Source organism: Methylibium petroleiphilum PM1 (assembly GCF_000015725.1).
Taxonomy (GTDB): Bacteria; Pseudomonadota; Gammaproteobacteria; order Burkholderiales; family Burkholderiaceae_C; genus Methylibium; species Methylibium petroleiphilum.
Genome location: NC_008825.1, coordinates 777,953 through 888,595 on the forward strand (window position 1 = coordinate 777,953; position 110,643 = coordinate 888,595).

Annotated in this window: 103 protein-coding genes and 1 pseudogene (2 of these 104 only partly in view); 56 read left to right on the forward strand and 48 right to left on the reverse strand. The window is 69.8% G+C overall.

The genetic code is table 11. The features are described 5' to 3' along the window. The 4 genes from MPE_RS22655 to MPE_RS03755 all read right to left on the reverse strand — a co-directional run. Positions 1-5: the 5' end (the start) of a sensor histidine kinase gene (locus MPE_RS22655; protein WP_011828349.1), read on the reverse strand. It extends 1,789 nt beyond the left edge of the window; 5 of the gene's 1,794 nt are visible here — the first part of the coding sequence; its start codon is at positions 3-5; the stop codon falls past the left edge of the window. Between the two features lie 104 nt (positions 6-109). Next, positions 110-1,888 (reverse strand): methyl-accepting chemotaxis protein, encoded by a 1,779-nt coding sequence (locus MPE_RS03745; RefSeq protein WP_011828350.1) that lies wholly within the window; start codon positions 1,886-1,888, stop codon positions 110-112. Between the two features lie 169 nt (positions 1,889-2,057). After that, on the reverse strand, positions 2,058-2,420 hold the full coding sequence (locus tag MPE_RS03750) for a hypothetical protein (RefSeq protein ID WP_049820754.1): 363 nt from the start codon (positions 2,418-2,420) through the stop codon (positions 2,058-2,060). A 74-nt stretch (positions 2,421-2,494) separates the two neighbouring features. Next, positions 2,495-3,925, reverse strand: a complete 1,431-nt coding sequence (locus MPE_RS03755; protein ID WP_011828352.1) for an aminotransferase-like domain-containing protein — start codon at positions 3,923-3,925, stop codon at positions 2,495-2,497. A gap of 153 nt (positions 3,926-4,078) precedes the next feature. On the opposite strand from MPE_RS03755, the gene MPE_RS03760 reads away from it, so the two are divergent. From MPE_RS03760 to MPE_RS03770, 3 genes are read left to right on the forward strand one after another with little or no spacing between them, the layout of a single operon-like run. Beyond that, positions 4,079-4,267, forward strand: a complete 189-nt coding sequence (locus MPE_RS03760) for a DUF2970 domain-containing protein (protein WP_036233100.1) — start codon at positions 4,079-4,081, stop codon at positions 4,265-4,267. 12 nt (positions 4,268-4,279) lie between these two features. After that, the gene (locus MPE_RS03765) at positions 4,280-5,002 is read left to right on the forward strand and encodes a c-type cytochrome (RefSeq protein WP_011828354.1); all 723 of its coding nucleotides are present in this window, start codon (positions 4,280-4,282) and stop codon (positions 5,000-5,002) included. A 10-nt stretch (positions 5,003-5,012) separates the two neighbouring features. Continuing rightward, positions 5,013-6,329 (forward strand): c-type cytochrome, encoded by a 1,317-nt coding sequence (locus MPE_RS03770; protein WP_011828355.1) that lies wholly within the window; start codon positions 5,013-5,015, stop codon positions 6,327-6,329. A 16-nt stretch (positions 6,330-6,345) separates the two neighbouring features. Here MPE_RS03770 and MPE_RS03775 read toward each other — a convergent pair whose 3' ends face one another. Next, on the reverse strand, positions 6,346-7,215 hold the full coding sequence (locus MPE_RS03775; protein ID WP_041929525.1) for a dioxygenase family protein: 870 nt from the start codon (positions 7,213-7,215) through the stop codon (positions 6,346-6,348). A gap of 464 nt (positions 7,216-7,679) precedes the next feature. On the opposite strand from MPE_RS03775, the gene MPE_RS03780 reads away from it, so the two are divergent. Together MPE_RS03780 and MPE_RS03785 are read left to right on the forward strand one after the other, a co-directional pair. Further along, positions 7,680-9,719 carry an alpha/beta hydrolase domain-containing protein gene (locus MPE_RS03780; RefSeq protein ID WP_011828358.1) on the forward strand — a complete coding sequence of 680 codons (2,040 nt, stop codon included), beginning with the start codon at positions 7,680-7,682 and terminating at the stop codon, positions 9,717-9,719. Between the two features lie 694 nt (positions 9,720-10,413). Next, positions 10,414-11,910, forward strand: coding sequence for a serine hydrolase domain-containing protein (locus tag MPE_RS03785; RefSeq protein WP_011828359.1), 1,497 nt, complete (start codon positions 10,414-10,416; stop codon positions 11,908-11,910). A gap of 382 nt (positions 11,911-12,292) precedes the next feature. Here MPE_RS03785 and MPE_RS03790 read toward each other — a convergent pair whose 3' ends face one another. The 3 genes from MPE_RS03790 to MPE_RS03800 form a co-directional block, all read right to left on the reverse strand. Then, positions 12,293-13,132, reverse strand: a complete 840-nt coding sequence (locus MPE_RS03790) for a hypothetical protein (RefSeq protein WP_011828360.1) — start codon at positions 13,130-13,132, stop codon at positions 12,293-12,295. An 89-nt stretch (positions 13,133-13,221) separates the two neighbouring features. Next, the gene (locus MPE_RS03795) at positions 13,222-14,742 is read right to left on the reverse strand and encodes a metal-dependent hydrolase family protein (RefSeq protein WP_237706363.1); all 1,521 of its coding nucleotides are present in this window, start codon (positions 14,740-14,742) and stop codon (positions 13,222-13,224) included. Positions 14,743-14,765: 23 nt separating this feature from the next. Continuing rightward, positions 14,766-15,446, reverse strand: a complete 681-nt coding sequence (locus tag MPE_RS03800; RefSeq protein ID WP_011828362.1) for a hemerythrin domain-containing protein — start codon at positions 15,444-15,446, stop codon at positions 14,766-14,768. A 206-nt stretch (positions 15,447-15,652) separates the two neighbouring features. Here MPE_RS03800 and MPE_RS03805 point away from each other — a divergent pair, with 206 nt between their 5' ends. Beyond that, positions 15,653-18,313, forward strand: a complete 2,661-nt coding sequence (locus MPE_RS03805; protein WP_158304596.1) for a winged helix-turn-helix domain-containing protein — start codon at positions 15,653-15,655, stop codon at positions 18,311-18,313. Between the two features lie 510 nt (positions 18,314-18,823). Here the strand turns inward: MPE_RS03805 and MPE_RS03810 are convergent. The 16 genes from MPE_RS03810 to MPE_RS03885 all read right to left on the reverse strand — a co-directional run bounded on the left by MPE_RS03810 (position 18,824) and on the right by MPE_RS03885 (position 35,943). Further along, positions 18,824-19,513 (reverse strand): cysteine hydrolase family protein, encoded by a 690-nt coding sequence (locus MPE_RS03810; protein ID WP_011828364.1) that lies wholly within the window; start codon positions 19,511-19,513, stop codon positions 18,824-18,826. Then, a complete protein-coding gene (locus MPE_RS03815) occupies positions 19,510-21,114 on the reverse strand; it encodes an ABC transporter ATP-binding protein (RefSeq protein ID WP_011828365.1) in 1,605 nt (534 codons plus the stop codon). The genes MPE_RS03810 and MPE_RS03815 overlap by 4 nt, the downstream gene beginning before the upstream one ends. After that, the gene (gene biuH, locus MPE_RS03820; protein ID WP_011828366.1) at positions 21,111-21,806 is read right to left on the reverse strand and encodes a biuret amidohydrolase; all 696 of its coding nucleotides are present in this window, start codon (positions 21,804-21,806) and stop codon (positions 21,111-21,113) included. The genes MPE_RS03815 and biuH overlap by 4 nt, the downstream gene beginning before the upstream one ends. 15 nt (positions 21,807-21,821) lie before the next feature. Beyond that, complete coding sequence (locus MPE_RS03825; protein WP_011828367.1) at positions 21,822-22,739, reverse strand: ABC transporter permease; 918 nt, start codon at positions 22,737-22,739, stop codon at positions 21,822-21,824. A gap of 52 nt (positions 22,740-22,791) precedes the next feature. Further along, positions 22,792-23,889: an ABC transporter permease gene (locus tag MPE_RS03830; protein ID WP_011828368.1), complete on the reverse strand. Its 1,098-nt coding sequence runs from the start codon at positions 23,887-23,889 to the stop codon at positions 22,792-22,794. 608 nt (positions 23,890-24,497) lie between these two features. Next, positions 24,498-25,622: a BMP family ABC transporter substrate-binding protein gene (locus MPE_RS03835; protein ID WP_011828369.1), complete on the reverse strand. Its 1,125-nt coding sequence runs from the start codon at positions 25,620-25,622 to the stop codon at positions 24,498-24,500. Positions 25,623-25,843: 221 nt separating this feature from the next. Beyond that, a complete protein-coding gene (locus tag MPE_RS03840; protein WP_011828370.1) occupies positions 25,844-26,611 on the reverse strand; it encodes a GntR family transcriptional regulator in 768 nt (255 codons plus the stop codon). Positions 26,612-26,638: 27 nt separating this feature from the next. Further along, complete coding sequence (hpxZ, locus tag MPE_RS03845; RefSeq protein ID WP_011828371.1) at positions 26,639-27,031, reverse strand: oxalurate catabolism protein HpxZ; 393 nt, start codon at positions 27,029-27,031, stop codon at positions 26,639-26,641. Between the two features lie 19 nt (positions 27,032-27,050). Further along, on the reverse strand, positions 27,051-28,469 hold the full coding sequence (locus MPE_RS03850; RefSeq protein ID WP_011828372.1) for an AtzE family amidohydrolase: 1,419 nt from the start codon (positions 28,467-28,469) through the stop codon (positions 27,051-27,053). Continuing rightward, positions 28,466-28,675, reverse strand: coding sequence for a DUF4089 domain-containing protein (locus MPE_RS23870; RefSeq protein ID WP_041929527.1), 210 nt, complete (start codon positions 28,673-28,675; stop codon positions 28,466-28,468). The genes MPE_RS03850 and MPE_RS23870 overlap by 4 nt, the downstream gene beginning before the upstream one ends. 46 nt (positions 28,676-28,721) lie before the next feature. Then, positions 28,722-30,587: an allophanate hydrolase gene (atzF, locus tag MPE_RS03860; RefSeq protein WP_011828373.1), complete on the reverse strand. Its 1,866-nt coding sequence runs from the start codon at positions 30,585-30,587 to the stop codon at positions 28,722-28,724. Between the two features lie 85 nt (positions 30,588-30,672). Further along, the gene (locus tag MPE_RS03865) at positions 30,673-31,173 is read right to left on the reverse strand and encodes a nucleoside deaminase (protein ID WP_011828374.1); all 501 of its coding nucleotides are present in this window, start codon (positions 31,171-31,173) and stop codon (positions 30,673-30,675) included. Position 31,174: 1 nt separating this feature from the next. Further along, complete coding sequence (locus MPE_RS03870; protein ID WP_011828375.1) at positions 31,175-32,404, reverse strand: M20 family metallopeptidase; 1,230 nt, start codon at positions 32,402-32,404, stop codon at positions 31,175-31,177. Further along, a complete protein-coding gene (uraD, locus tag MPE_RS03875; protein WP_011828376.1) occupies positions 32,401-34,200 on the reverse strand; it encodes a 2-oxo-4-hydroxy-4-carboxy-5-ureidoimidazoline decarboxylase in 1,800 nt (599 codons plus the stop codon). The genes MPE_RS03870 and uraD overlap by 4 nt, the downstream gene beginning before the upstream one ends. Then, a complete protein-coding gene (puuE, locus tag MPE_RS03880) occupies positions 34,197-35,141 on the reverse strand; it encodes an allantoinase PuuE (protein ID WP_011828377.1) in 945 nt (314 codons plus the stop codon). The genes uraD and puuE overlap by 4 nt, the downstream gene beginning before the upstream one ends. Positions 35,142-35,181: 40 nt before the next feature. Beyond that, positions 35,182-35,943 (reverse strand): GntR family transcriptional regulator, encoded by a 762-nt coding sequence (locus MPE_RS03885; RefSeq protein WP_011828378.1) that lies wholly within the window; start codon positions 35,941-35,943, stop codon positions 35,182-35,184. Positions 35,944-36,126: 183 nt separating this feature from the next. Here MPE_RS03885 and uraH point away from each other — a divergent pair, with 183 nt between their 5' ends. The 5 genes from uraH to panB all read left to right on the forward strand — a co-directional run bounded on the left by uraH (position 36,127) and on the right by panB (position 42,079). Continuing rightward, positions 36,127-36,480, forward strand: a complete 354-nt coding sequence (gene uraH, locus MPE_RS03890; protein ID WP_011828379.1) for a hydroxyisourate hydrolase — start codon at positions 36,127-36,129, stop codon at positions 36,478-36,480. 10 nt (positions 36,481-36,490) lie between these two features. Then, positions 36,491-37,690, forward strand: a complete 1,200-nt coding sequence (locus MPE_RS03895) for a urate hydroxylase PuuD (RefSeq protein ID WP_011828380.1) — start codon at positions 36,491-36,493, stop codon at positions 37,688-37,690. 57 nt (positions 37,691-37,747) lie between these two features. Further along, positions 37,748-39,349, forward strand: a complete 1,602-nt coding sequence (locus tag MPE_RS03900; RefSeq protein WP_011828381.1) for a nucleobase:cation symporter-2 family protein — start codon at positions 37,748-37,750, stop codon at positions 39,347-39,349. 358 nt (positions 39,350-39,707) lie between these two features. Then, a complete protein-coding gene (locus MPE_RS03905; protein ID WP_011828382.1) occupies positions 39,708-41,090 on the forward strand; it encodes an 8-oxoguanine deaminase in 1,383 nt (460 codons plus the stop codon). 104 nt (positions 41,091-41,194) lie between these two features. Beyond that, on the forward strand, positions 41,195-42,079 hold the full coding sequence (panB, locus tag MPE_RS03910) for a 3-methyl-2-oxobutanoate hydroxymethyltransferase (protein ID WP_011828383.1): 885 nt from the start codon (positions 41,195-41,197) through the stop codon (positions 42,077-42,079). 85 nt (positions 42,080-42,164) lie between these two features. On the opposite strand, the gene MPE_RS03915 is transcribed toward panB, so the two are convergent. The 5 genes from MPE_RS03915 to MPE_RS24530 all read right to left on the reverse strand — a co-directional run bounded on the left by MPE_RS03915 (position 42,165) and on the right by MPE_RS24530 (position 45,960). Beyond that, entirely contained in the window at positions 42,165-42,908 is a 744-nt protein-coding gene (locus MPE_RS03915; protein WP_237706365.1) for a nucleotidyl transferase AbiEii/AbiGii toxin family protein, read from the reverse strand. Next, complete coding sequence (locus tag MPE_RS22660) at positions 42,853-43,332, reverse strand: helix-turn-helix domain-containing protein (protein WP_049820755.1); 480 nt, start codon at positions 43,330-43,332, stop codon at positions 42,853-42,855. Before MPE_RS22660 ends, MPE_RS03915 begins: the two co-directional genes overlap by 56 nt. Before the next feature lie 270 nt (positions 43,333-43,602). Then, a complete protein-coding gene (locus MPE_RS03925; RefSeq protein WP_011828386.1) occupies positions 43,603-44,364 on the reverse strand; it encodes a GntR family transcriptional regulator in 762 nt (253 codons plus the stop codon). A 160-nt stretch (positions 44,365-44,524) separates the two neighbouring features. Further along, positions 44,525-45,340 carry a sterol desaturase family protein gene (locus MPE_RS03930; RefSeq protein ID WP_011828387.1) on the reverse strand — a complete coding sequence of 272 codons (816 nt, stop codon included), beginning with the start codon at positions 45,338-45,340 and terminating at the stop codon, positions 44,525-44,527. Between the two features lie 143 nt (positions 45,341-45,483). After that, positions 45,484-45,960: an ACP S-malonyltransferase gene (locus MPE_RS24530; RefSeq protein ID WP_049820756.1), complete on the reverse strand. Its 477-nt coding sequence runs from the start codon at positions 45,958-45,960 to the stop codon at positions 45,484-45,486. On the opposite strand from MPE_RS24530, the gene MPE_RS24535 reads away from it, so the two are divergent. After that, the gene (locus MPE_RS24535; protein WP_237706428.1) at positions 45,934-46,149 is read left to right on the forward strand and encodes a hypothetical protein; all 216 of its coding nucleotides are present in this window, start codon (positions 45,934-45,936) and stop codon (positions 46,147-46,149) included. The genes MPE_RS24530 and MPE_RS24535 overlap by 27 nt on opposite strands. Here MPE_RS24535 and MPE_RS24540 read toward each other — a convergent pair. The 8 genes and pseudogenes from MPE_RS24540 to MPE_RS03970 all read right to left on the reverse strand — a co-directional run. Beyond that, positions 46,074-46,358: pseudogene (locus tag MPE_RS24540) on the reverse strand (ACP S-malonyltransferase); the annotation flags it as partial. The gene MPE_RS24535 and the pseudogene MPE_RS24540 sit on opposite strands and share 76 nt — an antisense overlap. Positions 46,359-46,423: 65 nt before the next feature. Next, complete coding sequence (gene mdcB, locus MPE_RS03940; protein ID WP_011828389.1) at positions 46,424-47,284, reverse strand: triphosphoribosyl-dephospho-CoA synthase MdcB; 861 nt, start codon at positions 47,282-47,284, stop codon at positions 46,424-46,426. Continuing rightward, complete coding sequence (gene mdcG / locus MPE_RS03945; protein ID WP_011828390.1) at positions 47,278-47,967, reverse strand: malonate decarboxylase holo-[acyl-carrier-protein] synthase; 690 nt, start codon at positions 47,965-47,967, stop codon at positions 47,278-47,280. The genes mdcB and mdcG overlap by 7 nt, the downstream gene beginning before the upstream one ends. A 12-nt stretch (positions 47,968-47,979) precedes the next feature. After that, a complete protein-coding gene (locus tag MPE_RS03950; RefSeq protein WP_011828391.1) occupies positions 47,980-48,699 on the reverse strand; it encodes a biotin-independent malonate decarboxylase subunit gamma in 720 nt (239 codons plus the stop codon). Next, on the reverse strand, positions 48,692-49,627 hold the full coding sequence (locus MPE_RS03955) for a biotin-independent malonate decarboxylase subunit beta (protein ID WP_011828392.1): 936 nt from the start codon (positions 49,625-49,627) through the stop codon (positions 48,692-48,694). The genes MPE_RS03950 and MPE_RS03955 overlap by 8 nt, the downstream gene beginning before the upstream one ends. Then, positions 49,624-49,932: a malonate decarboxylase acyl carrier protein gene (gene mdcC, locus MPE_RS03960; protein WP_011828393.1), complete on the reverse strand. Its 309-nt coding sequence runs from the start codon at positions 49,930-49,932 to the stop codon at positions 49,624-49,626. The genes MPE_RS03955 and mdcC overlap by 4 nt, the downstream gene beginning before the upstream one ends. Positions 49,933-49,948: 16 nt before the next feature. Continuing rightward, complete coding sequence (gene mdcA / locus MPE_RS03965) at positions 49,949-51,595, reverse strand: malonate decarboxylase subunit alpha (protein WP_011828394.1); 1,647 nt, start codon at positions 51,593-51,595, stop codon at positions 49,949-49,951. Between the two features lie 55 nt (positions 51,596-51,650). Then, the gene (locus MPE_RS03970; protein ID WP_036233455.1) at positions 51,651-52,637 is read right to left on the reverse strand and encodes a Bug family tripartite tricarboxylate transporter substrate binding protein; all 987 of its coding nucleotides are present in this window, start codon (positions 52,635-52,637) and stop codon (positions 51,651-51,653) included. Between the two features lie 221 nt (positions 52,638-52,858). On the opposite strand from MPE_RS03970, the gene MPE_RS03975 reads away from it, so the two are divergent. After that, positions 52,859-54,172 carry a C4-dicarboxylate transporter DctA gene (locus MPE_RS03975; protein ID WP_011828396.1) on the forward strand — a complete coding sequence of 438 codons (1,314 nt, stop codon included), beginning with the start codon at positions 52,859-52,861 and terminating at the stop codon, positions 54,170-54,172. A gap of 313 nt (positions 54,173-54,485) precedes the next feature. Here the strand turns inward: MPE_RS03975 and xdhC are convergent, their stop codons facing one another. The 3 genes from xdhC to xdhA all read right to left on the reverse strand — a co-directional run bounded on the left by xdhC (position 54,486) and on the right by xdhA (position 59,457). Continuing rightward, positions 54,486-55,313, reverse strand: a complete 828-nt coding sequence (xdhC, locus tag MPE_RS03980; protein WP_011828397.1) for a xanthine dehydrogenase accessory protein XdhC — start codon at positions 55,311-55,313, stop codon at positions 54,486-54,488. Positions 55,314-55,320: 7 nt separating this feature from the next. After that, positions 55,321-57,696 (reverse strand): xanthine dehydrogenase molybdopterin binding subunit, encoded by a 2,376-nt coding sequence (gene xdhB, locus MPE_RS03985; protein WP_049820758.1) that lies wholly within the window; start codon positions 57,694-57,696, stop codon positions 55,321-55,323. A gap of 213 nt (positions 57,697-57,909) precedes the next feature. After that, positions 57,910-59,457 (reverse strand): xanthine dehydrogenase small subunit, encoded by a 1,548-nt coding sequence (gene xdhA / locus MPE_RS03990; RefSeq protein ID WP_011828399.1) that lies wholly within the window; start codon positions 59,455-59,457, stop codon positions 57,910-57,912. Between the two features lie 125 nt (positions 59,458-59,582). Here xdhA and MPE_RS03995 point away from each other — a divergent pair, with 125 nt between their 5' ends. The 11 genes from MPE_RS03995 (at position 59,583) to MPE_RS04045 (ending at position 73,812) form a co-directional block, all read left to right on the forward strand. After that, a complete protein-coding gene (locus tag MPE_RS03995; protein ID WP_011828400.1) occupies positions 59,583-60,563 on the forward strand; it encodes a LysR family transcriptional regulator in 981 nt (326 codons plus the stop codon). A 22-nt stretch (positions 60,564-60,585) separates the two neighbouring features. Further along, the gene (gene guaD, locus MPE_RS04000) at positions 60,586-61,923 is read left to right on the forward strand and encodes a guanine deaminase (RefSeq protein WP_011828401.1); all 1,338 of its coding nucleotides are present in this window, start codon (positions 60,586-60,588) and stop codon (positions 61,921-61,923) included. A 196-nt stretch (positions 61,924-62,119) separates the two neighbouring features. After that, positions 62,120-62,980 (forward strand): hypothetical protein, encoded by an 861-nt coding sequence (locus tag MPE_RS04005; protein WP_011828402.1) that lies wholly within the window; start codon positions 62,120-62,122, stop codon positions 62,978-62,980. Between the two features lie 54 nt (positions 62,981-63,034). Continuing rightward, positions 63,035-64,564 carry an ABC transporter ATP-binding protein gene (locus tag MPE_RS04010; RefSeq protein WP_011828403.1) on the forward strand — a complete coding sequence of 510 codons (1,530 nt, stop codon included), beginning with the start codon at positions 63,035-63,037 and terminating at the stop codon, positions 64,562-64,564. Then, on the forward strand, positions 64,557-65,720 hold the full coding sequence (locus MPE_RS04015; protein ID WP_011828404.1) for an ABC transporter permease: 1,164 nt from the start codon (positions 64,557-64,559) through the stop codon (positions 65,718-65,720). Before MPE_RS04010 ends, MPE_RS04015 begins: the two co-directional genes overlap by 8 nt. Next, positions 65,717-66,637 (forward strand): ABC transporter permease, encoded by a 921-nt coding sequence (locus MPE_RS04020; protein WP_011828405.1) that lies wholly within the window; start codon positions 65,717-65,719, stop codon positions 66,635-66,637. Before MPE_RS04015 ends, MPE_RS04020 begins: the two co-directional genes overlap by 4 nt. 55 nt (positions 66,638-66,692) lie before the next feature. Beyond that, positions 66,693-67,850, forward strand: a complete 1,158-nt coding sequence (locus tag MPE_RS04025; RefSeq protein WP_011828406.1) for a BMP family ABC transporter substrate-binding protein — start codon at positions 66,693-66,695, stop codon at positions 67,848-67,850. Positions 67,851-67,924: 74 nt separating this feature from the next. Next, positions 67,925-68,920, forward strand: coding sequence for a Rieske 2Fe-2S domain-containing protein (locus MPE_RS04030; RefSeq protein WP_011828407.1), 996 nt, complete (start codon positions 67,925-67,927; stop codon positions 68,918-68,920). Between the two features lie 43 nt (positions 68,921-68,963). Then, positions 68,964-69,743 carry a hypothetical protein gene (locus MPE_RS04035; RefSeq protein ID WP_011828408.1) on the forward strand — a complete coding sequence of 260 codons (780 nt, stop codon included), beginning with the start codon at positions 68,964-68,966 and terminating at the stop codon, positions 69,741-69,743. Beyond that, the gene (locus tag MPE_RS04040) at positions 69,740-70,813 is read left to right on the forward strand and encodes an adenosine deaminase (protein WP_011828409.1); all 1,074 of its coding nucleotides are present in this window, start codon (positions 69,740-69,742) and stop codon (positions 70,811-70,813) included. Before MPE_RS04035 ends, MPE_RS04040 begins: the two co-directional genes overlap by 4 nt. Positions 70,814-71,241: 428 nt before the next feature. Then, the gene (locus tag MPE_RS04045) at positions 71,242-73,812 is read left to right on the forward strand and encodes an ABC transporter permease (RefSeq protein WP_011828410.1); all 2,571 of its coding nucleotides are present in this window, start codon (positions 71,242-71,244) and stop codon (positions 73,810-73,812) included. An 83-nt stretch (positions 73,813-73,895) separates the two neighbouring features. On the opposite strand, the gene MPE_RS04050 is transcribed toward MPE_RS04045, so the two are convergent. Beyond that, on the reverse strand, positions 73,896-74,591 hold the full coding sequence (locus tag MPE_RS04050) for a response regulator transcription factor (protein ID WP_237706367.1): 696 nt from the start codon (positions 74,589-74,591) through the stop codon (positions 73,896-73,898). Then, a complete protein-coding gene (locus MPE_RS04055) occupies positions 74,588-77,515 on the reverse strand; it encodes an ATP-binding protein (RefSeq protein WP_011828412.1) in 2,928 nt (975 codons plus the stop codon). Before MPE_RS04055 ends, MPE_RS04050 begins: the two co-directional genes overlap by 4 nt. Before the next feature lie 593 nt (positions 77,516-78,108). Here MPE_RS04055 and MPE_RS04060 point away from each other — a divergent pair. The 9 genes from MPE_RS04060 (at position 78,109) to MPE_RS04100 (ending at position 86,972) form a co-directional block, all read left to right on the forward strand. Next, positions 78,109-79,608 carry an aromatic/alkene/methane monooxygenase hydroxylase/oxygenase subunit alpha gene (locus tag MPE_RS04060; RefSeq protein ID WP_011828414.1) on the forward strand — a complete coding sequence of 500 codons (1,500 nt, stop codon included), beginning with the start codon at positions 78,109-78,111 and terminating at the stop codon, positions 79,606-79,608. 91 nt (positions 79,609-79,699) lie between these two features. Continuing rightward, entirely contained in the window at positions 79,700-79,972 is a 273-nt protein-coding gene (locus MPE_RS04065; RefSeq protein WP_011828415.1) for a toluene-4-monooxygenase system B family protein, read from the forward strand. 19 nt (positions 79,973-79,991) lie between these two features. Continuing rightward, entirely contained in the window at positions 79,992-80,327 is a 336-nt protein-coding gene (locus tag MPE_RS04070) for a monooxygenase system ferredoxin subunit (protein ID WP_011828416.1), read from the forward strand. A 30-nt stretch (positions 80,328-80,357) separates the two neighbouring features. Continuing rightward, on the forward strand, positions 80,358-80,666 hold the full coding sequence (locus MPE_RS04075) for an MmoB/DmpM family protein (protein ID WP_011828417.1): 309 nt from the start codon (positions 80,358-80,360) through the stop codon (positions 80,664-80,666). A gap of 47 nt (positions 80,667-80,713) precedes the next feature. After that, a complete protein-coding gene (locus tag MPE_RS04080) occupies positions 80,714-81,700 on the forward strand; it encodes an aromatic/alkene monooxygenase hydroxylase subunit beta (RefSeq protein ID WP_011828418.1) in 987 nt (328 codons plus the stop codon). Positions 81,701-81,801: 101 nt separating this feature from the next. Further along, positions 81,802-82,821 (forward strand): 2Fe-2S iron-sulfur cluster-binding protein, encoded by a 1,020-nt coding sequence (locus tag MPE_RS04085; RefSeq protein WP_011828419.1) that lies wholly within the window; start codon positions 81,802-81,804, stop codon positions 82,819-82,821. Positions 82,822-82,850: 29 nt separating this feature from the next. After that, entirely contained in the window at positions 82,851-83,912 is a 1,062-nt protein-coding gene (locus MPE_RS04090) for an alcohol dehydrogenase (RefSeq protein ID WP_011828420.1), read from the forward strand. A gap of 47 nt (positions 83,913-83,959) precedes the next feature. After that, positions 83,960-85,333 carry an OmpP1/FadL family transporter gene (locus MPE_RS04095; RefSeq protein ID WP_011828421.1) on the forward strand — a complete coding sequence of 458 codons (1,374 nt, stop codon included), beginning with the start codon at positions 83,960-83,962 and terminating at the stop codon, positions 85,331-85,333. Positions 85,334-85,469: 136 nt separating this feature from the next. Beyond that, positions 85,470-86,972, forward strand: coding sequence for a methyl-accepting chemotaxis protein (locus tag MPE_RS04100; protein ID WP_011828422.1), 1,503 nt, complete (start codon positions 85,470-85,472; stop codon positions 86,970-86,972). Positions 86,973-86,993: 21 nt separating this feature from the next. Here the strand turns inward: MPE_RS04100 and MPE_RS04105 are convergent, their stop codons facing one another. Genes MPE_RS04105 through MPE_RS04115 form a run of 3 tightly spaced genes read right to left on the reverse strand, consistent with a single transcriptional unit; the run spans position 86,994 to position 88,814 of the window. Further along, positions 86,994-87,311, reverse strand: a complete 318-nt coding sequence (locus tag MPE_RS04105; RefSeq protein WP_011828423.1) for a DUF1330 domain-containing protein — start codon at positions 87,309-87,311, stop codon at positions 86,994-86,996. Between the two features lies 1 nt (position 87,312). Next, entirely contained in the window at positions 87,313-88,098 is a 786-nt protein-coding gene (locus tag MPE_RS04110) for a tetratricopeptide repeat protein (RefSeq protein WP_011828424.1), read from the reverse strand. Between the two features lie 47 nt (positions 88,099-88,145). Continuing rightward, positions 88,146-88,814, reverse strand: a complete 669-nt coding sequence (locus MPE_RS04115) for a TetR/AcrR family transcriptional regulator (protein WP_011828425.1) — start codon at positions 88,812-88,814, stop codon at positions 88,146-88,148. Positions 88,815-88,945: 131 nt separating this feature from the next. On the opposite strand from MPE_RS04115, the gene MPE_RS04120 reads away from it, so the two are divergent. From MPE_RS04120 to tatC, 18 genes are all read left to right on the forward strand, one after another. Then, on the forward strand, positions 88,946-89,890 hold the full coding sequence (locus tag MPE_RS04120; protein ID WP_041929913.1) for an ABC transporter ATP-binding protein: 945 nt from the start codon (positions 88,946-88,948) through the stop codon (positions 89,888-89,890). Positions 89,891-89,984: 94 nt separating this feature from the next. Continuing rightward, positions 89,985-90,740: an ABC transporter permease gene (locus MPE_RS04125; RefSeq protein ID WP_011828427.1), complete on the forward strand. Its 756-nt coding sequence runs from the start codon at positions 89,985-89,987 to the stop codon at positions 90,738-90,740. Between the two features lie 20 nt (positions 90,741-90,760). Next, a complete protein-coding gene (locus MPE_RS04130) occupies positions 90,761-91,039 on the forward strand; it encodes a BolA family protein (protein WP_011828428.1) in 279 nt (92 codons plus the stop codon). 95 nt (positions 91,040-91,134) lie between these two features. Beyond that, positions 91,135-92,412, forward strand: a complete 1,278-nt coding sequence (murA, locus tag MPE_RS04135) for a UDP-N-acetylglucosamine 1-carboxyvinyltransferase (protein ID WP_041929914.1) — start codon at positions 91,135-91,137, stop codon at positions 92,410-92,412. Between the two features lie 76 nt (positions 92,413-92,488). Further along, positions 92,489-93,133, forward strand: a complete 645-nt coding sequence (gene hisG / locus MPE_RS04140; protein ID WP_011828430.1) for an ATP phosphoribosyltransferase — start codon at positions 92,489-92,491, stop codon at positions 93,131-93,133. Positions 93,134-93,135: 2 nt separating this feature from the next. Next, positions 93,136-94,479, forward strand: coding sequence for a histidinol dehydrogenase (hisD, locus tag MPE_RS04145; RefSeq protein ID WP_011828431.1), 1,344 nt, complete (start codon positions 93,136-93,138; stop codon positions 94,477-94,479). Further along, positions 94,476-95,591 (forward strand): histidinol-phosphate transaminase, encoded by a 1,116-nt coding sequence (gene hisC / locus MPE_RS04150; protein WP_011828432.1) that lies wholly within the window; start codon positions 94,476-94,478, stop codon positions 95,589-95,591. The genes hisD and hisC overlap by 4 nt, the downstream gene beginning before the upstream one ends. Beyond that, positions 95,588-96,187 carry an imidazoleglycerol-phosphate dehydratase HisB gene (hisB, locus tag MPE_RS04155; protein WP_011828433.1) on the forward strand — a complete coding sequence of 200 codons (600 nt, stop codon included), beginning with the start codon at positions 95,588-95,590 and terminating at the stop codon, positions 96,185-96,187. The genes hisC and hisB overlap by 4 nt, the downstream gene beginning before the upstream one ends. 1 nt (position 96,188) lies before the next feature. Next, the gene (gene hisH / locus MPE_RS04160) at positions 96,189-96,845 is read left to right on the forward strand and encodes an imidazole glycerol phosphate synthase subunit HisH (protein WP_011828434.1); all 657 of its coding nucleotides are present in this window, start codon (positions 96,189-96,191) and stop codon (positions 96,843-96,845) included. A gap of 21 nt (positions 96,846-96,866) precedes the next feature. After that, positions 96,867-97,613 carry a 1-(5-phosphoribosyl)-5-[(5-phosphoribosylamino)methylideneamino]imidazole-4-carboxamide isomerase gene (gene hisA / locus MPE_RS04165; RefSeq protein WP_011828435.1) on the forward strand — a complete coding sequence of 249 codons (747 nt, stop codon included), beginning with the start codon at positions 96,867-96,869 and terminating at the stop codon, positions 97,611-97,613. Positions 97,614-97,626: 13 nt separating this feature from the next. Further along, positions 97,627-98,388 (forward strand): imidazole glycerol phosphate synthase subunit HisF, encoded by a 762-nt coding sequence (gene hisF / locus MPE_RS04170; protein WP_011828436.1) that lies wholly within the window; start codon positions 97,627-97,629, stop codon positions 98,386-98,388. A gap of 172 nt (positions 98,389-98,560) precedes the next feature. After that, a complete protein-coding gene (gene hisI, locus MPE_RS04175) occupies positions 98,561-98,950 on the forward strand; it encodes a phosphoribosyl-AMP cyclohydrolase (RefSeq protein WP_011828437.1) in 390 nt (129 codons plus the stop codon). Continuing rightward, positions 98,947-99,309, forward strand: coding sequence for a phosphoribosyl-ATP diphosphatase (locus tag MPE_RS04180; RefSeq protein WP_011828438.1), 363 nt, complete (start codon positions 98,947-98,949; stop codon positions 99,307-99,309). The genes hisI and MPE_RS04180 overlap by 4 nt, the downstream gene beginning before the upstream one ends. Continuing rightward, positions 99,306-99,683 carry a DUF4870 family protein gene (locus tag MPE_RS04185; protein ID WP_011828439.1) on the forward strand — a complete coding sequence of 126 codons (378 nt, stop codon included), beginning with the start codon at positions 99,306-99,308 and terminating at the stop codon, positions 99,681-99,683. The genes MPE_RS04180 and MPE_RS04185 overlap by 4 nt, the downstream gene beginning before the upstream one ends. A 21-nt stretch (positions 99,684-99,704) precedes the next feature. Then, positions 99,705-100,055: a histidine triad nucleotide-binding protein gene (locus MPE_RS04190; protein WP_011828440.1), complete on the forward strand. Its 351-nt coding sequence runs from the start codon at positions 99,705-99,707 to the stop codon at positions 100,053-100,055. Positions 100,056-100,137: 82 nt separating this feature from the next. Beyond that, positions 100,138-100,368, forward strand: a complete 231-nt coding sequence (gene tatA, locus MPE_RS04195; protein ID WP_011828441.1) for a Sec-independent protein translocase subunit TatA — start codon at positions 100,138-100,140, stop codon at positions 100,366-100,368. Between the two features lie 20 nt (positions 100,369-100,388). Further along, positions 100,389-100,901 (forward strand): Sec-independent protein translocase protein TatB, encoded by a 513-nt coding sequence (tatB, locus tag MPE_RS04200; protein WP_011828442.1) that lies wholly within the window; start codon positions 100,389-100,391, stop codon positions 100,899-100,901. 3 nt (positions 100,902-100,904) lie between these two features. After that, positions 100,905-101,693, forward strand: a complete 789-nt coding sequence (gene tatC, locus MPE_RS04205) for a twin-arginine translocase subunit TatC (protein WP_011828443.1) — start codon at positions 100,905-100,907, stop codon at positions 101,691-101,693. On the opposite strand, the gene MPE_RS04210 is transcribed toward tatC, so the two are convergent. Continuing rightward, a complete protein-coding gene (locus tag MPE_RS04210) occupies positions 101,690-102,850 on the reverse strand; it encodes a S1C family serine protease (protein WP_011828444.1) in 1,161 nt (386 codons plus the stop codon). The genes tatC and MPE_RS04210 overlap by 4 nt on opposite strands. A gap of 12 nt (positions 102,851-102,862) precedes the next feature. Here MPE_RS04210 and MPE_RS04215 point away from each other — a divergent pair, with 12 nt between their 5' ends. Further along, positions 102,863-103,612, forward strand: coding sequence for a Nif3-like dinuclear metal center hexameric protein (locus MPE_RS04215; protein WP_011828445.1), 750 nt, complete (start codon positions 102,863-102,865; stop codon positions 103,610-103,612). An 11-nt stretch (positions 103,613-103,623) separates the two neighbouring features. Next, the gene (pdxA, locus tag MPE_RS04220) at positions 103,624-104,637 is read left to right on the forward strand and encodes a 4-hydroxythreonine-4-phosphate dehydrogenase PdxA (protein ID WP_011828446.1); all 1,014 of its coding nucleotides are present in this window, start codon (positions 103,624-103,626) and stop codon (positions 104,635-104,637) included. Between the two features lie 12 nt (positions 104,638-104,649). On the opposite strand, the gene MPE_RS04225 is transcribed toward pdxA, so the two are convergent. Continuing rightward, positions 104,650-107,322 carry a DUF1631 family protein gene (locus tag MPE_RS04225; RefSeq protein ID WP_011828447.1) on the reverse strand — a complete coding sequence of 891 codons (2,673 nt, stop codon included), beginning with the start codon at positions 107,320-107,322 and terminating at the stop codon, positions 104,650-104,652. A 55-nt stretch (positions 107,323-107,377) separates the two neighbouring features. Continuing rightward, positions 107,378-107,791: a large conductance mechanosensitive channel protein MscL gene (gene mscL, locus MPE_RS04230; protein ID WP_011828448.1), complete on the reverse strand. Its 414-nt coding sequence runs from the start codon at positions 107,789-107,791 to the stop codon at positions 107,378-107,380. 207 nt (positions 107,792-107,998) lie between these two features. Between mscL and petA the strand changes: the two genes are divergently transcribed. The 3 genes in view from petA to MPE_RS04245 are tightly spaced (at most 20 nt apart) and all read left to right on the forward strand, a layout consistent with a single transcriptional unit that may run on beyond the window. Continuing rightward, positions 107,999-108,598 (forward strand): ubiquinol-cytochrome c reductase iron-sulfur subunit, encoded by a 600-nt coding sequence (petA, locus tag MPE_RS04235; RefSeq protein WP_011828449.1) that lies wholly within the window; start codon positions 107,999-108,001, stop codon positions 108,596-108,598. A gap of 16 nt (positions 108,599-108,614) precedes the next feature. After that, the gene (locus MPE_RS04240) at positions 108,615-110,015 is read left to right on the forward strand and encodes a cytochrome b (protein ID WP_011828450.1); all 1,401 of its coding nucleotides are present in this window, start codon (positions 108,615-108,617) and stop codon (positions 110,013-110,015) included. Positions 110,016-110,035: 20 nt separating this feature from the next. After that, on the forward strand, positions 110,036-110,643 hold the 5' portion of the coding sequence (locus MPE_RS04245; RefSeq protein WP_011828451.1) for a cytochrome c1. 160 nt of this gene lie beyond the right edge of the window; 608 of the gene's 768 nt are visible here — the first part of the coding sequence; the start codon lies at positions 110,036-110,038; its stop codon lies beyond the right edge, outside the window.

Below are 110,643 nucleotides of genomic sequence, written 5' to 3' on the forward strand. Positions count from 1 at the left end.
TCCATGCGGCGCTCAGCCCCCGGGAACAGGACGAAGCGCCGACTGTAACGCCGGGCGGGTGCCCGCGATCAGCGATGTCGCGGCGCTTCGTGCGGGGTGGCGCGAACCGTCAGAACGATTCCCAGTCGTCGGTGCCGCTGCGGGCCGCTGCCGCCTCGGCGGTCGTGGACGAGGGCGCCTTGGCCTGGAAGGCCGGGCGCACCACGTTGGTCGCGCGGTTGGGGCTGCGCCGCTCGATCATCGGCGCCGCGGCGGCCTTGGGCGGCTTGGCCGGGGTCGGAGCCGGCAGCGCGAGCGGTGCGCGGCTCGACGAGCCCTGCGCCGCGGTCGACGCGGCGGCGTCGTGCGCCAGCTTGAACACCGCCACGGCCTGCACCAGCTGCTGGGCCTGGGCCTTCAGGCTCTCGGCGGCGGCGGCGCTTTCTTCCACCAGCGCGGCGTTCTGCTGCGTGGCCTGGTCCATCTGCGTGACGGCCTCGCCCACCTGCGCCACGCCGGCGCTCTGTTCCCGGCTGGCCGAGCTGATCTCGCCCATGATGTCGGTCACGCGGCGGATCGACGAGACCACCTCGCTCATCGTCACGCCGGCCTGGTCGACCAGCGCGCTGCCTTGTTCCACGCGCTGCACGCTGGCGTTGATCAGGCCCTTGATCTCCTTGGCGGCATCGGCGCTGCGCTGCGCCAGGTTGCGCACCTCGCTGGCCACCACCGCGAAACCGCGGCCCTGCTCGCCGGCGCGTGCCGCTTCCACCGCGGCGTTCAGCGCCAGGATGTTGGTCTGGAACGCGATGCTGTCGATCACGCCGATGATGTCGGCGATCTTCTTCGAGCTGTCGTTGATGCCCTTCATGGTGTCGACCACCTGGCCGACCACGTCGCCGCCCTTGACCGCCACGGTCGACGCGCCCAGCGCGAGCTGGTTGCCCTGCTGGGCGTTGTCGGCGTTCTGCTTCACGGTGCTCGACAGCTCCTCCATCGAGGCCGCGGTCTCTTCCAGCGCGCTGGCCTGTTCCTCGGTGCGGCTGGAGAGGTCGTTGTTGCCCTGGGCGATCTGCGCCGAGGCGGTGGCCACGCCTTCGGCGTTGCGGCGCACCTCGCTCACGATCGCCGCGAGGCGGGTCTTCATGTCGTGCAGCGCGGCCAGCAGCAGGCCGGTCTCGTTCTTGCCGTTGGCGGCGAACTCCATCGCCAGGTCGCCACCGGCGACGGCGCGCGCGATCGCCGCCGCCTCGGCCAGCGGCCGGGTCGTGCTGCGGATGATCCACAGCGCCATCAGGCCGGCGACCACGAAGGCGGCGGCCAGCAGCGCCGCCACGCTGGAGATCGTGCTGGAGACGGCCGCGCTCACCTCGTCGGCCGAGGCCGTCATCAGGTTCTCCTGGAGCTGGATCAGCTCGTCGAGGCGGGCCATGTAGGCGACCTGCTTGGGCGTCACCTCGCGCACCAGCACGAGCTTGGCCTCGTCCATCTGGCCGGCGCGCAGCAGCTCCAGCACCTTGTCGCGCGGGCCGCGGTAGTCGGCGCGCGCGGCCATCAGCTTGTCGAGCGCCGCCTTGCCCTGCGCGCTGGTGATGCTGCGCTGGAGCGTGTCGATGTTCGCGTTGGTGCGCTTGCTGCTGTTGGCGATCACGTCGAACTGGGCCTGCACGTCAGCCGGCTCGCTCACCACGAACAGGTTGCGGATCGCCAGCGAGACCTCGTTGTTCACCGTGCGGATGTCACCGGCGGTCTGGATCTTCGGGTAGCGGTCGTCCATCACGTCGGCGAACTTGCCCTGGATGGCCGTCACCTTGATGATGGCCAGTGCGCCCAGCAGGCTCATCAGCACGGCCATCGCCGCAAAGCCCAGCATCAGCCGGGTCGAGATCTTCATGTCGCTCAGTTTCATGTCGTGTGATCGATGATGTCGATGGCAGGGGGTGCCGGATAGGCGCTCGTGGACCGGACGGGCGCAACCCGCCTGTGTTCCACGACCCTGCGATGGTGCCGGCGACTCGGCACCTCGGCTCCGTCGATAAGGCCGGCGAAACCCGGCCTGTTCGCGCCGTCCGTGCCGCTCAGGCGGTGCCGGCGGGCGCCGGTGCCGGCTTCGGCAGCGCCAGCTTCAGCAGCAGGCTCAGCAGGCCGGCGATGCCCAGCAAGGCCGCGCAGCCCAGCCCCCACACCGTCCACACGATCCACGGCGCGGCGCTGCCCACCCAGGCCAGCGCGGCCTGCGTCAGGCCGATGCCCAGGCGCAGCAGGTCCTGCCAGCCCGGCAGCCACGTGGCGAGCCAGTCGCCCCAGGGCAGGTGCGCAACCGCCGTGTTCACGTCGTTCAGCCAGGCCGGGTCGAGGGTCAGCAGCGTGTGCAGCCCCCACGCGCACAGCGACCACAGGGCGATGCCGAAGGCGGTGAAGAGCCAGAGGGCGAGCTGCATGGTGCGACGGCGGGGAGTGGGGGAGCTGCTTCGAGCGGCCGGACGGGCCGGGGTTCCGGCGCCGTGCGTGCGCTTCAGGCGACGCGGCCCGCGGCGGCCAGTTCGCCGGCCAGCCGGCCCACCGTCTGCAGGGCGGATTCGAAGCGCGGGTCGTCCGGGTGGCCGTGGTTCAGGCGCACGTGGTGGCGGAATCGCCGGTCGGTCGAGAACAGCTGGCCCGGCGCGAGGCTGATGCGCTGCGCCAGCGCCAGCCGGTGCAGCGCCAGCGCGTCCACGCTCGCCGGCAGCTCGATCCACAGGAAGTAGCCGCCCTCGGGCCGCGCCACGCGCGTGCCGGCGGGGAAATGGCGGGCGATGGTGCGCAGGGCCAGCGTCTGCTGGCGCGCCAGCGCGGGGCGCAGCCGGCGCAGATGGCGGTCGTAGCCGCCGCGGTCGAGGTACTCCGACAGCGCCAGCTGCGACGGCACCGCCGCCGACAGCGTGGTCATCAGCTTGCGCCGCTCGATCGCCTGCGCGTGCCGGCCGGCCGCCACCCAGCCCACGCGGTAGCCCGGCGCCAGGCTCTTGGAGAACGAGGCGCAGTGCAGCACGCCGCCCGCACGGTCCCAGGCCTTGGCCGGCGGCGGGCGGCGCGTGCCGTGGTGCAGCTCGCCGTACACGTCGTCCTCGATCAGCGGCACGCCGTGCGCGGCCAGCAGCTCCACCAGCGCCTGCTTGTTCGCGTCGGGCATCAGGCTGCCCAGCGGGTTCTGGAAATTGGGCATCAGCCAGCAGGCCTTCACCGTGTGGCGCTCCAGCGCCTGCGCCAGCGCCGCGAGGTCGATGCCGGTGCGCGGGTGGGTCGCCACCTCCAGCGCCTTCAGGTGCTGCTGCTCCAGCGCCTGCAGCGCGGCATAGAAGGTGGGCGACTCCACGATCACCGTGTCGCCCGGCCGCGTGAGCGCCTGCAGGCTGAGGTTCAGCGCCTCCAGCGCGCCGTTGGTGATGACGATCTCCTCGGCGCTCACCTCCAGGCCGTCGAGCCGGTAGCGCAGCGCGATCTGCTCGCGCAGCCGGGCGCTGCCCGGCGTCAGGTCTTCCACCGTGCGCCAGGGGTCCAGGCGCTTCAGCCCGGCCGCCAGCCCGCGCGCCAGCTGCGCCATCGGGAACAGCTGCGGGCTCGGGAAGGCCGAGCCCAGCGGCACCACGTCGCGGTCCTTCACCGAGCCCAGCACCTCGAACACCAGCTCGCTGACCTCCACGCCGCTGGAGCGCCGCCGCGGCCGCGACAGCCGCGGCTCGGCCGGCGCCGGCAGCGCGCGCGCCGCCACGTAGTAGCCCGAGCGGGGCCGTGCCTCGGCCAGCCCGCGCGACTCCAGCAGGTAGTAGGCCTGGAACACCGTGGCCGGGCTGATGCCGCGGTGCGCGCTGGCCTGGCGCACCGACGGCAGGCGGTCGCCGGGCTGCAGCGCGCGGTCGGCGATCAGCCGCGCGATCTCGTCGGCATAGCGTTCGTAGCGTTTCATCGGGCGCGGAGGGCTGTGGCCCGACTGTACTGATCAGAAAGCAAGGAATTTCAAGAAAGCCGGCAAACTGATCTGGTTTTTTTGCGTCGATCTGAGCCTTCAAAACCCGCGGTGACTGGCGCACAGTGCCGTCATGTCTGCCGGAGTCCGACCATGAATTCGCTGCGCTATGTCCAGATCGTGCTGTGGAGCTTCTTCGGGGTGCGCAAGCGCGCCGACCACGCCATCGACCTGCAGCGCGCCCGGCCGGTGCCGCTGCTGCTGGTGGCGGTAGGCCTGGCCGCGCTGTTCGTCGTGGGCCTGGTGTCGCTGGCCGGGCTGGCGGTGCGCTCGCTGAGCTGAAGGGGGCTGACCGTGAACGGCCGCTGGCGCCATGCGCTCGCCGCGCTGCTGGTGGGCCTGGGCCTCGCATCGGCCGCCGCGGCACAGGGCACGCCGGCGCCGCACTGGCCGCCGGAAGACACACTCGCGCAAAGGGTCCTGGCCTGCACCACCTGCCACGGCAAGGAAGGCCAGGCCACCAATTTCGGCTACTTCCCGCGCATCGCCGGCAAGCCCGCCGGCTACCTGCACCACCAGCTGCTCGCGTTCCGCGACGGGCGGCGCCACTACCCGCTGATGAGCGCACTGGTCGAGACCCTGTCCGACGACTACCTGCGCGAGATGGCCGAGTACTTCGCCGCGCTCGACCTGCCCTACCCGCCGCCGCAGACGCGCGACGCGCCGGCCGCGCTGCTGGAGCGCGGCCGCGTGCTGGTGCGCGAGGGCGATGCGGCGCGCCAGCTGCCGGCCTGCACGCAATGCCACGGCGAGGCGATGCTCGGCGTGCAGCCGGCCATCCCCGGCCTGCTGGGCCTGCCGCGTGACTACCTGAACAGCCAACTCGGCCAGTGGCGCTCGGGCCAGCGCCACGCGCTCGCACCCGACTGCATGGCCGACATCGCCCGCCAGCTGGCGCCGGAGGACATCGCGGCGCTGTCGGCCTGGCTGTCGTCGCAACCGGTGCCGGCCGGCGGCAAGCCCGCCGCCGCGCTGCCGGCGAAGCTGCCGCGGCCCTGCAGCGGCGTGTCGCCATGAGGGCCGCGGCATGACGAAGCATCCGCGCGGTCCCAGGCTGGCGCTGTGGGCGGCGCTCGGCCTCGTGCTGATCGTCGCCGCGCTGTGGGCTGCGGTGTGGGCGCTCAACGTGCGCGGCGAGTCGCCGATGCCGGCCGGTGACGCGGCGCCGTTCGTGGCGACGCCGCAGCAGGTGGAGCGCGGCGCCTACCTGGCGCGCGCCGGCAACTGCGCCGGCTGCCACACCGCGCGCGGCGGGGCCGCCTACGCCGGCGGCCTGGCGATCGAAACGCCGTTCGGCACCGTGTTCTCGTCCAACCTCACACCGGACCCCGCCACCGGCCTGGGCCGCTGGAGCGCCGCGCACTTCTGGCGCGCCATGCACCACGGCCGCTCGATGGACGGCCGCCTGCTCTACCCGGCCTTTCCGTACACCGACTACACCCTCGTCACGCGCGAGGACAGCGACGCGCTGTTCGCCTACCTGCGCAGCCTGCCGCCGGTGGCGCAGGCGCGGCCGGCGCACGCGCTGCGTTTCCCGTACGACACCCAGGCCGCGCTGGCGGTGTGGCGTGCGCTGTACTTCGAGCCGGCGCGCTTCGAGCCCGAGGCCGACCGCCCGGCCGACTGGAATCGCGGCGCCTACCTGGTGCGCGGCCTGGGCCATTGCAGCGCCTGCCACACCCAGCGCAATGCGCTGGGTGCCAGCGATCTGGGGCTGCCGCTCGGCGGCGGGCTGATCCCGGTGCAGAACTGGTACGCGCCCTCGCTGCGGTCGGCCGACGAAGCCGGCGTGGCCGAGTGGTCGACGCAGGACGTGGTGGACCTGCTGAAGACCGGCCGCTCGGCCCGCGGCTCGGCCATGGGGCCAATGGCCGAAGTGGTGGCCCGCAGCACCCAGCACCTGAACGACGCCGACCTGAACGCGATGGCGGTCTACCTGCAGTCGCTGCCGCAGCACGGCGCGCGCCGTCCGCGCGCGGCGCAAGCTGACGTGGCCGCGGCAGGGCCAGCCGACTCGCGCGGTGCAAAGCTCTACGAGCAGCACTGCGCGCAATGCCACGGCCCGGCCGGCGAGGGCGCCGCGGGCCTCTACCCGCCGCTGGCCGGCAACCGCGCGGTGAGCATGGACTCGGCCGCCAACCTGATCCGCATCGTGCAGGGCGGCGGCTACCTGCCGGCCACCGCCGGCAACCCGCGCCCCTTCGGCATGCCGCCGTTCGCCCACGTGCTGGACGAGGCCGACACCGCCGCGGTGCTGAGCTACGTGCGCGGTGCCTGGGGCAACGACGCGGCGCCGGTCACGCCGCTGGAAGTGCTGAGGCTGAGGCCGGGGGCGCTGCGGTGAGGTGAGGGCGGCGGGGTCAAGCCGCCAGCGCCTCCGCCAGCGGCTGCGCGCCCGCCCCGAAGGCATAGGCATCCATCGCCAGGCAGCCGTAGGTCACCGCGTCGTGCAGCCGCAGCCCGGGCGCCGCCAGCCCGCCGGCCCCGGCGGCGATGTAGAACGGCAGCCAGTGCTCGTCGGTCGGGTGCATCAGCGCCGCGTGCGGCGCCTGCGTGCGGTAGGCCAGCAGCGCGTCGCGGTCGCGCGCGGCGCTGCGGCCGGCCACCCAGTCGCGGAAGGCCCGGCTCTCGGCCATTTCTTCGCCGTCCTCGGCGCCGAGCGCGTCGACCCGGCGCCGGCCGAACACCAGCTGCAGGTTGTGCGTGAGGCTGCCGCTGCCCAGCACCAGCACGCCCTCGGCCAGCAGCGGCGCCAGCGCCTCGCCCAACGCCCACTGCGCCGCGGGCGGCTGATGCGGCGCCAGCGCCACCGGCAGCACCGGCACGTCGGCGTCGGGCCACGCGAAGCGCAGCACCGCCCAGATGCCGTGGTCCAGCCCCGCCTCGTCGCTGGGGTGCGCGGCGATGCCGGCCGCGGCCAGCAGCGCACTCACGCGCGTGGCCAGCGTCGGCGCGCCGGGCGGGCCGTACTGCAGCTCGTACAGCGCGGGCGGAAAGCCGCCGAAGTCGTGCACCGCGTGGTGCTGGGCGCTGCCCAGCACCAGCGGCAGGCGCGCGGCGGTGTGCGGCGACACCACCACGATGGCCTTGGGCCGGCCGAAGCGCGTGTCGATGGTCTGGCCCAGGCGCCGGAAGAACGGCCCGGTGCGGCCCGGCTCCAGCGCCAGCATCGGCGAGCCGTGCGAGACGAACAGGGCGGGCAGGGGAGTGGCAGGTGCGGTGGTGCTCATGCCTGCCATTGCATCACCGCCGCGGCGGGGCGGGGTTCAGCGGGTTTGCATGCAGCGTTCGGTGGGGGTGAGGGAGGGCGAACGACCGCGGCGGCGGTTACCGGTCGTTCGGTCTTGGTCAACCCGGACGTACGACTGCTTCACGGTTGGGGTCGCGCACTCGGCGTGCGGAGAGGCCAGCAGTTCGATGAACGACCGGATGGGTTCAACGCGGAGTGGCGCTTCCGACCCATCAGCGACATCCATGGCCTCGAATCCGTCACCCTGAAGCCGCCGTTCAGCAACTGCATCAGGCAGGGTGCTGACATCACCGGCCACCGAGCTCGTTGAGGGCGGCCAGCCGCAAACTCTCAGCCGCTGCCAGCGGCTTTTGACGACAATGATGGCCGTTGACGCTCGCCGTCATTGTCCGATGTCGACGTGGTTCTCGGCACCCGCTTGCCGTGCCGTGTTGGAAAGCGCCGATGCTCCGCTGGTTCTTCTTGGCCCTGATAGCCGGGTTCATGTCCACGCCGGCCCCCGCCGAGGTGGTCGCGATCGAGGTCACGGACCAGCGGCCTTGGATACCGGGTCGTGCCTTTGGCGCCGGAGAATACGAGCTGCTGACGGGCCGGGTGCGCTACGAAATTGACCCCGCCGCGGCCTCGTCCCGTGATGTCGCCGACATCCATCTCGCGCCGCGCAATGCCCGGGGCAAGGTCGAGTTTCATGGCCCCTTCCTGCTGCTGCGTCCGCGCGACGCCGCCAGGGCCAACGGGACCACCGTCTTCGAGTTCGCCAATCGCGGCCGCGATCAATCGAATGGTCTGCTGTTCCAGGCCGACAGCTTCGCCCTCAGCAGGAACGAGACGCGTGAAGTCTCGCGCTCGACCCTGTTCGACATGGGCTACACCTTGGCATGGGCCGGGTGGCAGGGCGACCTGCAGGCCGACGAATTCGGTCTGACCGTACCGTCTGTGCCGGTCACGGGATCCGTCCGGGCGGCCGCCTTCCTGGGTTGGGGCCCTGGTCGACGCGATGGCGGCGACTTCGATCAAGAAGCCCCCTGCGTGCTCGAAGGCGCCGAGTCAAGCGCCGTGCTGCGCACCCACCGCAGCCTGGAAGATCCGGGAGAGGTCATGCCCCGCGCTGCGTGGCGGTTCGCCAGGAGGGCGGCAGATGGTCGCGTCGTTGATGACCGGTGCGCCTTTGTCCTCGCAACCCCGGTCGATCGACCGACGCTGGTGACCATCGTCTTCACCGCCGGGCCGGCCAAGGTGATGGGGCTGGGGCAGGCCGCCTTGCGCGACTTTGCCTCCCACCTGAAGCATGGCGACACCGTCAGCGCGCTGAACCGTCATCCGGCCTATGCGCGCCGAGTGATCGGCTACGGGTACTCGCAAGGCGGGCGGTTGATCCGCGACTTCCTCTACCGGGGCTTCAATGCCGACGCACGAGGGCGTCGCGTGCTGGATGGTGTGCTCGACACGGCCAGCGGCGCGGGCCGCGGCTCCTTCAACCACCGCTATGCACTGCCAGGAGAGGCAGGTAACTCGGTGAGGAGCCACTTGCGAGCCGTCGACCTTTATCCCTTCGCCGACCTGCCAACGCCGGACATCGCCGGGCCAGGCCCCGCAGAAGGCTTGCTGGACCGCGCGCGTCGGGATGGGGTTCAGCCGCGCCTGTTCCATGTGCTCAACTCGACGGAATACTGGGCGAGGGCGGGCTCTCTGCTTCACACCACCGTGGATGGCCGCCAGCCTGTGCCCGAGGCCGAGGGCACACGCACTTATGCCTTCGCCGGGACCGCGCACGCACCCCAGGCATCGACCTTGTTCCTGGAAAGCAGCGACCGCGCAGCGTTACCCTACAACGACAACGACGATCTGGCGTTGGCGCTGCCCGCCTTGTTGGTGGGCCTCGACCGGTGGATCTCGGCGGGTGCGGAGCCACCGCCGTCCACGCACCCGCGTTGGGGGTCCACGCTGGTACCGCCCGACAAGCTCAGGTTTCCAGCGATTCCGGGTGTTGTCGTGCCCACCGCCCCGCCGCCGAGGTACCAGCTCGATCTTGGGCGCGATTACCGATCGCAGGGCGTCATCACCGAGCCTCCACAGGTCGGCCCGCCGTATGTGCTGCTGGTGCCGCAGGTCGATGCGGATGGCAATGAACTCGGCGCCTGGTGCGGCCTTGCGCAGTCGGTCCCGCTTGGCACCTACACGGCCTGGAATCCGCGGGATGCGGCGCTGCTGCCCTTCGGCTTCATCTCGGGGCTGAGGGGGGCGTTCATTCCGTTTCCGGCCACGGCCGCAGCAGGTGCCCGCGCCAAGGACCCGCGGCGGTCGATTGCCGAGCGCTACGTTGGGGTGGACGGGTACATGGCGATGGTTGAGCATGCAATCGAGGCGCAAGTCGCCGCTGGCTTCCTGCTCCCGCAGGATCGCGAGCAGGCCCGCACCACCATGCGGACATACTGGGACCGGGTGGCCCGGCTGCGGTTTCATTGGCCTCCGCGTGTGCCATGAGGTCCCGAGGGTCCCGAGGCTGCGGCGTCATGGCACCCTTGACCGGGTTGCGGGCCGGCGAACCGCTTCTTGGACGCTGCTGTAGGCACGCAAGCGTGTGAACGGCGTCTGCGGGCTGAGATGACAGTCGGGGCCCTGCCCCGGGAGGAACACAGGCCTGGATGAGCTTCTTGCCCTGGCGCAGTCGAAAGAGCATGGGCAACAAGCCCCTGGGCCTGCAGCGCTGCACCTGAGGGGCCTACCTGTTTGTCGCCACGTTCGGTTGATTTGTGTCCGACATCGTTTGAATGCGCGGAGGGGACCTTTCGTCAGTGACTGTGGACAGCCGGGATCAGGTCTCCATGAACTTCGCCGTGGGCTGCCGGCCCCGGCAAGCGGCCAACAGAAAGAGGGGCCTGGTCAGCCACATCGAGCGAAGGGTCATGGAGCTTTTGCTGCGGCTGGGATGGCATGCGTGCGGGCAGCGATACCCGGCCGGCCAGCAAGTCCCAGGCGCGCGCCGAGAGCGCGCGGTTCAAGCGATCACCCCAGGGAAGTCAAGCCTGCCGTCCAAGGCCCATACACCGCCAGGACCCTGGATCTCGCCTTCCAGGCCGACGACTCGTACGGGGCTCGTGCGCTTGCGGCAGCCGATCGGAAACGCGTCGTATACGCTCCGTGCCTGTCGCATGCCGGGCATGCATCTGGGGACCACATGTTCGACACAGATCAGGCTGCGGGCGCAGTGACCAGAGGCGCCGCGCGGCCCGCGTTGCTGCTGGCAGCAGCTGTGCTGGCCTTCTTCACATCGGCCGCGCAGCCGCAGCCGCAGACTTCAGCCGCGTCGACCTTCGAGACAGACACTGAGCTGCAGGCCGCGACACGGCTCTTCTCCGCTTGGCTGGAAGGCCACATGGCCCAGCGCGGCACGCCGGGTGTCATGGTCGGCGTCGTGCATGACCAGCAGCTGGTCTGGCACAAAGGCTTCGGCTTTGCCGATGTCGCGTCTCAGCGGCCCATGACCGCGCAGACCCGCTTCCGCATGGCCTCGCACTCCAAGATGCTCACCGCCATCGCCGTCATGCAACTGCGTGAAGAGGGCCGGCTGCGGCTGGACGACCCGGTGGCCCAGCACCTGCCGTGGTTCAAGCTGAAGCCGGCGGGCGACGACGACGGGCCTGTCACGATCGAACAGCTGCTGTCGCACAGCTCGGGCTTGCCGCGCGAAGCCAGCGACCACTGGACCTCGCTGCAGTTCCCCAGCCGCAGCGAGTTGCAGGCGCTGATGGCGCAGAGACAGTCGACCTTCGCGCCGCAGGTGCGCTGGAAGTACTCGAATCTGGCCTACGGCGTGGCCGGCCAGGTGGTGGAGCAGCTCAGCGGACAACCGTTCGCCAGCTACGCGCAGGCCCACATCCTGGGCCCGCTGGGCATGCAGGACTCCAGCTACGACCAGGACGTGCCGGGCCTGGCCACGCCCTACGGCCGGCGCCTGCCGGACGGCACGCGTGTGAGCTTCCCCTTCGTCGATGCGCGTGGCCTGGCTGCTGCCACCGGCCTGACCTCGACGCTCGACGACATGGTGAAGTTCGTCTCGGCCCAGTTCCGGCGCGGCCCGCGTGGCGGCACGCAGATCATCAGCAGCGGCTCCCTCCGTGAGATGCACCGCGTGCGGTCCGTGGACGAGAATTGGTCCGTTGGCACCGGCCTGGGCTTTCTGACCACGCGCATCAACAACAAGAGCTACGTCGGCCACGGCGGCGGCTACCCCGGCTACACGACGCAGACGCTGTTCCACCTTGGCGACAAGCTCGGCGTCATCGTGCTCACCAACAGCGCCGATTCGGGCGTGAACGACATCGCCCGCCAGGCGATTGCGGCCTTTGGCCCGCCGGTGGCGAAAGTCGCCGCCGCAGGCGCGACCACCCCCGCCTGGGACCCGGCCTGGGCGCGTTTCCAGGGCATGTACCGCAGCCGCGGCGGCGACACCTTTGTGGTCATGCTGAACAAGCGGCTGGTGCTGCTGGGCGCGTCGGCGGCGGGCATCGATGCCGCCACCCGGCTGGAGCCGCTCGGCAACGGCCACTTCCGGCTCGACAGCGCCACAGGGGGGCCGCCGGTCGGCGAGGTGGTGTACTTTCAGGAGGGCAGCGGCAAGCCCATGCGCATGGTCGTGGGCGACAACACGTCGGAGCGCATCGCGGCGCCTTAGTCCGGCTGTTAACTGAGCGGCGCCGGCATCCGGCAGGTGACTTCCGAAGGATGAAATGCCGGTCAGCCGGCTCAGCCGGCTCAGCCGCCGTACGGCTGCCTATGCGGTCGCGCCGTACCGTCCTGCGCGACTTCGAATGGACGGGATGCCAGGAACCCGCCATTCGCCAACGGCAGCTGATGGCCGCGAGTGCCAATTCGCGGCCGCACCAGGAAGCGGCCCTTCGGGCTGAAGTCGCGGTGAGTCTGTAGTCGCGCGGCCAATCGACTGTGGTTCGCGGGAAGGCTGTCCTCGTCCGCAGCGCCCGTCGATCAGATTTCTGCCTGTCCCGAGGTCTCCAAGCCTTCATCCACATCGCTGCCCGGCAATCGCACGCTCGCCCTCAGAGATCGACATCGATCTCGGCCACCGTGAGCACACGGCCATTCACCGTTTCCTTGACCAAGGCGCTCGGCGATGGGGCGGGCAGACGATGGATCAGCAACCGCTCACCGTGAGGAGTCACCTCCATGAGCTGGAAGTGGCGCAGCGCATGTTGCGTCAACGGAATCGCCGCCGTGGAGCGCAGGATCACGGTGTCGGTGGGGCCCGGCGCCAGCGTGGCGGTGGCCGGCTCGAAATCGACCTGGCCCTCCGCGTCGCGGATGAAGAGGGCGCGGCCCGCAGCGCCATGCACCGAATACCTCCAGACGACCGCGCGGGCATCGAAGGCGATGAACCAGGCCGTAGCCAGGGGGTCGGCCGACGACCACCGGATGCGCACGTAGCCGAGGAGCGAACTCGGGACGTGCTGCGTGATCGAGCGCTGCAGGGGCAGCGCGTCCCGTGCGGCCCGGTCGGCCGCGGAGACGGTCGCGCCCTCATGCAGCCTGCGAGCGCTGCCGCTGCCGCCGTCAGGGGCAGGAGCCGTGGTGCTGTCGAACCACAGCGTGGAGTCCCCGTCCGCGCGGTCGATGTCGGTGTACGCGAAGAACGCGGGGTCCGTCGCGGTGAGTTGAAACAGCAGGTCGACCGTGGTGTCGCCGCCCGAACCCTCGGACCCGAAGACAGACAGTCCCTGGTGCTCAGCGCGGCAGATCAGCCCCAACGCTGAAAGCCGTGCCGGAGGCGGCTCCACCAGTTGCCACGCGACGGGCACGGAGGCCCCCGCCTCATCGAAGCCGGCGTGACGCACTTCGATGGAGAAGGCCCTTTTCCAGCCCTGCGGCGCCTGACCGGTCACGCTGACTCCTCGGATGTGTGCTCGGGGCTGCACCGGAAACCATCGGCGAAGCGGTGGCGGGTGCTGGAGCCCGCCGCCAAGCCCCTTGTTCAGTGGGTCAGGCGGTTCTTGTACAGCTTGCCGTCTTTCATGATGACCAGCAGTCGCCGTTCCGGATCGGCAAGGAGATTGATGTCGGCCATCGGATCGCCATCGACGAGCAGCAGGTCGGCGAGCGCACCCACTTCCACCACGCCGAGGCGGCCCTTGTAGGGGGCGCGCTTGCCCGACAGCGCCAGCAGTTCGGCGTTGGTGCCCGTCGCCATCACCAGCACCTCGCCCGGCGTGTACCAACGCACCATCTTCGCCAGTTGCGCACCCTGCCGCGCCGCCAGCTTGGCGTCGAACAGCGTGTCGGTGCCCCAGGCCGTCTTCAGCCGGTACTTCTTGGCCAGCGCATAGGCCGAGTCGGTCCCGCGGGTCATCTCCAGCTGCTTCTCCCGGTTCGCCGAACCTTCCGGGAAAGGGTTCGCGTCCTCGTCGTCGAGGAAGGGCTGCATGGACAACCACACGCCCTTCTCTGCCATGAGCTTGGCGGAGGCATCGTCCATCAGCTGGCCATGGTCGATGACGCGGACACCGGCCTTGATCGCCGCTTGGATCGCACGCGGCGTGTATGCATGCACGCCGACGTAGGTGCCCCAGTTCTCCGCCGATTCCACGGCGGCACGGAACTCTTCCTCGCCGTATTGCGCCACATCCAGGGGATCGAAATTGGAGGACACCCCGCCGCCGGCCGCCAGCTTGATCTGGCTGGCGCCCATCATCAACTGCTCGCGCACGGCGCGGCGTACCTCGTCCGGTCCGTCGGCGATGCGCGCCGCACCCATCACCTCGGTTGAATGCGGTGGCGACGATGGAGAGCGCGGCAGGTCGCTGAACGCGCGATAGTCCGCATGGCCGCTGGTCTGCGAGATCATCGCGCCCGAAGGCCAGATGCGCGGGCCCGGCGTCACGCCCTCGTCGATGGCGCGCTTCAAGCCCCAGGCGGGACCCGCGAGATCCCGCACGCTGGTGAAGCCGCGCATCAGCGTGTCTTTGGCCGCTCCCGCCGCCACGATGTTGATGAACCCCGGGTGTGCCGACAACCCGTCCTTCAGCGGGATCGCCGCCATCATGGAGTGCCAGTGCGCATCGATCAGGCCGGGCATCAGCGTGCGGCCTCCCCCGTCGATCACGGTGGCGGTGGAGGACGCAGCAGCTTCGCCGATCGCCGCGATGCTGTTGCCCTTGACCAGCACATTGGACGGGGCCGTCAACCGGGCCGTCTTGCCGTCGAAGACCCGAACATTGCGGAAGAGGACCTCGGCAGGTGCCGCCTTGGCGTCCACCGCCACCGGCGCGGCAGGCGCCTGAGGCGAATGCGCCGTGGCAGGCATCACTGCAAGCAGAGGCGCTGCAGCGAGCGCGATGACGAGGGGTCGAAAGTGCGCCATCAAACTGCTCTCCCTGTCCGCTGCCAGTCGCAGGCCTTGTCGCGCTCGAACGGCGTCAAGGACGAACCATTCGCTCAGGTTACTCGAAGATCGCGTCGCCCTGCAGCAATGACTCGCTGCTCGATCCCCGCGCATGGGTTCGCGGTGTTGCCGCTCCCTCAAGCCTCCACCAGGCCCGGCGCCACCTTCCGCCCCAGCGCCCTGCAGAGCTTGCCCCACGCCCCATCGTCCAGCAGCGCGCGCGCCGAGTCCAGCACCGGCTCGCGGGCCGCGGGCGGCAGGCCGGCGATCAGCTGCGCGCGCTCCGTAGGGTTGAGCGCCAGGATCAGCCAGCGCAGCCACAGGCTCATTTCCTGCGGGCCGATGCCGGCCAGGATGCGGTGCTCGATCGCCTGCAGTTCGGCATCGCTGTAGCCGGCCCACAGCGCCTGGTTGTGGCGGGTCTCCTCCATGTCCATGTGCTCGAAGTTCTCGGCCACGAAGGCGGCCAGCTGGCGGTACAGCCGGTGTGCCGTCGCGGCTTCGGGCGCGGCACGCAGCGCGGCGGCGTGCGCGCGCAGCGTGGCGATGATGTCGAGGTGCTCGCGGTGTTCGCCGGCGATGCGCTGGCTGGCGCCGGCCTGCTGCAACTCGAGGGCCGGGTGGATGCAATCGTTCTCGTGCTGCAGGTGGCTGCTCGCGGCGCCCAGCAGCGTGTCCAGCTGGCCCAGGCCGGCCGCCAGGTCCTGCGGGTCGTCCAGGTCCAGCCGGCCCAGGCGCTGCAGCGTGTCGGTCATGAACAGGCGCAGCGCCTTGTGGATGGGTGCGTAGATGTCGAAACGGGGTGGGGTGGTGCGCATGATGGGGGTCCGTCAGAAGAAGGAATGAAGGAAGGAGCCGCCAGTGTTGCGAGCCACCGCCGCGCCGGCATCGCTCCGGAGAGCCATGGCGCCATCGCCGCACGCGGATGGCTCTTCGCGCCGCGGCGGCGTGCCGGCTTCCTAGAATCGGGCAGCCTTCCGCGCTGTTGCGGTGGCCGCTGCCGCCGCCGCTGTCGCTGCTGTCCATGGACAACACCCGCAACGCCTCCGCTGCCCCCGCCTCCAGCAAGCACCGCATCCCGCGCGCACGGCGCGACGTGGTGCCGCGCCCGGCGCTGCTGGCGCCGGTGCTGGAGCAGGCGGCCGACGCCCGGCTGGTGCTGGTGCAGGCGCCGGCCGGCTTCGGCAAGACCACGCTGCTGGTGCAGCTGGCCGCAGCGCTGGCGACGGCCGCGTCCGGCGCGCAGGTGGTGTGGGTCTCGCTCGATGCCGAGGACAACGACGCCAACCGCCTGTTCGCGGCGCTGTTCGGGGCGCTCGCGCCGCTCGATCTGCCGTGGGCCGTGCCGCCCGCCACGGTGCTGGCCCAGTTGCAGGACGCCAGCCCCGCCGCGCGCACCGCGCTGGGCCTGCTGACCGACGCGCTCGGGGTCCGGCCCGAGTCGCGCATCGCGCTGGTGCTGGACGACCTTCACCACGTCACCGACGCGGCGGCGCTGCAGCTGCTCGACACGCTGATCGCCCGCGCGCCGCCGGAGCTCTGTCTCCTCATCGGCAGCCGCACCGCGCCGCCGCTGTCGCTGGCGCGCTGGCGTGCCGGCGGCGAGCTGGTGGAGCTGGGCCTGGAGGACCTGCGATTCGACCTCGGCGCTGCGCAGGCGCTGTGCCGGCTGCGCGGGCTGCAGGCGCCGTCCGACGCGGCGCTGCAGGCCGCGCTCGCTCGCACCCACGGCTGGGTGGCCGGCCTGCACCTGCTGCTGGGCAGCGCGCGCGCCGGCACGGGCAGCCTGCCCGCGCTCGCCGGTCCGGCGGCCCACCGCCACCTGTTCGACTATTTCGCGCAGGAGGTGCTGGCCGGGCTGCCGCCGCCGCTGCAGCAGTTCGTGCTGTACGGCAGCGTGCTGCCCGAGCTCAGCCCCGCGCTGTGCCAGGCCGTCACCGGCCGCGACGACGCCCGCGCGGTGCTCGACGACCTGTTCGGTCGCCAGCTCTTCCTCAGCGCGCTCGACGACACCGTGCCGGTGCTGCGCTTCCACGACCTGTTCCGCGATTTCCTGCGCGGCGAGCTGGAGCGGCGCGAGCCCGGGCACGCCGCCGCGCTGCATGCGCTGGCCGCTGCCGCCGAGACGCGCGCCGAGCGCGCCGTGCCGCACTGGCTGGCCGCCGGGCGCTGGGCCGAGGCCCTGGCCGCACTGCGCCAGATGGCCGACGGCCTGCTGGCCGTGGGCGGCACGCACCGCCTGGAGCGCTGGCTGGATCAGTTGCCGCTGGCGTGGCGCGAGGCGCAGGCCGACGCGGCGCTGCTGCGCGGCCTGTGCGCGTGGTCGCGCTGGGACTGGGGCCTGGCCCGCGACGAATTCCAGCGCAGCCACGACGCCTATGCGCAGCAAGGCCGGCCGCGCGATCGCTACGTTGCGCTGGGCATGCTGGGTGCCTGCCACAACGCGCTGGGCGAGCTGGACCGGGCCGAGGCCGTGCTCGCCGACGCGGCCGACGCACCGCTGCCGCCGGCGCTGCAGGTGGCCTTCGATTCGCTGCAGGCCTGGCACGGCGTGGCGCGCGGCGACGGCGCAGCCGTGCTGACCGGCCTTGCCGCGATGGCCGACAACGCGGCGCGGGCCCCCGAGGCGCGCTACCCGAACATCGTCGACATGAGCTACGGGCACTTCACCGGCCTGCCCGGCACGCGACCGCTGATGGAGCGGCTGGGCCGGCTGTGCCGCGCCGACCAGCCGGGCGGCGAGGTGCAGGTGCCGGCGCTGCATGCCTGGCTGGCGTTCTGGCACGGCGAGCCCGGCACGGCCCGCGAGGCCTTACACGAGCTGCTGCAGCGGCAGCGCCAGCTGCCCGGCGACACCATGCTCGGCATCGGCGCGCTGCACCTGCACAGCCTGCACCTCGCCGCGCAGGGCCACACGGCCGAGGCGCTGGCCGCCATCGCCCAGGTGCCCGCTCTCATGACGCCGGGTTTCAGCCGGGGCTGGCGGCGCACCTATGCGCATGTGCAGGCCCGCCTCCACTGGCGCGCCGGGGACGCCGACGGCCTGGCCGCGCTGCTGCCCGATCTGTCGCGGCCGCGCTCGGCGCGCGAATGGCCGGTGCTGGACACCGGCGCCCCGCTGCTGCAGGGCCAGCATGCGCTGCTGTGCGGTGAGCTGGCCGCAGCGCGCGCGCACCTGGAGCGCGCCGCGCTGCTGCAGGCTGGCGCGCGGCTGCCGGCCTTCATGGGCGACGCCCGCTGCGCGCTGGCGCTGTGCCGCGCCGCGCAGGGCGAGCCCGAGGCGGCCGCCGCAGCGCTGGACGATCTGCTGTGCGAGGCGGTGCAGGACGACGGCCTCGGCAGCCTGCTGCTGGAGCCGCCGGCCCGGCTGCAGGCGCTGTGGCAGGCGCTGGCGCCGCGCCTGCGCTGCCCGGCCGCGGCGCAGGCCCGGCTGCGCGGCCGCCTCGCGGCCTGGCTGGCCGAGGGCCCGCGCGCCGCCGTGGCCGACGCAGCGCCGCCGGACGATCCGCTGTCGGCCCGCGAGCGCGAGGTGATGGCCCTGCTGGCCGAGGGCCAGAGCAACAAGCTCATCGCCCGCGCGCTCGGCCTCAGCCTGCACACCGTGAAGCGTCACGTGGCCAACATCCTCACCAAGCTGGCGCTCGACAGCCGCACCCAGGCGGCGGCCTACTGGCACCGGCGCTGAGCCTTGTTGCGTGCGTTGCCGCTGCAGGCGCTGCCCGCTGGGGGCTCCTGCTGGGGCGGTCGGCCTGGCAGGCCGACTGCACTGCGATGCTCGCGCCAGGGTCGTGCCGCAGAACTCACTGCGCGCCCTGCGGTCGCTCCGTTCAGACAACCGCGGCAAGTCGGTTCACGAAGCGCGCTGGCGCGCGCCGACCCTGGCGCTGTGCTTCTCGTCGCCCCAGACATCGCCCCAGCGGACAGCGCCTGCCGCGACCACCACCGGTGTTGGCGTGCGCGGGAAACACTCGCAGTGGTTCAGCAAAGGCGGGCTCGGGCAGGCGGCGGTGCGCCTCCGAGGCGCCGCGAGACCGAGCATCGCAGGGGAGTCGGCGCCCGGCGCCGACCAGCGAGGCGAAGCACCGTCGCCTGCCCGGGCGCGCCTTTGCCGCACCGACCGACCCCCCGTCGCAGACAGCGAACCCCAGCAATACAGGCCGGCCCCCCGTCGACCGAACCAGTCACGACGAACGACTCAAGCCTCCGGCAACGCCGCCAGCACCGCCGCGCTCGGCGCGTGCCAGCCGACGATGGCGCCCTGCGCCGCGATCATCTCCAGTACCGCGGCCTTGTAGGCCGGGAAGTAGCTCTCGGTGCCGTCTTCCACCAGCAGGCCGTCGTAGCCGCGGTCGTTGGCCTCGCGCATCGAGGTCTGCACGCAGACCTCGGTGGTCACGCCGGTGAACACCAGGTGGCTCACGCCCAGCGCCTGCAGCCGCTCGTGCAGGCCGGTGGCCCAGAACATGCCCTTGCCGGGCTTGTCGATCACGATCTCGCCGGGCTGCGGCGCCAGCGCCGCGATGATCTCGGTGCCGGGCTCGCCGCTGATCAGCAGCCGGCCCATCGGCCCCGGGTCGCCGATGCGCAGCGTGGGCGCGCCGCGCAGGCGCTTGGCCGGCGGGCAGTCGCTCAGGTCGGCCTTGTGCGCCTCGCGGGTGTGCACCACCGGCCAGCCGCGCGCGCGCCACGCCGCCAGCAGCGCGGCGATCGGCGCGATGGCCGGCACCAGCAGCGAGACGTCGTTGCCGAGCGAGGCGCCGAAGCCGCCGGGCTCGATGAAGTCGCGCTGCATGTCGATCACGACCAGCGCGGTGGCGCCGGGTGCCAGGCGGTAGTCGAACGGGGCGGCGGGGATGCTGATGCTCATGCTGGTGCTCGTGCTCATGCGGCCTCCGGCAGCGGCTGGGCGTGCCCGTGGTCGGCGCCGCCGCCCATGTGCGCGCCGATGGTGTGGCGGTCCACGTCGGCGGCCGGCGTCTCGAACACGATGCGGCCTTCGCTCATCACCGCGATGCGGTCGGCCAGCTCGATCAGCTCGTCGAGGTCTTCGCTGATCAGCAGCACCGCGCCGCCGCGCTCGCGCACCTGCAGCAGCCGCGCGTGGATCTCGGCCACCGCCGCGAAATCGAGGCCGAACACCGGGTTGGCGGCGATCAGCACGTTCACGTCGCCGGCCAGCTCGCGCGCCAGCACCGCGCGCTGCACGTTGCCGCCCGAGAGCGAGCCGATCGGCGCGTTCTCGCCGCGCGTCTTGATGCCGTACTCGGTGATCCAGGCACGCGCGCGTTCCTTCCAGGCGCCGAAGCGCAGCCAGCCACCACGCCGCAGCGGCGGCTGGTCGAAGTCGCGCAGCGCCATGTTCTGCGCCACGCTCAGCTCGGCCACGCTGGCGCTGCGCAGCGGTTCCTCGGGCAGCGCGCGCAGCTTCAGCAGGCGGTTCTCGTGGCGCTTCGCGCCGTAGGGCACGCCGCCCACCCGCACCATGCCGGCCAGCCGCGGGCGCTGGCCGACCAGCGCCTCGACCAGCTCGCGCTGGCCGTTGCCGGACACGCCGGCGATGCCGAGGATCTCGCCGGCCTTCACCGCCAGGCTCAGGCCCTGCACCGCGAGCGTGCCGCGGTCGCCCAGCGCATCGAGCCCCTGGACCTGCAGCGCCACCGGCGCGTCGGCCGGCACCGGCGTGCGCGCCACCGGCTCGCCGTGGGCCGGCGCGCGGGCGCTGCCGCCGGCGGTCTCGCCGATCATGGCCTGCGCCAGCTCGGCCGGCGTGGTGTCGGGCACGCCCACGCCGTGCACCTTGCGGCCGCGGCGCAGCACCGTCACGCCGTCGGCATAGGCCATCACCTCGCGGAACTTGTGCGTGATCATCAGCACCGTGCATTCGCCGCGCCGCGCGACGGCGCGCACGAAGGCCAGCACCTCGTCGGCCTCCTGCGGCGTGAGCACCGACGTGGGTTCGTCCAGGATCAGCAGCCGCGGCTTCAGGTAGAGCTGCTTCAGCAGCTCGAGCTTCTGCTTCTCGCCGGCGGCCAGCTGGGCCGGCGTGGCGTCGAGGTCCAGCGTGAACGGTGTGGTGGTCAGGAACTCGGCCAGCGCCTTGCGCTCCCTGGCCCAGTCGATCAGCGCCGGCGTGCGGCCGCCGGCCAGCAGCAGGTTCTCGGCCACCGTCATGCCGGGCGCCAGCGTGAAGTGCTGGTAGACCATGCCGATGCCGAGCGCGCGCGCGACGATCGGCGAGGCGATGTCCTGCTCGCGGCCGTCGATCAGCACCGCGCCGTGCTCCGGCGGGTGGTAGCCGGCCACGCACTTGACCAGCGTGGACTTGCCCGCGCCGTTCTCGCCCAACAGCGCATGCACCGAGCCGGCCGGCACCTGCATCGACACGCCGTCCAGCGCGGTGAAGCTGCCGAAGCGCTTGGTGAGCTCGAAGGTGTCGAGCGCGAGTGCGCCCTCGGTCGGCGGTCGGGGATCGAGCGGGGCGGTCATGCCAGTGCCTCCAGCACCGCGGTGGACGAGGCCACCGCGCCGAACACGCCACCCTGCATCTTGACCATGTGCAGCGCCGCGAGGTGGTTGCCGTGGTCGGTGGCCGCGGTGCAGTCCGACAGCAGCAGGCATTCGTAGCCGCGGTCGTTGGCGTCGCGCATCGTCGTGTGCACGCACACGTCGGTGGTGATGCCGGCCAGCAGCAGGTTGCGGATGCCGCGCACGCGCAGCAGCATGTCGAGGTCGGTGGCGTAGAACGAGCCCTTGCCCGGCTTGTCGATCACCGGCTCGCCGGGCAGTGGTGCCAGCTCGGGGATGATCTCCCAGCCCGGCTCGCCGCGCACCAGGATGCGGCCGCAGGGGCCGACGTCGCCGATGCCGACGCCGCCGGTGCCGGCACGGCGCGAGCGCCAGCGCTTGTTGGCCGGCAGGTCGGCGAGGTCGGGGCGGTGGCCCTCGCGGGTGTGGATGATGTGGAAGCCCAGCGTGCGCAGGCGCGCCATCAGCCGCTTGATCGGCTCGATGGGGGCGCGCGTCAGCGCCAGGTCGTAGCCCATCTTGTCGACGTAGCCGCCGACACCGCAGAAGTCGGTCTGCATGTCGATGACGATCAGCGCGGTGTTGTCGGGGCGCAGGTCGCCGTCGTAGGGCCAGGGGTAGGGCTCGGCATGGACGAAGGATTCGTTGGGCATCGCGGTCTCCTTCTCTCAGCGCGCGGACGACAGCTCGCCCGGACTGCCCTGCGCCACGCTGCCGGGCCGGCAGCTCAGCACCAGGATCACCAGCGTGAGCACATAGGGCACGGCGCTGAACAGGTAGTAGCCCTGGCTGATGCCGATCGACTGCAGCGCCGGGCCGATGGCGCCCGCGCCGCCGAACAGCAGCGCCGCGCCCACGCAGCGCAGCGGACTCCAGCGCGCGAAGATCACCAGCGCCACCGCGATCAGGCCCTGGCCCGAGGAGATGCCCTCGTTCCAGCTGCCGGGGTAGAACAGCGTCAGCGAGGCCCCGCCCAGCCCGGCGATCGCGCCGCCGGCCGCGGTGGCGGCGATGCGGATCGCGCCGACCGAGTAGCCGAGCGCGCGCGTCGCGTTGGCCGAGTCGCCGGCCAGCCGCACCAGCAGGCCCCAGCGGGTGCGTGCGAAGCCCAGCCACAGCAAGACCGCGAGCACGATGCCCAGCGGCAGCAGCGGGTTGATCTGCAGCGCGGCCTGCACCACGCTCGACTCGCTCCAGCCGCCCAGCGCGATGGGCGTGAGCTGCGGTGCCTGCGGCTGGATCAGCGGCTTGCCGAGGTAGAAGGCCAGGCCGGTGCCGAGCAGCATCAGCGCGATGCCGGTGGCCACGTCGTTCACGCGCGGCAGCGTGCACAGCAGGCCGTGCAGCAGCGCCAGCAGCGCGCCGGCGCCGGCCGCGACCAGCACGCCGACCCACACCGAGCCGCTGAGGTAGGCGCCACCGAAGGCCGCCATCGCCGACAGCACCAGCACGCCCTCGAGGCCGAGGTTGATGCGGCCGGCCTTCTCGGTGAGGCACTCGCCGAGGCTCACGAACAGGAAGGGCACGCCGACGCGCAAGGCGCCGCCGAGGATGGCGGCGGAGAAGGCGATCAGGGTGTCGCTCATGACGTGGCTCCCGTGTGCTCGATCGCCCGCTGCTTCCTCGTCATGGTCATCATCACGTTCCCCCGCCCTCGACCTTCAACTGCACCGGCGCCGCCGGCCCGGCCGGGGGCCTGAGCTTCACCGCGGCGGCGCGCCAGTCGATGCCGCGCAGCGCCTCGCTGGCGAGGATCAGCACGAAGGCGATGCCCTGCAGCACCTGCACCGAGGCGTCGGGCAGATCGAGCCGGCGCTGCAGCAGGCTGCCGGCCGCGCCGAAGCCACCGAACAGGATGGCGACCGGGATCACGGCGATCGGGTTGTGCCGTGCGATGAAGCTCACCAGGATGCCCGCGTAGCCGTAGCCGGCGATGATGGAAGCGTTGGCATTGGTGTGCACCGCGGCCACCTCGATCGCGCCGGCCAGCCCGGCGCAGGCGCCGCCGATCGCGCAGGCGATCAGGATCAGCCCGCTGGCCGGCAGGCCCACCAACTGCGCGGTGCGCGGGTTGCCGCCGACCACGCGCACCGCGAAGCCGCGCGCGGTGAGCGCGAGCCACAGGCCCAGCACCGCGCAGGCCAGCAGGCCCAGCACCAGGCCCCAGTGCACGTCGGAGCCGAACATGCCGCCGATGCGGATGCCTTCGTCCAGCGCGCGCGTGGACGGCTTGTTCAGCGTGGCCGGGTCACGCAGCGGGCCCTCGACGATCTGCTTGAACAGTGCGATCGCGATGTAGGCGAGCAGCAGGCTGCTGATGGTCTCGTTGACGCCGCGGTACTGCCGCAGCGCACCGGCCAGCGCGATCCACGCGGCGCCGGCCGCCATGCCGGCCGCGCAGACCAGCACGGTGCCGATCACGTTGCCCGGCAGCGGCACCGCGTAAGGCAGCGCCGCTGCGGCCAGGCCGCCGAGCACCAGCGCACCTTCGCCGCCGATGATCACCAGGCCGGCACGCGCCGGCAGCGCGACGCACAGCGCAGTGAGCATCAGCGGCGCGGCGCGCTGCAGCGTGTTCTGCCACGAGAACCAGTCGCCGAAGGCGCCCTTGAACAGCAGCACCCAGACCTCGACCGGGTCGGTGCCACCGAACCACACGAACACGCCGAACAGCAGCAGCGCGGCGGCCAGCGCGCCGATCGGCAGCAGGATGTCGGCGAGGGCGGTGCTGCGCATGGCGGTCGACTCCTGTGGCGGTCAGTGGTGCGCGCTGGCGCGGCAGGCGGTGGGCGCCGGGGCGGTGATGGGGTGCGGTCGGCGCGCTGCGCCGACTGCGCTGCGGTGCGCGGGCCGCAGGCGCGTCGCGCAACTCGCTCTGTTCGCTGCGCTCACGGCGCTCGGACAAGCGCGACGGATCGGATCACGATGCGCGCTGCGCGCGCCGCCTGCGACCCTGTGCTCCTCGCCGCACCCCGGCACCGCCCCGGCGCCCACCGCCTGCCGCGCCGAACCCTCGGTGGCGGACGATCGCGGCGCGGCACCGATGTCTCTGCCGGGGTGTGGCCGGCCGTTCCGGGGGGCGCGTGAGAGGCGCCGAGGCGCGCAGGGTGCGTGGCTGGCGCGCGCAGCGCGCCTCGTGGACTGACTGGCCGCGGTTGTCCGAGCGCCGTTCGCGCAGCGAACAGAGCGAGTTCCGCGGCCCGGCCAGGCAGCCGAGCACCGCAGGGGAGCCGGCGCCGTGCGCCGGCCGCCGAACCCGCGCCCCCTGGCCCGGCCGGCCACGCCCCGGCCGCTCGCCACGAGCAGGAACCTGAGCGAATCAGCACCCATGATCCGCGCCCACCTCAGATCGACCCGACCACACCCTCGACCAGGTAGTTCATCTTCTCGAGCTCGAGGTCGGTCTGCTTCAGCACCTTGCCGGCCGGGATGACCACCGCGCCCTTGTTGTCCTTCAGGCCGCCGGTGAAGATGTCGAACGAGCCGGCGATCATCTTGGCCTTGATGCCGTCGGCGGCCGTCTTCGCGGCCTCCGGCACCATCGGGCCGTAGGCCGACATCTTCACGTAGCCTTCCTTCAGGCCGCCGCGCAGGAAGTTCGGGTGCGGCTTGCCGGCCTGCGCCGCCTCGATGATGGTCTTGTAGGCGGTGAGCCAGTTCCACTCGGCGCCGGTCAGGTAGGCATTGGGCGCGAGCTTGGCCTGGCTGGCGTGGTAGCCGCAGACCATCTTGCCGCGCTTGGCGGCGGTCTCGACGATGACCTTCGGTCCGTCGACGTGCATCGTGAACACGTCGGCACCCTGGTCGGCCAGGCTGTTGGTGGCCTCGGCCTCCTTGACGGCCATCGACCACTCGCCGGTAAAGATGACCGTGCAGGTGATCTTGGGGTCGACCGAGCGCGCGCCCATCGTGAAGGCGTTGATGTTGCGCAGCACCTGCGGGATCGGCTTGGCGGCCACGAAGCCGAGCTTCTTGCTCTTGCTCATGTGGCCGGCGATCACGCCGTTGAGGTACTGGCACTCGTCGATGTAGCCGAAGAAGCTGCCGGTGTTCTTGGGGTGCTTGCCCTCGGTCCACATGCCGCCGCAGTGCGAGAAGCGCACGTCGGGGTACTTGGCGGCGAGCGCGAGCATGTGCGGGTCGAAGTAGCCGAACGAGGTGGGGAACAGCAGCTTGGCGCCGTCCTGCACGATCATGCCGGTCATGGTCTTCTGCACCGCGGTGGTCTCAGGGACGTTCTCCTCCTCGACGACCTTGATGCCGGGCAGCTTCTTGACCTCGGCCGCGGCGGCGGCCTGCGCCTGGTTGTAGCCGAAGTCGTCCTTCGGGCCGACGTAGATCACGCCGATGGTCATCTTGGTCTGGGCCTGCGCGGCGCGCAGTGCCCACGGCGAGGCGGTGGCCAGGCCGGCGGCCGACAGTTGCGCCAGGGCGCGGCGGCGGGAGGCCCGGAAATCGTGTTGCGTCATGGTTCCTTCTTCCTCGATGTGGATGGCACGGCAGCAGCGGGGCGGGGCATCCGCAACCGGCGTGGCCGGTCTTGGTGCACGCATTGGTATACAAGATGGAATACGCAAATGCCGTGCCTGCGGCGGGCCGCCGGAGCGGCGGTGCGGACGGGCCGCAAGGACGGCGCGCAGCCCGGCCCCGGCGCCCGGCGGCGCCGCGTGCGGTGAGGGGAGGACGGCCGTCAGCGCGCGAGCTGCGCGCGGGCCTGCTGGAGCATCGCCAGCGTGATCTTGCGGACCTCGGACTTGCTCTGCTCGACGTGGCTGCGCAGCAGCAGCTGGGCCTGGTCGAGCTTGCGCTGCATCACTGCGCGCAGGATCTTGGCGTGCTCGGTGTAGGTGGCGTCGATGCGGTCGCCGCGCGTGAAATCGAGCCGGCGGATGATGCGGATGCGCTCGGTCACGTCCCAGTGCACGCGGGCGATCTCGGTGTTGCCGGCGGCGCGCACCAGCGTGGCGTGGAACTGCTCGTCGAGTGCACCGACTTCGCGCCCGTCGCTCAGGCGCTCGGCGGCCGGCAGCAGCCAGGTCTTCTTCAGCGCGTCGAGCTCGGGCGAAGAGTCGTCGGCACGGGCGCACAGCTTGGCCACGCTGGCGAGTTCGAGCAGCACGCGCAGGTCGTAGAGCTGCTCGAGCTTGTCGAAATCGATCGGCCGGACGTACCAGCCCGATTTCGACTCCACTTCGAGGAAGCCCTCGTTGCGCAGCCGGAACAGCGCCTCGCGCACCGGGGTGCGGCTGACGCCGAGGCGGGTGCCGATCTCGGCCTCGGAGAAGCGGTCACCGGGCACCAGCAGGAAGTCGTGGATCTCGGCCTTGAGCCGGGCGTAGGCCTGCTCGGCGAGGTTGCTGCGCACCGCGGTGGCGGGCAGCGTGGTGGCCGGGGCCGCGGCGGTGGCGCGCGCGCGGGAGGCGGCGGTTGCGGGACGGCGGGCGGGACGCGTGCTCATCGCGCGAGTCTAGACGGCGCTCGGAACTCAGCCATCGATCAGGCTCACGTGCGCGGCCACCACGCGCCAGCCGCCGTCGGCGAAGCGCACCCAGGTCTGGCTCTGGCGGCCGATGCGGGCGTCGCCGTCGCGGTGGAACTCGGTCATCGCGGTGGCGAAGTCCTGCCCGTAGGTGGTGATCACGGTAAGCGCCAGGCGGCGCGCCAGGCCCTGCGACGGCCGGGCGCGCCGGAAGGCGCGGATCGCGTCGATGCCGACCAGGTTCTCGGCGGTGCCGTAGCGCACCGTGTGGGCGCTCGGCCAGAACAGCGCGTCGAGCACCTCGATGCGGTTGTGGACCAGCGCGTCCTCGTAGCGCGCGAACACGGCCTGCATCTCGGCCAGCACCTCGGGGCGGTTGATGTCGTGGTCTTCGGTCATCGCCGATCTTCCTTCGGATTCAGTCGAGCGCGGCGACCGGCGAGCGCACCACGCCGGCGGCCTCGAGCGCGGCGCCGACACGCAGCGCGTGGTCCTCGCGCCAGGGCGCGGCGATCACCTGCACGCCGATCGGCAGGCCCGGCTGCGCCTCGCTGCAGCCCCACACCGGCACTGCGCACACCGGCAGGCCGATGCAGGAGATCGGCTGCGTCAGCAGGCCCAGGCTGGGCCGGGCCGGGAGCCGCTGGCCGTTCAGCTCCAGCCACTCGGTGCCGAGCCGCGGCGCGACGCAGGGCGTGGCCGGTGCCAGCAGCACGTCGACCTGGCCGAACAGCTCGGCCGCGCGCTGCGCGAACCAGCGCCGCACGCGCTGCGCCTGCAGCACCCAGGCGGCCGGCAGCAGCGCGCCGGCGAGGAAGCGGTCGCGCGACAGCGGCTCGAAGTCCTGCGCGCGCGTGCGCAGGTCGCCCAGGTGCAGCGTGGCGCACTCGGCGTTGCTGATCAGGAAGGCGGCGGCGCGGGCGCGTGCCACCTCCGGCAGCTCGACGCGGCGCGTGACGCCGAGCGCCGCCGCGACACGCTCGACCGCGGCGCGCGCCTCGGGCAGCGCATGCTCGTGGAAGTAGCCGCCGAGCACCGCGATGCGCAGGCCGCCCGCGCCCCGCGCCAGCGTGGCGTGCGTCGGCTCGATGGGGCGCTGCACGCAGCCCGGGTCGGCGGCCTCCCAGCCCTGCAGCAGGTCGTAGCTGAGCGCCAGGTCGGGCACCGAGCGCGCGAACGGCCCGAGGTGGTCGAGGCTGGCGACGAAGGGGTAGGAGCCGTGGCGCGGCAGCCGGCCGTAGGTGGGCTTGAGGCCGAACACCCCGCACAGCGAACTGGGCACGCGGATCGATCCGTTGGTGTCGGAGCCCAGGGTCAGCGGCACCTGGCCGGCGGCGATGGCCGCGCCCGAGCCGCCCGACGAGCCGCCCGCGCTGCGCGCCAGGTCGTGCGGGTTGTGGGTGGCGCCGGCATGGCTGTTCTCGGTGGTGAAGCCGTAGGCGTACTCGTCCATGTTCAACGCGCCCACCAGCACGGCACCGGCGGCCTCGAGCCGCTCGACCAGCGGCCCGTCGCGCAGCGCCGGCGCGCGCTCGCGCTCGATCTTCGAGCCGGCCAGCGTGGCCAGGCCCTGCACGTCGAACAGGTTCTTCACCGCGAAGGGCACGCCCAGCAGCGGCAGTGCCGCGGTGTCGCCGGCCGCGTGGCGCGCGTCGAGCGTGGCGGCACGCTCCAGCGCGCGCTGCGCGGTGAGGTCGGTGAAGGCATTGACGCGTGCGTCGGTGGCGGTGATGCGCGCGAGGCTGGCCTGCACCATCGCACTGGCGCTCACCTCGCCGCGCTGCACCGCGGCAGCGATGCCGGTGGCGGTGCCGGCGAGCAGGGTGTCGGCGCTCACGGCGCGGCGTCCTGCGGCGACAGCGGCACGAACTGCGGTGCCGGCTCGTCCTCCACGGCGAGCGGCAGGCCGTTCACCAGCGCGGCCATCTGCGACGCGAGCGCGAAGTAGCGCAGCACGCCGGGGCGGTGCTCGGGCGCGAGCGGCAGGGCCAGTGCCGCGGCGGCGGCATCGACGTAGGCCTCGATCGTGTCGGCGGGCGGCATGTCGTTCTCCTGGAAGTCCGGGCAGATGAGGACGGGCGCGGCGGGCCTAGGCCGCGGCACCGCGCAGCGACGCCGCATAGGCGCGCCAGCCGCCGAAGGCGCTGACATCGGGCGCGCCGGCCAGCGCATGCGACTCGCACAGGAAGCCGTGCACCCAGCGGCCGTCGGCCAGTTCGATCGAGCCCAGGCCCAGCGGCGGCGGGATCAGCGCGAGGAAGGAGCCGACGGCGTGCAGCGGCAGCGCCCACACCTCGACCGCGATCGCGTGACCCGCGTCGCCGGCGGCGACCCGCACCAGGCCGGGCTTCGGCGGCGTGGTGCCGGGCAGCGCGTGCAGGCGGTAGCGCGGCGCGGTGGTGGTGGCCTCGAGCAGGCTCGCGCCGCGCTCGGTGAGCTGGCCGTTCAGCGGCAGCCCCGACAGATGGGCGCCCACCACGGCCAGCGACAGCGTGGGCTCGACGGCCGGCAGGGGGCCCGCCGGTGCCGCGGGCAGGTCTTCGAGGTGGCGGCGCGAGGCGCCGAGCGGCAGATCCATCGCGCGCTGCCATTGCGCGCCGAAGCGGGCCAGCGCGGCGTCGGCGTTCGCCGGAGCGATGAAGGTGACGCCGAACGGCAGCCCGGCGGCCGGGCCTTCGGACACCGGCGTGGCGGTGAAGCCGGCCGGCGCCGCCAGCGCGCACCAGCCCAGCAGGTTGACGAAGTTCGTGTAGGTGCCCAGGCCGGCGTTCGCACCCAGCGGGTCGGCGTCGACCTCGTCGAAGCGCGGGTGCCCCGGCGCGGTGGGCACCATCAGCACGTCGACCTGCCGCCACAGCGCAGTGGCGTCGCGCTGCGCCGCCCGCAGCCGGTACTGGCCGCGGAAGGCATCGGTGGCGTTGAAGGCGGTGGCCGATTCGACGATCTGGCGCACGCTCGGGTCCAGCGCCTGCGGGTCGCGCGCGAGCAGCTCCTGCACCACGGCATGGCGCTCGGCCACCCAGGGCCCGGCGTACAGCAGGTCGGCCACCCGGTGCAGCGGCGCGAAGTCGATCGGCACCGCGCTGTGGCCGAGCCGGCGCAGCTCGCCGAGCGCCCGCTCGAAGGCCGCGGCATAGCCGGCGTCGCCGCTGAAGACCGGATCGCGCGGCACGCCGACGCGCAGCGGGCCGTTCCAGCCGGCGGGCCCCGGCGCGAAGGCGCTGTACGCGTCGTCGGTGTCCGGCCCTTCGATCAGCGCGAGCACGGTGGCCGCGGCCGGCACGGTGTGCGCGAACACCGACACGCAGTCCAGCGAGCGGCAGGCCGGCAGCACGCCGGTGGTGGACACGCGGCCCGGTGTGGGCTTGAGGCCGACGATGTTGTTGAATCCGGCCGGCACGCGGCCCGAGCCGGCGGTGTCGGTGCCCAGCGCGAGCGGCACGTCGCCGCGCGCGACCACCACCGCCGAGCCGGAGCTGGAGCCGCCGCTCACGCGGTCGGCGGCGAACACGCTCGCCGGCCGGCCATACGGCGAGCGGGTGCCGACCAGGCCGGTGGCGAACTGGTCGAGGTTGGTCTTGCCCAGCCACACCGCGCCGGCCTCGACGAGCCGCTGCACCGCGTGCGCCGAGCGCTCGGCGTCGTGCGAGAACGCCGGGCAGGCGGCGGTGGTGGGCAGCCCGGCGATGTCGATGTTGTCCTTGACCGCGAACGGCACGCCGTACAGCGGCAGGGCGCGGGCGCGCTCGGCCGCGTCCGCGCAGACGGCGGCGCGCGCCGCCAGCGCGGCCAGTTGGTCGTCGAGCTGGGCTTCGCTGGCGAGCAGGATCCACGCCGGGTCGGCCCCTGCGCCCGCCAGCTGGCGCCGCCGCTCGTGGAGCAGCGGGCCCGGCATCGCGCCATCGCGGTAGGCCTGCTGCCACTCTTCGAGCGTGAACGGGTTCGGTGCGTGCATGGTGTGTGCTGGTGCACTATCTTGTGTACCAGATGGGATGCAGCAGGAACCATGCCGGCCACGGGCCGCCGGCGTGCCGGGCCGTTCAGCGGGTGGCCCAGAAGCCGCGGTGCGGGGCCAGCAGCTCGGCTTCGAGTTCAGGGACCGGGCCGAACACCCGCACCGGCTTCTGGCCGCGCGCGAGCAGCTCGCGGCAGGGCAGCGCCAGCGTCGGGTTCTCGGCGTGGTTGCCGGTCAGCGCGAGCAGCGCCTCCTCGCTGGCACCGTAGACGACGCGGCCGATGTTCGCCCAGTAGGCGGTGCCGGCGCACATCGCGCAGGGCTCGAAGGTGGTGACCAGCGTGCAGTCCCACAGGAACTCGGGCGCATGCTTCGCGGCGGCGGTGCGCAGCAGCGTGGCCTCGGCGTGCTGCACGGTGTCGATGTTGCCCTGCTCGGCCAGCACGGTCTGGTGATCGGGGGCGAGCAGCAGCGCGCCGAAGGGGTGCCGGCCAAGCGCCAGCGCGCTCAGCGCGACGGCATTGGCACGGTGCAGCGCGGCGGCGATCTGCGCGGCGCTGGGGTCGGGGTGGCGGAACGCATGCATCTCAGCCCAGCAGCTCGTACAGCGTGCGTGCGACGACCTTGGTCGCGCGCCGCAGGTCGTCGAGCACGATGTGCTCGTCGGCACGCTTGGCGTTGCTCTCCAGCACGGTGCGCGGCCCGGCGCCGTAGATGACGGCCGGCACGCCGTGCTCGCAGTACAGCCGCACGTCGGTGTAGAGCGGCGTGCCGGTGGTGCGGATCGGTTCGCCGAACACCGCCGAGGCCTGCTTCTCCAGCGCGGCCACCAGCGGCGCGTTGCCGGGCAGCGGCGTGAGCGCGCGGCACATCAGCATGCGGCGGATGTCGACGGTGATGCCGTCGGTCTGCGCGGCGGCATCGGCGATCACGCGGCGGATGTCGGCCTCGACCTGCTCGGGGTTCTCCTCGGGGATCATCCGGCGGTCGAGCTTGAACACCACCTTGCCGGGCACGACGTTGGTGTTGGTGCCGCCCTCGATCATCCCGACGTTGAGATAGGGATGGGTGATGCCTGGTACCTTCGAGGAGATGCTCTTGTAGAGGGTGTTCTGCGCATACAGCGCGTTCAGGATCTTCACCGCGCCCTGCAGCGCGTCGACACCGGTGTGGGGGATCGCGGCGTGGGCCATCCTGCCGTGCACCGTGACCTCCATCTGCAGGCAGCCGTTGTGCGCGGTGACGATCTGGTAGCTGAAGCCGGCGGCCATCATCAGGTCGGGCTGGGTGAGGCCCTGGGCCAGCAGCCGGCCGGGGCCGAGCTCGCCGCCGAATTCCTCGTCGTAGGTGAAGTGCAGCTCGACACCGCCCTTCAGCGGCGCGCCGAGCGACTCGATCGCGCGCACCGCGAAGCTGTAGGTCGTGAAGTCGCACTTGCTGACCGCGGCGGCGCGGCCGTAGAGCCTGCCGTCGGCGACTTCGCCGCCGTAGGGATCATGCGTCCAGCCCTCGCCGGGCGGCACCACGTCGCCGTGGGCGTTGAGCGCGATGGTCGGACCACCGGCGCCGTAGCGACGCCGCACGATCAGGTTGGTGAGCGACTCCAGGCCGTAGGCGCGCACCTCGTCGGCCGGCACCGGGTACTTTTCGGCCTCGAAGCCGAAGGCCGCCAGCAGTTCGGCGGTGCGCTCGGCGTGCGGCGCGTTGTTGCCGGGCGGCGAGTCGGTGGGCACCTTCACCAGCTCCTGCAGCAGCTTCACCTGCTCGTCGAAGTGGGCGTCGATCCAGGCGTCGAGTCGGTCGTGGGGGGTGCTCATGGCGTGTCGTGGCTCAGGGCGTCGAGCAGGTGCGTGAAGGCCTCGACCGCAAGCTGCATGTCGTCGGCCGTGGTGGATTCGAGCGGGTTGTGGCTGATGCCGGCGTTCTCGCCACGCACGAACAGCATGGCCTGCGGCATCACCTCGTGCAGCTTCATCGCGTCGTGGCCGGCGCCGCTGGGCAGGCGGTGCACCGGCAGGCCGGTGGCGGCGACGGCGGCCTCCCAGCGGCGCTGCCAGGCGGCGTCGCTGGGGGCGGCCGCGGCGCGCACGGTTTCCTCGAGGCGGTAGGCGAGGCCGCGGCGCTCGCAGATCGCGGCCAGCCGCTCGCGCACGTCGGCCGCCATCGCGTCGCGCACTTCGTTGGTGGTGGAGCGGATGTCGATGCTGAAACGGCAACGGCCCGGCACGACGTTGATCGAGCCGTTGGGCACCTCCAGCATGCCGACGGTGCCGACCAGGTGCGGCGCCGCAGCGGCGCGCTGCTCGACGTAGAGCGCCAACTCGGCGACCGCGGTGGCGGCATCCCGCCGGCGGTCCATCGGCGTGGTGCCGGCGTGGCTGGCGACGCCGACCACCTCGCCGAGGTAGCGCACGCTGCCGTTGATGGAGCTCACCACGCCCAGCGGCAGGTCCAGCTCGGCGAGCACCGGGCCCTGCTCGATGTGGACCTCGACGAAGCCGAGGTAGCGCGCCGCATCGCGCGCCTCGGCCGCGATCGCCTCCAGCGTGGCCGGCAGGCCGGCGGCCAGCATCGCGGTGCGCATCGTCACGCCGTCGGCGTCCTGCTGGTCCAGCCAGGCGGGCTCGAAGTGGCCGGTCAGCGCGCCGGAGCCGAGGAAGGTGGCCTTGTAGCGCTGACCCTCCTCTTCGGCGAAGCCGACCACCTCGAGTCCGAAGGGCAGGCGCCGGCCGGCGCGGTGCAGCTCGCGCACGCAGGCCATCGGCACCAGGATGCCGAGCCGGCCGTCGTACTTGCCGCCGTTGCGCACGGTGTCGTAGTGGCTGCCGGTGAGCAGGCGCCGCGCCGACGGATCGCTGCCGAGGTAGAGGCCCACCACGTTGCCGACCGCATCGAGGCGCACCTCGTCGAAGCCGCAGTCGCGCATCCAGGCCTGCAGCTGCGCGGCGCAGGCACGGTGCGCGTCGGTCAGGTAAGTGACGGTGAGCTCGCCGCGTTCGCCATAGCCCGGGTCGGTGTGCACGGCCAGCTGCTCGGCCCAGTCCCACACCGGGTTGCCCAGGATCGGCGCGGCGCCGAACTTGTCGTTCAGGCGGATCTCGGCGATGCGGTCGATGTTGCGCAGGCACTCGACCAGCTCGATCTCGGGGTGGCCCTGCAGCCGGCGCTGCAGCGTCGCGAGGATCTCGCGCCGGTGCAGGCCCTCGCCGCGCGGGCCGCGCACCGCCAGCACGAAGGGCCAGCCGAAGCGCGCGCCGTATTCGGCGTTGAGCCGCTGCACCAGCGCGAACTCCTCCGGGGAGCAGTGGTTCAGGCCGGCGCGCGCCTGCTCGCCGGTCGATTCGGCGGTCAGCGTGCCGGCCACCGCGGCCTTGCCCGCCAGCTCGGGGTGGGCGCGCACCAGCGCGAGCTGGGCCTCGCGCCCGGCCTCGCGCACCACGCGCACCATCGCATGCTTGAGCTGCGCCAGGCTGGTGAATGGCCGCTGGCGCAGTGCCGCCTCGGCAATCCACGGCGAGTGCTCGTAGAGCCCGTCGAGCGCGGCCAGCGCCGCCTCGGCCGGCGCATCGTTGAGCCAGGCGAGCGTCAGCGGGGTGGGGGCAGCGGTGGTCACGTGGAGGCCTTCGCGCAGGGGTGGGTGGCCTGCCAGTGCCGCGCGATGTCGATGCGCCGGCACACCCAGACGCGGTCGTGCGCCTCGATGTGGTCGAGGAAGCGCTGCAGCGCGCCGATGCGCCCGGGCTTGCCGAGCAGGCGGCAGTGCATGCCGATCGACATCATCTTGGGTGCGTCCTCGCCCTCGGCGTAGAGCGCGTCGAAGCTGTCGCGCAGGTAGGTGAAGAAGTGCTCGCCGGTGTTGAAGCCCTGCGCCTGCACGAAGCGCATGTCGTTGGTGTCGAGCGAGTAGGGCACCACGAGGTGGGGCACGCGGGTGCCGTCGGTCTTTTCGACCTCGGTCCAGAACGGCAGGTCGTCGCCGTAGTAGTCGCTGTCGTATTCGTAGCCGCCCTGGTCGGCGACGAGCCGGCGCGTGTTGGGGCTGTCGCGACCGGTGTACCAGCCGAGCGGCCAGGCGCCGCCGGTCAGCTCGCGCAGCAGCTGGGTGCCGATGCCGATGTGGCGGCGCTCGGTCGCCTCGGGCAGGTTCTGGTAGTGGATCCAGCGCAGGCCGTGGTTGGCGATCTCGTAGCCGCTTTCCATGAAGGCGGCCAGCAGCTCCGGATAGCGCTGCAGCGCCATGCCGACGCCGAACACCGTGAGCGGCAGGCGGCGCTTCTCGAACTCGCGCAGGATGCGCCACACGCCGACGCGCGAGCCGTACTCGTACATCGACTCCATGGTCATGTGGCGGTTCTCGTAGGCCTGCGCGGTGATCAGCTCGGACAGGAAGGTCTCGGAGGTGGGGTCGCCGTGCAGCGGGCTGTTCTCGCCGCCTTCCTCGTAATTGAGCACGAACTGCACCGCGATCTTCGCGCCGCCGGGCCAGCGCGCGTGCGGGACGTCGCGGCCGTAGCCGCGCAGGTCGCGGGGATAGGGGGCAGGGGTCGGGTCCATGGTGGGCAGGCCTTGCAAGAAGCGAGCGCAGTGCGGCGGCTCAGCCGGCCGGCCGCAACGCGGCGTCGAGGTCGTGGACGCGCGGGTTGAGACGCAGGTTGCGCTCGACGTTGCGCAGGTGGGCGTCGAGCAGCTTCACGGCGGCGCGGGCGTCGCGCCGTTCCAGCGCATCGACCAGGGCCACGTGCTCGGCCTGCGAATGCTCGGCCGAGTGCGAGGACTGGTACATCAGCGAGATCAGCGAGGAGCGCGACAGCAGGTCGGTCAGCAGCTGCGCCAGCACCTCGTTGCCGACCATGCGGGCGAGGATCATGTGGAAGTCGGCCAGCAGCCGGGTGCGGCCGGGCACGTCGGTGCGCAGCACGGCCTCGCGTTCGGCGCGCAGGTGGGCGCGCAGCTCGGCGATCTGCGCGTCGGTGATCACTGCGCACAGCTTGCGCACCATCGCGGCCTCCAGCATCTGCCGCACCTCGAACACCTGGCGCGCCTCCTGCACGCCGGGCCGGGCGACGAAGGCGCCGCGCGCCGGCTCGAGCGTGACCAGGCGGTCGCGGCTGAGCTGGTTGAGGGCCTGGCGCACCAGCGTGCGCGAGACCTTGAAGAGGTCGGCGATCTTCTGCTCGGCCAGCTTGGTGCCCGGCATCAGCCGGCGCTCGACGATGGCGGTGGTGATCGCGTCGACGATGCGCTGCGTGGCACTGGTGTCGGCCTCCGGCGCGGCGCGTGCTGCCGCGCCGGCACGGTGGCGCCGCGACGGTGCGGGCTTCAGGGCCTGGAGCGGTGCGGCGGCGGTGCGAGGCATCTTTTCGGTGCGGTATCGGCGGCGTCGCGGCCCGGCAGTCCGTGGCACGGTGCTTGCGACGACCGGCAAAGTGTATACACTTTTGTGCACAGACCACGCCGGGCGGCGCCGCGTGATGCGGCTCGCCGACACGGACCGCATGCCCCCTCCCGCGACCACCACCGGAGCGCCGCCGCCACGACCATGGGACGACTCACCACCCACGTGCTCGACACGATGAACGGCTGCCCCGCCGCCGGCATGGCGGTGACGCTGTGGCGCCTGGCGCCGCAGGGCGACCAGCGCCTGGCCGCGCTGCGGCTCAACGACGACGGCCGGGCCGACCTGCCGCTGCTGGAGGGCGCGGCGCTGCAGCCGGGCCGCTACCGCCTGGTCTTCGCGGTGGCCGACTACTTCCGCGCGCGCGGCGTCGTGCTGCCGGAGCCGCCCTTCCTCGACGAGGTGCCGCTGGACTTCGGCCTGGCCGACCCGGCGCTGCACTACCACGTGCCGCTGCTGGTCAGCCCCTGGGCCTATTCCACCTACCGCGGCAGCTGAGCCGACGCCGATGGACGCCTACCTGCTCGACTGGGCCAACCTGCTGCTGCGCTGGCTGCACGTGGTCACCGCGGTCGCCTGGATCGGTGCCTCGCTGCACTTCGTGCTGCTCGACGACAGTCTCTACAAGCCGGAGGACCCGGAGCTGAAGAAGAAGGGCGTCGACGGCGAGGCCTGGGCGGTGCACGGCGGCGGCTTCTATCACTCGAACAAGTACCTGGTGGCGCCGCCCGACCTGCCCGAGAAGCTGCACTGGTCGTACTGGGAGAGCTACGCGACCTGGCTGTCGGGCTTTGCGCTGCTGTGCGTGCTGTACTTCGTGAACGCCTCGTCCTTCCTGGTCGACAAGGCGGTGTTCGATTGGTCGCCCGGCGCCGCGGTGGCCGGTGCTCTGGCCTATCTGGTGCTGGGCTGGGTGGTCTACGACGGCATCTGCCGCGTGTTCGGCCGCAAGCCCGACGGTTCGGTGGGTGGCGACCTGAAGGTGGGCATCGGCGTGTTCGTCTACACCTGCGTGGCGGCGTGGATCGCCTGCCACCTGTTCGCTGGCCGCGCCGCCTTCCTGCTGACCGGCGCGATGCTGGCCACGGTGATGAGCGCCAACGTGCTGATGGTCATCATCCCCGGCCAGCGCAAGGTGGTGGCGGCGTTGCGCGCGAAGCTGCCGGTCGACCCGAACCTCGGCAAGCGGGGCAAGCAGCGCAGCGTGCACAACACCTACTTCACGATGCCGGTGCTGATCGCGATGCTGTCCAACCACTACGGCATGGTCACGCAGCACCGCCTCAACTGGCTGGTGCTGGTGCTGATGATGCTGGCTGGTGCGCTGATCCGGCTGTTCTTCGTGCTCCGTCACAAGGCGCCGCCGCGCTGGGAGATCGCCGCCGCGGCGATCGCGATCCTGGCCTGCGTGGCGTGGCTGGTCGCGCCGAAGCACGAGCCCGTGGCGTCGGCGCAGGCGGCGGCGCCGGTGAGCTTCGCGCAGGTGCAGGCGGTGGTGGGCGAGCGCTGCGCGATGTGCCACAACGCCCAGGTCGTCAGCAAGAACATCCAGCTGCACACGCCCGAGCTGATCGCCGGCCATGCGCAGCAGATCTACCAGCAGGCGGTGGTGCTGAAGACCATGCCGATGAACAACGCCACCCAGATGACCGACGCCGAGCGTGCGCTGCTGGGTCGTTGGTACGAGGCCGGCGCGCCGCCCCGTTAGCGGGCAAGGCCTGGGTACGGGCCTTGCAAGGACCCGAGGGCATTCGAGGAGAACGCCATGGCTTCGGGCACACCCCCCACCGTCCACCCGGTCGACGAGAAGCTGCCCGCCGGACGGCTGGCGACGCTGGGCCTGCAGCATGTGCTGGTGATGTACGCCGGCGCCGTGGCCGTGCCGCTGATCGTCGGCCGCGCGCTCAAGCTCAGCCCCGAGCAGGTGGCGATGCTGATCTCGGCCGACCTGTTCTGCTGCGGCATCGCCACGCTGATCCAGTCGCTGGGCGCGACGCGCTGGTTCGGCGTGAAGCTGCCGGTCATGATGGGCGTGACCTTCGCCGCGGTCGGCCCGATGGTGGCGATGGCCGGACCCGGCGGCACCGAAGCGGCGCGCGCCATCTTCGGCGCCATCATCGGTGCGGGCCTGCTGGCGATCTTCATCGCGCCGGTGATGGGGCGCTTGCTTCGCTTCTTTCCGCCGGTGGTGACCGGCACCATCATCGCGGTGATCGGCATCAGCCTGATGCGCGTGGGCATCGGCTGGGCGATGGGCGGTCCGGCCCACCTGGCGCAGTTCACCGACGTGCCCCGGCTGGTGGTGATGGTCGACCAGGCCAAGGCCGAGGCGCTGGCCGGCAATGCGGCGGTGGCCGCACTGTCGGCCGGCTCGGCTCCGGCGGCGGGTGTCGCGACGCAGGCCGCTGCCGCCGCCACGGCTTCGGCCAATGCCGGCACGAATGCGGGCGCCGCCCCCGTGCCGGTGGTCACCCGGCTGCCGGGGCCGGTGCCGCAGAAGGACAACCCGGCCTACGGCGCGCTCGACAACATGGCCGTCGCGGCCTTCGTGCTGGGGGTGATCCTGCTGATCTCCAAGTACGGCCGGGGCTTCGTCGCCAACATCTCGGTGCTGCTGGGCATCGTGGCGGGCTGCGTGGTGGCCGTGGCGATGGGCAAGATGGGGTTCGACAAGGTGGCCAAGGCGCACTGGTTCGACGTGGTCACGCCGTTCGCCTTCGGCCCGCCGGTGTTCGACCCGGTGCTGATCGCGACGATGACGCTGGTGATGGTGGTCGTGATGATCGAGTCGACCGGCATGTTCCTCGCGCTGTCCGACCTGACCGGCAAGCCGATCGACCAGCGCGAGCTGACGGCCGGGTTGCGCACCGACGGGCTGGGCACGTTGATCGGCGGCATGTTCAACACCTTCCCCTACACCAGCTTCTCGCAGAACGTGGGGCTGGTGGGTGTGACCGGGGTGCGCAGCCGCTACGTGTGCGTGGCGGCGGGGCTGATCATGATCGTGCTGGGCCTGCTGCCGAAGATGGCGGCGCTGGTCGAGTCGGTGCCGACCTTCGTGCTGGGCGGCGCCGGGCTGGTGATGTTCGGCATGGTGGCCGCCACCGGCATCCGCATCCTCGCCGCGGTGGACTACAAGACTCATCGCCACAACCTCTACATCGTGGCCATCTCCATCGGCTTCGGCATGCTGCCGCTGGTGGCGCCGCGCTGGACGCAGCAGATGCACCACGGCCTGCACCCGCTGCTGGAGTCCGGCATCCTGCTGGCGGCGCTGAGCGCGGTGCTGCTGAACCTGTACTTCAACGGTGCCAAGGGCGGGGCGGCGGATGCGGTCGAGGCGGCGAAGCTGGCCGAGGCGCATTGATTTTCTGGGGGGTGGTGTGTGGTGCGGCAGGCGGTGTGTGCCGAGGGCTCGGGCGGGGGCGGTCGGCGCTGCGCGCCGACGCCACTGCGGTGCTCGCGGCGGGGTGGCGTCGCGGAACTCGCTGCGCTCACTGCGTTCGCTGCGCTCGGACAGCCGCGACGGATCAGTTCACGAGGCGCGCTGCGCGCGCCCACCCCGACGCTGCGCGCCTCGTCGCCCCCGACCTCACCCCCGGCACACACCGCCTGCCGCACCCGTCAAGCTCGTGGTGCTCCGCCAGCCCCAACTGTCTCTGCCTCGTCGGCCGCTCGCCGCCCCGCATGAACCTCTCGCGCACGCGACCTACGAAAGCAAGCCCATGCCCACGCTGCTGATCCACAACGCCCGCCTCGTCGTCACGATGGACGAGCAGCGCCGCGAGATCGCCGACGGCAGCGTGTTCATCCGCGACCACGTGATCGAGGCGGTCGGTCCGGCGGCCGAACTGCCAGGCACCGCCGACGAGGTGATCGATGCCCGTGACCACGTCGTCCTGCCCGGGCTGATCAACACCCACCACCACATGACCCAGTCCTTGACGCGCGTGATCGCGCAGGACTGCGAGCTGTTCGACTGGCTGGGGACGCTCTACCCGATCTGGGCCGGGCTCACGCCCGAGATGGTGCGGGTGTCGACGCAGACCGCGATGGCCGAGCTGCTGCTGGCGGGCTGCACGACCAGCAGCGACCATCTCTATCTCTACCCCAACGGGGTGATGCTCGACGACAGCATCGAGGCGGCCACGGAGATCGGCATGCGCTTCCACGCGGCGCGCGGCTCGATGAGCGTGGGCCAGAGCCAGGGCGGCCTGCCACCCGACCGCGTGGTGGAGGCCGAGCCGGCGATCCTGAAGGAGACGCAGCGGCTGATCGAGCGCTGGCACGACCCGGCGCGCTTCGCGATGCGGCGCATCGTCGTCGCGCCGTGCTCGCCGTTCTCGGTGAGCCGCACGCTGATGCGCGAGTCGGCGGCGCTGGCACGCAGCTTCGGCGCGGACCACCGCGTCTCGCTGCACACCCACCTGGCCGAGAACGACAAGGACATCGACTACTCGCGCGAGAAGTTCGGCATGACGCCGGCCGAGTACGCCGAGGACCTGGGCTGGGTCGGCCGCGACGTGTGGCATGCGCACTGCGTCAAACTCGACGCGCCCGGCATCGGCCTGTTCGCGCGCACCGGCACCGGCGTGGCGCATTGCCCCTGCTCGAACATGCGGCTGGCCTCCGGCATCGCACCGGTGCGCGCGATGCGCGACGCCGGCGTGCCGGTGGGCCTGGGCGTGGATGGCTCGGCCTCGAACGACGGCGGCCACCTGCTGGCCGAGGCGCGCATGGCGATGCTGCTGCAGCGCGTGGCGCACGGCCCCGAGCGCGGGCCATCGGCGATGGGCGCGCGCGAGGCTCTCGAGCTGGCCACGCGCGGCGGCGCCGCGGTGCTGAACCGCGACGACATCGGCGTGCTCGCACCCGGCATGGCGGCCGACCTGGCGATCTTCGGGCTCGACGACGTGGGCCTGGCCGGCGCGCTGCACGACCCGCTGGCCGCGTTGCTGTTCTGCCAGCCGCCGCGCGCTCGCCACACCCTCGTGCACGGCCGCGTGGTGGTGCGCGACTGCGAGCTGACCACGCTGGAACTGCCGGCCCTGGTGCGGCGGCACAACCGGCTGGCGCGGCAACTCGTCGATGGAGCCGGCCGCGCCTGAGCGGCTCGGCCGCCGACCGCCGCGCAGCGCGGCGTTTCCCCGCATTGGCGCCCTGTCGAACATTGATATGCTAGTGACATATCAAACGCTCGAAGGAGACCGCCATGTCCGATGCCGCCGCTGCCCCGCCCGAGCGCAAGAAGCGCACCATCACCGAGATCCGCGACTCGAAGAAGAGCGGCGAGAAGATGGTCTACACCTCGGTGCCGGACTACACCTCGGCCAAGTGGGCCGAGCTGGCCGGCGTCGACGTGGCCGTGGTCGGCGACAGCCTGGCGATGGTCGCGCACGGGCACAGCAGCACCGTGCCGGCGACGATGGACATGATGGTGATGCACGCGCAGGCGGTGCGGCGCGGCGCGCCGCGCACCTTCACGCTCGGCTGCATGCCCTACCAGAGCTACAACACGGTGGACCGCGCGCTGCTCAACGCCACCCGCTTCATGCAGGACGGCGGCTGCGACGCGGTCAAGCCGCAGGGCGGCAGATCGCAGGCGCACATCCTGAAGGCATTGGTCGACTCGGGCATCCCGACCGCCTCGCACATCGGGCTCACACCGCACACCATCGCGATGTTCGGCGGCTTCAAGATCCAGGGCCGCACCGCCGAGGCGGCGATGAAGATCCTGGAGGACGCGTTCGCGATCCAGGACGCCGGCTGCTTCATGCTGGAGTTCGAGGCGGTGCCGGCGAAGATCGCGACGCTGATCTCGAAGCAGCTCGAGATCCCCACCATCGGCATCGGTGCCGGGGCCGGCTGCGATGGCCAGATCCTGCTGTCCTACGACCTGCTGGGCGTGTTCACCGACTTCAAGCCCAAGTTCACGAAGCGCTATGCCAACCTGACCGAGGTGGCGGTGCAGGGCCTGAAGGCTTACGTCGACGAGGTGAAGACCGGCCGCTTCCCCGACGACGACCACAGCTATGGCGTCGACGACCGCGAGTACGAGCAGTTCATGAACCTGGTGGAGAAGCGGCGGCACGTGTGACGCTAGGGCCTGTTCACGCTATCGGAGGGCTCGCGCCGGCGCCATCCTCGAGCGCCTTCTTCTTCGCGCCGTCGAAGTCGGTGCTTCAGCGCACCAGCGCCTTGATGCGAGCCCATAGCGCCGCCTTCGACACGGTGGTCATCGCCATCGATTTCATGCACGCGTCCAGATGGTGGGGTCGTGCTCGCAGGTCCTCCACGGCGCGCGCCAAGTCGGCTGCCACACTGTCGCCGTAGGCACCTTGGGCCTTGGCCATGGCCCGTTTCATCAGCGCCTTGGGCGGCGCCATCATCGCCAGGTCGATCAGATCCCGGCTCATCACGGCATCGTCGCGCCAGCGGTCGGAGTTGGCCAGCAGCTTGCTCGTCACCATGTCCAGCGGCGTCAGCGTCGCCACGCCGCACTGCCGATCGTCCGCACCGGGAGCTTCCAGCTCGATCCGGCTTTCGAGCACGATCTCGAACTTGATGTCGGCGCCGTCGACTTGCAGCATGGTGCGGAGGCCGTATTGGTCTGCGCGCACCTCGCGGGCCTGGTTCAGCGTGTGGCCGGGCCGCGAGAGGGCGCGCATGCCTTCCGGGCCGGTCAGCCGTTGACGCAGTTGGCGATAGCCCTCGACCCTGGAGACCAGGAAGTCGATGTCGACCGACTCACGGTATTCGCCGTACCGCAGCGCCATGGCGGTTCCGCCACCGAAGAGGCAGTCGTTCGCCACCAGGACGTCGGCATCCAGGGCTGCCAGGACGGTCGCGATGCGGCGGTGATGCGGCCGTTCAAACAAGCAGGCGCCCCCCGCCGAGTTGGTCCACCAGGACTTGGAGCAGTGCACGCTCGGCCGGCTCCATACGGGCTCGGTCGATGTGACGCCAGTTGCGCTCGTACAGGTTCAAGGCATCCACCGGGCTGAGTTCTTCGACGTCGTGCAGTTGCCAGGCCAGGCGCTTGAGCTGGGGAAAATCGCCCAGCCGCACACGCTCCGGCAGGCTGGCCCTGTCGGCAGTGGCCGGGCGGGCCTGCGGATCGCGAAGCTCCAGTTGCAACCCGATCGCGTCGATGGCGCTGAGGTAGGCACCCATGGTCACGGAAGGCTCGCCCCGTTCGATGCGGTGCCAGGTCACCCGGGACATGCCCGCGGCTTCCGCGGCCACTGTAGCGCTGACTTTCTGGCGTCCACGGTGGGCGCGAATGCGCTCCCCCAGGGCCTGTAGCCGGGTGGCGAGAAGTTCGCCGACAGGAGGTGCTTTGGCTGGCATTATGAATCTCATTCTATACATTTTTCCATTTTTGTACAGAATGAGAATCTATTTTCGGGCGCTCAGTCCCGCTGCCGCGTTAGAGCGCGAGGCGACAGGGTCATGCTTGTGGCGCCACCGCCGTCAACAGCGGGGGCGGCACATCGCAGGCCGGACCTGCGCAATTCCATCGACCGATCGCGAGGTGCGACGAGGTGATCCCCGAGCACGCGCCGTGGATCAACCCTGTTGCGGATTCGTCTCCACCGAGCCCACCGGCCAGAAGCGCGATCAGACCTCGACCGACACCGTTGCCTTGGTGAACTCTTCCAGGTTGTCGAGCAGCGCGTCGAGGGCGTGGGCCGCGGCAGCCTCGTCCCGCGCCACGATCGCGCGCGCCAGCCGGCCGTGCAGCGCCGCCATGGCCGGCAGGTCGGCCGCCTGGCGGTAGTGCAGGAACCAGAAGCGCCGCGACAGGCCGTGCATCAGGCCCATCGCGCCGGCCGCGAACTCGTTGCGTGCGGCCTTCAGGCTCAGATCGTTGAAGGCCTTGTCCGCGCGCATGAAGGCGGTGGCATCGCCGCTGATCGCGGCCGCCTCGAAGGCCTTGGCGAGCTCGGTGAACTCGGCGAGCTCGTCGTCGCCGGCGCGGCGCGCGGCGCAGCGCACGATCAGCCGTTCCACCTCGCGGCGCGTCTCCAGCAGGCGCAACTGCTTGCGCACGTCGATCTCGGACACCAGGTTGCCGCGCTGCGGGAGGATCGACACCAGGTGTTCGCGAGCGAGCCGCTGCAGCGCCTCGCGCACCGGCGTGCGGCCGATGCCGAGACGCTGCGACAGCTCGGCCTCCGACATCGCGGTGCCGGGGCGCAGCTCCAGCGTGACGATCAGTTCCTCGATCTTCCGGTAGGCCTGACCGGTCAGCGTCTCGGGCCGGGTCGACGGCGCGGCGGCCAGCGGATCGGAGGAGCGCCGCGCGGCGGGCCTTGCGGTCGGGCGGCGGGGCGGGGCGGGGCGGGGGGTGGGCTTCGTCGGGGCGGGGCGTGCTGGCATCTTGCTGCTCTTCTATGGATCGGCCGCTGTGACCGCGCCCCCGCGGTCGACAGTCGATCTCCGGGGCGCGGCACCCGCATCGATCGGGTCGGCGGCACAGGGGCCGCAGGCGGTGCGATCGACGCGCCGCCGCAGTGTAGAGCCAGCCGTCGGCCCGGCCCTACAGGGCCATCGCGCGCCGCTCGTCGTTCTCGAGGATCGGCCCGTCGAGCGTGACGCGCGTGTTCTGCACGTCGGAGGTGCGGAAGCGCGCGATGATGGGCCGCAGCTCCTCCTTCACGTGCTTGTCGCTGTAGCCGTTGAACAGGTGGCCGAACAGGCCGCGCCGCAGGTCGCTGGTGCCCATCAGGTAGTCGGCGATCGGGTACGACAGGTTCATGTTGTACTTCATCATGATCCCCTGGTTGTGGTGCGCGGTGTGGTGGCGCCGGATCGTGTTGATGAAGGGCATGTTGCGCACGAACCAGTTGTCGTGCACGTGGCAGCAGTAGTGGAAGATCTCGTAGTTGAGGTACATCGCCACCATCGTGATGAAGACGATGTAGCCCGCATTGGCGTTCCACACCAGGCTGGTCAGGAAGCCCAGCGTCGTGCCACCGATGCCCAGCACCGTGAGCACGCGCCACGGGAAGAACACGATGCGGAACTCGCGCACCGTGTCGATGGTGGGCTCGTTGTCGGTGAAGTACTGGTGGTGCTCGCGGGTGTGGCGCTCGTAGATCGCGCGCAGCGCGAACACGTCGATGCGCCGGTGCATCACGTAGGTGTGCATGGCCCACTCGACGAAGTTGCCGAACAGGAACACCGGCGCGACCATCAGCCATTCCCAGGTAGGGTTCTGCAGCTGCGTGGCGCAGTACCAGATGCCGCCGATGCCGGCGGCGAACATCACCGCGACGTGCAGCAGGCCGTTGTAGAGCGGGCTGATGTTGGACTTGTACTGTTCACGGAACTTGCGTTGACGTTCGGTCATCATGGCGGGTCTCCGATTGTCGGTATGGTACTAATATATTAGTTGCCGACAAAGAGTCCGTCAAGCCCTCCGGACTCGGGGTTTCACCGGGGCTGGCGGACGCGGTCGGAGGGGCGGTGTGGCGAAGGCGGCGGGTCGCCGCCGCCTCAGGCGTCGAGCCGGACCCGCAGCCAGTCGGCCACGCCGCGCCAGGAGCGGAAATCGGCGACCGAGCGGACATCGATGTCGGGCTGGGCCTCGGCCAGCAGCTTGGCCAGCGAGCGTCCGGGGCCGAGTTCCAGCACCACTCGCACGCCGCTCTCGGACAGCTCGCGCATGCAGTCGGCCCAGCGCACTGGCTCGGCGATCGCGCGGGCCAGCGCGGCCAGACCGCCTGCCGCGTCGAAGCAGCGTCGCCCGTCGATGCCGCGCAGCACCGGGGCAGCCGGCGCCCGCGCCGGCGCGTCGGCCACCACGGCCGCGAAGCGCTGGGCCGCCGCCGCCAGCAGCGGCGTGTGCGAGGGCACCTGCACTTCGAGCCGGCGCAGCCAGGCGCCGCGCGGCGCCAGCTCGGCCTCGGCCCTGTCGAGCGCAGCGGTCGGCCCGGCCAGCACCGCATGGTCGTCACCGTTGACGATGGCCACGTGCAGGCCGGCGGCGCCGGCCTGTTCGGTGATCCGACCGCAGCGGCAGGCCGCGCACCGCGAGCATGCCGCTGCCGGGCGGGCCTGGCGGCGTCCATCAGCGCGGCGCGGGTGGCGGCGAGGCGCGCCGAGCCCGCCACGTCCCAGGCGCCGGCGCAACTCCAGGCCGACACCTCGCCCACGCTGTAGCCGGCGAATGCCGCGGGCGCCGCCGGCAGCTCGGGCGCCAGGATCTCCCAGCTGGCGCGGGCCAGCGCCACCAGCGCCGGTTGCGCCCAGGCGTTCGCGTGCAGGCCGGTGCCGGCCTGCGCCTCGGCCACCAGGTCGCGGCCGAGCGCCGCGCCGAAGTCCTGCAGCACCGCGAGGCCGCGCGGGTGCGCGGCCACCAAGTCGAACATGTCGGGCGACTGCGTGCCCTGGCCGGGGCAGACGATGGCGTAGTCGCGCACCCGGAGGGCCTTCCTCAGCGCGCCGGTTCGAGGGCGGCGACGAACAGGCAGGCCGCCAGCAGGTCGGCGCTGCCGCCCGGGCTCAACCAGCGCTCCACCAGCTGCCGGTGCACGCGCACCGCGTGCGACTGCCAGCCGCTGCGGTGGACGCCGCCGGCGTCGAGGAACTGGCGCGCGGCGCTCTGCGCGAACGCGAGGCCGGCGGCGCCGCCGCGGTGCAGCAGGTTGGTGTCGGCCAGCTCGGCCATCAGCGTGAAGAAGGCCTGCACGCGCGCCGCGTTGGCGGCGCCGCTGCGCGCCAGCGCGTCGCGGTAGGCCGGCAGCGCGAGGCGGTAGACGGAAGGGAAGCCGGCGGCCGCCTCGGCCTGCGCGCCGCCGGCGCCGTGCGCGGCAGTGACGCGGCTGCCATGGCTGCCGCCGTCACGCCGGTGCGCGGCGATATCGGCGCCCCACAGCTGTCGCACGCGCTCGCCGAGCGGCGCGCGGTCCCGCGGCGTGCGCGCCCCGGCCGCTGCCGCCAGTAGGCCGAGGTTGAAGATCGCGCCGCGGTGGGTGTTGACGCCGCCGGTCGCGCGCAGCATGCGTGCCTCGGCGGCACGCCCCAGCCGGTTCAGCGTGGCGAAGCTCGCGCCCTGGGCGCCGGCCGCGGCGGCCTGCTCGAAGTAGCGGCGCAGCGCCAGGCTGCTGCGCACGAAGCTCGCGGCGTCCATGTCGCGGTGGCTGCCGCTGTCGCACAGGCTCACGAGGCCCGGCTTGGGGTAGGTGATCAGCTCGCCCAGCAGCGCCCGCACCGCGGCGTTGCGCACGGTGCGCGGCGCGTGGCCGCACTCCGGGTCGGCATGCAGGAGCGAGGGAGGCGTCGTCAGGCTCAGCATGGTGTCGACACGGTACCCCAGGCCGCCCACACCGCGGCCAGTTCGCGCAGCGCCGGACCGTGGTCGGCCTTCAGCAGCAGCTGCGCCGGCGCGGCTGCCAGCTCGCGCCAGGCCACGCTCGCGCCGTCGGGCAGCTGGAGTTCGCCGTCGAGCCGGGCCGCGCTGCCGGCCTGCACCTCGGCCAGCGCCTCGAGCCAGGCGCGCGCGACCGCTGCGCTGGGCGGACAGGCCAGCAGGTCGAGGTCGGAATGCTCGGTCAGGTAGACAAGCCCGCTGGCCTGCTGCCAGAACGCCGAGCCGAACACGTGCACCGGCAGACCGAGCGCGAACGCGCGCGATTCGAGCTGCGCCGCCGGCTCGCGCAGGCGCGCCGGCAGGTGGGCCAGCGCGTCGCCCAGCGCCGGTGGCGCCGAGACCAGCCTCACGGCCGCTGGCGCCACGCTGAACGACAGGCGTCGCTTGCGCGGCTGCGGCGGCAGCGCCAGCCCGAGCGGCAGGCGGCCCGCGCCGTCGCCCGGCTGCGCGGCGCGGCCGATGAAGGGCCGGCCGGCCTGCGCCCAGTCGACCACCGCCTGGGCGTCGGTCGGGTCGCCCAGGCCGGCCAGGTCGGCCGGGCCGAGATCCGGCGCGAGCCACACGCGGCGGTGGCGCCACGGCCTGGCGTTCTGCGGGGCGAACTCCATCGCGCACCCGCCTCAGGCGGCCTGCAACACCGCCTGCACCACGTCGTGGGCCAGCGTGCGGCCGCCGCGCTCGCGGCCGAGCGCGGCGCGCGGGTCCGGGCCGGCCGGCCCGCGCAGCGCCTGCACCAGGCCTTCGGCGAGCGCGTCCCGTGGCCACACCGCCTCGACGGCCCCCAGCCGCGCGTAGTTGTCGACGCCGGGCCCGAAGATCGCCGAGCTGCGGCAGAGCTCCTGCAGCGCCTCGATCGGGATCTGCGTGATGCGCGCCATGGCCGGCAGTGCCATCACGCGGATCTGCGCGTCGGCCAGCGCATAGGTGCGGTCGGCGATCATGCCGAGCGCGAGGAAGCCGCCGCTGACCGCCTCGCCGTACACCAGGCTCAGCAGCCGGTGGCCGCGGCTGCGCGCGACCTCGAAGCACTTGGCCAGGTGCGCCAGATAGCCGCCGTTGCCGAGCAGCTCGTCGCGCCGCGACAGCTGCTGGCCCTGGGTGTCGACCAGCATCAGGATCGGCCGGCCGGGATGCTCGCGCACCACCTGCAGCACCCGGGCGGCCAGCGCATGCGCGAGGTCGACGCCGATCGCCGCGTGCTCGCGGGTGCCCACCACCGCCACCGGCCCGTCGGCCGTGCGCCCGCTGCCCCACAGCAGCAGGCCTTCGGCGCGCACGTCGTGGCCGCCGGGAAACAAGCCGTCGCACAGGGCCAGTGCGGGGCTGCGGGCCTCAGACATCGCCGCGCTCCTTCACGCGGTCGGCGAGGGCGGTGAAGGCCTCGGTGTCGAGCAGCGGCAGCTGCCGCGGCTCGGCCACACCCAGGCCCGACCAGATGTCGACGGCATCGGGCGCCGCGCCGAAGCGCTCGAGCCGGCGGCCGAGCGCCGCGTGCTCGCGCTCCACCGCCTCCAGCGTCAGCGGCACCGGCCGGTCGAAGAAGGCCGCGACCGCCTGCCGCAGGTCGTCCATCGTGTCGCGCGCGAAGCCGTCGGCCTCGCCGATCAGGTAGCGGTGCTTGCCGCCCATCGTGCGCCACACCAGCGCGCGGTCCTTGGCGTCGAACTCCTCCACGCCCTTCTGCGACTCGATCACCTCCGGCCCCGACACCGAGAGCCGGCCTTCCTCGGTCATCACGATGTGGTCGCAGCAGCGCGCCACGATGCCCAGCCCGCCGTAGCAGCCGTTGGCCCCGCCCGAGACCACGATCACCGGCACGCCGGCGGCGCGCGCGGAGAACACCGCGCGCTGGATCTCCGAGATCGCGATCAGCCCCGCGTTGGCCTCGTGCAGGCGCACGCCGCCGGTGTCGAGCAGCAGCACCACGGCGGCCGGCCGGTCGCGCGCGGCGCGTTCCAGCAGGCCGGTGAGCTTGGCGCCGTGCACTTCGCCGACCGAGCCGCCCATGAAGCCGGGCTCCTCGGCCGCGAACAGCACCGGCCGGCCGGCCAGCGTGGCGCGGCCGATCATCACGCCGTCGTCCAGCGCACGCGGCTGGCCGAGCTGCTCGAGGTGCGGGCTGACGATGCGCTGCGACGGCGGCAGCCATTCGTGCACCGAGCCGGCGTCGAACAGGCCGCGCACGCGCTGGCGCGCGTTGGCTTCGTAGAAGCTGCGCGCGGCCTGCGGCGACAGCACGGCGGCGGCGTCGGGGCGTTCGCTGCTCATCCGCGCAGCTCCTCCATCGCCTGCGCCAGGCGCAGCGCCACCACCGAGGGGGTGGCGCCGGCGTCGTTCACGGTGACCAGCAGGTTGCCGACGCGGTGTCGCGCGGCGAAGTTCGCCGCCACCGCCTGCCAGGTGTCGGTGTAGCCCTCGATTGAGGTGTCGATGACGAAGCGCAGGCGGCCGTCGAGCGCCTTCGGCTCGAGCAGCGCCTCCATGTTGCCGGAGCTCACCACGCCGGCCAGCGCGGGCGCCTGCCCGGCCGGCAGCGGCTCGAAGGGGCCGAACTCGTATTCAAGGTGTTCCATCGCGCACGACGCTCGTTCACCAGTTGCGGAAACGGTTGGGCGGGTCGTAGAGCCCGCCGGACCAGCGCACCAGGTCCTTGATCGACTTCGCGGCCAGCAGGTCACGCGTGGCGAGGCGCGGGTCGATGTCCAGGTCCTCGGGCCGCTGGATGATGCCCTGGCGGCGCAGCGCCTCGACCGCGAGCGGGTCGCGCGCCAGCCCCACCGGCGTGTAGCCGGCCACGCCGCGGATCGCCTGCTCGCGTTCGGCCAGCGTGTTGCAGCGGTGCAGGTGGGCGATGCCTTCCTCGGTGACGATGTGGGTCACGTCGTCGCCGTAGATCATCACCGGCGGCAGGTCCAGGTCGAAATCCTCCTGCAGCTGCCAGGCGTCGAGCCGCTCGACGAAGGTCGGCTGCATCTTCTCGCGGAAGGTCTCGACCAGCTGCACCACCAGCTTGCGGCCGCGCGGCATGGCCGACATGCGCGAGGCGGCGCTCTCCTCGCCGGCCTTCAGCCAGCCGGGGCTGGCGTGGCGCCGGCCGCGCGACTCCGAGCCGAAGTTGGGCGCGCCGCCGAAGCCGGCGATGCGGTTGAGCGTGGCGGTGGAGGAGTTGCCCTCCAGGTCGATCTGCAGCGTGGAGCCGATGAACAGGTCGACGTAGTGGCCAGCGAGCTGGCAGAACACGCGGTTCGAGCGCATCGTGCCGTCGGGACCGTTGAAGAACACGTCGGAGCGCTCCTCGATGTAGCGCTCCATGCCGAGCTCGGAGCCGGCGCAGTGGATGCCCTTGACGAAGCCGGCCTCGATCGCCGGGATCAGCGTCGGGCAGGGGTTGACCGTCATGTAGCTGCAGATCTTGTCCTTCAGCCCCAGCGAGGCGGCGTAGGTCGGGAGGATCAGCTCGATCGCCGCGGTGTCGAAGCCGATGCCGTGGTTCAGGCGGTTGATCTCGTAGGGCGCGTACAGGCCCTTGATCACCATCATGGCCATCAGCACCTGGATCTCGCTGATCTGCGCCGGGTCGCGCGTGAAGATCGGCTCGATGTAGTGCGGCTTCGGCGAAGGCACCACGAAGCTCACCCAGCCGGCCGGCACATCGACGCGCGGCACGCGCTCGACGATCTCGTTCACCTGGGCGATCACGATGCCGTTCTTGAAGGCCGTGCCTTCCACCACCGCCGGTGTGTCCTCGGTGTTGGGGCCGGTGTAGAGGTTGCCCTCGGCGTCGGCGCTCTGCGCGGCCACGAAGGCCACCTGCGGCGTCAGGTCGACGAAGTAGCGGCTGTAGAGCTCGAGGTAGGTGTGGATCGCGCCGACCTCGATGCGGCCCTCGTTGATGAGCCGCGCCATGCGCACGCCTTGCTCGCCCGAGTAGCAGAAGTCCAGTTTCGCGGCGATGCCGCGCTCGAACACGTCGAGGTGCTGCGGCAGCGCGAGGTTGGACTGCACGATGTGCAGCCCGTTGACGCGCGCCGGGTCCACCTGGGCGAGGCAGGCCGACAGGAAGTCGGCGTGCTTCTGGTTGTTGCCCTCGACGCAGAGGCGGTCGCCCGGCGTCAGCACCGCTTCCAGCAGGTCGATCGCCCGCTCGGCCGGGACGAGCTTGTCCAGCCCCTGCGCCCGGGCCGCCGCCAGGCGCTGCCGCTTCTGCTCGGCGCCGCGGTTCCAGCTCTTCGTCATTCAGCGTCGTCCTTCGCGCGATCCATCTCTCTCCACGGCGCCAGCGTAGCCGGCTTCAGCTGTCGACGGTGATGTGCGCGTCCTTGATCACGCGGCCCCACTTCTCCATTTCCGACTTCACCAGCGCGGCCACCTCCTGCGGCGTGCGCGGGCCGATGTCGTCGTTGCCCAGCTTCTCCAGCTCGCGGATCAGCTCGGGATCGACCAGCGAGGCCTGCAGTTCCTTCTGCAGCCGCGCGGAGATCGGCGCCGGCAGGTTGGCCGGGCCGACGATCGAGAACCACAGCACCGCCTCGTAGCCGGCGAGGCCCTGCTCGGCCACGGTGGGCACGTCGGGCAGCGCCTTCGAGCGCTTCGACGAGGTGACGCCCAGCGCCTTGACCTTGCCGGCCGAGATCATCTGCAGCGACGGGCCGATGGTGGCGAACATCACCGGGATCTGGCCGCCGACCAGGTCGGTCAGCGCCGGGCCGGCGCCGCGGTAGGGCACGTGCGCCATCTTCACGCCGGCCTGCGACTTGAACAGCTCGCCGGCCAGGTGGTGCACCGAACCGACGCCCGAGCTGGCGTAGTTGTACTTCTCCGGATCGGCCTTCGCCAGCGCGATCAGTTCCTTGATGTTGTTGGCCGGCACGCTGGGGTGCACCAGCACCGCGAGGCCGGTCGCGCACACGTAGGACAGCGGCGTGAAGTCCTTCGTCGGGTCGTAGGCCAGCTTGCGCAGGTGAGGCACCACGGCCATCGGGCCGGTGTCGGTCAGGCCGATCGTGTAGCCGTCGGCCACCGACTTGGCCACGAACTCGGCCCCCATCGACGCGCCGGCGCCCGGCTTGTACTCGAATACCATCGGCTGGCCCAGCCGCTGCTCGAGCTGCCGCCCCACCAGGCGGGCGGTGGCATCCGTCGAGCCGCCGGTGCTGTAACCGATGACCAGCTTGATGGGCTTGGACGGCCAGCTCTGGGCCCACGCCGCCATCGGCATCGCCAGGCCGGCCGCGCTGCTGCCCAGGCAGGCCAGCACCTCACGTCGATTGAACTTCATCCGGGTCTCCTCTGAAGGGTTCGAGCGGCAGGACCGGGCGGTCCGGCAGGGCATTTCGCCTCTTGCACATCAATAATATGTTAGTGATGTAGTAGTTGCATGAGGGAAAGCCCGCGAGCGGCGGCGGGCCCGCCGGGGCGGCGCGCCGCGATGCGGGCACCGAGCTTGCATGACCCGCCGGGCGCTTCGCCCCTCCACCGTTCGCTGCCCGGGAGCCTGCCATGCCCAAGTTCTTGCGTTCCCTGTTCGGCCAGGTGGTGCTGGCCCTCGTGCTGGGCGTGCTGCTGGGCCTGCTGTGGCCCGAGACGGCGGTGAAGCTCAAGCCGCTGGGCGATGCCTTCATCAAGCTCATCAAGATGATCATTCCGGTGCTGGTGTTCTGCGTCGTGGTGCATGGCATCGCCGGCGCGGGCGACCTGAAGCGCGTGGGACGGGTTGGCGTGAAGGCGCTGGTGTACTTCGAGGTCGTCACCGCGGTCGCGCTGGCGCTCGGGCTCGCGCTAGGCTACCTGTTTCAGCCGGGGGTCGGCATGAACGTGGATCCCACCACGCTGGACGCCAAGGCCATGAGCGCCTATGCGGACAACGCCAGCAAGCTCACCGGCGGCGGCACCGTCGAGTTCCTGCTGAAGCTGATCCCGACCACCGTGGTCGCCGCCTTCGCGACCGGCGACGTGCTGCAGGTGCTGCTGTTCGCGGTGCTGTTCGGCTGCGCGCTGGCGCTCGTGGGCGAGAAGGGCCGTGCCGTGGCCGGGCTGATCGACGAACTGTCGTTGGTGCTGTTCAAGATCATGGGGCTGATCATCAAGCTGGCGCCGCTGGGGGTGCTGGGCGCGATCGCCTTCACGGTCGGCAAGTACGGTGTCGGCTCGCTGAAGCAACTGGGCCTGCTGGTCCTGCTGTTCTACGGGGCGGTGGTGCTGTTCGTCGCGGTGGTGCTGGGCGGCATCATGCGAGCCTCGGGCTTCAGCCTGTGGAAGCTGCTGCGCTACCTGCGCGAGGAACTCGCGGTGGTGTTCGCCACCACCTCGTCCGACAGCGTGCTGCCGCAGATCATGGCCAAGCTGCGCCACATGGGCATCCGCGATTCGACCGTGGGCCTGGTGATCCCGACCGGCTACTCCTTCAACCTGGACGCGTTCTCGATCTACATCACGCTCGCCGCGGTGTTCATCGCCCAGGCGACCAACACGCCGATCACGATGACCGACCTGCTGACCATCCTGGCGATCTCGCTGGTGACCAGCAAGGGCGCGCATGGCGTGCCCGGTTCGGCCATCGTGGTGCTGGCCGCCACGCTGCAGGCCATCCCGGCGATTCCCGCGATCGGGCTGGTGCTGGTGCTTTCCGTCGACTGGTTCATGGGCATCGCGCGTGCGCTCGGCAACCTGATCGGCAACTGCGTGGCGACGGTGGCGGTGGCCGCCTGGGAGGGCGACATCGACCGCGAGCGGGCGCACAAGGTGCTGGACGGTGAGGCGGTGCCGGCGCACGACGTGGCGGGCGCGCCGGGTGTGGCGGTAACGGCGTCCTGAGTTGATACGGAGCACAGGCGGTCCGGCCTCGGCGTGTGCGCCGCGCCGGTCCGCTGTGTTGCGTTCGTGTCCCCCGGCGTCGGCCTGATCGGCCGCCGCCTCCTCCTCTACCTCACTCCACACAGCGGACCGTCACGGCGCTTCGATACACCGCGGTGTGCCTGGGTTGAAGGCCTTCGAGCACCACGGTGATGTGTGCTGACCGGGACGTCGGGTGAATGGCGGAGTGAGGTAGAGGAGGAGGGGACGGCCATGAGGCCGGCACCGGGGGACACGAACGCAGGCGTTCACCCGGCGGCCCGGTCAGCAGCGCTCAGCCAACAACAGATCCCGTGGCTTGCAGCAACTGCGCCACCGCTGCGATCGCCAGCACCGCGGGCTCCTTGCCGGTGATCCCGGGGAGGCCGATCGGGCAGGTCAGGCGGGCGATCGCGGCGTCGGACACGCCGCGCTCCTGGAAGCGGTGCACGAAGCGTGCGCGCTTGGTGCGGGAGCCGATCAGCCCGCAGTAGGCGAAGTCGCCGCGCCGCAGTACGGCTTCGGTGATGCGCAGGTCGAGGTCGTGCTCGTGGGTCAGCACCAGGTAGCAGGCGCCGGGCGGCGCCTGGGACACCTCGGCCTCGACCGCGTCGACGCACAGCGCCTGCACGTGCGGCGGCAGCGGCGCCAGCGCCGCGAAGGCGTCGAACTCGGCTTCGCGCTCGTCGATCCACTGCACGCGGCAGTCGATGCTGGCCAGCAGCGCCACGATCGCGCGGCCCACGTGCCCGGCGCCGTAGAGCTGCAGATGGAAGCGTGGCACGGTCTCGGGCCAGGCCGCCAGCGACGCCGCGTCGAGCGGCGCATAGCGCAGCGTGACCTCGCCACCGCAGCACTGGCCGAGCGAGGGGCCGAGCGCGAGCGTCTGCTCGCGCGGCGGCTCGTCGCCGCGCGTCGTGCAGCGCGCCAGCCGCTCGCGCGCCTGCGCGATGGCCTGCCATTCGAGGTGGCCGCCGCCGATCGTGCCGCGCACCGAGTCGGCCGCCACCAGCATGCGGGTGCCGGCCTCGCGGGGCACCGAGCCGCGCGTGGCAGCCACCTCGACGACGATCGCCGGGCGGGATGCGTCGAGCCAGCGGAGGGCGTGGGTGCGCAGGGTCATGGTGGCTTCAGCGTGCCGCACGCACCGCGTCGATCGCGTCGAGCACCGCCTCGGGCGTGGCCGGCGCGCGCAGCGGCGGGTCGACGCGGTGGCCGCCGACCGCCGAGACCGCGTCGCGGATCGCCAGGAACACCGAGAACGGCAGCAGCAGCGGCGGCTCGCCGACCGCCTTGCTGCGGTGGATGCTGTCCTCGACGTTGTCGTTGTTCTCGAACAGCGCGGTGCGGAAGACCGGCGGGCAGTCGTTCGCGGTCGGGATCTTGTAGGTGCTGGGCGCGTGCGTCATCAGCAGGCCGGTCTTGGGGTGCCAGACCAGCTCCTCCGAGGTCAGCCAGCCCATGCCCTGGATGAACGCGCCCTCCACCTGGCCGATGTCGACCGCCGGATTCAGCGAGCGGCCCACGTCGTGCAGCAGGTCGGCGCGCAGCAGGCGGTGCTCGCCGCTCAGCGTATCGACGACCACCTCGGCCACCGCCGCGCCGTAGGCGAAGTAGTAGAACGGTCGGCCCTGCAGCGTCTCGCGGTTCCAGTGCAGGCCGGGCGTGGCGTAGAAGCCGTCGCTCCACAGCTGCACGCGCGCGGCGTAGGCCTGCGCCACCAGCGCGTCGAAGTCGAGGTTCGCGCCATTGACGTGCACGCGGTCGTCGGCGAAGCGCACCGCCTCCGGCATGCCGCCATGCATCGAGGCCGCCAGCGCGGCGAGCCGCTCGCGCAGCTGGCGGGCCGCGTCCTGCGCGGCCTTGCCGTTCAGGTCGCTGCCGGTCGAGGCCGCGGTGGCCGAGGTGTTGGCGACCTTGTGGGTGTCGGTGGCGCTCACGCGCACGCGCTCGAAGGCGATGCCGAGCTCGTGCGCCACCACCTGCGCCACCTTGGTGTTCAGGCCCTGGCCCATCTCGGTGCCGCCGTGGTTCACCAGCACCGAGCCGTCGGTGTAGATGTGCACCAGCGCGCCGGCCTGGTTGAAGTGCGCCACGTTGAACGAGATGCCGAACTTCACCGGTGTCAGCGCCAGGCCCTTCTTCAGCACCGGGCTGGCGGCGTTGTAGGCGGCGACGGCCGCGCGGCGCGCGGCGTAGTCGCTGCTCGCGGCCAGCGTGTCGACCAGCGGCGCGATCACGTTGTCGTCGACCTGCTGGCCGTAGGGCGTGACGTTGTTCGAGGTCGTGCCGTAGAAGTTGGCGCGCCGAACCGCCAGCGGGTCCAGGCCGAGCCGGCGCGCCACCGAGTCGAGGATGACCTCGATCGCGATCGCGCCCTGCGGCCCGCCGAAGCCGCGGAAGGCGGTGTTGCTCTGGGTGTTGGTGCGCGCGCTGTGGCCGTGCATCGCCACCTCGGGCAGCCAGTAGGCGTTGTCGAAGTGGCAGAGCGCGCGCGTCATCACCGGGCCCGACAGGTCGGCGCTCCAGCCAGCGTTCGACACCATCGTCACCTCGGCCGCCAGCACGCGGCCGGCGTCGTCGCAGCCGACCTCCCAGGCGTACTCGAAGCCGTGCCGGCGGCCGGTGACGAGGAAGTCGTCGTCACGGTCCACGCGCAGCTTCACCGGCCGCTGCAGCTTCACCGCGGCCACCGAGGCGACGCAGGCGAACACCGCCGACTGCGACTCCTTGCCGCCGAAGCCACCGCCCATGCGCCGGCATTCGACCTGCACCTGGTTGGAGCGCCAGCCCAGCGCATGCGCCACCAGATGCTGCATCTCGCTCGGGTGCTGGGTCGAACAATGGACCTTGAGCCCGGCGTTCTCGGTCGGGCAGGCGTAGGAGATCTGGCCTTCCAGGTAGAACTGCTCCTGGCCGCCGACGCTCAGCGTGCCCTGCAGGCGGTGCGGTGCGGCGGCCAGCGCGGCGTGCAGCGCGCCGGGCGCCGACTCGCGCACCAGGTGCATGTCGGGCAGCACGTACTGCCGCTTCGCGTGTGCCTCCAGCGCACTCAGCACCGGTGGCAGCGGGTCGATCGAGAGCACCGCCTTCGCCTGGGCGGCAGCGCGGCGCGCCCGCTCGCGGTCGGTGGCGATCACCGCGAACACCGGTTGGCCGAGGTAGTGCACGTGGCCGGTGGCGAGGATGGGCTCGTCGTGCACGATGGGGCCGCAGTCGTTGGGCCCGGGGATGTCAGCCGCGGTCAGCACCGCCACGACGCCGGGCAGGGCCTTCAGCCGCTCGACGTCGATCGCCTTCAGCACGCCGTGCGCCACCGGCGACAGGCCCAGTGCCGCGTGCAGCGTGCCGACCAGCTCGGGCAGGTCGTCGATGTAGGGTGCCGCACCGGCCACGTGCAGGTGCGCCGACTCATGGGGTCGCGCGCGGCCGGCCTCGGGGGCGGTCTGCTCCGAGGGGGGCTGGGTGCTGCTGTCGACGAGGAAGGCGTCGGCCTGCTTGTTCACCGGAGTCTCCTGTTCCTGTTCATGCCAGGGTCTTCGGGGCGGTGCTGCGGCGAGGTGGAGGGTGGGGCCCCGTGGGTGGGTGGGTGAGTGGCAACGCGCATCGGGTACCCCCGCCAAGCGATGACGCTCACCCGCCCATGGCCCCGCGCGCGCCCGACAGGAACGACAGGATCAGGCATCGAAAAAAGGCTCATGGACGCAGTACGGTCCGACTCAAGCGGCCGCCCACACGTTGGTCTGCGAGGTCGGCAGCGGCGCAACCGGCCGCGTCTCCAGCCACAGCCGCATCAGCAGGTTCTGCGACGCGCGCAGGCGGTAGCCGGCCGACGCCCGCATGTCGGTCAGCGGCGCGTAGTCGGTGGCGAGCGCGGCCATCGCCGCCTGCACCGTGGCCTCGGTCCAGGGCTGGCCGACGACAGCGGCCTCCGCCGCCGCGGCCCGCTTGACGATGGCCGCCATGCCGCCGAACGCGAAGCGCGCCTGCACCACCGTCTCGCCGTCGAGCGTGAGGGCGAGGCCGGCGCACACCGCCGAGATGTCGCAGTCGAAGCGCTTGCTGAGCTTGTAGGCCCGTACCTGCGTCGAGGCGGCCGGGCGCGGCAGCTCGATCGCCTCGATGAACTCGCCCGGCGCGAGCCGGTTCTTCATGTAGTCGACGTAGAAATCGGCGAGTGGCAGGCGGCGCTGCTGCGCGCCGCGGCGCAGCAGCAGTGCGGCATCGAGCGCCAGCAGCACCGGTGCGCTGTCGCCGATCGGCGAGCCGTTGGCGACGTTGCCGCCCATCGTGCCGGCGTTGCGCACCGGCAGCGACGCGAAGCGGCGCCACACCTCGGCGAGTGCCGGCGCGACGCCGACCAGCGCGCGCCACGCGTCCTCGAGCGGCGCGCCGGCGCCGATGCGCAGCGTGTCGCCCTGCCACTCGATGCGCTTGAGCTCGTCGACGTCGCCGAGGTAGACGATCTCGCCGAGCGCACGGAACTGCTTGTTGACCCACAGCCCGATGTCGGTGCTGCCGGCCAGCAGCCGTGCCTGCGGGCGGCTCTCGACCAGCGCCGCCAGCGCGGCCAGTGTGCGCGGGGTGTGGAAGCCGGCGGCCGGCTCGGCGGTGGCGTCGCCGGGCTGCTGCCCTTGCAGGGAGCGCAGCGCCGCGACGATGGGCGCGGTGTCCAGCCGCTTCGGCGGCAGCGTGAACATGCGCTCGCCGGCGTCGAGGATGGGGCGGTAGCCGGTGCAGCGGCACAGGTTGCCCGACAGCTCGTCGGCCAGCTCGGCGCGCGTCGGCTGCGAGCCGGCCTCGCAGTGGCGCTCGTAGCAGGCCGCGAGCGACATCGCGAAGCCCGGCGTGCAGAAGCCGCACTGCGAGCCGTGGCAGTCGACCAGCGCCTGCTGCACCGGGTGCAGCGTGCCCACGCCGGGGTCCGCGACGGCCATGCCCTGGGCGATCGCCTGCAGATCCTCCACCGTCAGCAGCGCCTTGCCGTGCAGCGTGGGCAGGAACTGGATGCAGCTGTTCACCGTGCGCAGGCTCAGGCCGCCGACCACGGTGGCGCGCGCCGAGGTCGTGCCCACCGCATCGGCATGCTCGGCCAGCTCGGCGACGACCACGGTGCAGGCGCCGCAGTCGCCCTCGTTGCAGCCCTCCTTGCTGCCGGTGCAGCGGGCGTCCTCGCGCAGCCAGTTCAGCACGCTGCGTGTCGGCGATGCGCCCTCGACCGCGACGACGCGGCCTCGGTGGAAGAAGCGAACGGCTGGCAGGCTCATTGCGTGGCGTTGGGGGAGCGGCGGGCGGGGCGCGGTCTGACGAATCTTGCGGTTCGGGCCGAAGGTACTCCACGCCGACCCCATGCGAATACGATGCCAGCGATAACCGGTATGCCGATGACGATATGAGCCAGCCCACGCTTTTCGACAAGATCGAGCTCCATCTCGTCCGCGTCCTCCACACCGTGATCACCGAACGCAGCGTGTCGCGTGCCGCACTCAGGCTGCGCACCACCCAGCCGGCCGTCAGCGCCCAGCTCAAGCGCCTGCGGGCGCTGGTCGGCGACCCGTTGTTGGTGCGCTCCGGCACCGGCATGGCGCCGACCGCGGTGGCGCTGCAACTGCTGGAGCCGGCGGCAGAGCTGCTGCGCAACGCCGAGCGGTTGTTCGGCTCGCGCGCCGAGGCGCTGGCCTTCGACCCGGCGCACAGCGAGACGACCTTCCGCGTGGCGGCGAGCGACTATCTCGACCCGCAGTTCCTGCCCGCGCTCGTGACGCGGCTGCGCGCCGAGGCGCCGGGCATCCGCGTTGAGGTGCTGCCGCTGTCGGCCGAGTTCGACTACCGCAAGGGCCTGGCGCGCGGCGAGGTCGACCTGGTGATCGGAAACTGGCTGCGGCCACCGGCCGAGCTGCACCTGGGCCGCCTGCTGTCCGACGAGATCGTCTGCCTGGTCGCCGAGGACCACCCGGCCGTGAAGAGCCCGCGCAGCTGGACCGCCGAGCGCTACCTGGCCAGCGAGCACATCGCGCCGACGCCGCTGCACCCCGGTGCGCGCGGCGTGATCGACGAGCACCTCGACGCGCTGGGTCTGGCGCGCGACATCGTGGTGCGCAGCCCCTACTTCGGCCTGGGGCCGCAGATGGTGGCGCACTCGCGGCTGGTGCTCACCACCGGCCGGTTGTTCTGCAGCCGCTACGTCGGTCAGCTGCCGGGCCTGCGCATCGTGCGCTGCCCGGTGCCGTTCCCGGCGCTGGTGTACTACCAGCTCTGGCACGAGCTGAGCCACCAGTCGGCCGCCGGTCGGTGGCTGCGCGGCGTGATGCGCGATGTGGCGCGCGGCCTGCCGAAGCCGGGTGCCGCGGCCCCGCGCGCCGGCGCTCACTGATGACCACGCAAGGGAGCACCGCATGAGCCAAAGGCTGGCCCTGTTCGGCGACCTGCTCGACATCGAGGTCGACCCCGGCTTCGCTGCCCCTGGCGACGCCGCCGGCGTGCGCTACCGGCCCGACCACTGGCTGCTGGTCGAGGACGGCCGCATCGTCGGTGCCGAGCCGGCCCGCGCCGGCAGCGGCCCCGACGCGAGCTGGCAGCGTGTGGACCACGCCGGGCGGCTGATCACGCCGGGCTTCATCGACACCCATGTGCACTGCCCGCAGCTCGACGTGATCGCGAGCTACGGCACCGCGTTGCTCGAGTGGCTGAACACCTACACCTTCCCGGCCGAGCTGCGCTATGCCGATCCGCTGGTGGCGGCCAGCGGTGCCGAGCGCTTCGTCGATGCGCTGCTGGCGCACGGCACCACCTCGGCGGTGGTGTTCCCGACTGTCCACAAGGGCGCGACCGAGGCGCTGTTCACCTCGGCCCGCGCACGCGGCATGCGGCTGGTGGCCGGCAAGGTGCTGATGGACCGCCACGCGCCCGACGGCCTGCGCGACGACGTGCTGCAGGCCGAGCGAGATTGCGCCGATCTGATCGCGCGCTGGCACGGCAACGGCCGCCTGTCGTACGCGGTGACGGTGCGCTTCGCGGCCACCAGCACGCCGGAGCAGCTGGCGATGGCCGGTCGGCTGTGCCGCGAACACCCGGGCGTGTACATGCAGACCCACGTGGCCGAGAACACCGACGAGGTGCGCTGGATCGCCGAGCTGTTCCCCGAGGCTCGCAGCTACCTCGATGTCTACCACCGGCACGGTCTGCTGCACGAGCGCGCGGTGCTGGCGCACGGCATCTGGCTCGACGACACCGACCGCGCGTTGCTGCGCGACACCGGTGCGCAGATCGCCTTCTGCCCGTCGAGCAACCTGTTCCTCGGCAGTGGTTTGTTCGACTGGCAGGCCGCGGTCGACACCGGCTACCGCGTGTCGATGGCCAGCGACGTGGGCGGCGGCACCAGCCTGTCGATGCTGCGCACGCTGGCCGATGCCTACAAGGTGCAGGCGCTGCGCGGCGTGAAGCTCAGCGCCTGGAAGGCGCTGCATGCCGCGACGCGCGGCGCCGCCGAGGCGCTGGGCCTGGCGCACGAGATGGGTCACCTCGGACATGGTGCGCTGGCTGACCTGGCGGTGTGGGACTGGGCGGTCGGCCCGGTCGCCACGCACCGCGATGCGGTGGCGCGCCGCGGTCGTGCCGGCGTGTCGCCGCTGACTGCGCTGCACGAGCGCGTGTTCGCGTGGATGACGCTAGGCGACGAGCGCAATCTCGTCGCGACCTACGTGGCCGGCGCGTGCCGCCACGAGCGCGGCTGAGCGCGGAGGCGCGGGCTCGTAGAGCACGGGTCGCATCGGCGGGCGAATGGATTCGTTGTTGGATTCAACATGGTGCACGAATTGGTATACCAAAAGTGTGATGCCTCTTTTGGTGGCATCCCGGCCGCTGGAGAGGCCTTTTCTTCTGGTACGGAAGTTGCGGTCCGACGCTTCACCACTCCTCCGAAGGACCATGATGAATCCGAACTGCAAGACCGCCTTCGCGCTCGCGCTCGCCGCGCTGAGCTGCACCAGCTTCGCCGCCGACTGGAGCGACACCGCGATCAGCGTGCGCTACGGCACCCAGTTCGCCGAGCCTTTCAACAACAACCCGGACGGTTCGCGCAACGACATCACCAAGACGATCGTCGGCCTGACGCACGTGAGCGGCTACAAGTACGGCGTCAACTTCTTCAACGCCGACCTGCTGCTGTCGGACCGCAACGACCCGGGCGACGGCACGCCCGGTGCTTCCGGTGCGCAAGAGGTCTACATCGTCTACCGCCACCTGCTCGACTTCGGCAAGGTCATGAGCAAGGACCTCAAGGTCGGCCCGGTGCGCGGCTTCGGCTTCACCGCCGGCTTCGACTGGAACACCAAGAACGACGGCTACGCCTCGAAGAAGCGCATGTTCGTGTTCGGCCCGACGGTGATGTTCGACGTGCCGGGCTTCGCGAATCTCTCGCTGCTGGCCTTCAAGGAAAGCAACTCGCCCAAGGGAATCTCCGATCGCTACACCTACGACACCCATCCGGCGCTGGCGGCGGAGTGGGGCATCCCGATCGGGAGCCTGCCGCTGGCCTTCGAGGGCTACGCGCTCTACATCGGCGACAAGGGCACCAACGAGTTCGGCGGCCCGACCAAGCCCGAGACGCACATCGACATGAAGCTGATGCTCGACGTCGGCGTGCTGGCCGGCGCGCCCAAGGGCACCTTCAAGGTGGGCCTGGCCTACGAGTACTGGAAGAACAAGTTCGGCAACCCGACCGAGACCCCGGGGGCCGGCGACGGCGCGACCGCGCGCACGCCAATGATCCGCGCCGAGTACCACTTCTGAGCCGCAGCGGGCGAGCTGCTGTCCCGGTTCGCCCCTGACCGCCACCCACCGCTCATGCTCCGTCTCGAACTCCTCGGCATCAGCAAGCAGTACCCGGCCGTCAAGGCCAACGACGGCGTGAGCCTGCGCGTCGCGCCGGGCCAGATCCATGCGGTGCTGGGGGAGAACGGTGCGGGGAAGTCGACGCTGATGAAGATCATCTACGGCGCGGTGCGGCCCGACGCCGGCGAGATGGTCTGGGACGGGCGGCAAGTGCAGATCGCGAGCCCGGCGCAGGCGCGCCAGCTCGGCATCAGCATGGTCTATCAGCACTTCAGCCTGTTCGACACCCTGACAGCGGCCGAGAACGTGTGGCTCGGCCTCGACAAGAGCCTGTCACTTGCCGAGGTGACGGTGCGCATCGTGCAGGTCGCCAAGGTCTACGGACTCGAGGTCGACCCGCAGCGGCCGGTGCATTCGCTGTCGGTCGGCGAGCGCCAGCGCGTCGAGATCGTGCGCGCGCTGCTCACCGATCCCAAGTTGCTGATCCTTGACGAGCCGACCTCGGTGCTGACGCCACAGGCCGTCGAGACGCTGTTCGTCACGCTGCGCCAGCTGGCCGAGCGCGGCTGCTCCATCCTCTACATCAGCCACAAGCTCGACGAGATCCGCGCGCTGTGTCACCACTGCACGGTGCTGCGCGGCGGCAAGGTCACCGGCGAGGTCGATCCGCGCACGGTCGGCAATGCCGACCTGTCGCGACTGATGATCGGCGCCGAGCCGCCGAAGCTGCAGCACATCCAGGCCCGACTCGGCGACGTGGCGCTGCAGGTGAGCGGCCTGACGCTCGCGAAGCAGTCGCCGTTCGGCACCGACCTGAAGGACATCGGTTTCGAGGTGAAGGCCGGCGAGATCGTCGGCGTGGCTGGCGTCTCGGGCAACGGCCAGCAGGAACTGATGGCTGCGCTGTCGGGCGAGGATCCGCGCGCGCCGCTCGGCGCGGTGAAATTGTTCGGGCACGACATCGGCCGGCAGCCGCCGCGCGCCCGCCGCGCGCTGGGGCTGCACTTCGTGCCCGAGGAGCGGCTGGGGCGCGGCGCGGTGCCGACGCTGTCGCTCGCGGCGAACACGCTGCTGACGCGCACCGAGGCGGTGGGCCGCGGCGGCTGGCTGCACATGGCCCGGGTGCATCGGCTCGCCGAGTCGCTGATCCGTACCTACAACGTCAAGGCCGGAGGGCCGAAGGCGGCCGCGAAGAGCCTGTCGGGCGGCAACCTGCAGAAGTTCATCGTCGGCCGCGAGATCGACGCGCGGCCGAAGCTGCTGATCGTCTCGCAGCCGACCTGGGGTGTCGACGTCGGTGCGGCGGCACAGATCCGTGGCGCGCTGCTGAAGCTGCGCGACGAGGGCTGCGCGGTGCTGGTGGTCAGCGAGGAGCTCGACGAGCTGTTCGAGATCAGCGACCGCCTGCTGGTCATCGCGCAGGGCCGCCTGAGCCCGAGCGTTGCGACGATGCGGACCACGGTCGAGCTGATCGGTGAGTGGATGAGCGGGCTGTGGCCGAAGGCCGATACCGCCAACGGCGAGGCGCTGCACCATGCTTAAGCTCGAGGCCCGCGCCCAGCCCTCGCAGGCGATGTCGCTGGCGTCGCCGCTGATCGCGCTGGCGTTGACGGTGCTGCTGGCCAGCCTGCTGTTCGTCGCGCTCGGCAAGGACCCGCTGAAGGGCCTGGGCATCTTCTTCCTCGAGCCGCTCAACGGCATGCGCTCGGTGTCGGAGGTGCTGTTGAAGGCCACGCCGCTGATCCTGTGCGCGCTGGGTCTCGCGGTCTGCTACCGCTCGAACGTCTGGAACATCGGTGCCGAAGGGCAGTTCCTGCTCGGCGCCATCGCCGGCGGCGGGGTTGCACTGTGGCTCACCAACCTGGGTGTCAGCGGCATGCGCGGCCTGTATTCGCCGCTGGTGCTGCTGGCCGGCGTGGTGGGCGGCATGGCCTGGGCCGCCCTCACCGCGATGCTGCGCGATCGCTTCAACGCCAGCGAGATCCTGGTGAGCCTGATGCTGGTCTACGTGGCCCAGCAACTGCTGAACTACCTGGTGTTCGTGCCCTGGAAGGACCCGGGCGGCTTCAATTTCCCGCAGACGAAGACCTTCGACGCGTCGACCTGGCTGCCGACGCTGCTGCCGGGCTCGCGGCTGCACTGGGGTTTCGTGCTGGCGCTGGTGATGGTGGCGCTGTTCTGGGTCTTCCTGTTCCGCTCCTGGCGCGGCTACCAACTGCAGGTCGGCGGCCTGGCGCCGGCAGCGGCGCGCTATGCCGGCTTCTCGGCGCGCGCTTCGCTGTGGACCGCGCTGCTGATGTCGGGCGGCATGGCCGGCCTGGCCGGGGCCATGGAGGCGGCCGGGCCGCTGCGCCAACTGACGCCGCATGTCTCCACCGGCTATGGCTTCACCGCGATCATCGTCTGCTTCGTCGGCCGCCTGCATCCGCTGGGCATCGTGTTCTCCGGCGTGCTGCTGTCGATGCTGCTGATTGGCGGCGAGCTCGGCCAGTCGCGCTTGGGCCTGCCGAACGCGCTGACCGGCGTGTTCCAGGGTCTGCTGCTGTTCCTCCTGCTGGCCTGCGACACGCTGATCCACTATCGCTTGAAATGGACTCCCCCCGTTGCGGCTGCGCCGCTCCCCCCCGGGGGGGAGCCGCTGGCGGGCCGGCGAAGCCGGACCCGCGGCGGCCACTCGGTCGAGGAATCGGCGCCATGAACGAAGCCGCGCTGCTGATCGCCGCGACGCTGGCCTCGGGCACGCCGCTGGCCATCGCCGGGTTGGGCCTGTTGCTGAACGAGAAGGCCGGCGTGCTGAACCTCGGCGCCGAGGGGATGATGCTGGTCGCCGCGATCGCCGGCTTCGCCGCCGCGCTGTACACCGGCAGCGACACGCTGGCCTTCGCCGCCGGCGCGCTGGCCGGCATGGCGATGGCGGCGCTGTTCGCGCTGCTCGTGATCGGCCTCAACACCAACCAGTACGCCACGGGCCTGGCGCTGAGCCTGTTCGGTGCGGGCTTCTCGGCCTTCGTCGGCGTCGATCTGGTGGGCAAGAAGCTGGCCGATCGCGCGCCGTTCGAGGTTCCGCTGCTGGCCGACATCCCCTTCTTCGGGCCGGCGCTGTTCCGCCAGCACCCGATGGTCTACCTGGCGATCGCGGCGGTCGCGGCGCTGGCCTGGTTCCTGTACCGCAGCCGCGCCGGCCTGGTGCTGCGCGCGGTGGGCGAGTCGCCCGAGTCCGCCCATGCGCTGGGCTACCCGGTGCGCACGATCCGCTTCGCCGCGGTGGTGGCCGGCGGCGCGTTGTGCGGCGTGGCCGGCGCCTTCCTGTCGGTGGTGTACGCGCCGTTGTGGGTCGAGGGCCTGGTAGCCGGGCGCGGCTGGATCGCGCTGGCGCTCACCACCTTCGCCACCTGGCGACCGGCACGTGTCTTGCTCGGTGCCTACCTGTTCGGCGGCGTGACGATGCTGCAGTTCGCGCTGCAGGGCGCGGGCGTGGAGGTGTCGAGCCAGCTGCTGTCGATGCTGCCCTACATCGCCACGATCGTCGTGCTCGCCCTCATCTCGCGCAACCCGCTGTGGATCCGCATCAACATGCCCGCGTCGCTCGGCAAGCCTTTCCATCCCGGTTCGTGACGGGCAGGACGGCCGGTCCCTTTCTTTCTTCATCCTTCGCCTCACAGGAGTCAACATGAACCTACCGAGCCAGCGCCGCGCGCTGCTGAAACTGGCGGCACTGTCGTCCCTCGCGGCGAGCGCGGCGCTGATGGGTTGCGGCAAGAAGGAGGAGCCGGCCCCGGCACCTGCCCCGGCTGCAGCGCCCGCCGCCGCTCCGGCCGCCGAGCCGCTGAAGGCCGCGTGGGTCTATGTCGGCCCGGTCGGTGACGCAGGCTGGACCTACGCCCATGACCAGGGCCGCAAGGCGGTCGAGGCGGAATACGGCGACAAGGTCAAGACGACCTTCGTCGAGAAGGTGCCGGAGGGCGCCGACGCAGAGCGCGTGATCCGCGACCTGGCGGTGCAGGGCAACAAGATCATCTTCGCCACCTCGTTCGGCTACATGGAGCCGATGCTGAAGGTGGCAGGCGAGTTCCCGGACGTGAAGTTCGAGCATGCCACCGGCTACAAGACGGCGCCCAACATGCGCATCTACGATGCCAAGTTCTATGAAGACGCCTATGTGGCCGGCATCATCGCCGGCACGATGAGCAAGAGCGGCACGATCGGCTTCGTGGGCTCCTTCCCGATCCCCGAAGTGCTGCGCAACATCAACGCCTACACGCTGGGCGCGCAGAGCGTGAACCCGACGATCAAGACCAAGGTGGTGTGGGTCAGCACCTGGTTCGACCCGCCGAAGGAAGGCGAGGCCGCGCAGTCGCTGATCAACGGCGGCGCCGACGTGCTGTTGCAGAACACCGACTCCTCGGCCGTGCTGCAGACGGCCGAGAAGAACGGCAAGTACGCCTTCGGCTGGGACAGCGACATGAGCGCCTTCGCGCCCAAGGCCCACCTGGCGAGCTGCATCGTCGACTGGGGCGGCTACTACAAGAAGGCCGTCAAGGACGTGATCGACGGCAGCTGGAAGACCGAGCGCACCGTTTGGGGCGTCAAGGAAGGTCAGAACGACCTGATCAAGATTGCCGACGTGGTGCCCGAGGACACCAAGAAGAAGGTCGACGAGGCGAAGGCCGGCATGAAGGCTGGGACCTTCGAGGTCTTCACCGGCCCGATCCTTGCCAACGACGGCAAGGAGGTGCTGGCCAAGGGCGTCGCCGCTGACCAGGCATGGAAGGACAAGATCGACTTCTACGTCAAGGGCGTCGAGGGCAAGATACCGTCGGCCAAGTAGGCGGCGCGGCCCGCGGTCCCACACCCGCGCCGCAGGTGGCGTCCTGCGCCTGGAGTCTGGAGCGAGGGAGCGCGATGAACGACGAGCATCGCTGGTGGTATCCGGTCGCCACCGCTGCCGACCTGGGCGCCGGCCCGCTGCCGGCGGCGCTGTTCGGTGAGGACCTGGTGCTGTGGCGCGACGAAGCCGGCACGCCGCACGCCTTCACGGATCGCTGCCCGCACCGCGGCACGCGGCTCTCGCTCGGCGCGGTGCGCGTCGTCGACGGCCGGGCGCAGCTCGAGTGTCCGTACCACGGCTGGCGCTTCGACGGCGGCGGGCGCTGTCTGCGCATCCCGGCGCTGCCCGACTTCACGCCGGCGACTGGCCATGCGGCGCGGGCCCATCCGCTGCGCGAGGCGCATGGCCTGCTGTGGGTCGTGCTCGGCGGTGATGCCAACCTGGAGACCGTCGCCACGGCCTGCCTGCCCGACCCGGGGCCGGTACCGGGCCGTGCCGTCGTCTGCGGTCACTACGACGTGGGCACATCGGCGCCGCGGGTGGTGGAGAACTTCCTCGACACCTCGCACTTCGCCTTCGTGCATGAAGGCTGGCTCGGCGACCGCGACCACACCGAAGTGCCGATCTACGACGTGGTGCCCGACGCCAACGGCGCGCCTGGCGTGCCGCACTACCGTGCGTGGCAGCCGCAGGCCAGCGCGCAGTCGGCCGGCGGCGCCTGGGTCGACTACCGCTACCAGGTGCTGTCTCCCTGCAGCGCCTTGCTGGTCAAGCAGGCCGGCGACGACGCGCAGACGACGCAGGAGGCCTATGCGTTATGGGTTGCGCCGCTGGAACCTGAGCGCAGCCGCGTGTGGTTCACGCTGTTCACCTGCGATACCGCCACGCCCGACGAGACGCTGCGCGCCTTCCAGCACGGCATCTTCACGCAGGACCAGCCGGTGCTCGAATCGCAGCGGCCGCGCCGGCTGCCGCTGAGCGGCAGCGAGGCGCACTGCGCGGCCGATCGCCTGAGCACCGCCTACCGGCGCTACCTGCAGGCGCAGGGCCACACCTACGGCACCTGCTGAGGCGAGCGAGACCGCGGGCCGGCGAGCGGCGTGGCGTGCCAAGATGCTCCTCGCGTCGCCGGTGCGCGAGGGCGACGACGAGGTGCGCACGATGAACCACCCCCGAACGCTCGATGGCCCGGTGTGGATCGCGATCACCGTCGGCGTGCTGCCGGTGATCGCCGGGCACGCCGCCTACCTGATCTCGGCCGGCGACGGTCTGGTGCCCTGGTGCGTGCCCTATTGGGACGGCTGCGTGTCGATCTCGCGCGCGGCGCGCCACGGCCTGGCCAATCTGATCTTCAAGGCCGTCATGCTGCCGGTGGCCGGGCTGCTGCTGGTGTTCTGGTGGCTGGCCCATGGCTGGCTGGGGGCGCTCGGCCGCGGCCGGATGTCGCGCCACGCGATGCTGGCGCTGGGGGCCGTCGGTGCGGTCTTCCTGGTGCTGTATGCCGCCTTCCTGGGCGTGGAGGGCAGCGTCTACCAGTGGCTGCGCCGCTATGGCATCACCGTGTACTTCGCGTTCACAGTGCTGTCGCAGATGCTGCTGGTGCGGCTCTTGCAACATGAGCGCCGTGTCCCCGCGGCGCTGCGTCGAGGCCTGCTGATGATGTGCGCGGCCATGCTGCTGCTGGGGCTGGCCAGCGTGCCGCTGCAGCACATGGCGGCAGACCGCGATGCAGCCGTCAACCGCATCGAGTGGTGCTACGCGCTGCTGATGACCGCGGTGTTCCCGCTCGTCGGGCTGGCCTGGCGGCGCAGTGGCGTGCGGCTCGCCTGGCGGGCTGGGCCGCATGCCATGCTCGGGCAACCGACAGACGATCGTGAAGGAGCCGAACGATGAACCGACCGACCCGCGCGCTGCCCTTCGACCCGACCCGCGTCGGGCGCGAGGCGTTGCCGGCGTTGCCGGCGCTGCTGCGCGGCATGCCGAAGGCCGAACTGCACATCCACATCGAGGGCTCGCTGGAGCCGGAGCTGATCTTCGCGCTGGCCGGCCGCAACGGCGTCACCTTGCCCTATGCCAGCGTCGATGCGCTGCGCGCGGCCTATGCCTTCACCGACCTGCAGAGCTTCCTCGACATCTACTACGCCGGCGCGAGCGTGCTGCTGGAGGAGGCCGACTTCTTCGACATGGCCATGGCCTACTTCCGCCGTGCCGCCGCGGACCGCGTGGTCCATGCCGAGTTGTTCTTCGACCCGCAGACGCACACCGAGCGCGGGGTGCCGGTCGAGACGGTGATCCGGGGCCTGGCTCGCGCCCGCGCAACGGCGCAGCAGGAACTGGGCGTGAGCAGCGAGCTGATCCTGTGCTTCCTGCGCCACCTCAGCGAGGACGCGGCCTTCCAGACGCTGGAGCAGGCGCTGCCTTACCGCGAGCACTTCATCGGCGTCGGCCTCGACAGCAGCGAGCGCGGGCACCCGCCGGAGAAGTTCGCGCGGGTGTTCGCGCGCTGCCGAGAGCTCGGCCTGCGTCTCGTGGCGCATGCCGGAGAGGAGGGGCCGCCGGCCTATGTGTGGAGTGCGCTCGACGTGTTGAAGGTCGAGCGCATCGACCACGGCGTGCGCAGCCTCGAGGACCCGGCGCTGGTGGCGCGACTGGCCGCCGAGCGCATGCCGCTGACGGTGTGCCCGCTGTCGAACGTGAAGCTGCGTGTGTTCGACACGATGGCGCAGCACTCGCTCGCGGCGATGCTCGACGCCGGCCTGTGCGCCACCGTCAACTCCGACGACCCGGCCTATTTCGGCGGCTACCTGAACCAGAACTTCATCGAGACCTTCGAGGCGCTGCCGGCACTGGGCGCCGCACAGGCCTACCGGTTGGCACGCAACAGCTTCGAGGCCAGCTTCGCGAGCGCGGCGCAGAAGCAACGGTGGTGCGATGCGCTCGATGCGCATTTCGCGGGGGTGTGAAGGAAGCCGCCTGTTGAGTGTTGGCGCGGGCGCCGCGCCGGTCCGCTGTGTTGCGTTCATGTCCTCCGTCCCGGACTCCGTCCGGGCCTCCCCCTTTACTTCACTCCACACAGCGGCCCGTCACGGCGCTTCGATGCACCGTGGACTGCGGGGCTTGAAGACCTTCGCACGACACGGTGGTGCGTGCGACCAGGGCGTCGGGTGAATGGCGAAGCGAAGTAAAGGAGGAGAGTCCGGCCCGTCGGGCTGGGCTCGGGGGACATGAGCGGAGCCGTTTACCCGGCGGCCTGGTCGGCAGCGCTCGGTCCAAGCGAGCGCAGGCAAGCGCTTTGCCCCATGCCCTCCCAAAGCCCCGCGCGGCACTTGCAGTGGTCGCTGCGCTACCGTGCAGCCTTTGCTGACATGCTCCCGCCGCACCTGTCTCACCGATGAACGCGCCCGCTCCGACCCCGCCGACCCTGTGGACCCTGGCACGCCGGCAGCTCGTGCGCGACTTCCGCGCCGGTGAACTGCGGCTGCTGATCGTCGCGGTGATGCTGGCGGTGGCCGCGCTCACCGCGGTCGGCTTCTTCGCCGACCGGCTGAATCAGGGCCTGGCGCGCGACGCGCGCTCGCTGCTCGGCGGTGACGCCATCGTCGCGAGCGACCAGCCGGCGCCGTCGGGCCTGACCGAGCGGGCCCGTGCCGACGGGCTGGTGGTTGCCAACACCGTGAGCTTCCCCAGCATGGGCCGCGCGCCGGACGCGCAGGGCGGGGCCTCGCGCCTGGTGGCCGTCAAGGCGGCCAGCGACGGCTATCCGCTGCGCGGCCAGCTGAAGATCGCCGATGCGCCGGGTGCCCCCGAGCGCCGGGCCACGGGCGTGCCGGCCCCAGGCAGTGTGTGGGTCGACGCGGCCATCCTCGACTCGCTGAACCTGAAGCCCGGCGATCCGCTGCTGCTCGGCGACGCCAGCCTCACGATCGCGGCCGTCATCACCCTCGAGCCTGACCGCGGGGCCGGCTTCATGAGTTTCGCGCCGCGCGCGCTGCTGAACATCGCCGACCTGCCGGCCACCGGACTGGTGCAGCCGGCCAGCCGCGTGACCTATCGGCTGGCGCTGGCCGGGCAGGGACCGGGCGGCGATGCGGCGGTGCGCGGCTACGTGGCCTGGGCCGAGACCGAGGCCAAGGCGCAGGGCTGGCGCGGGTTGCGCATCGAGTCGCTCGACAGCGGTCGCCCGGAGATGCGCCAGACGCTGGACCGCGCCGCCAAGTTCCTGAACCTCGTCGCGCTGCTGGCCGCGCTGCTGGCCGCGGTGGCGGTGGGCATCGCCGCGCGCGACTTCGCCGGTCGCCACCTCGACGACTGCGCGATGCTGCGCGTGCTGGGCCAGCCGCAGCGCCGCATCGCCGGGGCCTATACCGTGGAGTTCGCGGTGGTGGGGCTGATCGCCAGCGCGCTGGGCGTGCTGCTCGGCCTGGTGGTGCACTTCGTGTTCGTCGCATTGCTGGCCGGGCTGGTGGATTCGGCGCTGCCGGCGCCCAGCGTGTGGCCGGCGCTGTTCGGCCTGGGTGTGGGACTCACGCTGCTGCTCGGCTTCGGGCTGCCGCCGGTGCTGCAGCTCGCGCAGGTGCCGCCGCTGCGGGTGATCCGGCGCGACCTCGGCGAGCTGCGGCCGGCGTCGGTCGGCGTGCTGCTGGCCGGCTTTGCGGGCTTCTCGGCGCTGCTGCTGGCGGTGGCCTCGGACCTGAAGCTCGGGCTCATCACGGTGGGCGGCTTCGCGGTCGCGATCGCGGTGTTCGCGCTGATGTCGTGGCTGGCGGTGCAGGCGCTGCGGCGCGCGGTGCCGTCGTCGGCCGCCGGTGCGCCGCGCTGGCTGGTGCTGGCGACACGCCAGGTCGCGGCGCGGCCCGGTTTCGCGGTGCTGCAGGTCAGCGCGCTCAGCGTCGGTCTGCTGGCGCTGGTGCTGCTGGTGCTGCTGCGCACCGACCTGATCAGCAGCTGGCGCCAGGCCACGCCGCCCGACGCGCCGAACCGCTTCGTCATCAATGTGCAGCCCGAGCAGGGCGAGGCCTTCCAGCAGCAGCTGCGCGACGGCGGCGTGAAGACCTACGACTGGTACCCGATGATCCGCGGCCGCCTCGTCGCGGTGAACGGCAAGCCGGTCAAGCCCGAGGACTACGCCGAGGACCGCGCGCAGCGCCTCGTCGAGCGCGAGTTCAATCTCAGCCACGACGCGCGGCTGCCGGGCCACAACCAGGTCGTCGCGGGGCGCTGGACGGCCGACGAGGCCGGCGCGATCAGCGTCGAGGAAGGGCTGGCGGCGACGCTGGGCGTGAAGCTCGGCGACACGCTGCGCTTCGACATCGCCGGCGTGCAGCAGGAAGGGCGCATCACCAGCCTGCGCAAGGTCGACTGGGGCTCGATGCGGGTCAACTTCTTCGTGCTGTTCCCGACCGCCGACCTGCCCGAGGAGCTGCCGGCCACCTACATCGCGGCGTTCCGCGCACCCCCGGCCCAGCCGGGCGCGCCGGGCTTCGACAACGCGCTGTCGCGGGCCTTCCCGAACATCACCAACGTGGACGTGTCGGCCTCGATCGCCCAGGTGCAGCGCGTGCTCGACCAGGTGATCCGCGCGGTGGAGTTCCTGTTCGGCTTCACGCTGGCGACCGGCCTGGTGGTGCTGTTCGCGGCGGTCACGGCCACGCGCGAGCAGCGCGCCCGCGAGTTCGCGGTGATGCGCGCGCTCGGCGCCGGCGGCGCGCTGCTGGCGCGCGTGCAGCGCGCCGAGCTGTTGGGGGTGGGCGCACTGGCCGGCGTGCTGGCTTCGGTGGCCGCGCTGGCGGTCGGCTGGGCGCTGGCGCGCTATGCCTTCGAGTTCACCTGGAGCGCACCGCTGTGGGTGCCGCTGGCCGGCGGCGCGGCCGGTGCGCTGCTGGCACTGGCGGCCGGCTGGTGGGGCCTGCGCGAGGTGCTGACACGGCCGGTGGTCGAGACGCTGCGTCGCGCGGCGCAGTAGCGGGGAGTGCGTGGGGCTTCGCCTGACGAATGCGGCCATCCCGTCTTGGCGTGCGCTGTTGAGGAACGGCCATCTGGCGTTGACTAATCCGGGGCGCTCGACCGCAATCGCTCGACCATGCGAACCAGCTCAGGCAGTGACTTGGCGCTCATCTTCTGCATGAGCCGGTGACGGTGAACCTTCACGGTCTCTTCGGTGATACCGAGATCGAACGCGACCTGCTTGTTGCGCAGACCCTTGACCACTCCGACCAGCACCTCCCGTTCTCTGGCGGTGAGAGTTCCGTAGCTTTCTCGGACTTGCTCGACTTCAGCACGCTCACTTCGAGAATGCTGTTCCACCATGAATGCTGCAGCAATGGCATCAAGGAGGCATTGGTCCGAGAACGGCTTTGGAAGAAACTCCACGGCCCCCGCTTTGATCGCACGAACCGTCATCGGGATATCGCCGTGACCGGATATGAAGATCACGGGAATGTGCTTGCCCGACGCGGAAATGTGGCGTTGCAGATCGAGCCCGTTCATCTCAGGCATGCGGACGTCGAGCACCAAGCATGACGGCGCCTCGTGCCATGCCGACTTGAGAAACGTCGTCGCAGATTCGAACACCTCGACCCGCATGCCGGCTGATCGAATCAGGCTGCTCAAAGCTTCACGCATCGCATGGTCGTCGTCGACGACATAGACGACCGGACGCGCAGGGCCTCCAGTCATGCCATCGCCCTCCCGCCTTTCGGTCGAGCACAGGTCGTCGGCTCGTGAGCGAATGGGCTCGTTCATGGTTCGGCGTGCTCTGCGATCGGCAGACGGAACTGCAGCGTCAATCCTTGCGTCTTGTTCGCCTGGGCCCACAACCGTCCACCATGTGCCTCGACGATGGATCGGCAAATCGCCAGTCCCATACCCATGCCGTCGGGCTTGGTGGTGTAGAACGCTTCGAATATCCGCTCGAAATCAGCAGTCACCAGTCCTGTCCCTGAGTCGCTGACCGAAACATCGATATCTCCACCGTGCTTCACGACGCGCAGCTCCAGCTGACGCTCAAGTGTCGCGCAGGAGCCCATGGCCTCGATGCCATTCATCATCAGATTGAGGATCACCTGCTGGAGCTGGACGCTGTCCGCGAACACGCGAGGCAGATCGGAGTCGACGTGCTTGATCAACTGGACGCCAGCGGATCTGAGCGAATCACGCGCCAGGCCTATGACATCTTCAACGACGTTGTCCATGCAGACCATGGTTCGATCTGTCTTGCTCCGCTTGAGGAAACCCCTGATCCTGGCGATAACCTCGCTGGCCCGATTGGCATCTCGAACGATCCGCTGTATCGCATCCTGAACTTCGAGATCGTTTCGTGGTTCCGTCGAGAGCCAGCGCAGGCAGGCGTGGCCGTTGACAACGACGGCCGTGAGGGGCTGGTTGACTTCATGCGCAATCGAAGCTGCGAGTTCACCCATCGTTGTCACCCGCGAAACCCGTGCGAGCGCATCCTTGGTCTGAGCGAGTTCCACCTCCGCGCGCTTCTGCGTTGTGATGTCCTCGACAACCGTGATCAATGTGGGAGGCAGGTCCGAGGTGCCGGGAATGAGCGATTCACGAACGTTCGCCAGGATCGTCATGCCATTGCGATGCCGGTACCTCCTTTGCTGTCGCATCTCTACCTGGCTGCCGTTGACGAGCCGTTCGAGTTGAAGGCGACGATCCTCATGGCCTGCTTCGGCATCTGTCATCAGGTTGCCGAGACCGATCAGCTCACTTTCGGTGTATCCCAGCATCTCCTGGAGCGCGGGATTTGCAGCGTGCATGTTTCCCTGTAGGTCGCTCAGTGATACGCCGACGGCGGTGTTTTCGTAGACAGCCCGCCAGCGCCGCTCTGATTCCTTCAATGCATCGTGGCTCCGTTGAAGCCCCTGCTTGCTCGCAATGAGTTGCTGCGTCAACTGAGCAAGATCCTCGTTCTGCGACGCCAGCTCCTTCTGCAGCGCCTCGCGGGCCAGCTTCATCGTGACGATGTTTCGTACTCGAACGAGCAACTCGCGCGATGAAAATGGCTTGACGATGTAGTCCTGGACGGAGTCGGAGAGCAGCTTCAGGCGAAGGGACTCATCCGCCTTGGCTGACAACACGAGAACGGGAATATGCGCGAGTTCTGGAGTCGACCGGAGCTCCGACACCAGCTTGTCGCCGCCGAGCTTCGGCATCATCAGATCTGTGATGATGGCATCGGGCGCCTGCGCCCGGGCCTGGGTGAGCGCTTGCAAGCCGTCTGCAGCGTGTACGACCCTGAAATCGCTGGAGAGGACCTCGACGATAAAGCGCCTCATGTCGGCGTTGTCCTCGGCGACCAGCACGAGAGGCTTTTCTGATCCAGACAGATCCGAGACGGCATCGAACTCGGCCCGCTGCAGCTCCTCTATGGTTCCGACGATCTGTCCGCGATTTCGGTTCCCGAGGGGCGAGTCGACGGACCTGATGTAAGCGCCCAATGGCGCTCGCGAAGGGAGCTCGACTCGAAACTGTGCACCTCCGCCGATGGCATCGGAAACCGAGATCGTTCCGGTGTGAAGGTCCACGAACTCCTTGGCAATGGCCAGGCCGAGACCGGTCCCGCTGAAGCTTCGCGTGGTTCCACTCTGCGCCTGATGAAATCGCTCGAAGATCTCCTCTCGCAGATCGGCCCTGACGCCGCATCCACTGTCCTCGACGACAAGCTGGATGCTGTGGTCCGGGTTGGCTTCGAGGGAGCAGCGGATACGGCCGAAATCCGGTGTGAACTTGAATGCGTTCGACAGCAGATTGAGCAGGATCCGTTCGAACATCTGTTGGTCGACCTCGACTTCCAGCGCCGCGGGAGCCTGAACAACGTAAGACAACGAGCGCTCCGCCGCGACGGCCTCGAAGTGCGCGGCAAGAGTGCGAACCTCCGCAGCCAGGTCGACGCGGGTATAACGAAGCGCCATCTTTCCGGCATCGAACTTCGCCAGATCCAGAAGGTCGTTGACATGCTTCATCAGCATCGCCGCATTGCGCTGGATGACCCGAAGATCGCGCCGCTGAGCGTCGCTGAGCCCTTCGCTTGTTGCGAGTAGCGACTCTGACGGGCCGAGTATCAGCGCGAGCGGAGTCCGCAGTTCGTGGCTGACGTTCGCGAAGAAGTCGCTCTTGGCATCGTCGAGACGCTGGATCTTGTCGAGCAATCTTTGCAGTTCGCGGTTCTTGCGCGCTATCTCCGCTTCGGCGCGCTTCTTGTCTGTGATATTTCTGCCTTCTGGCAACAGGAACACGATCTTCCCGGAGTTGTCTCGGATGGGCAGCAAGGAATAGTCGATCAGGATCGTCTCCTGACCACCTTGTTGCCCATAGATCTCGAAATCACGGCGAACGAACTCGCCTTCGCCAGCTCGGCGGATGACCTCACGTTGCTCCCTCCGAACCTCGGGAGAGGTTGCCCACCAGCGTGCCTCCCAGAACGGTCTGCCTTGGATGTCGTCGAGCGCGATGCCGGCACCTTCCAGTGCTGCACGATTGATCTCGAGCGTCGTTCCGTGGGCATCGAGCAGGCCGACAAATTCGTAGAGTTCGTCGAGCACGATACGGGCGAGCTTCTCGCGGTGAGTCTGCACATCGTCCGTGGCGCGCAATGTGACATCGCGAACGCAGAGCGAATCAGAGGCGGCAAAAAGCTGGCGGTTGATATTGGGCATGACCGGATTTCAGCAAGATGATGCGCGCTATCGCAGCGATCGCCGACCAAGACTACTGGAAGACATTGGAGGCTTGCGGCGGGTTTTCACTAGGGGTTCGCTCGGCTGCCGAAGGACTCTCGAACTGACGGTGCCGAGGGGCCTGACCGGCGAAAGCACGGAGTCTGCGAACCCCGTAAACCAAAGTGCAATGGCGCCCGGATCGAGGCGCGCATAAGCTGCGTTCCAGATCAAGAAGAAGCAGAACGTCGTGCCTCGCTGGGGAGCTGGCGCAGAGCACAAGTGCTGGGACAGGAGACATTCGTATGGTCATGCCTTCTACTGAGCCGGCGCCGTGGCGCCGAGTGCAGAAGCGTGCGGCGAACGAAAGATTTTTTTCGACGGTTGGTGCCGGGGGTATGAGCAACGTGACCTTCGGCAGTTCGACACCTCACGCATTGAAAGCCGAGGTCGTCTGCGCCGCTCGAGCCGGTGTTGACGCTCCGCGATGAACGCCTCCGTCGATTCGATGCGGTGACTTGGATCGAACGTGTCTGTGTATCAAAGCCCGAGCGCGTTGCCGCTCGGATCTGTCAGGTCTAACGGAGAGAACGATGGCGCTACTTGAGCGGATGGATTGGTACGACCTCGCGCGGACCACCAATTGGACGCCGACCTACGTCAGCGAGGCAGAGCTGTTTCCGACCGAGATGTCGGGGGACATGGGAATCCCGATGTCCGAATGGGAGAAGTACGACGAGCCGTACAAGCAGACGTATTCGGAGTACGTGAAGATCCAGCGTGAGAAGGATTCAGGCGCCTATTCGGTGAAGGGCGCGCTGGAGCGGAGCAAGATGCTGGAAAACGCTGACCCAGGCTGGATCAGCGTGATCAAGGCGCACTACGGTGCGATCGCGCGTGCGGAGTATGCGGCAGCGTCCGCGGAGTCGCGCATGGCGCGCTTCGCCAAGGCGCCGGGTCAGCGCAACATGGCGACGATGGGCATGCTCGACGAGATCCGCCATGGCCAGATCCAGCTGTTCTTCCCGCACGAGCACGTGTCGAAAGATCGTCAATTCGACTGGGCATTCAAGGCCTACGACACGAATGAATGGGGCGCCATTGCCGCGCGCCACATGTTCGACGACATGATGAACACGCGCAGTGCGGTGGCCATCGGGTTGATGTTGACCTTCGCCTTCGAGACCGGTTTCACCAACATGCAGTTCCTCGGTCTGGCAGCGGACGCCGCTGAGGCGGGCGACTGGACCTTCGCCAGCATGATCTCCAGCGTCCAGACGGATGAGTCTCGTCATGCTCAGATCGGCGGTCCGCTGGTGCCGATCCTGATCGCGAACGGCAAGAAGGCCGAGGCTCAACGCATGATCGACGTTGCGTTCTGGCGCTCTTGGAAGCTGTTCACTGTGCTGACCGGACCGATGATGGACTACTACACGCCGCTCGCGCATCGCAAGCAGTCGTTCAAGGAGTTCATGCAGGAGTTCATCGTCACGCAGTTCGAGCGCTCCATCCTGGATCTGGGACTCGAACGACCCTGGTACTGGGACCAGTTCCTGGCGGAACTGGATTACCAGCACCATGGCATGCACCTGGGGGTGTGGTTCTGGCGTCCAACCGTCTGGTGGAACCCGGCTGCAGGCGTCACGCCCGAGGAACGTGCGTGGCTGGAGGAAAAGTATCCGGGCTGGAACGACACGTGGGGCAAGAGCTGGGACGTCATCGTCGACAACCTGTTGAAAGACAAGCGCGAGCTCACGTATCCGGAAACGCTTCCGGTGGTGTGCAACATGTGCAATCTGCCGATCAACGCAACACCTGGCGATCCCTGGAAGGTCCGAGACCATTCGTTGGAGCGCAAGTCGCGCTGGTATCACTTCTGTTCAGAAGGCTGCAAATGGTGCTTCGAGCAGGAGCCTGAGCGCTACGAGGGCCACCTGTCGCTGATCGATCGCTTCCTCGCAGGGTTGATCCAGCCGATGGACCTGGGCGGAGGTCTCAAGTACATGGGCCTGGCACCCGGCGAGATCGGTGATGACGCCCATGGCTATGCCTGGCTCGATGCCTACCGCCAAGTGCCCAAGGCAGCCGCCTGAGCTTCATCGCCGCAACATCAGTTCGACGACCTCACTCCACCGGCGACTTCGGTTCGCCGGGAGTAATCCCTTTTGCCTGAAGGAGCATTCGATGGCCCTTTTCCCGCTGACTTCCAACTTCCAAGGCGACTTCGTGCTGCAGCTTTTGCCTGTCGATACGGAGCACACCATGGACCAGGTAGCCGCTGCAGCGGCCCATCACTCCGTGGGGCGCCGGGTGGCATCGCGTCCAGGCAACGTCATGCGCGTCCGCCGCCAGGGAGCGAGCGAACCTTTCCCCCGGAACACCACCGTTGCGACATCGGGATTGGCGCCGATGGAGTGCATCGAGATCGTCTGGGAGCCCTCCACGGCTGTCTGCTGATCACCACGGTATCGACGCTATGGCTTTCAACAAGGTTTGCTCGCTGGACGATGTCTGGGAAGGCGAGATGGAGTGTTACGAGGTCGACGGACAGGAGGTCCTGCTGGTCGCGCTCGAAGGCGGCGCGATGAAGGCGTACCAGGCGGTGTGCCCCCATCAGGACATTCCGCTCGTCGAAGGAAGGTTCGACGGCAAGAACCTGATCTGCCGGGCCCACCAATGGGTGTTCGATGCCTGCACGGGCGTGGGCATCAATCCTGGTGACTGTCGGCTCGCCAGCTACCCGATCAGGATCGATGGCAACGACGTGTTCATCGATACCGCTGATGTCAAGCCATTGTTTGCACACAGCTGAGAACCCATCACTTCGTTCGAGGATGAAAACATGAGCAGCAGTGGAACCGCACACGAGAACAACTACGTCGGTCCGATCATGCGCCAGGGCGAGCTGGCCCGGGCGGTGGCGGAAGCCGCCGAGATCGACAACCCCGGCAGAACCGTCTCGGTGTTCGACAAGGTGGCTTATCTGCGGATCCAGGCGGACGACGAGATCGTCATCCGCCGGCAAACCGTCGAGGAGATGCTCGGTCGCCCTTTCAGGATGAGAGAACTGGAGGTTGACCTCTCTTCGTTCGCAGGGCAAATAGAGATCTCGGATGAAAAAGTCCGCTTCTACTTCAAGCGCCATCTCTGAACCGACCGATCGCTTCCCCCCAAAACAATGATTGCAGGAGACATCGCATGAGCGAAGCCGAGGTTCTCAAGCCCCTGAAGACGTGGAGTCATCTGGCGTCGCGACGCCGCAAACCCAGCGAATACGAGATCGTTTCGGTCGGCTTGCACTACAGCGATCGTGACGCCGATGCGCCGTTCGAACTCGATCCGAACATGCAGATGGCGCGCTGGTACAAGACCTACCGCAATGCCAGTCCCCTGAGACACGATGACTGGAACGTCTTCCGTGATCCGGATGAACTGGTCTACCGCACCTACAACATGTTGCAGGACGGACAGGAGACCTACGTCGTCGGGCTGTTCGATCAGTTCAACGAGCGTGAGCATGACAAGGCACTCGAGCCTACGTGGGCAGGTACGCTGGCGCGGCTCTATGCGCCGGGACGCTACCTGTTCCACGCGTTGCAGATGGCGTCGGCCTATGTGATGCAGATGGCGCCCGCGAGCACGATCACCAACTGTGCGGCGTTTCAGGCTGCCGACTCGCTGCGCTGGCTCAGCCACGCGGCTTACCGTACCAAGGAGCTTTCGCTCAACTTCCCCGAAAAGGGCTTCGGCGCCTACGAGCGACGCTACTGGGAGACCGATGCCGCCTGGCAAGGCTTTCGGGAACTGATGGAGCGGGTGCTTGTGACCTGGGATTGGGCCGAGGCCTTCGTGGCGCTGAATCTAGTGGCCAAGCCAGCCATCGAGGAGGCCGTGCTGCGCAAGCTCGGCGAAGCCGGCCGTCACAACGGCGACACGTTGCTCGGCATGCTGACCGATGCAGAGCTTCTGGATGCTGAACGTCACCGTCGCTGGGCTTCTGCGCTGGTGCGGCTGGCCATTTCCAAAGAGGGCAATGCCGCAGTCCTCAAGGGCTGGATCGCCAAGTGGGAGCCCCTGGCAGACAGGGCCATCGACGGATTCTGCGCCGCCGTGCCCGACGTTCCGAACGCCGCGGAAGGTGCCAAGTCGGCGGCGCGGACGTTCCGAAGCTCGTTGGGCATCTAGATCTGTCGGCCGCTTCGGTGGCCGGTCCATCCGACGCCGCGATCACGGATTGCGCCCATCAACGGGTGCAACGGCGGAGCGCTGCCGAGAGGAAAATCCACGTGAGTCATGCGATCCACATCGACGGGTGTTCAGCAAGCTTCACGCAGCGGGGTCAAGACACCTTGCTTCGCGCCGCGCTGCGCAACGGAGTGGGCTTCCCGTACGAATGCAGTTCTGGGGGATGTGGTAGCTGCAAGTTCGATCTTGTCGCAGGAGAGGTGATGGTGCTCTGGCCCGAAGCACCGGGCCTGACAGAGCGTGACCGTCGCAAGGGTCGTCAGCTGGCCTGCCAATGCGTGCCAACGAGCGATCTCACGATCAGGGTACGCAGCGATCCGGAGTGCGTACCGAGGATCATGCCGCGCCGCCTGCGCGCCCGGCTGATCGGCGTTGTCGACATCACGCACGACCTCCGTGAGTTCCGATTCGCTGGGAAGGAGCCTGCGGACTTTCTACCAGGGCAGTACGCCAGCATTGCGATCGAAGGCGTGAACGCGCCGCGTAGCTACTCCATGTCCAATTTGGCCAATCCGCAAGGCGAGTGGCATTTCCAGATTCGCCGTGTTCCTCGCGGACGGGCCAGCAACATGCTGTTCGACAACGTCAGGTTGAATGACGAGGTGGAGATCGACGGCCCGTACGGGTTGGCCTATCTGCGGAACGACAACGAGCGCGACATCGTCTGCGTCGCCGGAGGGTCGGGCCTGGCGCCGATGGTCTCGATCGCGCGTGGTGCGGCGGCTGCCGGATTGCTGGCGACGAGACGATTGCATTTCATCTATGGCGGGCGCGCGCCGCGCGACCTGTGCGGGGAAGCCCAGCTGCGCGCACTTCCGGGTTATGGCGACACCATCAGCTATCACCCCGTCGTATCGGATGCGCGCAGCGCCGAGGAGGCCGGCTGGACCGGCAATGTCGGATTCGTCCACGAGTGGCTCCCGCGGCTGCTTGGAGATCGAATGGCCGAGCAGGAGATCTATTTCGCCGGTCCGCCGCCGATGACGCAGGCGATCCAGGAAATGCTGATGGTTCGCTACCGAATTCCGTTCCAGCAGATCCACTTCGACAGGTACTTCTGATCGATCCCTGAACAACGAGGAGGAAAGCGATGAAAGCCGCCGTCTATTTCGGTCCTGAGCAGATTCGACCCGTCGATATTCCGGATGCCGCCATCGGGCAAGACCACGAAATGCTGGTCAAGGTGTCGGCCACGTCAATCTGCGGTTCCGATCTCCATCTGTATCGAGGGGCACTCGATCCGATCATGGAGCGCGGGAAGTCCCAGACGGGGCACGAACTGATCGGCGAGGTCATTGCTGTCGGCCGCTCGGTCGGTCGCTTTCGGAAGGGCGATCGCGTCAGCATGGCCTACTCCTGCTCCTGCGGGCATTGCTACATGTGTGAGGTGGGTCAGACTGCGCACTGCGAAACGACGAAGAAGTCCGTATACGGCTTCGGTGTCCCCTTCGGGAATCTCAATGGCACGCACGCCGAAGCGCTGGTGATTCCGCATGCCGATGGACATGCCATCCAGGTACCTCGACAGATTCCGGACGAAGCCGCATTGACGCTGTCATGCAACTTGCCGTCGGCCATCATCGCCAACAAGCTGGCCGATATTCAGCCGGGTGAATCGGTGGCCCTGGTAGGGTGCGGCCCGACCGGCCTGATGGCATTGGATATCGCACTGCAGCGTGGCCCAGGTCGTCTGGTGGTCATCGACAAGGTAGCCCACAGACTGGCGGTGGCGCGCGTAAAGGGTGCGGTGACCGTCAATGCATCCCAGGCTGGATGGAAGGACAAGGCGCTGGCTGAATGCGACGGCCGGGGCTTTGACAAGGTGATCGAGGTTGTGGGCTATCCCGAGACCCTGCAGATGTGCCTGGACATCGTGAGGCCAGGAGGCACGGTAGCCGCCGTCGGCGTCTTCACCGACAGCAACTTCAATCTCAACCTGGCCGACGTTTTCCTGCGTGACATCTCTCTGCACATGAACGGATTCGCCAACGTGCAACCGTTCATGTGGGAAGGACTGCGAATGATGGAGCGGGGCGTGATCAAACCTCAGGAGTACTTCACGCACTCGTTCTCTCTCGAGGACATCGCGACAGCGTACGCGACCTTCCACACCAAGTCAGATGGCGCGATGAAGATGCTCATCAAGCCCTAGCGCTTCTGGCAACCAATCGACACAACAAAAATTGAAGAGGATGACAAATGAAAAAATTCGCGCTGCATGCCGTTGCCACGGTGGCGTTGCTTGCATTTTCGCACCCTGCGTCGTCGACTGACGTCTTCCGCCTCGAAGGCTATGGAGCCGTTTCCCGCGGGTTGGGTGGCGCTGCAACGGCGGTGGACGTCGGCGCGCCGGGCATGATGACCAATCCCGCCACGCTGTCGTTGATCAAGGAGGGCGCATCGGTCCATCTCGGCCTGGACATGGTGAATACGGACATCGATGTTCGAAATCAAGCGACCGGAGAAGTGGTCAGTTCCAACAGCCATTCGCACAATCGAGGCCCGTATGTGGCGCCTGAGGCCGCTTTCGTGTACCGACGCGGTGCACTGGCACTTGGCGTTGGCGCATTCGCGCAGGGGGGGTTGGGGACCGAATATGGAAACAGCAGCTTTCTCTCTCGGGCAACCGGTGCGTTGGAGAGCGGTTTGGAGAATTCCAGCCGACTCCTGGTACTGAGCATCCCTTTTGCTGTCAGCTATGCCGTAGATGAGCGGCTGACGATCGGCGGTAGTCTCGACGCGGTCTGGCAGGGCCTCAACCTCGAACTGTTGCTGGGCGCGGACCAGGTGGGTTCGCTGATTGGCAGCGGACGTGCCTCAGGCAGTCTGATCGGCGTTCTCGCAGGGCTGCCAGATCTTCGTGGGGCGCACTTCAGTCTGACGCGAGATCAACCACTGAACAGCGGCGTCGATGCTTGGGGATTCGGTGGCCGTGTCGGGCTCACCTACAAAGCGACGGACGCGACACTCCTCGGTGTGGCATACACGCTCGAGGCATCGATGGAGGACATGAAAGGACGTGCGACGCTGACGGCAGTCGACGGTGCGGCGGGGCAGATTCCACTGAATGGTCGGATCAAGCTCCGGGACTTCAAGATGCCGGCTCACGTGGACTTTGGAGTTTCGCACCGGATCGACAGTCGGTGGCTTGTGGCCGCTGATATTTCTCGTGTGTTCTGGCGGCATGCGATGAAGGACATCAACGTTGGATTCGTTGCCGATGGCGGCATCGGCAACATCGACATCCTCCTGCCGCAAGGCTATAGAGACCAGACCGTGCTGTCGGTCGGAATGGCCTACGGAGTCGACAACTGGACGTGGCGCGGAGGCTTCCGGATTGCGAGTCAGGCACTGCGCTCCGAAACACTGTTTGCAGTAATTCCGGCCATCCCCAGGAAGCACCTGTCTGCAGGTCTCTCGTACAACTTCCCGGCGGGGAGCCGTATCGATGTGGCGTATTCGCACGCCTTCAAGCAGTCGATGAGCAACTCGACGCTCCCGAACACCTCGGATCCGATCAGCATCAGTCACTCTCAGAACAACATGTCGCTGGCTTACGTCCTGCCGTTTTGACGAGGCTTCCGACCACGGGTTTCGGAGGCATCAGTTCATCAGCGCTATGGAGTCGAGGTCGTCGAAGGCCTCGCTATCGCTCTGATGGTGCGGGCGAGTCCGTCACAGAGCGAGTCCGTGCAACTTAGGGCAAGTGATGCTGAATCTGAGTCTGCGCCAGAAATTCCACGGCGCCATGATCGTGGTGCTGATGGTTTCCGCCATCGTTCTGTGGGGCAACAGAATCCTCGGGAAATGCGCCCAGTTGCACTATTTTGAACGGATGCATCTCGCACAGGTCTCCGAAATCGAGAAGCTGCTCGCCTCGATACGCAGCGACGAGCATGTGGACGACGGTCGGATGCGTCGCGAGCTCCTGCAGTACATCGATCTCGGTCAGGGTTACGCGCGGAGCGCGGATGCGGAATTGTTGGAGGCGGAGAAACTGGTCTTCAAGATCCTCGGATTTGCTCCCATCATCGAGTTACCTCGCAAGGATGTCTTCGATCTCGAAGAGGTGCGCTCGACTCTGCAGTCGTCGACCGCGGAGAGCGGTGTCAGTTCTGCCACTGCGCAGTCTCTTCGTCTCAAGATGATGCCTGTCTCGGAAAACTCGGACAGGTTTGCCGAACTTCTCCCGACGGCCGTGAAGTTTGCCAAGGAGTTGCTGACCGCATCCGCAATCACCGGCCTGGTGCTGCTCGGAGCGACACTGGTCTTCCTGCGTCGCGGCACGCTTCGGCCGATCAACGAGATTTTGACGGTCGCACAGACGATCGCAGGAGGAAACCTTGACGCCGCCATTGCCGTTCGCTCGAAGGACGAGTTTGGCGAACTGATGGGTGCATTGAACAACATGAAGAACAGTCTCGCTGACTTGGTTCGCCAAGTCAGTGCAGGTTCCGGCCAGATCAGCAAGGCGACGAGGGAAGTCGCGTCGGGCAACTCGAATCTGTCTGCGCGGACTGAATCCCAAGCCGCCGCTCTGCAGAAGACAGCGGCTTCAACGGTGGAACTCAAAGCCGCGGCGGAGCGGAGTGCCGTTGGAGCGGAACGGGCAAACTCGCTGGCATTCACTGCCGCCAGCAGGGCAACGGTCGGTCGTGAAATCGGTTCCCAGCTCGTCGAGATGATGACGCACATCAAGACTTCATCAGAGCTGATTTCGAACATCACCAGCGTGATCGATGGCATTGCATCCCAGATCAATATTCTTTCGCTGAATGCTGCAGTCGAAGCGGCGAGGGCAGGACAGCAAGGGCGCGGCTTCGCCGTGGTGGCTGCCGAAGTGAGGGAGCTGGCGCAGCGTTCGGCCAGTGCTGCCAGGGAAATCAAGCAACTGATCGATGAGTCGGCTGTGCGGGTGATGTCCGGATCCGATCTTGCTCACCGATCCGATGCCGTCATCGCGGAAGTCGAGACGGCAATCAAGGAAGTGGCCGTTGTCATATCGGAGATTGCTGTAGAGATGCGCGATCAATGCGTCTCTGTCACGGAGATCGCTCAAGCGGTCGGGCAAATGGACATCGTGACGCAGCAGAATGCTGCATTGGTGGAGCAGGCCGCCGTGGCTTCCGACAGCCTGCATTCGCAAGCTGTTTCGTTGACGCAAGCCATCAGCGTTTTCAAGGTGTCCGACGTCACAGCCGCACCGGCATGAATACGCGACCGCTTCGGTCGGCTACATCGCGTAGCCCACCAGCACCACCTCGGCCGCCCGCTCGCGCAGCGGGATCAGTGCCTGGTAGGCCGGTGAGCGGTACCAGCCCTCGACCGCGGCGGTGTCCGGAAATCGGATGACGACGGTGTCGGTGAACGGCGAGTGGCCGGCCAGTTCGACCGCGCGCCGGCCGCGCACCAGGATCTCGCCCTGCCAGGGCACCAGGGTCGCGGGCACCTGGTTCCGGTAGGCCAACCAGGTGTCGGGGTCCTTGATGACGATGTGGCCGATCACATAGGCGGCTGCGGCTGCCGGGCCGGCAGGGGGTGTCGCGCTCACCTCAGTCCTCCAGTTCGGCCTTCGCCATCTCCACGTCCAGGCGCTCCATCGCGTCGGCCGGTGTGCACGCGGCCGCCTGCGCGTAGAGCTGTTCGGCCTCCTTCATGCGCTTGTCGCCCTCGAGCATCACCAGGCCGTTGGCGTATTCCACCATCGCGATCGCGCTGGTCGGGTTGAGCTTCAACGCGGCCTGGAACATCTTCAGCCCGGTCGCGGCATCGGCGCCCTGGGTCCTGCCGAGCAGCTTGCCGACCTTGTCGATCACCTCGGCGTGGAAGGCGCCGAGCGCGATGTGCGCATCGGCGTGCTTCGGGGCCAGCTTGATGGTGGTCTCCAGCGCGTTCTTCACCTTGCTGCCCAGCCCCTGGGCGAGCGCCTTCGCGACGCTGATGCCTTGGCCGTAGCGGCCCACCGCATAGGCCATCAGGTAGTGCGCGTTGGCGTTCTTCGGCTCGGCGGCGGCCTGGGCCTCGGCGCGCTGGGCGAGCTCGAGGAAGAGGTCGAGCTTGGTCTTCTCGCTCTTCTCCAGGTAGTTGGCGTAGATCGCCTGGGCCTTGTTGGCCGCGGTGATGCCTGCTGTTGCTCCATTCGCGCCGGCCTTCAGCCCGGCATCGACCGCCTTCCTGAACTCTCCGGCGTGGAACAGCGCCCAGGCTTCCTGCACCGCGGCGTCCTTGGGCCAGGGCTCGGCGTCGCCTGCGTGCAGCCGGGCCCAGTGCTTCTTCAGCGCCGCGGCGTCGTGCACGTAGTCGGCGTTGTCGTAAGGGAAGGCGGTCCACTTGGCCATGGTGCTTGTCTCCTGCGTCGTTCCGGGGAATCGGTCGTTCTTATCGGTCAGTCGCGCTGGTAGCTGCCGGCCAGCATCAGCAGGTGCTCGCGCTGGCCCGGATCGAGGTAGGGCATCAGCAGGCTGAGCACGTGCTGGGCGCCGCGCAGCAGCGCCGCGCCGGCGCTTTCGGGCTCCAATGCCTTGCGCGGGTCGCGCACGTACTCGTAGCTGAGCCAGTAGGTCAGCACCACCACCATCGAGGTGGCCACCGGCTCGGCCTCGCGCGCGTCGATGCGCATCGCCTGCGCGCGGCTCAGGCCGTCGAGCACCGCCTTGACCGCATGCTGCTTGTTCTTCAGCACGAACTGGAAGTGGGTCTCCAGGCGCCGGTTCTTGCTGAGCAGGTCGTTCAGGTCGCGGTACAGGAAGCGGTACTGCCAGATCAGCTCGAACAGCATGTGGAAGAACAGCCAGGCGTCCTCGACGTTGCGCACGTTGTCGGCCGCCCGCAGCAGCTCGGTGAGCGCGGCCTCGTAGCGGTCGAACAGGCTGTTGATCAGCTCGTCCTTGGCCGGGTAGTGGTAGTAGAGGTTGCCGGGGCTGATGTTGAGCTCGGCCGAGATCAGCGTGGTGCTGACGTTGGGCTCGCCGAAGCGGTTGAACAGTTCCAGCGTCACCTCCAGGATGCGCTCGGCCGTGCGGCGCGGTGCTTTCTTCGGGACCCGTGGGCTCATGGCGCGGTCGTCTCGCGGCGGGCGAGAGGGCTGGTTTGCGGGCAATCTAGCATCAAGATCACGCGCCACCAATGCGGCCAGCACCGATGGCGGGGCCTGCCTACAATCTCCGGCTGTCCTCCGAGACCTTCATGCCGGCCGTTCGTTTCGACTCCGTTTCCAAGACCTACCTTGCCCCGCGCGGCAGCCAGCGCGGCGACCTGCATGCGCTGCAGGACGTGAGTTTCGACATCGAGCCGGGCGACTTCTTCGGCCTGCTCGGCCCCAACGGGGCCGGCAAGACCACGCTGATCAGCATCCTGGCCGGCCTGAGCCGCGCGACCCGAGGGCGCGTCACGGTGCAGGGCCACGACGTGGTGGACGACTACGCGGCCGCGCGCCGCGCGCTGGGCATCGTGCCGCAGGAGCTGGTGTTCGACCCCTTCTTCTCGGTGCGCGAGACGCTGCGCATCCAGAGCGGCTACTTCGGCGTGCGCGTCGACCGCAAGGCCAACGATGCCTGGATCGACGAACTGCTGCACCACCTGGGGCTGGCCGACAAGGCCGACGCCAACATGCGCCAGCTGTCGGGCGGCATGAAGCGCCGCGTGCTGGTGGCGCAGGCGCTGGTGCACCGGCCGCCGGTGATCGTGCTCGACGAGCCGACCGCCGGGGTCGACGTGGAACTGCGCCAGACGCTGTGGCAGTTCATCGCGCGGCTCAACCGCGAGGGCCACACCGTGCTGCTGACCACGCACTACCTGGAAGAGGCCGAGGCGCTGTGCGGTCGCATCGCGATGCTCAAGCAGGGCCGCGTGGTGGCGCTGGACCGCACCGCCAACCTGCTGGCCGGCACCGCGAGCACCATGCTGCGCTTCAAGACCGACCAGGCGCTGCCGCCGGCAGTGGCGGCGCAGGCGCGCGTGACCGGTCGCATCGTGCAGCTCACCGCACACGACGCCGCCGAGGTGGAGACGCTGCTCGCGCTGCTGCGCAGCGCCGAGGTGCGCGTGGAGGAACTGGAGATCGGCCGCGCCGACCTGGAGGACGTGTTCCTCGAGATCATGCAGGGCGAACCGCAGAAGGGGGCGGCATGACCGGCGCGCCGCGGGCCGAGCGCCGGGCCGCTCCCAAGCCGGCCCGCATCCCCGCGGGGGATCGGCCGACGTACTCGTCGGACGAGGGGCAGTCATGACCGGCGCGCGCACGCTGCTTTACAAGGAGATGCTGCGGTTCTGGAAGGTCAGCTTCCAGACCGTGGCGGCGCCGGTGCTGACCGCCGTGCTCTACCTGCTGATCTTCGGCCATGCGCTCGAAGCCCATGTGAAGGTCTACGGCAGCGTCGGCTACACCAGTTTCCTGATCCCGGGGCTGGTGATGATGAGCGTGCTGCAGAACGCCTTCGCCAACAGCAGCTCGTCGCTGATCCAGAGCAAGGTGACCGGCAACCTCGTTTTCCTGCTGGTGACGCCGTTGTCGCACTGGGCCTGGTTCGCGGCCTATGCGGGCGCCTCGGTGGTGCGCGGCCTGGTGGTGGGCGCCGGGGTGCTGGCCGTCACCGTGTGGTTCGCGCCGCCCGGCCTGGCCGCGCCGGCCTGGGCGCTGGTGTTCGCGGTGCTGGGGTCCGCGATGATGGGCGCGCTGGGCCTGGTGGCCGGCCTGTGGGCCGAGAAGTTCGACCAGATCGCGGCGTTCCAGAACTTCGTCGTGATGCCGATGACCTTTCTGTCGGGCGTGTTCTATTCGATCGACTCGCTCCCGCCGTTCTGGCAGGCGGTGAGCCATCTCAATCCCTTCTTCTACATGATCGACGGATTCCGGGCCGGCTTCTTCGGCATCAGCGACGTGAGTCCGTGGGTCAGCCTGGGGGTGGTCGCCACCAGCCTGGCGGCCGTCTCGGCGGTGGCGCTGCGGCTGCTGAAGACCGGCTACAAGCTGCGCTCCTGAACGCCCGATACACTGGTGACATGGCCGACCCCACCGCAGACGACGTGCAGCGCTACATCGCGCAAGGGCTCGCCTGCGAGCACCTGCAGGTGGATGGCGACGGCCGCCATTTCTTCGCCACCATCGTGTCGGCCGAGTTCGACGGCCTGAGCCGCGTCCGCCGCCACCAGCGGGTCTACGCGGCGCTCGGCGATAGAATGCGCGAACAAATCCACGCGCTGTCGATGAAGACGCTGACGCCGGCCGAATTCGCGGTGCAGGGCTCCGAGCCCCGCGCCGCCGCTGCCCACCACCACTGATCCACAAGCCGCCCTGTGGCGCGGCTTGTGCGCTCCCTCGTGGCGAGGGCGGTCCGTGCAAGCGCGTGATGCAGGGCGGTGACGAGCACCGCACCATGGACAAACTCATCATTCGCGGCGGCCGCCGTCTCCACGGCGAGGTCGCGATCTCGGGCGCCAAGAACGCGGCGCTGCCGGAGCTGTGCGCTGCGCTGCTGACGGCCGAGCCGGTGCGCTTCTCGAACGTGCCGCGCCTGCAGGACGTCTCGACCACGCTGAAGCTGCTGCGCAATATGGGTGCCGTCGCCGAGCGCAGCGAGAGCCGCCCCGACGAAGTGACCATCGACGCCGGCCCGGTCAGCAGCCCCGAGGCCCCCTACGACCTGGTGAAGACCATGCGGGCGTCGATCCTGGTGCTGGGACCGCTGCTGGCGCGCTTCGGCGAGGCCACGGTGTCGCTGCCGGGCGGCTGCGCGATCGGCTCGCGGCCGGTGGATCAGCACATCAAGGGCCTGCAGGCGATGGGCGCGCAGATCAGCGTCGAGCACGGCTACATCATCGCGAAGGCGCCCAAGGCCTCGGGCGGGCTGCGCGGTGCGCGCATCACGACGGACATGGTGACCGTCACCGGCACCGAGAACCTGCTGATGGCCGCGACACTGGCCGACGGCGAGACCGTGCTCGAGAACGCCGCGCAGGAGCCCGAGATCCCCGACCTGGCCGAGATGCTGATCTCGATGGGCGCGAAGATCGAGGGCCACGGCAGCAGCAAGATCCGCATCCAGGGCGTCGCGCAACTGCACGCGCCGCGCGGCGGGCACCGCGTGGTGCCCGACCGCATCGAGGCCGGCACCTTCCTGTGCGCGGTGGCCGCGGCCGGCGGCGAGGTGCTGCTGAAGCACGCGCGCGCCGACCACCTGGACGCGGTGATCGACAAGCTGCGCGAGGCCGGCGTCCGCATCGAGGCCGGCAGCGACTGGATCCGCGTGGCCTCCGACGGCAAGCTGAAGGCGGTGGGCTTCCGCACCAGCGAGTACCCGGCCTTCCCGACCGACATGCAGGCGCAGTTCATGGCGCTCGACTGCATTGCCGAGGGCACGGCGCGCGTCACCGAGACCATCTTCGAGAACCGCTTCATGCACGTCGATGAACTGGTGCGCCTGGGCGCGAAGATCGAGGTCGACGGCCACACGGCCATCGTCACCGGCGTGCCGCAGCTGTCGGGCGCCACGGTGATGGCCACCGACCTGCGCGCCTCGGCCAGCCTGGTGATCGCCGGCCTGGTGGCCAGCGGCGAGACCCTGGTCGACCGCATCTACCACCTGGACCGCGGCTACGACCAGATGGAAACGAAGCTGCGCGCCCTGGGCGCGGACATCGAAAGAGTGAAATGACAGTCCTCACGCGCACCTCGTTCGCTTCGCCCCGAGGGCGCGAGGCCTCCATCCGGGCGGCCCGGCGGGAGGCCCCATGAGCATCACGCTCGCGCTGTCGAAGGGCCGCATCTTCGAAGAGACGCTGCCGCTGCTGAAGGCGGCAGGCATCGAGGTCACCGAGGACCCCGAGACCTCGCGCAAGCTCATCCTGCCGACCAACCGGCCCGACGTGCGCGTGGTGCTGGTGCGCGCTACCGACGTGCCCACCTATGTGCAGCATGGCGGCGCCGACCTCGGCGTGGTCGGGCTCGACGTGCTGCTGGAGCATGGCGGTCAGGGCCTGTACCAGCCGCTGGACCTGCGCATCGCCAAGTGCCGCATGAGCGTGGCGGTGCGGGCCGACTTCGACTACGCGGCGGCGGTGAAGCAGGGCTCGCGCATCCGCGTCGCCACCAAGTACGTGAGCGTCGCGCGCGACCACTTCGCCGACAAGGGCGTGCACGTCGACCTGATCAAGCTCTACGGCTCGATGGAGCTGGCGCCGCTGACCGGCCTGGCCGATGCCATCGTCGACCTGGTGTCGACCGGCAGCACGCTCAAGGCCAACCACCTGCTCGAGGTCGAGCGGATCATGGACATCTCGTCGCGGCTGGTGGTGAACCAGGCCGCGCTGAAGCTCAAGCGCGAGGCGATCCGTCCGCTGATCGACGCCTTCGCAGCAGCCATCCCCCAGGAGTGAACATGAGCGCCCCCGCCCGCGTGAACCTGCGCCGCCTGGCCACCACGCAGCCCGATTTCGAGGCGGCATTCCGGGCCGTGCAGCACTGGTCGGCGGAGACCGACGACGCGATCGAGGGCCGTGTGGCGGAGATCCTGGCCGACGTGCGGCAGCGCGGCGACGCCGCGGTCCTGGAGTACACCGCGCGCTTCGACGCACTGCCGGTCGGCTCGATGGGCGAGCTCGAGCTGACGCAGGCCGATTTCGCCGCCGCCTTCGCGGCCATCACGCCGGCGCAGCGCGACGCGCTGCAGCAGGCCACGCGCCGCATCCGCAGCTACCACGAGCGCCAGCTCGACGCCTGCGGCCGCAGCTGGAGCTACCGCGACGAGGACGGCACGCTGCTGGGCCAGAAGGTCACGCCGTTGGACCGCGTGGGCATCTACGTGCCGGGTGGCAAGGCGGCCTATCCGTCCAGCCTGCTGATGAATGCGGTGCCGGCCCATGTGGCCGGCGTGCCCGAGATCGTGATGGTGGTGCCCACGCCGAAGGGCGAGCGCAACACCCTGGTGCTGGCCGCCGCGCACGTGGCGGGCGTGACGCGCGCCTTCACGATCGGCGGCGCGCAGGCGGTGGCCGCACTCGCCTACGGCACGGCCACGGTGCCGCAGGTCGACAAGATCACCGGCCCCGGCAACGCCTATGTGGCGAGCGCGAAGAAGCGCGTGTTCGGCACGGTGGGCATCGACATGATCGCCGGACCCAGCGAAATTCTGGTGCTGGCCGACGGCAGCACGCCGGCCGACTGGGTGGCGATGGACCTGTTCAGCCAGGCCGAGCACGACGAGCTGGCGCAGAGCATCCTGCTGTGCCCCGATGCGGCCTATCTCGACGCAGTACAGGCAGAGATCAACCGGCTGCTGCCCGGCATGCCGCGCGCTGCCATCATCCGCGCTTCGCTGGAAGGGCGCGGCGCGTTGATCCACACCCGCTCGATGGAAGAGGCCTGCGAGATCAGCAACCGCATCGCGCCCGAGCACCTGGAAGTGAGCTCGAACGAGCCGCACCGCTGGGAGCCGCTGCTGCGCCACGCCGGCGCGATCTTCCTCGGTGCCTACACCAGCGAATCGCTGGGCGACTACTGTGCCGGGCCGAACCACGTGCTGCCGACCTCGGGCACCGCGCGCTTCAGCTCGCCGCTGGGCGTCTACGACTTCCAGAAGCGCAGCAGCCTGATCGAGGTCAGCGAGCAGGGCGCGCAGACGCTGGGCGTGATCGCCGCCGAGCTGGCCTACGGCGAGGGCCTGCAGGCGCACGCGCAGGCGGCCGAGATGCGGCTGGCGAAGAAGCCGAGAGCGGCACGATGAGCAGCAGCAACAGCAACAACGGCGGACCCCCGCTCGCGCCCCGCCTCGCGCGCTTCGTCCGCCAGGACGTGCAGAACATGCACGCCTACGCGATCCAGCCGTCGGACGGCTTCGTGAAGCTCGACGCGATGGAGAACCCGCACCGCCTGCCCGCCGCGTTGCAGGCCGAGCTGGGCCGCCGGCTCGGCGCGCTGGCGATCAACCGCTATCCCGGCACGCGCACCGACGAGCTGCGCGCGGCGCTGGCCCGCCACGCTGGCCTGCCGCCCGGTTGCGCGCTGATGCTGGGCAATGGCTCCGACGAGCTGATCTCGCTGCTCAGCATGGCCTGCGATGTGCCGGGCGCCACCGTGCTGGCGCCGCTGCCGGGCTTCGTGATGTACGAGATGTCGGCCCGGCTGCAGGGGCTGCGCTTCGTCGGCGTGCCGCTGACCGCCGACTTCGAGCTCGACGCCGCGGCGATGCTGGCCGCGGTGCGCGAGCACCGGCCGGCCCTCACCTACCTGGCCTACCCGAACAACCCGACCGCCAACCTGTGGGACGACGCGGTGATCGAGCGCGTCGTCGACGCGGTGCGCGAGCACGGCGGCCTGGTGGTGATCGACGAGGCCTACCAGCCCTTCGCGAGCCGCAGCTACATCGACCGGCTGGCGCACCACGACCACGTGCTGCTGATGCGCACGCTCAGCAAGTTCGGCCTGGCCGGTGTGCGGTTGGGCTACCTGATGGGTCCGACCGCGCTGGTGGCCGAGATCGACAAGGTGCGCCCGCCCTACAACGTGAGCGTGCTGAACTGCGAGGCGGCGCTGTTCGCGCTGGAGCACGAGGACGAGTTCGCGCGCCAGGCCGCCGTGCTGCGCGCCGAGCGCGCGCGGCTGCTGGACGCGCTGCGCGCGATGTCGGGCGCCACGCCGTTCCCGAGCGAGGCCAACATGGTGCTGGTGCGGGTGCCCGACGCGAAGGCCGCCTTCGAGGGCCTGAAGGCGCGCGGCGTGCTGGTGAAGAACGTGTCCGGCCTGCACCCGCTGCTGGCAAACTGCCTGCGCCTCACCGTCGGCCTGCCCGAAGAGAACGACCAGATGATCGCGGCCCTGAAAGGCATCCTGTCATGACCGAACCGAACCGTGTTGCCGAAGTCCGGCGCGACACCGCCGAAACGAAGATCCGCGTGCGCGTCGACCTCGACGGCACGGGCGTGGCCAGGCTCGCCACCGGCATCGGCTTCTTCGACCACATGCTCGACCAGCTGGCGCGCCACGGGCTGGTCGACCTGGAGATCGAGGCCGACGGCGACCTGCACATCGACGGTCACCACACCGTCGAGGACGTTGGCATCACGCTCGGTCAGGCCTTCGCCAAGGCGGTCGGCGACAAGAAGGGGCTGCGTCGCTACGGCCATGCCTACGTGCCGCTCGACGAGGCGCTGAGCCGCGTGGTGGTCGACTTCTCCGGCCGGCCCGGGCTGCACATGCGCGTGCCGTTCAAGGCCGGCATGATCGGCGCGCTCGACACCCAGCTGGTCTACGAGTTCTTCCAGGGCTTCGTGAACCATGCCGGCGTCACGCTGCACATCGACAACCTGCACGGCGACAACGCCCACCACCAGTGCGAGACGGTCTTCAAGGCCTTCGCCCGAGCGCTGCGCATGGCGCTGGAGCGCGACCCGCGCATGGCCGGCGTCATCCCTTCCACCAAGGGCAGCCTCTGACATGAGCCGTCGCGTGGCGGTCATCGACTACGGCATGGGCAACCTGCGCTCGGTGTCGCAGGCCGTGCTGCACGCGGCCGCCGGGACCGGCTTCGAGGTGGTTGTGACGGCCGAGCCCGAGGTGGTGCGCGCTGCCGAACGCGTGGTGCTGCCCGGCCAGGGCGCGATGCGCGACTGCATGCGCGAGCTGCGAGAGGCGCACGGGGGCGCCCTGCGGGCCGCCGTGCTCGAGGCCGCCGCCGACAAGCCGCTGATGGGCGTGTGCGTCGGCATGCAGATGCTGCTCGACCACAGCGAGGAACAGGACACGCCCGGCCTGGGCCTGATCCCGGGCCGGGTGCGGCGCTTCCAGCTCGAAGGCCGACTCCAGCCCGACGGCAGCCGCTACAAGGTGCCGCAGATGGGCTGGAACCAGGTGCTGCAGGCCCGTCCGCACCCGGTGTGGGCCGGCGTGCCCGATGCCAGCTGGTTCTATTTCGTGCACAGCTTCTATGCGCAGCCGGCCGATCCGGCGCACAGCGTTGGTGAAACCGACTATGGCGCGCGCTTTACCAGTGCGGTGGCACGCGATAATATTTTTGCCACCCAGTTCCACCCCGAGAAGAGCGCTGCACACGGCCTGGCCCTGTACCGCAACTTCCTCGGCTGGTGCCCCTGACCCCCCATCCCCCTGACAGCCATGTTGCTGATCCCTGCCATCGACCTGAAAGACGGCCGCTGCGTGCGCCTGAAGCAAGGCGACATGAATGTGTCCACCACCTTCGGTGAGGACCCCGTCGCGATGGCCCGGCGCTGGCTCGACGCCGGGGCGCGCCGCCTGCACCTGGTCGACCTGAACGGCGCCTTCGCCGGCAAGCCGGTCAACGAGCCGGCGATCAAGGCCATCCTGAAGGAAGTGGGCGACGAGATCCCGGTGCAACTGGGCGGCGGCATCCGTGACCTCGACACCATCGAGCGCTACCTCGACGACGGCCTGTCCTACGTGATCATCGGCACCGCCGCGGTCAAGAACCCGGGCTTCCTGCGCGATGCCTGCACGGCCTTCGGCGGCCACATCATCGTGGGGCTCGATGCCAAGGACGGCAAGGTCGCGACCGACGGCTGGAGCAAGCTGACCGGCCACGAGGTGGTGGACCTGGCGAAGAAGTTCGAGGACTACGGCGTCGAGGGCGTGATCTACACCGACATCGGCCGCGACGGCATGCTGAGCGGCATCAACATCGACGCCACCGTCAAGCTGGCGCAGGCACTCACCATCCCGGTGATCGCCTCGGGGGGCCTCAGCGACATCGCCGACATCGAGCGCCTGTGCGCCGTCGAAGGCGAGGGCATCGAGGGTGTGATCTGCGGTCGGGCGATCTACACCGGCGACCTCGACTTCGCCGCGGCGCAGGCGCGGGCCGACGCGCTGAACGGCGACGCCTGAGCGGCGCCCCCGCATGCTCGCCAAGCGCATCATCCCCTGCCTCGACGTCACCGGCGGCCGCGTCGTCAAGGGCGTCAACTTCGTCGAGTTGCGTGATGCCGGCGACCCGGTGGAGATCGCCGCGCGCTACAACGAGCAGGGCGCCGACGAACTGACCTTCCTCGACATCACCGCCACCAGCGACGGGCGCGACCTCATCCTGCCCATCATCGAGGCGGTGGCCTCGCAGGTCTTCATCCCGCTCACCGTCGGCGGCGGAGTGCGCAGCGTCGAGGACGTGCGCCGCCTGCTCAATGCCGGGGCCGACAAGGTGAGTTTCAACTCGGCGGCGGTCGCGAACCCGCAGCTGATCCGTGACGCCTCCGACAAGTACGGCGCGCAGTGCATCGTGGTCGCCATCGATGCCAAGGCCCGGGTGGGCGGCGAGGGCTGGGAGGTCTACACGCACGGCGGACGCAGGAACACCGGCCTCGATGCAGTGGCCTGGGCGCAGCAGATGGCCGAGTTCGGCGCCGGCGAGATCCTGCTGACCAGCATGGACCGCGACGGCACGCAGATCGGCTTCAACCTGCCGCTGACGCGCGCGGTCAGCGACGCGGTGCCGGTGCCGGTGATCGCCTCGGGCGGCGTCGGCGCGCTGGAGCACCTCGCCGAGGGCATCCAGGTCGGTGGCGCCGATGCGGTGCTGGCCGCCAGCATCTTCCACTACGGCACGTTCACCGTCGGCCAGGCCAAGGCCTTGATGGCCGAGCACGGCATCCCCGTCAGGATGTAATCCACCCCCGTTGCGTGTGTGGCCCATCCCCGTTGCGGCTGCGCCGCTCCCCCTCGAGGGGGCGACGCTAGTGGACCGGCGGAGCCGGATCCACGGCGTCCACTCGGTGGATCGTTGTTTGCCGATGGCGCCGTTCGGGAGGGGATTGCCCTGACTCGCTAAACTGCCGGGCATGACTTGGCTCGATGACATTCGCTGGGACCGCGACGGCCTGCTGCCGGTGATCGCGCAGGAAGCCGCCACCGGCGACGTGCTGATGTTCGCGTGGATGAACCGCGAGGCGCTGGCGCGCACGGCCGAACTGGGCGAGGCGGTGTACTGGAGCCGCTCGCGCGGCAGGCTGTGGCACAAGGGCGAGGAGTCGGGCCACATCCAGAAGGTGCGCGACATGCGGCTGGACTGCGACAACGACGTGCTGCTGCTGAAGGTCGAACAGCTCGGCCATGAGCCCTCGATCGCCTGCCACACCGGTCGCCACAGCTGCTTCTATCAACGGTATGAGAGCGGCGCCTGGCACGCGGTCGAGCTGGTGCTGAAGGACCCGGAGCACATCTACAGATGAGTGGCGACGACACCCTGGCCCGTCTGGCGGCCGTGATCGAATCGCGCCGCGGCGGCGACCCCGAGGCGAGCTACGTCGCGCGGCTGTTCCACAAGGGCACCGATGCGATCCTCAAGAAAGTGGGCGAGGAAGCGACCGAGTTCGTGATGGCGGCCAAGGACGGCGACCGCCCGAAGATCGTCGCCGAGGCGGCAGACCTGTGGTTCCACGCCATGGTGGCGCTGGCGCATTTCGGCCTCACGCCGGCCCAGGTGCTGGCCGAGCTCGAGCGCCGCGAGGGCCAGTCGGGTCTCGAGGAGTTCGCATTGCGCAAGGTCAGGGGCCGCGAGGCCGAGTCCACGAAGGAGAGCGGCCCATGAGCACGGTGATCGACAGCGACGAGCGCGAGCGCTCCCTGAAGACGGTCGGCACCGTCAGCTACCTGTTGCACCTGATCGTCGCGGTCGGTGCGGTGCTGCCCGGCGTGCAGGCCAGCGTGGCGCTGCTGATCGTGGCCTTCATCATCGACATGGTGAAGAAGGACGAGGCCGCGGGCACCTGGCAGGCCTCGCACTTCAGCTGGCGCATCCGGTCCGTGCTGTGGGCCGGGGGCCTGTACATCCTCACCTCCTGGCTGTGGCTGCTGTTCTTCATCCCGGGCTGGATCGCCTGGGGGCTGATCTCCATCTGGTTCCTCTACCGCATCGTGCGCGGCTGGCTGAATCTCAACGGCAACCAGCCGATGCCGTCCTGACCACTTTCTGCGCCGTCCCCCATGAGCGACCACGATCCGAACTGCATCTTCTGCAAGATCATTGCCGGGCAGATCCCGTCCCGCAAGGCCTACGAGGACGAGCACCTGCTGTCCTTCCACGACATCAACCCCTGGGCGCCGGTGCATGTGCTGGTGATCCCCAAGCGCCACATCGCGACACTCGCCGACATCGGCCCCGGTGACCAGGAGCTGATGGGGCGCATGCTGGCGCTGGCCCCGCGGCTGATGCGTGAACTGGGCGTCGACAACGGCTTCCGCACCCTGATCAACACCGGCAAGGACGGCATGCAGGAGGTCTACCACCTGCACATGCACGTGATCGGCGGCCCCCGCCCCTGGGCCAAGGGGTGAACCTCGGCCCGCTTTGCGGGTCTGTCATGCGGGGCTGGCCTAAAATCTGCGGCTGCCCTTACCGGGTCTTCAGGAGAACGACATGGGTTCCTTCAGCATTTGGCACTGGTTGATCGTGCTGTTGATCGTCGTGCTGGTGTTCGGCACGAAGAAGCTCAAGAACATCGGCAGCGACCTCGGCGGTGCCGTGAAGGGCTTCAAGGACGGCGTGCGCGACGGCTCGACCGCGCCGGCCGATCCGGCGCAGCAGGTCACCGCGAACAAGAGCGCCGACGCGAACACCGTCGACGTCGAGGCGAAGCAGAAGTCCTGAGTGGTCGGAGCGGCGCACGCATGATCGACTTCGGCTTCGACAAGATCGCACTGATCGGCGCGGTGGCGCTGATCGTGATCGGTCCCGAACGCCTGCCGAAGGTCGCGCGCACCGTCGGCCACCTGATGGGCAAGGCCCAGCGATACGTGGCCGACGTCAAGGCCGAGGTCAATCGCTCCATCGAGCTCGAAGAGCTCAAGAAGATGAAGACCGACTTCGAGGACGCTGCGCGCAACGTCGAGCAATCGGTGTCCAGCGAAGTGAACAGGACGAGCAGCGAGATGAACCAGGCCTGGGAGTCGTTGTCGTCATCCGACGGCAACGGAGGCAGCAGCGGCAGCGCGGCGGCCGACAGCTATCACGCTGGTGAGCCGCTGAGCGAGCCGCCGCCGGCCTACACGCACCCGCGCAAGAACTGGCGGCTCAAGCGCGGCGCCATGCCTCAGTGGTACAAGCAGCGGCACGGCGTGCGGGCCAAGGCCCAGTCGGGTGCCGCCCGTGTGGCGCGCTTCAGGCCGCCGCGCCCGCTATAGCCCGTGGGCGCCCCCGACTCCCGCGACGAGCTCGAAGGCAGCGAGCAGCCTTTCGTCGCGCACCTGATCGAACTGCGCGACCGGCTGATCCGCGCGGTGCTGGCGATCGTTGTCTGCTTCGGTGCTCTGGCGCTCTGGCCCGGCCCGTCGGCGCTCTACGACCTGCTGGCCGCGCCGCTGGTGGCGCACCTGCCGGCCGGCACGACGCTGATCGCGACCAACGTGATCTCGCCGTTCCTGGTGCCGCTGAAGATCACGCTGATGGCGGCCTTCATGCTCGCGCTGCCGGTGGTGCTGTACCAGGTGTGGGCCTTCGTCGCGCCCGGTCTCTACACGCACGAGAAGAAGCTGGTGATGCCGCTGGTGGTGTCGAGCACGCTGCTGTTCCTGCTGGGCGTGGCGTTCTGCTACTTCTTCGTGTTCGGGCAGGTGTTCAAGTTCATCCAGAGCTTTGCGCCGAAGAGCATCACCGCGGCGCCGGACATCGAGGCCTATCTCGGCTTCGTGCTGAGCATGTTCATCGCCTTCGGCGCGGCGTTCGAGGTGCCGGTGGTGGTGGTGGTGCTGGCGCGCATGGGCATCGTGTCGATCGAGAAGCTGAAGGGCTTCCGCGCCTACTTCATCGTCGTCGCCTTCATCATCGCGGCGATCGTCACGCCGCCCGACGTGATCTCGCAGCTCGCGCTCGCGATCCCGATGTGCATCCTCTACGAGATCGGGATCTGGGCCGCCAAGGTGTTCATCAAGCACACCCAGGCGCCCGATGCGGCGGCCGAGGACGGCGCCGTCTAGGGTTCGCGCTGCTGCCGCGGTGCCTTCGGCCGCTGCGCGACGATGACGTCGAGCGTCACTTCGCTGTCGCCCCGTTGCACCACGAGCCGGGCCTTCGAGCGCGGCTTGAGGGAGGCCACGACGTTGAGCAGCTGCGAGGTGTTGCCGACCGGCGAGTCGGCCACCTTCACCACCACGTCGCCGGGCCGCAGGCCGCCGTCGCTGGCCGGGCCGCCCTGCAGCACGCCGGTGATCAGCACGCCCTGCGACACCTTGAGGTTGAAGGTCTCGGCGATCTCGGGCGTGAGGTCGCGTGGCTCCACGCCGATCCAGCCGCGCGTGACCTGGCCGTCCCGGATCAGGCCCTCCATCACCTGGCGGGCCGTGGACACCGGGATCGCGAAGCCGATGCCGAGGCTGCCGCCCGAGCGCGAGTAGATCGCTGTGTTGATCCCCATCAGGTTGCCGGCGGCGTCGATCAGCGCCCCGCCGGAATTGCCGGGGTTGATGGCCGCGTCGGTCTGGATGAAGTTCTCGAAGGTGTTGATGCCGAGCTGGTTGCGGCCGAGCGCCGACACGATGCCGGAGGTGACCGTCTGGCCGACGCCGAAGGGGTTGCCGATCGCCAGCACCACGTCGCCGACCTGCAGTGCGTCGGAGTCCCCGAAGCTCACCGACGGCAGCTTGTCGAGCTTGATGCGCAGCACCGCGAGGTCGGCCTCGGGGTCGGTGCCGATCACCTCGGCCTTGGTGCGCCGCCCGTCGGACAGCACGACCTCGATGTCGTCCATGCGCTCGACCACGTGGTTGTTGGTCAGCACATAGCCTTCGGGCGAAACGATGACGCCCGAGCCCACGCCGCTCTGCGCCTGCGAGTCGGGATCACCGAAGAAATAGCGGAACCAGGGATCGGCGGCGCGCGGATCGCGCGCGGTCGGTGTCTTGCTCGTGATGACGCTCACCACCGCCGGCGCCGCGCGCTTGGCCGCGGCGGCGTAGCTGCTGCCGCCGGCTGCGGCGGGTGCCAGCGTGATCTGAGGGGCCGGGTTGGACGACGACCCCACCGCAGTCGACAGCGGCCTGTTCTGCACCCATTCGGGCTTGAGCGTGGCCACGACGAACCACATCGCCAGGGCGACCGTCACGGCTTGGGAGAAAATCAACCAGGTCTTGCGCATGGGAGAGAAGAATTGACGAGCCGTGAAGAGCTGGAAAACTACCTGTCCACGCTGCTCGAACTCGAGCGGTTCAAGGATTATGGGCCGAACGGTTTGCAGGTCGAGGGCAAGCCGGAGATCCGCAAGATCGTCTCCGGCGTCACCGCCAGCCTGGCCTTCATCGAGGCAGCGGCCGCGGCCGGGGCCGATGCGGTGCTGGTGCACCACGGGCTGTTCTGGCGCGGTCAGGACGGCCGGCTCAACGGCTGGCTGAAGAAGCGGGTGGCAGCCTTGCTGGGCCCGGACATCAACCTGTTCGCCTACCACCTGCCGCTCGACGCCCATCCGGAGCACGGCAACAACGCCCAGCTCGGGGCCAAGCTCAAGTTCGTCAGCGAAGGCCGCTTCGGCGAGCAGCAGCTCGGCTTCGTCGGCCGGCCGCCCCAGCCGCTGACCGGCGCGGCGCTGTCGGCGCTGGTCCAGTTCCGGCTCGGGCGCGCGCCGACCGTGGTCGAGGGCGATGGCCGGCCGATCCGCCGCGTGGCCTGGTGCACCGGCGGTGCTCAGGGCCATTTCGAGGCGGCGATCGCGGCCGGTGCCGATGCCTACCTGACCGGCGAGATCTCCGAGCCGCAGGCCCACATCGCGCGCGAGACCGGTGTGGCGTTCTATGCCTGCGGCCACCATGCGACCGAGCGCTTCGGTGCCCCCGCGCTCGGTGCCCACGTGGCGCAGCTGTTCGACCTCGAGCACGAGTTCATCGACATCGACAACCCGGCGTGAGCCCGTCCCGCATGCAGCTGCCGCTGGCGATCACGATGGGCGATGCCTGCGGCATCGGCCCGGAGATCATCGCGTCGGCCTTCCTGCGCGATGCGCTGCCGGGTGGCTTCGCGGTTGGCGATGTCGAGGTGCTGCGGCGCGCCGCGGCCCTGGTCTCGGCGTCGGACCACGCCCTGCTGCCGGTGGCCCGGATCGAGCGTCCGGCCGACGTGGCCGGCGTGCCGCCGCGCTGCCTGCCGGTGCTGGTGCCGCCGGGGCTGCCGGCCGGCCTGGCGGCGCGACCCTTCGGCCGCGTCGACGCTGCGGCGGGTGCGGCCGCCGCGGTCTGCATCCGGCACGCCGTGGCGCTGGCGCAGGCCGGCGAGGTGGCGGCGATCGTCACCGCGCCGATCCACAAGGAGGCGCTGGCCGCCGCCGGCGAGCCCTACCCGGGGCACACCGAGCTGCTGCAGGCCGAGGCCGGCGCCGGGCCGGTGCGCATGATGCTCGCGAACGACGAACTCAAGACCGTGCTGGTCAGCATCCACGTCTCGCTGCGCCGGGCGATCGACGCCGTGAGCACGGCGTCGGTGCTCGAGACGCTGCGCATCGCGCACGCCGCAGCGCGGCGCTGGGGCCAGGCCGCGCCGCGCATCGCCGTGGCCGGACTCAACCCGCACGCGGGCGAGGGTGGCCTGTTCGGCGACGAGGAACTGCGCGTCATCGCGCCGGCCATCGAGGCGGCGTGCCGCGAGGGCATCGACGCGCGCGGGCCGTTCGCACCCGACACCGTGTTCATGCGCGCCCGCCACACGGTCGACCACCCGGGCGAGTTCGACATCGTGGTGGCGATGTACCACGACCAAGGGCTGATCCCGGTGAAGTACCTCGGGGTCGAGCGCGGCGTCAACGTGACGCTGGGACTGCCCTTCGTGCGCACCAGCCCCGATCACGGCACCGCGTTCGATCGGGTCGGCAGTGGCCGCGCCGACCCGTCCAGCCTGATCGCCGCCGGCCAGATGGCGCGCCGCCTCGCGGCTGGCTGACCGCCGGGCGCCTCAGAGACGGCTGCTGGTCGCCGTGCTGCGCGGGGCCGCACCGCCCAGCTGCGCCAGCTGCTTGCGGGCACGCGCCGTCGCGCGCTCGATCAGCTCGGCCTGTTCGAAGGCGCGGAAGCGCTCGGTGTCGCACATGCGGGTGAGCATGCGCGAGGTCATCGAGATCGTCTTCTGGTGGGCCTTGCCGTGGGTGAACACGAAGAAGGCCCGGCCCGGGCTGATCCAGTTCAGGCGCACGCGCTGCCAGCGGCCCTCCACGTGCATGCGGTAGGCGATGCCGGTCTGCAGGTGGTGGATCAGCTGCGGGCCGTGCGTCGGCTCGGCGGGCTCGGGCGCCAGGGCCTCCAGCACCACATCGACCTCGCCGGCCTCCGCCTCGGCGGACGGACCGCCCTCGCCGAGGTCGATGTCCACCTGGCCGTCCCAGTCGACTGCGTTCTCGTCGACCAGGCCGATCTTCTCGGCCTCCTCGGCCGAGAAGGTCAGCGGCGCGGCATGTTCCTGCGGCGGCGGCAGTTCGGCATGCGCGCTCGGCGCGAGCTCGTCGGCGGTGGGGATCGAGACCTTCTCGACCTGGTCGAGGTAGTGCTTGAGCTGGCGCTGCTCGAAGTCTGTCGGCGGCGCGGTCTTCAGCGACGCGGCGTGCTCGGGCAGCAGCTTGCCGAAGAAGTCCTTCTTGGCGGGCTCCGGCCAGCGGATCAGCTCCAGGCCCTCGTTGAGGTCCTTCATCAGCTGCGGCAGTGCCATCAGGAAATGCTTGCGCAGCTGCGGCTCGCCCTTGGGCTGCACGCTGAGCGCCAGCTCGCGCGCTGCGCGGTTGGCGCGCTGCGCCAGCTCTGGCGAACCGAACGGGCCGGCCGCCTGCACCTGCACCTGGCTCCACACCTGCGCTAGGAAGTCGCGCACGAAGCCGGGCAGGGCAACCGGCTCCAGGTGCGACTTGAGCTCGCGCATGTAGCGCTGCTGGATGCGCAGCTGCGTTTCCTTGTTGTCGAGCAGCGTGGCGGCCGTCGCATGCGTGCCGACATCGCGCGCGCTCTGCTCCTGCACCAGCGCCTCGATCGCCTGCAGCTTGGACTCGTACAGGTCCATCTGGTCGAAGTCGCCCTCGACGATCTCCTGCACCAGCGCGCGCACGCGCTCGATGAAGTCCTTGCCGGGGCCCTGGTCGAGGTCCTCGTAGGCCGCCGCCAGCGAGGCGATGCGGTTCACGAAACGCCGCACCGGGTGGCGCCGCGAGCTGAAGAAGCCCACGTCCTTCAGCGCCGCGCGCAGTACCGGCAGCTGCAGCCGAGCGATCTGGCGCGCCATCTGCGGCGGCACCTTGCTGTCCGACAGCACCTGGTCGAACAGTGCGCCGACCACGTCGATCACCATGTGGTCGAGCGTGCCGGACGAGGCCCGCATCAGCTCGTCGCGGTGCTGGCGGATCACGTTCACCGCCATCAGGCCGGCCAGCGGCGTGATGCCGGAGGGCCCCGAGACGCCGGACAAGGGGCCGGGGCGCGAACTGCCGGCGGGGAGGGTGCCCCCCCGTGGGTCGGCGCCGAGGCCGGCCGTCTCGCCGGCCGTGGCGTTCACGACCACCAGGCGGCGCAGGATGTCGAGCATCTGCGCATCGTTGTTGTAGGCCGTGCCCGACGAACGCTCGGACGATGCGCCCGGGCCGGTGGCGCGGCCGCCGGCCCCCGAGCCCGATCCGCCGCCGGAGCCGCCGCTCGGCATGCCCGATCCGCCGCCGGGGCTTCCGTAGCCGCTCCCGGTGCCGCCGTAGCCGCGGCTGCCGGTGCTGCTCCCCGACCGGCTGCTGCCGAATCCGGACGGCGCGCCCGGTCCGGACGGCAGGCCCAGCGCGCCGGCCCCCGAGGCCGCCTGCAGCGCCTGGGGCAGCGCGATGCCGAACAGCGTCTGCAGCATCTGCTCGGCCTGGACCAGGTCGCGCGCCGAGGCCTGGAAGGCCGAGCCATGGAAGCCCGAGGTCTGGTAGCCGGAGTTCTCGCGCAGCACCTCGCGCGGCAGGTCGTTGCCGGGGCCCTGCACCGTCTTCACGGTCAGGCCGATCGGGCTGACGCCGCGCGCCTGCAGGTCGGCGATGATGCCGGCGTAGCAGGCCCGCATCGCCGTGGCCAGCGAGCGGCCGAACTCGGTGGCGAGCAGCCGGTGCGAGGCCGGATCGTCGTTCACGGCGTGGATCGCGCGGCGCAGCGCACGGCCGATGATCTCGGGGCGCAGCGGGTTGCGATCGGGGTCGGGTTCGCCGTGGCGCAGCAGGGCGGCCATGTAGCCGTCGAGCTCGCGCATCTCCCATTCGCACTCGTGCACGATCTGCATGCTCAGGCGCTCGGCCGAGACGCGCTCGTCCACCTCGTCGTCGCCGACCAGGCTCAGCGACTCCCACGAGGTGGTGGCCAGCGAGCGGGTCGAGCTGCGCGGCTCGGCGGCCTCGAGCACGCGGTCACGTAGGCCGGCGCTGAAGACCAGGGTGAAGTCGGGCAGCTTGCGGCGCAGGTCGAACTGCGTGCTCGCCATCAGCTGGCGGGTCGTGATGCTCGCGAACGAGGCCGACTGCGACGCGAGCGTCTCCACCAGTCGTTCGGCGGCGGCCGTGACGGTGGCCTGGATGCGCAGGCATGCCGCGTTCAATGCGGCCTGGACGTTGGGGGCGGCGTTCACAGGGTCGGCAAGGAGGCGGGCGGGCCGGTGCCCCGGCAGCGCGCCCGCAGGCGGGTCACTTCTTCAGGGCATCGCGGATCTCGCGCAACAGCACGATGTCCTCGGCGGGGGGCGCAGGCGGGGCGGCCGGTTCGTCCTTCTTCAGTCGGTTGATCTGCTTGATCATCAGGAAAATGATGAAGGCGAGGATCGCGAAGTTCAGCGCCACCGTGATGAAGTTGCCATAGGCGAAGACCGCGCCGGCCTTCTTGGCCTCCGCGAGCGGCAGTCCGGCGGCCTGCCCCGCCAGTCCGACGTAGTAATTCGAGAAGTCGAGGCCGCCGAACAGCTTGCTGACGATCGGCATGATCAGGTCGCCGACGATCGAGTCGACGATCTTGCCGAAGGCGCCGCCGATGATCACGCCAACGGCCAGGTCGATCACATTGCCCTTGACGGCAAACTCCTTGAACTCGCTGAAGAACGACATGCACAGCCTCCTGAAGGTAGTAATGATGGTCGACCGGGGTGTCCGGCGCCTGTCGTGAGCGAGTATTCCCGAGGTTTGCGGCAAGTCAAGCCGAGCTGGCGCACGGCTTGCTGGAATCTTCGATGCCGATCCGGCCTCGGAACGGTGCGGTCTGTCGATTAGAATCGATGGTTGTTCAAGAATCAAAGCGCTAGCCCAAGGAATTCCATGAGTGAGCAGCAAGTCGATCACAGCAAGCGGACCTGGCTGATCGCCTCGTCCTGCGCCGGCGCCGTCGGCGGCATCGCGACCGCGGTGCCCTTCGTCTCCACCTTCCAGCCGTCGGAGCGCGCCCGCGCCGCCGGCGCGGCGGTGGAGGCCGACATCAGCGCGCTCAAGCCGGGCGAGAAGATGACGGTCGAGTGGCGCGGCAAGCCGGTCTGGATCCTGCGCCGCACGCCGGAACAGCTGGAGTCGCTGAAGAAGACAGACGCGCTGGTGGCCGACCCGAAGTCCGAGCGCAAGCCGGCCGAGGTCACGCCGATGGAGACCACCCGCAACGAGTGGCGCTCGATCAAGCCGGAGATCCTGGTCGTCGTCGGCATCTGCTCGCATCTGGGCTGTTCGCCGTCGGATCGCCTGGTGGCCGGTCCGCAACCCTCGCTGCCGGACGACTGGCAGGGTGGTTTCCTCTGCCCCTGTCACGGCTCGACCTTCGACATGGCCGGGCGGGTGTTCAAGAACAAGCCGGCGCCGGACAACCTCGAGGTGCCCCCCTACACCTTCCTGACCGACAGCAAGCTGCTGATCGGCGAGGCCAAGGCCTGAGCAGCACGAGGACACCATGGCCGAATTCAAGACCGCCCCTGCCGACGCGCCCGTGGCGCAGAAGCTGATGACCTGGGTCGACAACCGCTTCCCGGCGACCAAGCTCTACAAAGAGCATCTTTCCGAGTACTACGCGCCGAAGAACTTCAACTTCTGGTACTTCTTCGGTTCGCTGGCGATGCTGGTGCTGGTGATCCAGATCGTCACCGGCATCTTCCTGGTGATGAACTACAAGCCCGACGCCAGCCTGGCCTTCGCGTCGGTCGAGTACATCATGCGCGACGTGCCCTGGGGCTGGCTGGTGCGCTACATGCACTCCACCGGTGCCTCGGCCTTCTTCGTCGTGGTCTACCTGCACATGTTCCGCGGCCTCATGTACGGCAGCTACCGCAAGCCGCGCGAGCTGGTGTGGATCTTCGGCTGCGCGATCTTCCTGTGCCTGATGGCCGAGGCCTTCATGGGCTACCTGCTGCCCTGGGGCCAGATGTCGTACTGGGGCGCCCAGGTGATCGTCAACCTGTTCGCCGCCGTGCCCTTCGTCGGCCCGGACCTGGCGCTGCTGATCCGCGGCGACTACGTGGTGAGCGACGCCACGCTGAATCGCTTCTTCAGCTTCCACGTCATCGCGGTGCCGCTGGTGCTGCTGGGCCTGGTGGCCGCGCACATCATCGCGCTGCACGAGGTCGGCTCGAACAACCCCGACGGCGTGGAGATCAAGCAGAAGAAGTGGCCGAACGGCACGCCGATGGACGGCATCCCCTTCCATCCGTACTACACGGTGCACGACATCCTGGGCGTCAGCGTGTTCCTGATGATCTTCAGCGCGATCATCTTCTTCGCGCCCGAGTTCGGCGGCTACTTCCTCGAGTACAACAACTTCATCCCGGCCGACCCCCTGAAGACCCCGGCGCACATCGCCCCGGTGTGGTACTTCACGCCCTACTACTCGATGCTGCGCGCGACCACCGACTTCATGGTCAACGTGCTCGCGGTGCTGATCGCCGCCGGCGCGGTGCTGGCGGTGCTCAAGGGCAAGTTCGGCGGCGGCGCGAAGATCGCCGTGCTGGTCGGCGGGCTCGTCGCGATCGCGCTGCTGAAGACCTTCGACGCCAAGTTCTGGGGCGTGGTCGTGATGGGCGGTGCGGTCGTGATCCTGTTCTTCCTGCCCTGGCTGGACCACAGCCCGGTCAAGTCGATCCGCTACCGCCCGGACTGGCACAAGTACGTCTACGGCCTGTTCGTGCTGTTCTTCTTCGTCCTCGGCTACCTGGGCATCCAGGCGCCGACCGACATCGGCACGCTGGTTTCGCAGATCGGCACGCTGTTCTACTTCGGCTTCTTCCTGCTGATGCCGTGGTGGAGCCAACTCGGCACGTTCAAGCCGGTGCCCGATCGCGTGACCTTCGCCGCCCACTGAGCCTGCAGGAGCCCGAGAACATGAAGAAGCTGATCGCCCTGCTGCTGGCCGCATGTGCCTTTGCCGGCACGGCCCGCGCGTCCGAAGGCGGCATCGCCTGGGACAAGTTCCCCCAGAACAAGATGACCGACGTGGCGTCGCTGCAGCATGGCGCCAAGCTGTTCGTCAACTACTGCCTCAACTGCCACTCGGCCGCCTACATGCGCTACAACCGGCTGCAGGAGATCGGCCTGAGCGAAGCGCAGATCAAGGGCAACCTGCTGTTCGCGACCGACAAGGTCGGCGAGACGATGAAGGTCGCACTCGATCCCAAGCACGCCAAGGAATGGTTCGGCGGCGTGCCGCCCGATCTGACCGTGATCGCGCGGTCGCGGGCCGGTGCGGGTGGATCGGGTGCCGACTACCTGTACACCTACCTGCGCAGCTACTACCGCGACGACACCAAGGCCACCGGCTGGAACAACATGGTCTTCCCGAGCGTCGGCATGCCGCACGTGCTGTGGGAACTGCAGGGACAGCGGACCGCGAAGTTCGTCGAGGAAGCCGATCCGCACGACGCCAGCAAGAAGCTGCACCGCTTCGCCGGCTACGAGCAGCTGACCCCGGGCACGCTGAGCCCGCTGGCCTA

What these genes read in the sequence shown, in the direction of transcription:
- MPE_RS03745 (WP_011828350.1), bottom strand. Translation starts at nt 1,888, where the DNA reads ATGAAACTGAGCGACATGAAGATCTCGACCCGGCTGATGCTGGGCTTT.
- MPE_RS03750 (WP_049820754.1), bottom strand. Translation starts at nt 2,420, where the DNA reads ATGCAGCTCGCCCTCTGGCTCTTCACCGCCTTCGGCATCGCCCTGTGG.
- MPE_RS03755 (WP_011828352.1), bottom strand. Translation starts at nt 3,925, where the DNA reads ATGAAACGCTACGAACGCTATGCCGACGAGATCGCGCGGCTGATCGCC.
- MPE_RS03760 (WP_036233100.1), top strand. Translation starts at nt 4,079, where the DNA reads ATGAATTCGCTGCGCTATGTCCAGATCGTGCTGTGGAGCTTCTTCGGG.
- MPE_RS03770 (WP_011828355.1), top strand. Translation starts at nt 5,013, where the DNA reads ATGACGAAGCATCCGCGCGGTCCCAGGCTGGCGCTGTGGGCGGCGCTC.
- MPE_RS03775 (WP_041929525.1), bottom strand. Translation starts at nt 7,215, where the DNA reads ATGAGCACCACCGCACCTGCCACTCCCCTGCCCGCCCTGTTCGTCTCG.
- MPE_RS03780 (WP_011828358.1), top strand. Translation starts at nt 7,680, where the DNA reads ATGCTCCGCTGGTTCTTCTTGGCCCTGATAGCCGGGTTCATGTCCACG.
- MPE_RS03785 (WP_011828359.1), top strand. Translation starts at nt 10,414, where the DNA reads ATGTTCGACACAGATCAGGCTGCGGGCGCAGTGACCAGAGGCGCCGCG.
- MPE_RS03795 (WP_237706363.1), bottom strand. Translation starts at nt 14,742, where the DNA reads ATGCGCGGGGATCGAGCAGCGAGTCATTGCTGCAGGGCGACGCGATCT.
- MPE_RS03800 (WP_011828362.1), bottom strand. Translation starts at nt 15,446, where the DNA reads ATGCGCACCACCCCACCCCGTTTCGACATCTACGCACCCATCCACAAG.
- MPE_RS03805 (WP_158304596.1), top strand. Translation starts at nt 15,653, where the DNA reads ATGGACAACACCCGCAACGCCTCCGCTGCCCCCGCCTCCAGCAAGCAC.
- MPE_RS03810 (WP_011828364.1), bottom strand. Translation starts at nt 19,513, where the DNA reads ATGAGCACGAGCACCAGCATGAGCATCAGCATCCCCGCCGCCCCGTTC.
- MPE_RS03815 (WP_011828365.1), bottom strand. Translation starts at nt 21,114, where the DNA reads ATGACCGCCCCGCTCGATCCCCGACCGCCGACCGAGGGCGCACTCGCG.
- biuH (WP_011828366.1), bottom strand. Translation starts at nt 21,806, where the DNA reads ATGCCCAACGAATCCTTCGTCCATGCCGAGCCCTACCCCTGGCCCTAC.
- MPE_RS03825 (WP_011828367.1), bottom strand. Translation starts at nt 22,739, where the DNA reads ATGAGCGACACCCTGATCGCCTTCTCCGCCGCCATCCTCGGCGGCGCC.
- MPE_RS03830 (WP_011828368.1), bottom strand. Translation starts at nt 23,889, where the DNA reads ATGCGCAGCACCGCCCTCGCCGACATCCTGCTGCCGATCGGCGCGCTG.
- MPE_RS03835 (WP_011828369.1), bottom strand. Translation starts at nt 25,622, where the DNA reads ATGACGCAACACGATTTCCGGGCCTCCCGCCGCCGCGCCCTGGCGCAA.
- MPE_RS03840 (WP_011828370.1), bottom strand. Translation starts at nt 26,611, where the DNA reads ATGAGCACGCGTCCCGCCCGCCGTCCCGCAACCGCCGCCTCCCGCGCG.
- hpxZ (WP_011828371.1), bottom strand. Translation starts at nt 27,031, where the DNA reads ATGACCGAAGACCACGACATCAACCGCCCCGAGGTGCTGGCCGAGATG.
- MPE_RS23870 (WP_041929527.1), bottom strand. Translation starts at nt 28,675, where the DNA reads ATGCCGCCCGCCGACACGATCGAGGCCTACGTCGATGCCGCCGCCGCG.
- atzF (WP_011828373.1), bottom strand. Translation starts at nt 30,587, where the DNA reads ATGCACGCACCGAACCCGTTCACGCTCGAAGAGTGGCAGCAGGCCTAC.
- MPE_RS03865 (WP_011828374.1), bottom strand. Translation starts at nt 31,173, where the DNA reads ATGCATGCGTTCCGCCACCCCGACCCCAGCGCCGCGCAGATCGCCGCC.
- MPE_RS03870 (WP_011828375.1), bottom strand. Translation starts at nt 32,404, where the DNA reads ATGAGCACCCCCCACGACCGACTCGACGCCTGGATCGACGCCCACTTC.
- puuE (WP_011828377.1), bottom strand. Translation starts at nt 35,141, where the DNA reads ATGGACCCGACCCCTGCCCCCTATCCCCGCGACCTGCGCGGCTACGGC.
- MPE_RS03885 (WP_011828378.1), bottom strand. Translation starts at nt 35,943, where the DNA reads ATGCCTCGCACCGCCGCCGCACCGCTCCAGGCCCTGAAGCCCGCACCG.
- uraH (WP_011828379.1), top strand. Translation starts at nt 36,127, where the DNA reads ATGGGACGACTCACCACCCACGTGCTCGACACGATGAACGGCTGCCCC.
- MPE_RS03895 (WP_011828380.1), top strand. Translation starts at nt 36,491, where the DNA reads ATGGACGCCTACCTGCTCGACTGGGCCAACCTGCTGCTGCGCTGGCTG.
- MPE_RS03900 (WP_011828381.1), top strand. Translation starts at nt 37,748, where the DNA reads ATGGCTTCGGGCACACCCCCCACCGTCCACCCGGTCGACGAGAAGCTG.
- MPE_RS03905 (WP_011828382.1), top strand. Translation starts at nt 39,708, where the DNA reads ATGCCCACGCTGCTGATCCACAACGCCCGCCTCGTCGTCACGATGGAC.
- panB (WP_011828383.1), top strand. Translation starts at nt 41,195, where the DNA reads ATGTCCGATGCCGCCGCTGCCCCGCCCGAGCGCAAGAAGCGCACCATC.
- MPE_RS22660 (WP_049820755.1), bottom strand. Translation starts at nt 43,332, where the DNA reads ATGCCAGCCAAAGCACCTCCTGTCGGCGAACTTCTCGCCACCCGGCTA.
- MPE_RS03925 (WP_011828386.1), bottom strand. Translation starts at nt 44,364, where the DNA reads ATGCCAGCACGCCCCGCCCCGACGAAGCCCACCCCCCGCCCCGCCCCG.
- MPE_RS03930 (WP_011828387.1), bottom strand. Translation starts at nt 45,340, where the DNA reads ATGATGACCGAACGTCAACGCAAGTTCCGTGAACAGTACAAGTCCAAC.
- MPE_RS24535 (WP_237706428.1), top strand. Translation starts at nt 45,934, where the DNA reads ATGGTCGTCACCGTTGACGATGGCCACGTGCAGGCCGGCGGCGCCGGC.
- mdcB (WP_011828389.1), bottom strand. Translation starts at nt 47,284, where the DNA reads ATGCTGAGCCTGACGACGCCTCCCTCGCTCCTGCATGCCGACCCGGAG.
- mdcG (WP_011828390.1), bottom strand. Translation starts at nt 47,967, where the DNA reads ATGGAGTTCGCCCCGCAGAACGCCAGGCCGTGGCGCCACCGCCGCGTG.
- MPE_RS03950 (WP_011828391.1), bottom strand. Translation starts at nt 48,699, where the DNA reads ATGTCTGAGGCCCGCAGCCCCGCACTGGCCCTGTGCGACGGCTTGTTT.
- MPE_RS03955 (WP_011828392.1), bottom strand. Translation starts at nt 49,627, where the DNA reads ATGAGCAGCGAACGCCCCGACGCCGCCGCCGTGCTGTCGCCGCAGGCC.
- mdcC (WP_011828393.1), bottom strand. Translation starts at nt 49,932, where the DNA reads ATGGAACACCTTGAATACGAGTTCGGCCCCTTCGAGCCGCTGCCGGCC.
- mdcA (WP_011828394.1), bottom strand. Translation starts at nt 51,595, where the DNA reads ATGACGAAGAGCTGGAACCGCGGCGCCGAGCAGAAGCGGCAGCGCCTG.
- MPE_RS03970 (WP_036233455.1), bottom strand. Translation starts at nt 52,637, where the DNA reads ATGAAGTTCAATCGACGTGAGGTGCTGGCCTGCCTGGGCAGCAGCGCG.
- MPE_RS03975 (WP_011828396.1), top strand. Translation starts at nt 52,859, where the DNA reads ATGCCCAAGTTCTTGCGTTCCCTGTTCGGCCAGGTGGTGCTGGCCCTC.
- xdhC (WP_011828397.1), bottom strand. Translation starts at nt 55,313, where the DNA reads ATGACCCTGCGCACCCACGCCCTCCGCTGGCTCGACGCATCCCGCCCG.
- xdhA (WP_011828399.1), bottom strand. Translation starts at nt 59,457, where the DNA reads ATGAGCCTGCCAGCCGTTCGCTTCTTCCACCGAGGCCGCGTCGTCGCG.
- MPE_RS03995 (WP_011828400.1), top strand. Translation starts at nt 59,583, where the DNA reads ATGAGCCAGCCCACGCTTTTCGACAAGATCGAGCTCCATCTCGTCCGC.
- guaD (WP_011828401.1), top strand. Translation starts at nt 60,586, where the DNA reads ATGAGCCAAAGGCTGGCCCTGTTCGGCGACCTGCTCGACATCGAGGTC.
- MPE_RS04005 (WP_011828402.1), top strand. Translation starts at nt 62,120, where the DNA reads ATGAATCCGAACTGCAAGACCGCCTTCGCGCTCGCGCTCGCCGCGCTG.
- MPE_RS04010 (WP_011828403.1), top strand. Translation starts at nt 63,035, where the DNA reads ATGCTCCGTCTCGAACTCCTCGGCATCAGCAAGCAGTACCCGGCCGTC.
- MPE_RS04015 (WP_011828404.1), top strand. Translation starts at nt 64,557, where the DNA reads ATGCTTAAGCTCGAGGCCCGCGCCCAGCCCTCGCAGGCGATGTCGCTG.
- MPE_RS04020 (WP_011828405.1), top strand. Translation starts at nt 65,717, where the DNA reads ATGAACGAAGCCGCGCTGCTGATCGCCGCGACGCTGGCCTCGGGCACG.
- MPE_RS04025 (WP_011828406.1), top strand. Translation starts at nt 66,693, where the DNA reads ATGAACCTACCGAGCCAGCGCCGCGCGCTGCTGAAACTGGCGGCACTG.
- MPE_RS04030 (WP_011828407.1), top strand. Translation starts at nt 67,925, where the DNA reads ATGAACGACGAGCATCGCTGGTGGTATCCGGTCGCCACCGCTGCCGAC.
- MPE_RS04035 (WP_011828408.1), top strand. Translation starts at nt 68,964, where the DNA reads ATGCTCCTCGCGTCGCCGGTGCGCGAGGGCGACGACGAGGTGCGCACG.
- MPE_RS04040 (WP_011828409.1), top strand. Translation starts at nt 69,740, where the DNA reads ATGAACCGACCGACCCGCGCGCTGCCCTTCGACCCGACCCGCGTCGGG.
- MPE_RS04045 (WP_011828410.1), top strand. Translation starts at nt 71,242, where the DNA reads ATGAACGCGCCCGCTCCGACCCCGCCGACCCTGTGGACCCTGGCACGC.
- MPE_RS04050 (WP_237706367.1), bottom strand. Translation starts at nt 74,591, where the DNA reads ATGAACGAGCCCATTCGCTCACGAGCCGACGACCTGTGCTCGACCGAA.
- MPE_RS04055 (WP_011828412.1), bottom strand. Translation starts at nt 77,515, where the DNA reads ATGCCCAATATCAACCGCCAGCTTTTTGCCGCCTCTGATTCGCTCTGC.
- MPE_RS04060 (WP_011828414.1), top strand. Translation starts at nt 78,109, where the DNA reads ATGGCGCTACTTGAGCGGATGGATTGGTACGACCTCGCGCGGACCACC.
- MPE_RS04065 (WP_011828415.1), top strand. Translation starts at nt 79,700, where the DNA reads ATGGCCCTTTTCCCGCTGACTTCCAACTTCCAAGGCGACTTCGTGCTG.
- MPE_RS04070 (WP_011828416.1), top strand. Translation starts at nt 79,992, where the DNA reads ATGGCTTTCAACAAGGTTTGCTCGCTGGACGATGTCTGGGAAGGCGAG.
- MPE_RS04075 (WP_011828417.1), top strand. Translation starts at nt 80,358, where the DNA reads ATGAGCAGCAGTGGAACCGCACACGAGAACAACTACGTCGGTCCGATC.
- MPE_RS04080 (WP_011828418.1), top strand. Translation starts at nt 80,714, where the DNA reads ATGAGCGAAGCCGAGGTTCTCAAGCCCCTGAAGACGTGGAGTCATCTG.
- MPE_RS04090 (WP_011828420.1), top strand. Translation starts at nt 82,851, where the DNA reads ATGAAAGCCGCCGTCTATTTCGGTCCTGAGCAGATTCGACCCGTCGAT.
- MPE_RS04095 (WP_011828421.1), top strand. Translation starts at nt 83,960, where the DNA reads ATGAAAAAATTCGCGCTGCATGCCGTTGCCACGGTGGCGTTGCTTGCA.
- MPE_RS04100 (WP_011828422.1), top strand. Translation starts at nt 85,470, where the DNA reads ATGCTGAATCTGAGTCTGCGCCAGAAATTCCACGGCGCCATGATCGTG.
- MPE_RS04110 (WP_011828424.1), bottom strand. Translation starts at nt 88,098, where the DNA reads ATGGCCAAGTGGACCGCCTTCCCTTACGACAACGCCGACTACGTGCAC.
- MPE_RS04115 (WP_011828425.1), bottom strand. Translation starts at nt 88,814, where the DNA reads ATGAGCCCACGGGTCCCGAAGAAAGCACCGCGCCGCACGGCCGAGCGC.
- MPE_RS04120 (WP_041929913.1), top strand. Translation starts at nt 88,946, where the DNA reads ATGCCGGCCGTTCGTTTCGACTCCGTTTCCAAGACCTACCTTGCCCCG.
- MPE_RS04125 (WP_011828427.1), top strand. Translation starts at nt 89,985, where the DNA reads ATGACCGGCGCGCGCACGCTGCTTTACAAGGAGATGCTGCGGTTCTGG.
- MPE_RS04130 (WP_011828428.1), top strand. Translation starts at nt 90,761, where the DNA reads ATGGCCGACCCCACCGCAGACGACGTGCAGCGCTACATCGCGCAAGGG.
- murA (WP_041929914.1), top strand. Translation starts at nt 91,135, where the DNA reads ATGGACAAACTCATCATTCGCGGCGGCCGCCGTCTCCACGGCGAGGTC.
- hisG (WP_011828430.1), top strand. Translation starts at nt 92,489, where the DNA reads ATGAGCATCACGCTCGCGCTGTCGAAGGGCCGCATCTTCGAAGAGACG.
- hisD (WP_011828431.1), top strand. Translation starts at nt 93,136, where the DNA reads ATGAGCGCCCCCGCCCGCGTGAACCTGCGCCGCCTGGCCACCACGCAG.
- hisC (WP_011828432.1), top strand. Translation starts at nt 94,476, where the DNA reads ATGAGCAGCAGCAACAGCAACAACGGCGGACCCCCGCTCGCGCCCCGC.
- hisB (WP_011828433.1), top strand. Translation starts at nt 95,588, where the DNA reads ATGACCGAACCGAACCGTGTTGCCGAAGTCCGGCGCGACACCGCCGAA.
- hisH (WP_011828434.1), top strand. Translation starts at nt 96,189, where the DNA reads ATGAGCCGTCGCGTGGCGGTCATCGACTACGGCATGGGCAACCTGCGC.
- hisA (WP_011828435.1), top strand. Translation starts at nt 96,867, where the DNA reads ATGTTGCTGATCCCTGCCATCGACCTGAAAGACGGCCGCTGCGTGCGC.
- hisF (WP_011828436.1), top strand. Translation starts at nt 97,627, where the DNA reads ATGCTCGCCAAGCGCATCATCCCCTGCCTCGACGTCACCGGCGGCCGC.
- hisI (WP_011828437.1), top strand. Translation starts at nt 98,561, where the DNA reads ATGACTTGGCTCGATGACATTCGCTGGGACCGCGACGGCCTGCTGCCG.
- MPE_RS04180 (WP_011828438.1), top strand. Translation starts at nt 98,947, where the DNA reads ATGAGTGGCGACGACACCCTGGCCCGTCTGGCGGCCGTGATCGAATCG.
- MPE_RS04185 (WP_011828439.1), top strand. Translation starts at nt 99,306, where the DNA reads ATGAGCACGGTGATCGACAGCGACGAGCGCGAGCGCTCCCTGAAGACG.
- MPE_RS04190 (WP_011828440.1), top strand. Translation starts at nt 99,705, where the DNA reads ATGAGCGACCACGATCCGAACTGCATCTTCTGCAAGATCATTGCCGGG.
- tatA (WP_011828441.1), top strand. Translation starts at nt 100,138, where the DNA reads ATGGGTTCCTTCAGCATTTGGCACTGGTTGATCGTGCTGTTGATCGTC.
- tatB (WP_011828442.1), top strand. Translation starts at nt 100,389, where the DNA reads ATGATCGACTTCGGCTTCGACAAGATCGCACTGATCGGCGCGGTGGCG.
- MPE_RS04210 (WP_011828444.1), bottom strand. Translation starts at nt 102,850, where the DNA reads ATGCGCAAGACCTGGTTGATTTTCTCCCAAGCCGTGACGGTCGCCCTG.
- pdxA (WP_011828446.1), top strand. Translation starts at nt 103,624, where the DNA reads ATGCAGCTGCCGCTGGCGATCACGATGGGCGATGCCTGCGGCATCGGC.
- mscL (WP_011828448.1), bottom strand. Translation starts at nt 107,791, where the DNA reads ATGTCGTTCTTCAGCGAGTTCAAGGAGTTTGCCGTCAAGGGCAATGTG.
- petA (WP_011828449.1), top strand. Translation starts at nt 107,999, where the DNA reads ATGAGTGAGCAGCAAGTCGATCACAGCAAGCGGACCTGGCTGATCGCC.
- MPE_RS04240 (WP_011828450.1), top strand. Translation starts at nt 108,615, where the DNA reads ATGGCCGAATTCAAGACCGCCCCTGCCGACGCGCCCGTGGCGCAGAAG.